This is a genomic window from Winogradskyella pacifica, assembly GCF_013403915.1.
In the GTDB taxonomy this organism is placed as follows: domain Bacteria; phylum Bacteroidota; class Bacteroidia; order Flavobacteriales; family Flavobacteriaceae; genus Winogradskyella; species Winogradskyella pacifica.
In genome coordinates this window covers 288,357-383,015 of sequence record NZ_JABFDI010000002.1, presented here as the reverse complement: position 1 = coordinate 383,015, position 94,659 = coordinate 288,357, and the positions used below count along the sequence as shown (strand labels likewise).

Annotated in this window: 91 protein-coding genes; 42 read left to right on the top strand and 49 right to left on the bottom strand. The window is 33.1% G+C overall.

Going from position 1 to position 94,659, the window contains the following annotated elements; genetic code table 11:
• Nucleotides 1–406: 406 nt before the first annotated feature.
• The 10 genes from HM984_RS03380 to HM984_RS03335 all read left to right on the top strand — a co-directional run bounded on the left by HM984_RS03380 (nt 407) and on the right by HM984_RS03335 (nt 7,926).
• Nucleotides 407–841 carry a RidA family protein gene (locus HM984_RS03380; RefSeq protein ID WP_179348121.1) on the top strand — a complete coding sequence of 145 codons (435 nt, stop codon included), beginning with the start codon at nt 407–409 and terminating at the stop codon, nt 839–841.
• A 1-nt stretch (nt 842) separates the two neighbouring features.
• On the top strand, nt 843–1,466 hold the full coding sequence (locus HM984_RS03375; RefSeq protein WP_179348120.1) for a hypothetical protein: 624 nt from the start codon (nt 843–845) through the stop codon (nt 1,464–1,466).
• Nucleotides 1,467–2,906: an aldehyde dehydrogenase gene (locus HM984_RS03370; RefSeq protein ID WP_179348119.1), complete on the top strand. Its 1,440-nt coding sequence runs from the start codon at nt 1,467–1,469 to the stop codon at nt 2,904–2,906.
• Nucleotides 2,907–3,068: 162 nt separating this feature from the next.
• The gene (locus HM984_RS03365) at nt 3,069–3,851 is read left to right on the top strand and encodes an SDR family oxidoreductase (protein WP_179348118.1); all 783 of its coding nucleotides are present in this window, start codon (nt 3,069–3,071) and stop codon (nt 3,849–3,851) included.
• Nucleotides 3,852–4,047: 196 nt separating this feature from the next.
• Nucleotides 4,048–4,584 carry a 3-hydroxyanthranilate 3,4-dioxygenase gene (locus HM984_RS03360; RefSeq protein WP_179348117.1) on the top strand — a complete coding sequence of 179 codons (537 nt, stop codon included), beginning with the start codon at nt 4,048–4,050 and terminating at the stop codon, nt 4,582–4,584.
• Between the two features lie 157 nt (nt 4,585–4,741).
• Nucleotides 4,742–5,827 (top strand): amidohydrolase family protein, encoded by a 1,086-nt coding sequence (locus HM984_RS03355; RefSeq protein ID WP_115807726.1) that lies wholly within the window; start codon nt 4,742–4,744, stop codon nt 5,825–5,827.
• 37 nt (nt 5,828–5,864) lie between these two features.
• Entirely contained in the window at nt 5,865–6,062 is a 198-nt protein-coding gene (locus HM984_RS03350) for a hypothetical protein (RefSeq protein WP_115807727.1), read from the top strand.
• Between the two features lie 50 nt (nt 6,063–6,112).
• The gene (locus HM984_RS03345; protein WP_115807728.1) at nt 6,113–6,772 is read left to right on the top strand and encodes an O-methyltransferase; all 660 of its coding nucleotides are present in this window, start codon (nt 6,113–6,115) and stop codon (nt 6,770–6,772) included.
• Complete coding sequence (locus HM984_RS03340; RefSeq protein WP_179348116.1) at nt 6,765–7,544, top strand: HipA family kinase; 780 nt, start codon at nt 6,765–6,767, stop codon at nt 7,542–7,544. The genes HM984_RS03345 and HM984_RS03340 overlap by 8 nt, the downstream gene beginning before the upstream one ends.
• On the top strand, nt 7,534–7,926 hold the full coding sequence (locus tag HM984_RS03335) for a DUF3037 domain-containing protein (protein ID WP_179348115.1): 393 nt from the start codon (nt 7,534–7,536) through the stop codon (nt 7,924–7,926). Before HM984_RS03340 ends, HM984_RS03335 begins: the two co-directional genes overlap by 11 nt.
• Before the next feature lie 69 nt (nt 7,927–7,995).
• On the opposite strand, the gene HM984_RS03330 is transcribed toward HM984_RS03335, so the two are convergent.
• The 6 genes from HM984_RS03330 to HM984_RS03305 form a co-directional block, all read right to left on the bottom strand.
• Nucleotides 7,996–9,498 carry a S8 family peptidase gene (locus tag HM984_RS03330; RefSeq protein WP_179348114.1) on the bottom strand — a complete coding sequence of 501 codons (1,503 nt, stop codon included), beginning with the start codon at nt 9,496–9,498 and terminating at the stop codon, nt 7,996–7,998.
• Between the two features lie 115 nt (nt 9,499–9,613).
• The gene (locus tag HM984_RS03325; RefSeq protein WP_115807732.1) at nt 9,614–9,904 is read right to left on the bottom strand and encodes a Sec-independent protein translocase subunit TatA/TatB; all 291 of its coding nucleotides are present in this window, start codon (nt 9,902–9,904) and stop codon (nt 9,614–9,616) included.
• Nucleotides 9,905–10,007: 103 nt separating this feature from the next.
• The gene (locus HM984_RS03320; RefSeq protein WP_179348113.1) at nt 10,008–12,305 is read right to left on the bottom strand and encodes a M1 family metallopeptidase; all 2,298 of its coding nucleotides are present in this window, start codon (nt 12,303–12,305) and stop codon (nt 10,008–10,010) included.
• Nucleotides 12,306–12,367: 62 nt separating this feature from the next.
• On the bottom strand, nt 12,368–12,874 hold the full coding sequence (locus tag HM984_RS03315; protein WP_179348112.1) for a DUF6702 family protein: 507 nt from the start codon (nt 12,872–12,874) through the stop codon (nt 12,368–12,370).
• 47 nt (nt 12,875–12,921) lie between these two features.
• Nucleotides 12,922–13,734: a peptidase associated/transthyretin-like domain-containing protein gene (locus HM984_RS03310; protein WP_179348111.1), complete on the bottom strand. Its 813-nt coding sequence runs from the start codon at nt 13,732–13,734 to the stop codon at nt 12,922–12,924.
• A complete protein-coding gene (locus tag HM984_RS03305; protein ID WP_179348110.1) occupies nt 13,721–14,539 on the bottom strand; it encodes a carboxypeptidase-like regulatory domain-containing protein in 819 nt (272 codons plus the stop codon). Before HM984_RS03305 ends, HM984_RS03310 begins: the two co-directional genes overlap by 14 nt.
• A 233-nt stretch (nt 14,540–14,772) precedes the next feature.
• Here HM984_RS03305 and pepE point away from each other — a divergent pair, with 233 nt between their 5' ends.
• A complete protein-coding gene (gene pepE / locus HM984_RS03300; RefSeq protein ID WP_115807737.1) occupies nt 14,773–15,480 on the top strand; it encodes a dipeptidase PepE in 708 nt (235 codons plus the stop codon).
• Between the two features lie 73 nt (nt 15,481–15,553).
• Here the strand turns inward: pepE and HM984_RS03295 are convergent, their stop codons facing one another.
• Nucleotides 15,554–15,949: an ankyrin repeat domain-containing protein gene (locus HM984_RS03295; RefSeq protein ID WP_115807738.1), complete on the bottom strand. Its 396-nt coding sequence runs from the start codon at nt 15,947–15,949 to the stop codon at nt 15,554–15,556.
• A gap of 262 nt (nt 15,950–16,211) precedes the next feature.
• Between HM984_RS03295 and gpmI the strand changes: the two genes are divergently transcribed.
• Together gpmI and HM984_RS03285 are read left to right on the top strand one after the other, a co-directional pair.
• Entirely contained in the window at nt 16,212–17,729 is a 1,518-nt protein-coding gene (gpmI, locus tag HM984_RS03290; protein WP_179348109.1) for a 2,3-bisphosphoglycerate-independent phosphoglycerate mutase, read from the top strand.
• A gap of 43 nt (nt 17,730–17,772) precedes the next feature.
• On the top strand, nt 17,773–18,171 hold the full coding sequence (locus tag HM984_RS03285; RefSeq protein WP_179348108.1) for a BT0820 family HAD-type phosphatase: 399 nt from the start codon (nt 17,773–17,775) through the stop codon (nt 18,169–18,171).
• Between the two features lie 8 nt (nt 18,172–18,179).
• Here the strand turns inward: HM984_RS03285 and HM984_RS03280 are convergent, their stop codons facing one another.
• Nucleotides 18,180–19,448 carry an acetyl-CoA hydrolase/transferase family protein gene (locus HM984_RS03280; protein ID WP_179348107.1) on the bottom strand — a complete coding sequence of 423 codons (1,269 nt, stop codon included), beginning with the start codon at nt 19,446–19,448 and terminating at the stop codon, nt 18,180–18,182.
• A 125-nt stretch (nt 19,449–19,573) separates the two neighbouring features.
• Here HM984_RS03280 and map point away from each other — a divergent pair, with 125 nt between their 5' ends.
• From map to HM984_RS03255, 5 genes are all read left to right on the top strand, one after another.
• Nucleotides 19,574–20,392 carry a type I methionyl aminopeptidase gene (map, locus tag HM984_RS03275; protein ID WP_179348106.1) on the top strand — a complete coding sequence of 273 codons (819 nt, stop codon included), beginning with the start codon at nt 19,574–19,576 and terminating at the stop codon, nt 20,390–20,392.
• Nucleotides 20,393–20,401: 9 nt separating this feature from the next.
• Nucleotides 20,402–21,175, top strand: a complete 774-nt coding sequence (locus HM984_RS03270) for a DUF3050 domain-containing protein (RefSeq protein ID WP_179348105.1) — start codon at nt 20,402–20,404, stop codon at nt 21,173–21,175.
• 126 nt (nt 21,176–21,301) lie between these two features.
• Nucleotides 21,302–21,682, top strand: coding sequence for a GxxExxY protein (locus tag HM984_RS03265; RefSeq protein WP_179348104.1), 381 nt, complete (start codon nt 21,302–21,304; stop codon nt 21,680–21,682).
• Between the two features lie 47 nt (nt 21,683–21,729).
• Nucleotides 21,730–22,494: a class I SAM-dependent methyltransferase gene (locus HM984_RS03260; RefSeq protein ID WP_179348103.1), complete on the top strand. Its 765-nt coding sequence runs from the start codon at nt 21,730–21,732 to the stop codon at nt 22,492–22,494.
• A gap of 14 nt (nt 22,495–22,508) precedes the next feature.
• Nucleotides 22,509–22,877, top strand: coding sequence for a DUF423 domain-containing protein (locus HM984_RS03255; protein ID WP_179348102.1), 369 nt, complete (start codon nt 22,509–22,511; stop codon nt 22,875–22,877).
• A gap of 138 nt (nt 22,878–23,015) precedes the next feature.
• Here the strand turns inward: HM984_RS03255 and HM984_RS03250 are convergent, their stop codons facing one another.
• From HM984_RS03250 to HM984_RS03240, 3 genes are read right to left on the bottom strand one after another with little or no spacing between them, the layout of a single operon-like run.
• Nucleotides 23,016–23,993, bottom strand: a complete 978-nt coding sequence (locus HM984_RS03250) for an FAD:protein FMN transferase (RefSeq protein WP_179348101.1) — start codon at nt 23,991–23,993, stop codon at nt 23,016–23,018.
• A gap of 52 nt (nt 23,994–24,045) precedes the next feature.
• Entirely contained in the window at nt 24,046–24,423 is a 378-nt protein-coding gene (locus tag HM984_RS03245) for a DUF8840 domain-containing protein (protein WP_179348100.1), read from the bottom strand.
• 20 nt (nt 24,424–24,443) lie between these two features.
• Complete coding sequence (locus tag HM984_RS03240) at nt 24,444–25,310, bottom strand: DUF4846 domain-containing protein (protein WP_115807748.1); 867 nt, start codon at nt 25,308–25,310, stop codon at nt 24,444–24,446.
• Nucleotides 25,311–25,436: 126 nt separating this feature from the next.
• Here HM984_RS03240 and HM984_RS03235 point away from each other — a divergent pair, with 126 nt between their 5' ends.
• The 4 genes from HM984_RS03235 (at nt 25,437) to HM984_RS03220 (ending at nt 28,338) form a co-directional block, all read left to right on the top strand.
• A complete protein-coding gene (locus HM984_RS03235; protein WP_179348099.1) occupies nt 25,437–25,715 on the top strand; it encodes a hypothetical protein in 279 nt (92 codons plus the stop codon).
• A gap of 248 nt (nt 25,716–25,963) precedes the next feature.
• Nucleotides 25,964–26,341 carry a cupin domain-containing protein gene (locus tag HM984_RS03230; protein ID WP_179348098.1) on the top strand — a complete coding sequence of 126 codons (378 nt, stop codon included), beginning with the start codon at nt 25,964–25,966 and terminating at the stop codon, nt 26,339–26,341.
• A gap of 115 nt (nt 26,342–26,456) precedes the next feature.
• Nucleotides 26,457–27,944 carry a sensor histidine kinase gene (locus HM984_RS03225; RefSeq protein WP_179348097.1) on the top strand — a complete coding sequence of 496 codons (1,488 nt, stop codon included), beginning with the start codon at nt 26,457–26,459 and terminating at the stop codon, nt 27,942–27,944.
• A complete protein-coding gene (locus HM984_RS03220; protein ID WP_179348096.1) occupies nt 27,937–28,338 on the top strand; it encodes a response regulator in 402 nt (133 codons plus the stop codon). Before HM984_RS03225 ends, HM984_RS03220 begins: the two co-directional genes overlap by 8 nt.
• A gap of 159 nt (nt 28,339–28,497) precedes the next feature.
• Here HM984_RS03220 and nqrF read toward each other — a convergent pair whose 3' ends face one another.
• The 6 genes from nqrF to HM984_RS03190 form a co-directional block, all read right to left on the bottom strand.
• Nucleotides 28,498–29,811: an NADH:ubiquinone reductase (Na(+)-transporting) subunit F gene (nqrF, locus tag HM984_RS03215; RefSeq protein WP_115807751.1), complete on the bottom strand. Its 1,314-nt coding sequence runs from the start codon at nt 29,809–29,811 to the stop codon at nt 28,498–28,500.
• 8 nt (nt 29,812–29,819) lie between these two features.
• The gene (nqrE, locus tag HM984_RS03210; RefSeq protein WP_179348095.1) at nt 29,820–30,563 is read right to left on the bottom strand and encodes an NADH:ubiquinone reductase (Na(+)-transporting) subunit E; all 744 of its coding nucleotides are present in this window, start codon (nt 30,561–30,563) and stop codon (nt 29,820–29,822) included.
• 75 nt (nt 30,564–30,638) lie between these two features.
• The gene (locus HM984_RS03205; RefSeq protein WP_115807753.1) at nt 30,639–31,283 is read right to left on the bottom strand and encodes an NADH:ubiquinone reductase (Na(+)-transporting) subunit D; all 645 of its coding nucleotides are present in this window, start codon (nt 31,281–31,283) and stop codon (nt 30,639–30,641) included.
• Between the two features lie 6 nt (nt 31,284–31,289).
• Nucleotides 31,290–32,039, bottom strand: coding sequence for a Na(+)-translocating NADH-quinone reductase subunit C (locus HM984_RS03200; protein ID WP_115807754.1), 750 nt, complete (start codon nt 32,037–32,039; stop codon nt 31,290–31,292).
• 3 nt (nt 32,040–32,042) lie between these two features.
• Nucleotides 32,043–33,269 carry an NADH:ubiquinone reductase (Na(+)-transporting) subunit B gene (locus HM984_RS03195; RefSeq protein ID WP_115807755.1) on the bottom strand — a complete coding sequence of 409 codons (1,227 nt, stop codon included), beginning with the start codon at nt 33,267–33,269 and terminating at the stop codon, nt 32,043–32,045.
• 10 nt (nt 33,270–33,279) lie between these two features.
• Nucleotides 33,280–34,629, bottom strand: coding sequence for a Na(+)-translocating NADH-quinone reductase subunit A (locus HM984_RS03190; protein ID WP_179348094.1), 1,350 nt, complete (start codon nt 34,627–34,629; stop codon nt 33,280–33,282).
• 163 nt (nt 34,630–34,792) lie between these two features.
• Here HM984_RS03190 and HM984_RS03185 point away from each other — a divergent pair, with 163 nt between their 5' ends.
• The 4 genes from HM984_RS03185 to HM984_RS03170 all read left to right on the top strand — a co-directional run bounded on the left by HM984_RS03185 (nt 34,793) and on the right by HM984_RS03170 (nt 40,391).
• Entirely contained in the window at nt 34,793–36,046 is a 1,254-nt protein-coding gene (locus HM984_RS03185; protein ID WP_115807757.1) for a type IX secretion system plug protein, read from the top strand.
• A 171-nt stretch (nt 36,047–36,217) separates the two neighbouring features.
• The gene (gene apaG, locus HM984_RS03180; RefSeq protein WP_115807758.1) at nt 36,218–36,604 is read left to right on the top strand and encodes a Co2+/Mg2+ efflux facilitator ApaG/CorD; all 387 of its coding nucleotides are present in this window, start codon (nt 36,218–36,220) and stop codon (nt 36,602–36,604) included.
• A gap of 326 nt (nt 36,605–36,930) precedes the next feature.
• A complete protein-coding gene (gene pruA / locus HM984_RS03175; RefSeq protein ID WP_179348093.1) occupies nt 36,931–38,556 on the top strand; it encodes an L-glutamate gamma-semialdehyde dehydrogenase in 1,626 nt (541 codons plus the stop codon).
• A gap of 146 nt (nt 38,557–38,702) precedes the next feature.
• The gene (locus tag HM984_RS03170) at nt 38,703–40,391 is read left to right on the top strand and encodes a T9SS type A sorting domain-containing protein (RefSeq protein WP_179348092.1); all 1,689 of its coding nucleotides are present in this window, start codon (nt 38,703–38,705) and stop codon (nt 40,389–40,391) included.
• A gap of 71 nt (nt 40,392–40,462) precedes the next feature.
• On the opposite strand, the gene HM984_RS03165 is transcribed toward HM984_RS03170, so the two are convergent.
• Nucleotides 40,463–43,030 (bottom strand): toxin-antitoxin system YwqK family antitoxin, encoded by a 2,568-nt coding sequence (locus HM984_RS03165; RefSeq protein ID WP_179348091.1) that lies wholly within the window; start codon nt 43,028–43,030, stop codon nt 40,463–40,465.
• Between the two features lie 167 nt (nt 43,031–43,197).
• Nucleotides 43,198–43,827 (bottom strand): 16S rRNA (guanine(527)-N(7))-methyltransferase RsmG, encoded by a 630-nt coding sequence (gene rsmG / locus HM984_RS03160; protein WP_179348090.1) that lies wholly within the window; start codon nt 43,825–43,827, stop codon nt 43,198–43,200.
• A gap of 144 nt (nt 43,828–43,971) precedes the next feature.
• Between rsmG and HM984_RS03155 the strand changes: the two genes are divergently transcribed.
• Complete coding sequence (locus HM984_RS03155) at nt 43,972–45,069, top strand: fatty acid desaturase family protein (protein WP_179348089.1); 1,098 nt, start codon at nt 43,972–43,974, stop codon at nt 45,067–45,069.
• A gap of 32 nt (nt 45,070–45,101) precedes the next feature.
• On the top strand, nt 45,102–46,286 hold the full coding sequence (locus HM984_RS03150) for a pyridoxal phosphate-dependent aminotransferase (RefSeq protein ID WP_179348088.1): 1,185 nt from the start codon (nt 45,102–45,104) through the stop codon (nt 46,284–46,286).
• Nucleotides 46,287–46,392: 106 nt separating this feature from the next.
• Here HM984_RS03150 and HM984_RS03145 read toward each other — a convergent pair whose 3' ends face one another.
• From HM984_RS03145 to trkA, 5 genes are all read right to left on the bottom strand, one after another.
• Entirely contained in the window at nt 46,393–46,647 is a 255-nt protein-coding gene (locus HM984_RS03145; protein ID WP_115807765.1) for a hypothetical protein, read from the bottom strand.
• Nucleotides 46,648–46,832: 185 nt separating this feature from the next.
• Complete coding sequence (locus tag HM984_RS03140; protein ID WP_179348087.1) at nt 46,833–47,111, bottom strand: hypothetical protein; 279 nt, start codon at nt 47,109–47,111, stop codon at nt 46,833–46,835.
• Nucleotides 47,112–47,233: 122 nt separating this feature from the next.
• Nucleotides 47,234–47,482, bottom strand: coding sequence for a hypothetical protein (locus HM984_RS03135; RefSeq protein WP_179348086.1), 249 nt, complete (start codon nt 47,480–47,482; stop codon nt 47,234–47,236).
• Nucleotides 47,483–47,646: 164 nt separating this feature from the next.
• Nucleotides 47,647–49,149, bottom strand: coding sequence for a TrkH family potassium uptake protein (locus HM984_RS03130; protein WP_179348085.1), 1,503 nt, complete (start codon nt 49,147–49,149; stop codon nt 47,647–47,649).
• A gap of 7 nt (nt 49,150–49,156) precedes the next feature.
• Entirely contained in the window at nt 49,157–50,506 is a 1,350-nt protein-coding gene (gene trkA / locus HM984_RS03125; protein WP_179348084.1) for a Trk system potassium transporter TrkA, read from the bottom strand.
• A 135-nt stretch (nt 50,507–50,641) separates the two neighbouring features.
• Here trkA and ubiE point away from each other — a divergent pair, with 135 nt between their 5' ends.
• Complete coding sequence (gene ubiE, locus HM984_RS03120; protein ID WP_179348083.1) at nt 50,642–51,373, top strand: bifunctional demethylmenaquinone methyltransferase/2-methoxy-6-polyprenyl-1,4-benzoquinol methylase UbiE; 732 nt, start codon at nt 50,642–50,644, stop codon at nt 51,371–51,373.
• 2 nt (nt 51,374–51,375) lie between these two features.
• The gene (gene porT / locus HM984_RS03115) at nt 51,376–52,092 is read left to right on the top strand and encodes a type IX secretion/gliding motility protein PorT/SprT (RefSeq protein ID WP_115807771.1); all 717 of its coding nucleotides are present in this window, start codon (nt 51,376–51,378) and stop codon (nt 52,090–52,092) included.
• On the opposite strand, the gene HM984_RS03110 is transcribed toward porT, so the two are convergent.
• Nucleotides 52,079–52,813 (bottom strand): TrmH family RNA methyltransferase, encoded by a 735-nt coding sequence (locus HM984_RS03110; protein ID WP_179348082.1) that lies wholly within the window; start codon nt 52,811–52,813, stop codon nt 52,079–52,081. The genes porT and HM984_RS03110 overlap by 14 nt on opposite strands.
• A gap of 218 nt (nt 52,814–53,031) precedes the next feature.
• Between HM984_RS03110 and tamL the strand changes: the two genes are divergently transcribed.
• From tamL to accD, 3 genes are all read left to right on the top strand, one after another.
• The gene (gene tamL, locus HM984_RS03105; protein WP_179348081.1) at nt 53,032–55,563 is read left to right on the top strand and encodes a translocation and assembly module lipoprotein TamL; all 2,532 of its coding nucleotides are present in this window, start codon (nt 53,032–53,034) and stop codon (nt 55,561–55,563) included.
• 160 nt (nt 55,564–55,723) lie between these two features.
• A complete protein-coding gene (gene fbaA / locus HM984_RS03100) occupies nt 55,724–56,791 on the top strand; it encodes a class II fructose-bisphosphate aldolase (protein WP_115807774.1) in 1,068 nt (355 codons plus the stop codon).
• Between the two features lie 298 nt (nt 56,792–57,089).
• Complete coding sequence (accD, locus tag HM984_RS03095; protein ID WP_115807775.1) at nt 57,090–57,947, top strand: acetyl-CoA carboxylase, carboxyltransferase subunit beta; 858 nt, start codon at nt 57,090–57,092, stop codon at nt 57,945–57,947.
• A 69-nt stretch (nt 57,948–58,016) separates the two neighbouring features.
• Here the strand turns inward: accD and HM984_RS03090 are convergent, their stop codons facing one another.
• Nucleotides 58,017–59,129 (bottom strand): sensor histidine kinase, encoded by a 1,113-nt coding sequence (locus HM984_RS03090; protein WP_179348080.1) that lies wholly within the window; start codon nt 59,127–59,129, stop codon nt 58,017–58,019.
• A gap of 133 nt (nt 59,130–59,262) precedes the next feature.
• On the bottom strand, nt 59,263–60,369 hold the full coding sequence (locus tag HM984_RS03085) for a sensor histidine kinase (protein ID WP_179348079.1): 1,107 nt from the start codon (nt 60,367–60,369) through the stop codon (nt 59,263–59,265).
• 191 nt (nt 60,370–60,560) lie between these two features.
• On the opposite strand from HM984_RS03085, the gene rpsO reads away from it, so the two are divergent.
• The 9 genes from rpsO (at nt 60,561) to rpe (ending at nt 70,532) form a co-directional block, all read left to right on the top strand.
• A complete protein-coding gene (gene rpsO / locus HM984_RS03080; protein WP_020895709.1) occupies nt 60,561–60,830 on the top strand; it encodes a 30S ribosomal protein S15 in 270 nt (89 codons plus the stop codon).
• Between the two features lie 192 nt (nt 60,831–61,022).
• A complete protein-coding gene (locus tag HM984_RS03075) occupies nt 61,023–63,278 on the top strand; it encodes a polyribonucleotide nucleotidyltransferase (protein ID WP_179348078.1) in 2,256 nt (751 codons plus the stop codon).
• Between the two features lie 241 nt (nt 63,279–63,519).
• Complete coding sequence (locus tag HM984_RS03070; RefSeq protein ID WP_179348077.1) at nt 63,520–64,956, top strand: glycosyltransferase family 2 protein; 1,437 nt, start codon at nt 63,520–63,522, stop codon at nt 64,954–64,956.
• Nucleotides 64,957–65,253: 297 nt separating this feature from the next.
• On the top strand, nt 65,254–66,060 hold the full coding sequence (proC, locus tag HM984_RS03065) for a pyrroline-5-carboxylate reductase (RefSeq protein WP_179348076.1): 807 nt from the start codon (nt 65,254–65,256) through the stop codon (nt 66,058–66,060).
• Between the two features lie 7 nt (nt 66,061–66,067).
• Nucleotides 66,068–66,847 carry a glutamate 5-kinase gene (gene proB / locus HM984_RS03060; protein ID WP_115807781.1) on the top strand — a complete coding sequence of 260 codons (780 nt, stop codon included), beginning with the start codon at nt 66,068–66,070 and terminating at the stop codon, nt 66,845–66,847.
• A 103-nt stretch (nt 66,848–66,950) separates the two neighbouring features.
• Nucleotides 66,951–68,150 carry a glutamate-5-semialdehyde dehydrogenase gene (locus tag HM984_RS03055; protein ID WP_179348075.1) on the top strand — a complete coding sequence of 400 codons (1,200 nt, stop codon included), beginning with the start codon at nt 66,951–66,953 and terminating at the stop codon, nt 68,148–68,150.
• A gap of 88 nt (nt 68,151–68,238) precedes the next feature.
• Nucleotides 68,239–68,613: a hypothetical protein gene (locus tag HM984_RS03050; RefSeq protein WP_115807783.1), complete on the top strand. Its 375-nt coding sequence runs from the start codon at nt 68,239–68,241 to the stop codon at nt 68,611–68,613.
• Between the two features lie 95 nt (nt 68,614–68,708).
• Nucleotides 68,709–69,572, top strand: a complete 864-nt coding sequence (locus HM984_RS03045; protein WP_020895716.1) for a sigma-70 family RNA polymerase sigma factor — start codon at nt 68,709–68,711, stop codon at nt 69,570–69,572.
• A 297-nt stretch (nt 69,573–69,869) separates the two neighbouring features.
• Nucleotides 69,870–70,532 (top strand): ribulose-phosphate 3-epimerase, encoded by a 663-nt coding sequence (gene rpe / locus HM984_RS03040; protein ID WP_115807784.1) that lies wholly within the window; start codon nt 69,870–69,872, stop codon nt 70,530–70,532.
• Nucleotides 70,533–70,966: 434 nt separating this feature from the next.
• Here rpe and HM984_RS03035 read toward each other — a convergent pair whose 3' ends face one another.
• The 22 genes from HM984_RS03035 to gmd form a co-directional block, all read right to left on the bottom strand.
• On the bottom strand, nt 70,967–71,386 hold the full coding sequence (locus HM984_RS03035; RefSeq protein WP_179348074.1) for a CBS domain-containing protein: 420 nt from the start codon (nt 71,384–71,386) through the stop codon (nt 70,967–70,969).
• Nucleotides 71,387–71,484: 98 nt separating this feature from the next.
• A complete protein-coding gene (locus tag HM984_RS03030; RefSeq protein WP_179348073.1) occupies nt 71,485–73,821 on the bottom strand; it encodes a GumC family protein in 2,337 nt (778 codons plus the stop codon).
• 1 nt (nt 73,822) lies between these two features.
• Entirely contained in the window at nt 73,823–74,581 is a 759-nt protein-coding gene (locus tag HM984_RS03025) for a polysaccharide biosynthesis/export family protein (protein ID WP_179348072.1), read from the bottom strand.
• A 73-nt stretch (nt 74,582–74,654) separates the two neighbouring features.
• Entirely contained in the window at nt 74,655–75,776 is a 1,122-nt protein-coding gene (locus tag HM984_RS03020) for a glycosyltransferase family 4 protein (protein ID WP_179348071.1), read from the bottom strand.
• An 89-nt stretch (nt 75,777–75,865) separates the two neighbouring features.
• On the bottom strand, nt 75,866–76,615 hold the full coding sequence (locus HM984_RS03015; RefSeq protein ID WP_179348070.1) for a glycosyltransferase family 2 protein: 750 nt from the start codon (nt 76,613–76,615) through the stop codon (nt 75,866–75,868).
• Nucleotides 76,616–77,167: a WcaF family extracellular polysaccharide biosynthesis acetyltransferase gene (locus HM984_RS03010; protein ID WP_179348069.1), complete on the bottom strand. Its 552-nt coding sequence runs from the start codon at nt 77,165–77,167 to the stop codon at nt 76,616–76,618.
• Nucleotides 77,168–77,181: 14 nt separating this feature from the next.
• Nucleotides 77,182–78,132 (bottom strand): UDP-glucuronic acid decarboxylase family protein, encoded by a 951-nt coding sequence (locus HM984_RS03005; protein WP_179348068.1) that lies wholly within the window; start codon nt 78,130–78,132, stop codon nt 77,182–77,184.
• A gap of 4 nt (nt 78,133–78,136) precedes the next feature.
• Entirely contained in the window at nt 78,137–79,300 is a 1,164-nt protein-coding gene (locus HM984_RS03000; RefSeq protein ID WP_179348067.1) for a glycosyltransferase, read from the bottom strand.
• Between the two features lie 37 nt (nt 79,301–79,337).
• Nucleotides 79,338–80,351 carry a glycosyltransferase family 4 protein gene (locus HM984_RS02995; protein WP_179348066.1) on the bottom strand — a complete coding sequence of 338 codons (1,014 nt, stop codon included), beginning with the start codon at nt 80,349–80,351 and terminating at the stop codon, nt 79,338–79,340.
• Nucleotide 80,352: 1 nt separating this feature from the next.
• Nucleotides 80,353–81,357: an acyltransferase family protein gene (locus HM984_RS02990; RefSeq protein ID WP_179348065.1), complete on the bottom strand. Its 1,005-nt coding sequence runs from the start codon at nt 81,355–81,357 to the stop codon at nt 80,353–80,355.
• 2 nt (nt 81,358–81,359) lie between these two features.
• The gene (gene wzy / locus HM984_RS02985) at nt 81,360–82,745 is read right to left on the bottom strand and encodes an O-antigen polysaccharide polymerase Wzy (protein WP_179348064.1); all 1,386 of its coding nucleotides are present in this window, start codon (nt 82,743–82,745) and stop codon (nt 81,360–81,362) included.
• A gap of 5 nt (nt 82,746–82,750) precedes the next feature.
• A complete protein-coding gene (locus tag HM984_RS02980) occupies nt 82,751–83,755 on the bottom strand; it encodes an acyltransferase (protein WP_179348063.1) in 1,005 nt (334 codons plus the stop codon).
• A 48-nt stretch (nt 83,756–83,803) separates the two neighbouring features.
• Nucleotides 83,804–84,817, bottom strand: coding sequence for a glycosyltransferase family protein (locus HM984_RS02975; RefSeq protein ID WP_179348062.1), 1,014 nt, complete (start codon nt 84,815–84,817; stop codon nt 83,804–83,806).
• Nucleotides 84,818–85,921: a glycosyltransferase family 4 protein gene (locus HM984_RS02970; RefSeq protein WP_179348061.1), complete on the bottom strand. Its 1,104-nt coding sequence runs from the start codon at nt 85,919–85,921 to the stop codon at nt 84,818–84,820.
• A 1-nt stretch (nt 85,922) separates the two neighbouring features.
• Nucleotides 85,923–86,990 carry a glycosyltransferase family protein gene (locus tag HM984_RS02965; protein WP_179348060.1) on the bottom strand — a complete coding sequence of 356 codons (1,068 nt, stop codon included), beginning with the start codon at nt 86,988–86,990 and terminating at the stop codon, nt 85,923–85,925.
• Between the two features lie 161 nt (nt 86,991–87,151).
• A complete protein-coding gene (locus tag HM984_RS02960; RefSeq protein WP_179348059.1) occupies nt 87,152–88,108 on the bottom strand; it encodes a glycosyltransferase family 2 protein in 957 nt (318 codons plus the stop codon).
• Complete coding sequence (locus HM984_RS02955) at nt 88,098–88,835, bottom strand: acyltransferase (RefSeq protein WP_179348058.1); 738 nt, start codon at nt 88,833–88,835, stop codon at nt 88,098–88,100. The genes HM984_RS02960 and HM984_RS02955 overlap by 11 nt, the downstream gene beginning before the upstream one ends.
• Nucleotides 88,836–88,885: 50 nt before the next feature.
• A complete protein-coding gene (locus HM984_RS02950) occupies nt 88,886–90,325 on the bottom strand; it encodes a lipopolysaccharide biosynthesis protein (RefSeq protein WP_179348057.1) in 1,440 nt (479 codons plus the stop codon).
• Between the two features lie 66 nt (nt 90,326–90,391).
• Entirely contained in the window at nt 90,392–91,222 is an 831-nt protein-coding gene (locus HM984_RS02945) for a sulfotransferase domain-containing protein (RefSeq protein ID WP_179348056.1), read from the bottom strand.
• A gap of 518 nt (nt 91,223–91,740) precedes the next feature.
• Complete coding sequence (locus tag HM984_RS02940) at nt 91,741–92,727, bottom strand: GDP-L-fucose synthase family protein (RefSeq protein ID WP_179348055.1); 987 nt, start codon at nt 92,725–92,727, stop codon at nt 91,741–91,743.
• Nucleotides 92,728–92,919: 192 nt separating this feature from the next.
• Nucleotides 92,920–93,270 (bottom strand): four helix bundle protein, encoded by a 351-nt coding sequence (locus HM984_RS02935; protein ID WP_115807808.1) that lies wholly within the window; start codon nt 93,268–93,270, stop codon nt 92,920–92,922.
• A gap of 256 nt (nt 93,271–93,526) precedes the next feature.
• Nucleotides 93,527–94,642, bottom strand: a complete 1,116-nt coding sequence (gmd, locus tag HM984_RS02930; protein ID WP_179348054.1) for a GDP-mannose 4,6-dehydratase — start codon at nt 94,640–94,642, stop codon at nt 93,527–93,529.
• Nucleotides 94,643–94,659 lie beyond the last annotated feature (17 nt).

The window sequence follows — 94,659 nt, the reverse complement described above, 5'->3', positions numbered from 1 at the left end:
GTTAGCTGTTAGCTGTTAGCTGTTAGCTGTTAGCTGTTAGCTGTTAGCTGTTAGCTGTTAGCTGTTAGCTGTTAGCTGTTAGCAAAAAATTAAAAAAACTTGGGATTGAAAACAATAATTAGTAAATAAGAATGTCCCAAATCAATTCAAAGAATTGAACATCAATCTGCAGAAATAATGAGCATTACAGAGAGTAAAATATATTTTAATCGAAGGTAGAAACGAAGTTTAATGTAGATGCGAAGCGAAGCTTCAAGCACGGAATTCTGAAAGCGAATGTTCCGAAGGAATTTCCTCAGATTGATCGTGATTTTTTGGTTCGTTTATTCGCAGATGCTTATTTTATGGAGCTCATGATGTGCTTCGCAGTTGTATCAAGACAAAATGAACAAGTAAAAAAGAAAACATGAGTAAAACAAATGATAAGAGTCCTGCTTCTGCAGGGACAGGAGTAACACCAAGAGGAGCCTATCCACACGTAAAACAAGTTGGCGATTTTATTTTCGTTTCAGGCACAAGTTCTCGTCGACCAGACAACAGCATCGCAGGCGTAGATATCATTGACGAGATGGGAACAAAACGCTTAAATGCCTACACACAAACCCAAGAAGTCTTAAAAAACATCGATAAAAACCTTCAAAAAGTTGGAGCTAGTTTAAAAGATGTGGTTGATGTCACCTCGTTTTTAGTCAACATGAATGACTTTGCCGATTATAACAAAGCTTACGCAGAGTTCTTCGAAAAAGAAACAGGACCAACGAGAACAACGGTTGCTGTGCATCAATTACCACATCCAGATTTGGTGGTTGAGATAAAGGTTATGGCTTATAAGAAATCTTAAAATGAAGAAAATAGTTTTAATCTTATTTCTATTTATCAGCTGCTATTCATTTGCAGATGCAGGCTATGCCTATCGTTTTCATTTAAATCTTGTATCTGAAAAAGGTGATACACTAAACGGATACTATTATCTATACACTGAAAATGAATTTAGAAGAAATAACGATTTTAAAGATTTTTTAGGTAAAGATATTATTACTTTATATTCTTCAATTTCAACTATATCCATAGGAAACCTAGCTTTAGATTTTACAAAAACTGATTTCAAAAAAACAATAAATCTTTCCGACTATTGGAAAGTAAGTATAAACGATTATTTAGATTTTGGAGTGACAGACAGAATCTTTGAATTAACTGATGCGGAATATGATTTAATCAAAATCAATCAACCTAATTCCGTAGGAATCTACAACGAAAATTATGCTGAAAATTGTAGTACAATACTAATGACCTGGAATAATGATACTGAATTATTAAACCATAGAAATGACATTTTAGAAAAAATAAAGTCATTTGAAGACGATTTCACCAAACATGATGATGAACTCAGTAATTATTTTAAAGAAAAAAAAGAATCTCTACTATATAAAGGCATATTATTAATATTTCATTGTGATGCACTATAAATGAAAATTCAAAACTACATAAACGGCAATTTCCAAAATCCAATTCAAGATAACTGGATCGACAATTATAATCCATCTAATGGAGAGGTTTACGGGCAAATACCAAACTCGTCAGAAGAAGATGTTGAAAAAGCATACAAAGCAGCAAAATCTGCATTTCCAAGTTGGTCGCAAACTACACTAGAAGAACGTAGCAGAATCTTAATTAAAATTTCAGAATTACTAGAAGCCAACTTACAGCGTTTTGCAGAAGCAGAAAGTAAAGACAACGGAAAACCAATAAGTTTAGCTAAAGCAGTTGATATCCCAAGAGCAGCAAGTAACTTTAGATTCTTTGGAAATGCGATTACACAATTTGCTAGTGAAAGTCATGAATCCATAGGACAACAAGCCATAAATTACACCTTACGTCAACCCATTGGTGTTGTGGGCTGTATTTCACCTTGGAACCTTCCACTCTACTTGTTTACTTGGAAAATCGCACCAGCGCTTGCAGCCGGAAACTGCGTCGTTGCCAAACCAAGTGAAGTCACACCAATGACCGCTTATTTGTTAGGCGAAATTTGTAATGAAGCAGGTTTGCCAAAAGGCGTGTTAAATATTGTTCACGGACTAGGAACCTCAACAGGACAAGCCATAATTGAACATCAAGATATTAAAGCCATTAGTTTTACAGGAGGTACAGCAACAGGAGCACATATTGCGAGAGTTGCCGCACCACTATTTAAAAAATTATCCTTAGAATTAGGCGGGAAAAATCCAAATATCATTTTCGCAGATTGTGATTATGAAGACATGCTGAATACAACGGTTCGCTCATCATTTGCTAATCAAGGGCAAATTTGTTTATGTGGCAGTCGAATTTTTGTAGAAGCCTCTATTTATGAAAAATTTAAAACTGATTTTGTCGCTAAAGTAAAAGCATTAAAAGTTGGACATCCTTCGAATGAAGACACCAATATTGGAGCATTAGTATCTAAACCTCATTTAGAGAAAGTAAAGGAATATATTGAAATCGCTAAAGAAGAAAACGGAACTGTGTTATGTGGTGGTAATGAAGTTACTGTTAAAGGTTATGAAAACGGTTATTATTTAGAACCAACAGTTATTGAAGTTCCTAATGACAACTGCAGAGTTAACCAAGAAGAAATTTTTGGACCTGTCGTCACTATTATGCCATTCAATACTGAAGACGACGTATTAGAAATGGCAAACAAAGTTAAATACGGACTTTCAGCGACACTATGGACCAATGATTTAAAACGCACCATGAAATTAAGTCACCAACTGCAAGCAGGAATTGTTTGGGTAAATACTTGGATGATGCGCGATTTAAGAACACCCTTTGGGGGCGTAAAAGCTTCTGGCGTTGGACGTGAAGGTGGCTTTGAAGCTTTGCGTTTTTTTACGGAAGCTAAAAATGTTTGTATAAAGTATTAACAAAAGAACCAAGAGCATAGATAAAAGAAAATAGACAGACTCGAATGCTCTCTTTTCTTTTCTCTTTTATCTCATAAATTGAAACGAAATTATTAATTATAGATAGTACTGATCATATTTCAGTATTACATTAAAAAGATTCCTGGACTTGCAGGAAATATTATGGATTTACAATTAAACAACAAATACGCATTAGTTTGCGGAAGCACAGCAGGAATAGGAAAAGCAACCGCACTAGCTTTAGCGGCAGAAGGTGTACAAGTAACCCTAATTGCTAGAAATGAAGATAAATTAAAAGCTACACTAGCCGAGTTACCTCAACAAAGACAACACGATTATATTGTCGCTGATTTTTCGAATCCTACGGAATTGAAAGCCAAAGTATCAGACTATGTTTCTAAACATCATGGGTTCCATGTTTTAGTTAATAATACAGGGGGTCCAAAAGGAGGTCCTGTATTCTCTGCCGATGTTGACGAATTTGAATCTGCTTTTACTCAGCATTTAAAATGTAATCATGTCTTAGTTCAAACGGTTGTTCCGTTTATGAAAAGTGAAGGTTATGGTCGTGTCATCAATGTGATTTCAACCTCTGTAAAACAACCTTTAGATGGTTTAGGAGTGAGTAATACGATTCGTGGTGCAGTGGCTAATTGGAGTAAAACGTTAGCTAATGAACTCGGTCAATTTGGGATTACTGTAAATAACGTTTTACCAGGAGCTACAGGAACAGAACGTTTAGCAGAAATCATTAAAAACAAATCTACAAAAACAGGGAACACTGAAGAAGAAGCTGCTAATGCTATGAAAAGTGCCGTACCAGCAAAACGTTTCGCAAAACCAGAAGAATTAGCTGATGCTATTACTTTTTTAGCAAGTGAACGCGCTGCTTATATTAACGGAATTAATCTTCCTGTTGATGGTGGGCGAACAAAGTCCTTATAATCCCAAGACCTGTCAGCTTTTAAAAACCTGATAGGTCTATTTTAGTAGAATTTCAATTTTTTATTAGTAATTTTAATGCATTGATTAATCTGCGTTAAGGGTTGCAACAACATCCTTTTTTTGCTGCCATATATGGCAAAAAAAGATATAGTGAAAAACCTGACCCTTTTTAGGGTAACGCCCTAATAATAACCTCATGAGCAAAATATATCCTCCAATAAACTTTAAAGCATGGATTGATGAAAACCGGCATTTATTAAAACCTCCTGTTGGTAACAAAGTGGTTTGGAAAGATGGTGATTTTATTGTGATGGTCGTTGGTGGACCTAATAGTAGAAAAGATTACCACTATAATGAAACACCAGAATTTTTCCATCAAATTGAAGGAGATATGGTTTTAAAAATCATTGAAGATGGTGAACCTAAAGACATTCACATTAGAGAAGGTGAGATTTTTCTTTTACCACCAAAAGTTCCACATTCACCACAACGTGAAGCCAATACCGTTGGTTTAGTTATAGAATACCCAAGAGATAAAGGTGTTCAAGATGCTTTACTTTGGTTCTGTGAAAACTGTACGACCAAATTGTACGAAGAAGATTTCACTGTTGAAAATATTGAAACCGATATGCCTATAATTTTCGACAAATATTATGGAGACAAGGATAAACGTAAATGTCCGAATTGTGGTGAGGTAATGGAACCACCAGAAAAGGTGAAGATCGATAATTAAAGGTCGGTTGATTTTCCGAAAAGGAAAAACTCTAAATTCATAAAACAGAACTAACTAAAGGGTTCAATAATAAGTTGAATTCCAATTAATAAGATTCCTGCTTTCGCAGGAATGACAAAACGAGATGCTTTGACTGCGCTCAGCATGACAACTACATATGACTAAACGAAAACTTAGAATAAACGGCCACTCACATTTACTTCCATATCCAGAGGAAATCCCTCAATTTATGCAAGATAAAGGGATTTTTTGGGTGGATAAAGACCGAAAATTTATGCTTCAAAAAGATTGGAATCGTCCGATTACAGATTCTAGTTTTTTCTTAAATGAAAAGTTAGCATGGATGGAACGTTTTAATATTGACCATGCTGTTGTTTTAAACTTATCTCAACTTTACGGAAACGGATTGCGTGTTGAGGAGATGAAACAAGCCTTACGTTTTCAGAATGATTTTAATGCCAAGATTCAACATAATCATCCAAGTAAATTTACCTGTGGATTTGTTGTTCATCCTGGGTTTGTTAGAGGAGCATGTTGGGAAATTGAACGTTGTGTTGAAGTTTTAGGCCTTCAGCTTCTATGTTTACCAACCCATTATATGGACACGATCGGAACTTGGCGTTGTATTTTTGATGAGGAAAACGAGCCTATTTTTGAGTTAGCGAATAAATACAATCTTGCTGTAGAAATTCATCCTTACGATGGTGAAAAATTTATAAAACTAGAAAATACGTCTTGGAGATTTCACTTAATATGGATGTTGGCACAATGTGCTGATGCGTATCATTTTTTAACTTTAAATGGGTACCAAGACAAATATCCTAATATGCGAACTTGCTTTGCACATGGAGGACAATTGGCACAAATCAACTTAGGGAGACGTATTCAAGGCTTTGATGGTCGTCCAGATTTATTTGAAGGCAAAAGCCATCCTAGGAAAGCCGTTGGTCATAAAAACATATTCTTTGATACACTTGTACACGACACAGGTGGCCTAGAACTATTAATTAGAAATCAAGGCTCTAAACAAGTCTTAATGGGATTAGATGATCCTTATCCACTTGGTGAAATGGAAAGCGAAAAGCAATCTTCTTACCCTGGAAAAATCATAGATTTAGCTATAGAGCGCGAGATAATTACAGAGACCGAAGGTGATGCTATTTGGGAAGACAACGTTATTCAGTGGTTATGTGGAGATGATGAAGCCGCGAAACAGAAATTAGTTTCACGTATCCTATCTTAAACCGTTTATATTAAAAAATTCTTCAACCAAAATAATTATGAAAAGAATTGGAGCTTACATTGCTTTGGCAGGCGTACTACTTATTGTACTACCATACTTTAATCTTTCAATCATGTTTTTAAGTCAGATTGATGAATTGGGCGAAGCCACAGCTTTAGCGATTAAGATAGGTCTTATACTAATAGGTTTAATTCTATTTTTTATGGACAAATTGACAACCAAGAAACCACAGTAATCACAAAAGCGTAAATTGATTCATTCAATACGTTTACAATAGCACTATTTATGTATTTCTTACCTGAGGATTTAGATAATTACATCGTTGCCCATTCTGAGCAAGAGCCAGAATTATTACAGCAACTCACCAGAGAAACGTATCAAAAAATATTACAGCCCATTATGCTTAGTGGCCCTTATCAAGGTCGTGTATTGAGTATGATATCCAAGTTAATTAGACCGCAATCTATTTTAGAATTAGGGACTTTTACGGGCTATGCGACGCTATGTTTAGCTGAAGGACTTCAAAAAAATGGCAACCTTCATACTATTGACATTAATGAAGAATTGGTTGATTTTCAACGGAAATATTTTGACAAGTCTGAGTATGGACAACAAATTATTCAACACACAGGCAGTGCTTTAGATATCATTCCAGAATTAAATCAAACCTTTGATTTGATTTTTATCGATGCAGACAAACCCAACTACAGCAATTATTTCCATTTAATCATTGATAAGTTAAATCCCGGAGGCATTATACTTTCAGATAATGTATTATGGCATGGAAAAGTGGTTGAACCTGTTGGAGAAAAAGATATTTCAACAAAATCTATCTTAGATTACAACCAACTTTTAAAATCAGACAAAAGAATAGAAACCGTTGTATTACCGATTAGAGACGGCTTAACCATTAGTAGAAAATTAGAATCTACCAAGCATGAGTGAAATTGATATAAGAACTGTAGATGTCGTTAAGTACATCACTCCGTTAAGAGAAGGTGGCTCGCTCCCTGCTATTGTCGAAGCTAGCGATGGTTTTCTTTATGTTCTAAAATTTAGAGGAGCCGGACAAGGTACAAAAGCGTTAATCTCTGAATTTATTGGAGGAGAGTTAGCACGAGCCATTGGTTTAAAAGTGCCAGAATTAGTCTTTATGAACTTAGATGATTCCTTTAGTAAAACGGAACCTGATGAAGAAATACAAGATTTACTTAAATTTAGTGTTGGCTTAAATCTAGGGTTACATTACTTAAGTAGTTCTATAACTTTTGATCCTTTAGTTTCTGTTGCAGACGCGCTAACCTCTTCTAAAATAGTACTACTCGATAGTATTATTAGCAATATAGACAGAACGGTAAAAAACACGAATCTACTAAATTGGAATAAGGAATTATGGGTTATAGACAATGGAGCCAGTTTCTATTTTCATCATAATTGGGACACTTGGAAAAACCATCTTACCAGAACGTTTCCGCTTATTAAGGATCATGTGCTTTTAGAACGCGCATCACTTCTAAGCGAAGCCTCTAAAACCATTGTTGACACGCTTGATGAAAGTACCATCGAAGATATCATATACAAGATACCCGAAGATTGGCTCACAAATGAATCCGATACTCTGACACCAGAAGAAATGCAAAAAGCCTATATTGAATACTTAAATTCAAGACTTTTAAAAATTGACACCTTAGTAAAAGAAGCTGAAGATGCAAGATAAAGTTACTTTTGAATATGCCATAATTAGACTTGTCCCAAGAGTTGAGCGCGAAGAGTTTTTCAATATTGGAGTGATTTTATTCTCTAAACGAAAGAAATTTCTAGGAGTTAAATTTAAGGTCGACGTCAATAAGTTGAATGCCTTTTCATGCGAATTAGATTTAGATGCCATAAATAGTTATTTAAAATCTTGGGAATTAATTTCGAAAGGAGACGCCTCTGGCGGAGCGATTGCGCAGTTTGAATTATCAGATAGATTTAGATGGTTAGCAGCATCACGAAGTACTATTATACAAAGTTCTAAGACGCATTCTGGCTTAACGGAAAACCCAGAACTTGAATTACAATCTATTTTTGAAAAACATGTTTTAGACGCTGATTAAAATCTCGTTTTATATAAAGAAAGCCTCATTATCACTAATGAGGCTTTTCCTATAATTAAATATTTCAGATTACTGCACTGCCTGTAAAGCATCAATATTACCATAACCAAAACTGCTGTTTTTATTTGGATAAAATTCTGCTGATTGTTTTAACCTATTAAGAACTTGTGTCCGACTCCAACTTGGATATCTCGACCAAATTAAAGCCGCTATACCAGCCGTAGTTGCTGTTGCTACAGAAGAACCACCTGTGTAACGTCGCTGACCATCATAAAATCCTAATACAGGAGGTGCTTTACTTGTATTATTATCTCCTTCCATAATAATTGTAAAATCGATTTTACTACCGCTATGACAAGTATCACAACGCTCATAATTACTGCCATCATTAACACCGGTAACGGCAACCGTTTCGCTCATGGTTGCAGGAAATATAACACCAAATCCATTGGTAAAACTCGTAGACGTTCCGCCTGCTGCAAAAATCAATTTATTTTTACTGTAAGCATATTTTACTGCATCTTTAATATTACCAATAGACCATACGTAACCAATGGACATAGAAATAATTTTAACATCACTTCTATTTCCTAAATCTACTAAAGCTTGAGACACCCCTTTACGTTCATGATAATCATTTAATAACACATCTTCTGTCGCTCTATAAGCAACCAAATTGGCGTTATAAGCCACACCAACTGGCATGCCATTATCGTTTCTCGGAGACGCCATAGTAGAGCCCATTGCTGTTCCGTGTCCGCACTTATCATGTGGACCATCATAATTGCTAGACCACCACCAATTGGAATCAATAAACGTCCCATATTTCTGAACAAAACGCCCTGAAGAATAGCCATCATTAATTCCTACTGAATTTAAAAGTGATTGTGTTTTTGAAACTCCTGTATCAATTAAACCAATAGTAACTCCAGAGCCTGTAGAAAAATTCCAAGCATTTGGTATATTGTGTTCATTGAAATGCCAAGACACTTGGGCATTATTAGGCGCAATAGTTGAATAATGAGATGAACTAATAGAATCTCCACTTGTATCACATCCTGAGCTCGATTTTTCTTGAACCTCACCAGTATAATGATTATAACCATTTGGCTCTAAATACCTAACGTTAGCGCTTTCTCTTAAAGCAATAATGGTTTCAAGTTTAGTTACTTCTGCATCAAAGACAGTTAGGATATCATCTTCCTTAAGTTTGAAATCGCTTTTAACGACGTCCTCTTTATTAAGAATCGTAGCAATTAAGTTATTTTTTTTGTTTTGAAGATCAGTATCTCCAGCTTCGCCAAAACTCTGACCTTCATTACCGTAACCAACAGTCAGTACATTTTGCCCATGCATTAACGCGCTCCATAAGAAATGTGCGTCTTCCGTATTCCAATCAAAATCTCCTGTAGTTCTAATGCTCTCACTAATGCGTTGATTAATTTGTTCAATAGTTAGAGGATTTTCAGAAAACTCAACAGCTTCTGCTTCAGTTTCAATAACAGTATCTTTAGAACAAGATACTATGGTAATCGCTATGAGAAGCACTACCAAAGTGTACATTTTTTTCATATAATAAAATTTAGACGATTATTAATTCTCTAAATATATTAAATAAAACGCACTAATTACTTCTAGTATTTACGGTTGTTTTAAAAAATGAAGTGTATTTTTAAGAAATACGCAATTACTTATTGCGTTTTAAGGATCCTGTAAAGTCTTCAAGATCATCTTTTACTTTGTTTAATTCGTCAGTCACACTTTTAGTTACGTCTGTATCTATAATGTTACTTTCTTTAGCACTTTTAGTCACTTCGTGTTTTATATCGTTGGTTGCATCTTTTAATTGACGCATACCTTTACCCAAACCACGCGCAATTTCAGGTAATTTATCTGCACCAAATACTAATACCACTATGAGTAGTATTACCATTATCTCGGCAGCTCCTATAAACAAGATTGTAAGTTGATGTATCACGATGCAAATATAAAGTGAGTTTGTGGATTATACCACTTCAAATTAAAAATAAAAAAAAGCCGACTTTAAATAAAGTCGGCTAAACTACATAATATGCTAATTACTAATCTCTTACCTTGCTCTTAAATTTATCGAAGTCACTATCTTTAACTTCTTTAGGCCAAGCATTATTAGTGGTATCAACATCAGCTGTTTCTAAATCTGGATCTAAAGCTATAGAAATGATTTCCTTATCGCTTGCAATGGCTTTACTAACCTGTTTATCATTTAGTCTCCATATTTGAACAGGATACGTTTCTCTCTTCTTAGTACCATCTGCATAAGTAAATTCTACAATAATTGGCATTACTAATCCACCTGGCTTTTCAAAGGTTACCTCGTAAAAATACTGTGGTGCCGTCTTAAATTCTTTTTGTTCCTTTGGTGAAAAGTTATCCATAATGTATTCTTTCACTGTAGGCAAATTATCTATAGTTCCAGCACTTTTTATCGCATCGTCATAACCTTCGGCTCCTTCTTCAATAAAATAAACTAAGCTACTTGGATCTCTATTATATTGCTCAGCTAGGCGCTTTCCATTATCATTTGGTGTTCCTGTAACTGCAAATCTCTTAACTTCTTTTATACCAATATCAGTATAATCTGTGGTATAAAACCAACCTCTCCAAAACCAATCTAAATCTACTGCTGATGCATCTTCCATGGTACGGAAAAAATCTTCAGGAGTCGGGTGCTTAAATTTCCAACGGTTGGCATATTCTTTAAAAGAGTAGTCAAACAAATCATGCCCCATTATAGTTTCTCTCAAAATATTTAATGCGGTTGCAGGTTTACCGTAAGCATTGTTTCCAAATTGGTACGTATTTAAACCTTTCGTCATAATTGGCGCAATGAAATCTTGATTGCCTCCCATATATCTCACTATGTTTTTAGCCGGTCCTCGTCTAGACGGATACGCTTTATCGCTTGGCGACAACGCTGCTGGATACCATTCTGCAAAATCTTGTTCTGCGATGTATTGACTAAAGGTATTTAAACCTTCGTCCATCCATGTCCATTGACGCTCATCGCTATTTACAATCATAGGAAACCAGTTGTGACCAACCTCGTGAATAATAACACTTATCATTCCGTATTTTGTTCTATCAGAATAATTACCATCTTTATCAGGACGACCAAAATTGTAACAAATCATTGGATATTCCATTCCCATTGGTGCATGTACAGAGATGGCCTTATGATACGGATAATCAAATGTCATTCTAGAGTACGTTCTTAATGTACTCGCTACAGATTTTGTTGACCATTGCTCCCAAAGTGGATTTCCTTCTTTAGAATATAAAGACACCGCCATCACATCTTTTTCGCCTAATTTAACAGCCATCATATCCCATAAAAATTTTCGAGAGGTTGCAAAACCAAAATCACGAACCATCTGTGCAGACAGTTTCCATGTTTTCTTCTTCTTACTTTTAGATTTCTCGGTAATTTCAGCTTCAGCTTGTGTTACAATCATTACAGGTTCATCGTAAGATTTTTTCGCCTTGTTAAAACGCTTCATCATATCTTTAGTAAATACGTCTTCACGATTTACTAAATAGCCTGTACCATCTAAAATATGATCTGCAGGTACTGTTATGTTCACATCAAAATTACCAAATGGTAAGGCAAACTCATCACGTCCCCAAAATTGAGAATTCTGCCAACCTTCTACATCATTATAAACAGCCATACGTGGATAGAACTGCGCCATCACATAAATACGGTTATCGTTTTCTTCAAAATACTCATATCCTGAACGTCCACCATCCTTTACGTGGTCATTAATATTGTACCACCATTTTATTTGGAACGAAAATTTCTCACCAGATTTTAAAACCTTTGGCAATTCTACGCGCATCATTGTACGGTTTATAGTATGAGGCAAATCTTTACCACTAACATCCTTAACATGCTCTATATTAAAACCTCCATCAAAAGATTCTTTTAAATACGATTTTACAGCTCTAGAAGATACTGTAGCTGGCGAAATACCAGAACTACTAATCAGTGGGGTTTTAGAATCTCTCGCACGCATATTCTGATCTAATTGTACCCAGAGGTAATTTAAATCATCTGGCGAATTATTAGTATATGTAATCGTTTCATCACCATGCAATTTTGCATTGTCATCATCGATTTCAATATCCATTTTGTAATCTGCCTGCTGCTGATAATATCCTGGACCTGGTGCTCCTGAACCCGTTCTAAAAACGTTGGGTGTAGAAAACTCTTCGTACAACTGCTTGAATTTGTTTTCATTAGTATGACCCTGTTGGCGTTCTGCCTTTTCGTCATCTTGAGCGTATGTGCTAAAAGAGGTTAAAAGTAGAGCACATAAGAAAAATTTAAAGATTTTCATAAAAGATTTTTGTTGTTAAAGTGGTGACTAAAATATGAATTTATAATGGCTTTGATATTGTATTACTTAAAATTTAACACGCTAGTATCATTCTCTGGCACCAACAAAAAACTCTTATTTTTACCTAAAAGTTTTAACCGAACAATATTTTGTTGGTCTGAAAATACATCGAATAAAACCTGATTGGTAACCGCGATAGATTTGATATTTGAAACATTTTCTATTTCTAAATAGCAGTAGGTAATGTCGTCTTTGTATTCCTTACCGATAAACTTAAAATTTACATTAGTATCATTAACTTTAACCTTTAATTTATCAGTTAAATACCGACTCATATAAGTTTCTACTTTTTCTGATTCATCTTTACCAGCGAGTATTATACTTTCATCATAACGCTTTCTGAGTAAAGTTTCAAAATCATCAATAAAAATCTGACTTATAATCTGAAGGGATTGTTCCTCTTTGGCGTATTCAATTTCTGTGACACTAACGTAATATTCGTGTGAATCAGAATTGGAAATTAAAAATGGAAGAGTAAAAAGGAGGCTTACAAAATATCGTAGTTTCATGTTGTGTATTTGGATTGTAATATACGTTTACAAAACGCCGTCCAAAGTTAGTCTTTAGTTGTCAATTTTCTATTTTCTTGATATACTTTTAGCTTAGCTTGTAAAAACTCGAGCATAGCAATATCATCATTCTTCTTACACAATGTTAAGAAGTCATCATCTTCTTGACAGAATAGAAAGTACTCAACACGTAGATTTTCAGCTAAGGAATCGTATTCAAAAATATAATTTTCGTAGTTATCTTTCATGTGTGTTATACATGCATTACGATCGTCTAATTCTACAATAGCTTTTAGTTTTTTTGTTCTTCCGCTAATGGTGTTTAATAATTTATTGAGGTTAATACTTGGACCTCCGCCATAAATCCCACCCACCAATCCAACCATAGCTCCTGCATCTGCATCGTACAATTTTCGTTCATTTTGGGTAAGTTGTTTTCCTTTGTAACCTGGTATTCCGAGATCGTAGAAATTAATTTCGGGTTCAACTTCAAGATTTTGAAGATCGGATTCTAAGCTTCCTGTTAAGATTTTACCGACAACAACTTCATTTAACTCGTTTACACTTTCAATCATCTGAACGTATAACTCACCTGAATCCATTACGATTTCAGAAACAATAACCTCTTGGGTTTGGTATTTTACTCCTGAAATTACTAAAGTATCTAGAGCTTTGGCGGGAATTACAAAACTTCCGTCTTCAAATGAAATGGTATATTTTGCTGCTGTTTTGTTTTGTATGTGAAGGCCTTCGACCTCATCGTTTGCAATTAGCTTACCATTTAAATCGCTTCGCTGCGCGCTAACAAATAACACATTTATTAAGGCAACAACGAGATAAAGAATTTTACTCTTTTCCACCAGTATCTTTTAAAAACGCTTTACTTAAATGAGAAATACGTTCTAAAAGTTGCATTTCCTTATTTTCTTCAAATAAGCTATCCTCTATGCCTTCTTTATCAGCATAGTCAATAAATGACTCCACCTGGTCTAAAGGTATATCAAAATTGTTGTGAATATAATTGATACTATAGGTATCTAAAGCTTTCTTGAAAGGTGTTTTCTCTAACATAACATCTTTTTTGCTTTTAAATTTAATTTTACTAAAATCAACCACATTTTTAATCAGAAATCCAGCGACATTAACCAAGTCTACCATATCTCCCATATGTGGATTGTATTCATTAAAAGCCAAATTATCTGCTTTGGTCTTATAATCTGCAGAGAACTCAAAATCCTCAATATTATCTAAACCAAAATAAACAGCATCTAGGCTTACGTTGTAAGTTCTGACGCTTTCTAAATCCGCTCCTAAATTACCCGTTAGGTCAAATGGTAGTAGAACAACTTCATCTAATTTATTGACTTCCTCAACAAGAATAACCGTTAAACGTTTAGAGAATATAACCTTGTCTGTGATTATAACATTAAAATCTTTAAATTGAAGTGCCCCAAATTCCACAACATCATTAAGTGCTACTTTTATTTCAAAATTCCCATCTTCATCAGTATAGGTTCCTTGATTGGAAGAAGAATTAAAAACTGCAACGCCTTCTTTATCTTCAGATGACACGACGATTCTACCATTTACGGTAATCCGTTCAATATCCTGACTAAAAGCGGTTAATGTAGCAATTCCGAATATTAAGAGTAGTATTTTTTTCATATGTTTGACTGGTTTTTTTTATTATTATCACATGTAGTTTGCGATTAATCATCTCCTTAATTGGAAACAATTTTAACATGCTCGTTTTCTAATTTTATTTCTTGTACTAAATTTCGGGTATATTCTTCAATTCTCATAGGAATTGACTAGTAAATGTTTGTTAAATTAGAAAATAGAACAATTCATAAAGATTAGCGTTCTTTGTAAAACTGTATAATTTAAATATTACTATTTTGAAATCAATTATTATTGCAAGTACTTCCACAATCCATGGCAGTGGTTATTTAGACTATTTATTAGAAGAACTTCAGGATCATTATAAATCTGTAAATGAAATTCTATTTATTCCTTATGCTAGACCAGGCGGTATTTCGCACGATGATTATACAAGTACAGTTTCTAAAGCTTTTAATAAGATAGGAAAAACAGTAAAAGGCATTCATGAATTTGAAAATGCAGCAGAAGCCGTTAAAAACGCACAAGGTATTTTTGTTGGAGGGGGCAATACTTTTGTACTGGTTTCACAGCTTTATAGAAATAAAGTATTACTACCTATAAAAGAAGCCGTTAAAAATGGCACACCTTATTTAGGCACCAGTGCAGGCAGTAATATTTGTGGTTTAACGATGAATACTACTAATGATATGCCAATTGTATATCCACCAAGTTTTAAAACTTTAGGATTTGTACCTTTTAATATTAATCCGCATTACTTAGATCCCATTGAAGGGAGTACACATATGGGGGAAACGAGAGCAACTCGCATTAAAGAATTTCACGCGTATAACAACCAACCTGTAATTGGCTTACGAGAAGGCAGTTGGATTGCAGTTGAAGGCGATAAACTTACGTTAAAAGGCACTTTAGAAGCCCGTATTTTCGAATATAACAAGGAGCCTTATGAAATAGCAACTCATTCGGATCTAGCTTTTTTAAAATAAGTCTGGTATAGAAACAAAAAAGCGCCTTTAGGGGCGCTTTTTTCAACTAACTAACTCAAATAATTGTCTACTCCTAGACATTTTTCTTTTTAAAACGCTTAAGAAACATTTCAGCTTCTTTTGCGTTAGATTTCTGTGCGTGTCTTACTGGTGTATATCCTTTATCACATGGTTTGTGAATTTCAGAACCTGCAGTAATTAATGCTTTGATAATTTCTACACGATTATATTTTGCGGCATAATGAATTGGCATCATACCATTAGATTTTGCATTAACATCTGCACCAGCTTTTATAAGCCTATTTACTTCTTCTAAGTTACCGGTTGCAACAGCCCTAGTTAAAGGACTTACCTCAACGGTGTTTACAATAACTTCATTTAAACCTGAAGTTTTAAGATCATTGGATGCATTTACGTTTGAAACTGAGAAGCCTAATGCTAAGGCTAATACGATTACTGATTTTTTCATGATGAAAGATTTTAAATTTAATTGATTGTTTTTTGATTATACTAAATAGACGACATATTGCTTGAAGTGTTACACTAAAAAATATTTTATAACATTTCTTTAACGCTTTGAAAATAAATATGTTAATATCATCACAAAACATAAACAGATCTTTACGAACTAATTAGAAAGACTTAAAATAGAGTTAACATGCCAAATTTTTTTAACATACAGATTTGTTGTAGCGTTGTATGTATTATCTTTGATACTCAAAATATTTCACATGAATAAAAAGGTTATTTTAATGATTTTAGATGGTTGGGGAAAATCACCCGATCCTAAAGTTTCCGCTATAGACAATGCAAACACTCCATTTATAGATTCTCTTTACACTACATACCCAAGTGCCAGTTTAAGAACAGACGGTTTACATGTTGGTTTACCAGAAGGACAAATGGGAAATAGTGAAGTTGGACACATGAACTTGGGTGCTGGACGAATTGTATATCAAGATTTAGTAAAAATTAACCTTGCTGTAGAGAATAATACCCTTCGTGAAGAGCCTGTTTTAAAAACCGCTTTCGAGTATGCTAAAGTCAATAATAAAAACGTACACCTTTTAGGCTTAGTTAGTGATGGTGGCGTGCATTCTCATATTAATCATCTTTTCGGACTCTTAAATGCCACACATGATTATGGACTAGAAAACGTCTTTGTACATGCATTTACCGATGGTAGAGATGTAGATCCAAAATCTGGATTTAGTTTTATTTCGAAATTAGAAGATCACTTAGAAAAAACCTCAGGGAAATTAGCATCCGTAACTGGACGCTATTATGCCATGGATAGAGATAAGCGTTGGGAACGTGTAAAGATTGTTTATGATGCATTAGTAAATGGAGAAGGAGACAAAACTAAAGATGTATTACAATCGATTCAAGATAATTACGAAAACGACATTACAGACGAATTTATAAAACCTTTAATTGTAACAGGTAATGATAACCAACCTGTGGCAACTATTAAGGAGGATGATGTTGTGATCTTTTTCAACTTTAGAACCGATCGCGGAAGACAACTAACAGAAGCATTGACACAAAAAGATTTTCATGAGTACAACATGCACAAAATGAATCTTCATTATGTGACCATTACAAATTACGATAGTACTTTTGAAGGCATTAATGTTGTTTTCAATAAAGATAACCTTACAGAAACCTTGGGTGAAGTTTTAGAAAAACATCATAAAAAGCAAATTCGTATTGCTGAAACAGAAAAGTATCCTCATGTTACGTTTTTCTTTTCAGGTGGCCAAGAAAAACCATTTGAAGGAGAAACTCGGATTTTAAGAAACTCACCAAAAGTAGCGACCTACGATTTAAAACCAGAAATGAGTGTTTATGAATTAACAGAGGCGCTAGTTCCTGAATTTAAAAAAGGAGACGTTGATTTTGTTTGTTTAAATTTCGCCAATGGTGATATGGTTGGTCATACAGGAGTTATGCAAGCAGCAATTGAAGCTTGCGAACATGTAGACAAATGCGTCAAAGAGGTTGTGACGACAGCCTTAGAAAATAATTATACCACTATTTTAATTGCTGACCATGGTAACTGCGAAACGATGATAAATCCTGATGGCAGTCCAAACACGGCTCATACAACTAACCCTGTTCCAATTATATTAATAGACAAAGATTTAAAAAACATTAAAGACGGTGTTTTAGGCGATATAGCTCCAACGATTTTAAAGTTAATTGGTGTGCCTCAGCCTAAAGCAATGACTAGAGAAAGTCTTGTATAAATTTCTTAATAGTGTAACTTTGCCCTAGATTATAATAAATAGCATGAATTTTCAAAATAGATTAATAGTAGCCGTAGATTTCGATGGCACCATTGTAGAAGATGCTTATCCTAAAATTGGAAAAACGCGCATCTTTGCTTTTGAAACCTTAAAAAAGCTTCAAGAAGATGGTCATCGATTAATTCTTTGGACGTATAGAAATGGTGCAAAACTGCAAGAAGCTGTTGATTTCTGTAAAGATAACGGCATTGAATTCTATGCCGTAAATGCTAGTTTTCCTGAAGAAAAATACGATTACAGTAGAAGTCGTAAAATTCATGCTGATCTATTTATAGACGATAGAAATATCGGAGGTATTCTCGGTTGGGGCGAAGTTTATCAAATTATCACCAATGAAGAACCTAAAATTCCTACTGCTAAAAAAAGGTGGTGGCAATTTTAGTGGGTCTTCTAGTTTATTAAATCAAAATAAGATTTCTCAATATCCTCTCTGTGATCTGGGTGTGCTATATTGACTAAAGCTTTTACTCTGTTTTTAATTGTTTTACCATATAGATTCGCAATCCCGTACTCCGTAACGACATAATGTACATGTGCTCTTGTTGTTACAACACCTGCTCCTGGTTTTAAAACAGGAACAATTCTACTGATGCCATTTTTAGTTACCGATGGTAAGGCAATAATAGCTTTACCTCCATCACTTAATGATGCTCCTCTAATAAAATCCATTTGTCCACCGACACCAGAATACATATCAGAACCAATAGAATCCGCACATACTTGACCTGTTACATCAACCTCAATTGCAGAATTGATGGCAACCATCTTAGGATTCTGTTTAATATATGCTGCATTATTGGTATAATTTGAAGCGCGCATTTCTACAAACGGATTATCATCTACATAATCATACAAGCGTTTGGATCCCATTAAAAATGTTGAAAGCGCTCGTCCACGATTAATCTTTTTATAGTTGCCGTTTATAACATTATTAAGAATTAAATCTATAACTCCATCTGAAAACATCTCTGTATGTAAACCTAAATCTTTGTGATTCGTTAACTGTGTTAAAACGGCATTAGGAATAGAGCCAATTCCCATTTGAAGTGTACTTCTATCCTCGATTAAACTAGCTACATACTCTCCTATTTTAAGTTCTATAGCATTAGGTTCAGCCATGAGATGTACAGGCAATTCTTCATTCGCTTCTACAAAATAATCGATTTCTGAAATGTGAATAATTCCTGCGCCATGTGTTCTTGGCATCTGCGGATTTACTTGAGCAATCACAGTCTTAGCATTATCTATAGCAGCCAAAATAGCCTCAACAGAAACACCTAAAGAACAATACCCATGACGATCTGGAACAGAAACATGAATCAAAACCACATCGAGTTCTAAAATGCGTTGCTGAAAAAGACGTGGCAATTCACTTAAAAAAACAGGAGTATAAGATCCATTACCAGCTTTTATGGTATGTCTTACATTTTTTCCGAGAAAAAAAGAATTAACATGGAAGCTGTCTTTCAATTCCGGATTAGCATAAGGAGCAACTCCTTCGGTATGCAACTGACAAACCTCAACATTACGAAGCTCTTCATGTCTTGCCGACAATGCTTTAACAAGTACCTGAGGTGCTGCAGCTGCTGCTTGAATATAGACACGATCATTTGACTTTACCACTTTTAAAGCCTCTTCTGCGGAAACAATTCTATACATAGTTATACCATTTAATTCTGCAAACATATAATAGAAAACTTATTTTTAAACTGTTATATATCATGTTTTAGAAATACTTAAGAATTGTTATAATTCCCTATCTTTGCCGCTCAATATTTTGAATCATGATTATAGTAAAAACAGCAGAAGAGATTGAATTAATGCGTCAAAGTGCGCTCATCGTATCTAAAACCTTAGGTATGTTGGCTAAAGAAACAAAAGAAGGTGTAACCACGAATCATTTAGATGCTATCGCTGAAGAATTTATTAGGGATCATGGTGCTTTACCTGGCTTTAAAGGCCTTTACGATTGTCCTTCAACGTTGCTTTGTAGTGTTAATGAAGCTGTAGTTCATGGTTTACCAACAGACATTCCATTAAAAGATGGTGATATTGTTTCTATAGATTGTGGGTCATTTATGAATGGCTTTTATGGTGATCACGCTTATACTTTTGAAATTGGAAATGTTGCAGAAGAGACGAAGAAACTCATTCAGATTACTAAAGAATCACTTTATAAAGGTATTGAGCAATTAAAAATTGGCAATCGCGTTGGTGATGTTGGTTTTGCAATTCAACAATTTACCGAAGCTGAAGGCTATGGTGTGGTTAGAGAGTTAGTTGGTCATGGTTTAGGCAGAAAAATGCACGAAGATCCTGAAATGCCTAATTATGGAAAACGTGGTCGTGGTAAGAAGTTTATTGAAGGTATGGTCGTTGCCATTGAGCCAATGATCAATTTAGGAACGCATAAAGTAAAACAATTGAGTGATGGTTGGACGATTGTAACACAAGACGGAAAACCAAGTGTACATTTTGAACACGATGTTGCTATTGTTGACGGTAAGCCAGAAATACTTTCTACGTTTGCCTATGTACATGAAGCTTTAGGCATTACTTCAAATGAAGAAGATGCTTTTAGACAAAAAGCACTCGTTATTTAATAGACTCTCATGACAATTAAGTATTTAGAAAACGAATTAACAGACTTAAGGTCTGAACTTAACAACCATAAATTATATAGTGCTTTATCATCTATTGAAGATGTAAAAACTTTTATGGAGCAACATGTGTTTGCCGTTTGGGATTTTATGTCTTTATTAAAAGCGCTTCAAAATCAATTAACGAACACTAGAGTGCCTTGGACTCCTGTTAAAAATCCATCGACGGCGCGCTTTATTAACGAGATTGTTCTTGGTGAAGAAAGTGATATTAATGAATTAGGAGAGCCTAAAAGTCATTATGAAATGTACTTAGATGCGATGCACCAAATTGGAGCAAGTACTTCGCAAATTGAAAGTTTTGTTAATCATATTCAAAATAATGATTCTGTATCTCATGCAGCAGAAAAAGTAACGTTGAATGCTGAAACCTTAAAATTTGTAGATTTTACATTTAAGGTTATTGCAACAAATGAATCGCACAAAATTGCCTCGGCATTTACCTTTGGTCGTGAAGATGTGATACCTGATATGTTTTTTCAAATTATTAATCAGTCTAAAACCAGCGACAACACCTATAGTAAATTAACCTATTATTTAAAGCGTCACATTGAATTAGATGGTGATGAACACGGCCCACTTTCATTAAAAATGATAGAGGAATTATGTGGTAATGATGAGCAAAAATGGAATGAGGCTTTAGACGTTGCCAAAGCCGCTTTACAACATAGAATTGCACTTTGGGATGGTATATATAATTTAATTTCTAGTCAGGTAGAAGCGTAAATATTATTTTTATTTTCTGAATTAAGTAACGGTATTGTTTCTTGCTATCACTAAATAGTTATTTCTCAGAGATACTTAGAGTTTTCACGGAGATTCACGGAGCGTTTTGAGTATAATTTTGATATTATGGTTTACGATAAAATTACGGAAAATATTATAGGAGCAGCTATAGAAGTGCATAAAGAACTTGGCCCAGGCCTTTTAGAATCCGCTTATCAGGACTGTTTGTTTTATGAATTAAAAGCATTAGGCTATTCAGTTCAAAAAAAAGTTTCAAGACCTATTATTTATAAAGATATCACTTTAGATCACGGTTACAGAATTGATATATTAGTAGAAATCAAAATAGTTATTGAATTAAAAACTGTTGAGAAATTCACAGATGTTCATACTGCTCAAATATTGACTTACATGAAATTAGGGGATTACCCAACAGGACTATTACTCAACTTTAATACTAAGCTTCTAAAAAACGGAATAAAAAGATTCATAAACACAATCGAGTAAGCACTCCGCGAAACTCCGTGTGTCTTTGTGTATCTCTGAGTAACACTATGAAAAAACTCTTCAAACTTATATTAAACACCATACCAAGACCTTTACTCATAAGATTAAGCTACGTGGCACGCCCAATTTTAGCATTCTTCTTAAAAGGAAATATATTCACGGATCCCATTGATAACAAAAGCTTTAAAACATTTTTACCTTATGGTTACGGTAACCAAAGAAATAATGTTTTATCACCCTCTACACTATCATTAGAACGTCATCGCTTATTGTGGTTATATCTCAACCATAAAACGGATTTTTTTAATGCTAAAAAAAGTGTCCTACATTTTGCCCCAGAACAGTGCTTTTTAAAACGTTTTAGAAGTCTTAAAAACTTAAAATATACGACTACCGATTTACTATCACCTATTGCAGATGTCAAAGCCGATATTTGCGACCTTCCTTTTGAAGATAATAGTTATGATGTAATTCTTTGTAATCATGTTTTAGAACATATTCCAGATGATACTAAAGCCATGCAAGAATTATACAGAGTAATGAAACCTGGTGGGTATGGTATCTTTCAGATTCCACAAGAATTAGATAGAGCTGTAACTTTTGAAGATGATTCTATTACAGACAGAGATGAGCGTGCTAAAATTTTTGGACAATACGATCATGTTCGTGTTTATGGTCGTGATTATTTTGATAAGCTTCGTTCCATAGGTTTTAAAGTTGAAGAAGTGGATTATACGGCTACCCTTTCTAACGAAGACATTGAAAAATACTGCCTAGCGAAAGGTGAAATTATTCCTGTAGTTTATAAATAAAACAACATACTAAAATGACGCAACACATTATAATTGCAACTGGAGCTTTATTCGGTATGCTCGCCGTAATCTTTGGTGCTTTTGGCGCCCATGCATTAAAGAAAATCTTATCTACAGATCAATTGCATAGTTTTGAAGTTGGTGTAAAGTATCAAATGTATCATGCCATTGTTTTGCTAGCTTTAGGTCTTAGCAATACCGATGTTACCTCGGCAACGTATTGGTGTTTCACAATCGGTATTATATTATTCTCGTTTAGTATTTACGGCTTGATTTTATCTGATGCTAAAGGCAAAAAACTTCGCTTTTTAGGCCCTGTGACTCCGATTGGTGCCTTACTCTTAGTAGTGGGTTGGTTGTTGGTATTGATTAATGCTTTTTAATAATAGAATATAATTGCTGTATTTATTTATCTGAACAAAAAAAAAGCTGTTCCCCCCTTAACCTGGAACAACTTTTTTATAATGATTAATAGCATTTATAAGACACCTTATTTTTTGCTTCGTCACCTAAAAAATCACTTATTCCGGAAAGTTATTTAATGAAAGTGTTTCAAATTCTTTTGCTTCATTCTCAAAAATAATAAACACTTTTAATTCGGCATGTCGCTCTGCAAATGCCTTTACTTTATCTATTCCCATAGCCTGAAACGCCGTGGCATAAGCATCAGCCGTCATACAATCTTCAGCTAAAACAGAAACACTTAAAATATTAGTTTTAGATGGATACCCTGTTTTTGTATCAATAATATGTGCATAGCGATTGCCGTTGTCATCAATTTTAAATTTACGATATGTGCCAGAAGTTGCCATGGCTTCCTCTTGTAAAGGGATGATTTTTGAATACGACTGCTCTCCTTCAAAATTTGGATCGTCGATACCCACTTTCCAAGATGATTTTTTATCAAGATTAATACCTCTTACCCGTATTTCTCCTCCGATTTCAACTAAATAGTCGGTAACATTCTTGCTTTCTAAAAACTCACCAATAACATCCACACCATAACCTTTTGCAATGGCATTAAAATCTAAAAACGATTTAGAACTTTTAACAATTTTATTATCTCTCAATCCCATGCGGTTATACCCCACAGACTTCATTAAACTATCAATAGTCGTGCTATCTATATTGGTAATTTTTCCTTCTGGTCCAAAATCCCATGCATTCACTACCGCTCCGATGGTAGGATCAAAAGCTCCTTCAGTTGCTCTGTAAATTTCTTTGGCTTTATTAAAAACACGCGTAAAATGTGCGTCTAATTCAATGTTTTCACCTTTATTAATTCGAGATATTTTTGAATCTGGAATATAGGTAGACATCGATTCATTTACCACAGCAAAAAGACTATCAAACTGTGTTTTATAATTTGAATCATCCGTTGTGTAATATTGAATATTATAGACTGTACCAAATACAGGGCCACTAATTTTAGTGTTTTCAGGTTCTTGATTACAAGAAAAAACAATGCTAATTAGAAATAGGTAAACTATTTTTTTCATAAATATGTAGATTGATTTAGACTGTGATTAGTCTAATAAAGCGGATGTTATATTAATTCAAATTCATTTCAATGACCTGAATCCCATTATACTCAATAAGATATTCTTCATCTAAATAAATAGGTAAATCTTCCCCATCAGGATTCCCCAAACCAACTCCTGCATACAAGACTTTAGCGTCTTTTTCGTAAGCATGTTTTTTGAAGGTTTCCATCCAAACCACATCATAATTATTAGGATTTTCAGGTAAAATAACAGCGCGTACTACCACAAAATAATACTGACTATTTTTATCGATACAGACAAATTGCGGATGGCGTTTTAACTTAGAATTGATTGCTACAAACTCGAAACCACGAGCTTCTAGGTCTTTACCAACATGGTTCATGGCAAGATTGTGTACTTCTTGAGGTGTAAGTGGTTTACTCATTATGCAAAGATACAAACTTGCTATTTAAAACGCACAAATTTAGAGCTTCCAAACGTATAATTTGAAACTGAAATCACAGCATCATCTTCTAAATGATACCATGGAGAAATCGTTGAATCTACAAGATTTTTAACCAGATGTACACTTTGCGCTGGAGTATTGCCTTGAGACAATAAAAATAACTTTTCCCCTTTAGTATTAATAATCTCATCTGTAATCATAACAATATGTCCGGGAGAACCTCCTTTAATAAGCATATCACCGATTTTTAAATCTTTAGCGGCAACGGATTCTAACTCGTTGTAAAGTGATAAAGTCCCAGAATACATGTAAATTAAATTCAAATATTTATAGAAGTTTTCTTTTGAAGTATTGGCACTTGCCGTTTTATGAAACCTTACTTTATTACCGTTAATTTTAGGCCTATACCCTTCTGCATATTTAGTCCAAGAACAATAATGCCCTGAGGTAAATTTGAAACCAATTTCATCCTTTCTGTTATTGTCCCAAAGGTATTCGCTTCTAATTCTAATTAATGCATCTGCACATTGTTGTAATCCGTTTTTAGGCACAGGAACTTCTAAAATTCCGATATGACCTCCTTGCCAAAAATAATTGGTATCATCGTAATTGATAATTTTACTTCCGAAGGGTTTTAGTTTGTAGTTTCTGAGATAATCTTGAAAACTTCCTTTTTTATAAGTTACACGTTTATAGCTTTCGGGTAAATTCACTCGCGAAGCAATCGTTAAACTATCCTTATTAACAAGGCTAGGAGTTTCGATACTCGATGTAACTATAGTAACCGCTTTTTTTACAGGTTGAAACTGAAAGGCTAAAACAGCAAGCGATGCCAATATAAAAAGGATGAGTATAACTTTCTTCATACTTAAACTAACGCAAAAGTTATGATTTTTCGTATGTTGACCTTTGAATTACAACTCGTTATTGTACGACTTTTTGATTAATTCAGCTTTACTATTAATCGCTAAAGCCTTGTAGATGTTTTTAATATGTGTACGAACTTGTATCTATGGAAACAAACAAATCATTGGCAATCCTTTGACGACTTAAATACTGAGACATTCGACCTTACATGCAATTATAAAGAGTTACTGAATAATAAAAATTTCGAATTATTAAACCCAATTGGTGTTGCATTAATTGACTATTACAATCAAATCTCTTTATTTGAAAGAGACTTAAAATTGTATTATTTTTATTTGTCTTGGACGCAAAAATCGACTAAAAACCTGATTGCTGATTTAGAAAAAGAATACGGAATCTTTTAGTACGAAATTAGACTTTACACCAGATGTCATTGATTTTAGAAAAATCATAGAAATGAAGCCATAAATAGAACTCATTGAGACCTAATAAAAATAGACCAACATATAAAAATAAAATATCAGAATTATGAAAACATAATTACTGGTATTTACCGTATTCGGATCAAGAACCGCAAATTAGACTTCTCTAAATCACAAACTAGTAATGGATAACATTCCTGAAATGATTATCTTGCTTGCAAATGAATTGAATGAAACAGAAACTTGCTTTTAAACTCGTTTTCCTTATTGCAATAGGGTTTTCAAGTTGCAAAAATAAAAACGCATTACCAGATCCTTTAGAGGCAGGTTGGAAAGGTAATGCTGTATGCGAAGTTTTAGAAGATAATAAAGAACTTAGAGTTCTTAAATGCACTTTTGAGCCAGGTGTAGGCCATGAGAAACACTATCACAATCCACATGTTGGTTACACTTTAGTTGGAGGTGAATTTAGAATTACTGATCATACAGGGACGCGAGAAGTCAATGTACCAACAGGTTATACCTTTAGCAAAGACTCAATAACATCGCACGAAGTTTTAAATATTGGAGAAACCACGTCTGTTTATTTGATTATGGAATACAAATAATATAAGTTATTTCCTACAAAAAAATCACCTTTATCGTTTTATTTAGTCATTTAGTACTGGTTTATTCCGAATTAAAATTTATATTTGCCTTTTAACCCCCTATAACTCATCTATTTTGTCTATCCCTAATACACAAAACAAGAGTAGTATTGATTTGTTAGATTTTATCCAAGAACGTGCCACCATTGGTACTTGGGAATATAATCCTATATCTACTATTCTAAACTGGAGCATTCAAACAAAAAAAATACACGAAGTTCCTCTAGATTATATTCCTAACGTTGAAATTGGTCTCTCTTTTTATAAAGAAGGCTACAGTCGAGATACAATCACTAGATTATTTACCAATTGTATTGAAAACCACAAAGATTTTGATATTGAAGTTCAAATTATCACCCATACAGGAAAAGATAAATGGATAAGAGCAATAGGCATAGCTGTCGTTGAAAATGACAAATGCGTTTTAGTTCAAGGTTTATTTCAAGATATAGATAAAACAACAAAGGATTCAAAAAAACTAGCCTTTAAAGAACTTCAACTTAGAAGAACATTTGAAACTGCTTTAGTTGGAATGGCCATAGTGGATTTAGAAGGTAATTGGCTTGAAGTTAATAAAAGTCTATGTGAAACTTTTGGTTATAGTAAAGAAGAAATAGAAAAGTTAACCTTCATGGATATTACACACCCTGATGATTTACGAAAAGACTACAAGGCCATGATGAGTATGATTAGTGGTAAAATTGATCATTATGAAACTGAAAAACGTTATATAAGTAAACAGCAGGAAACGATTTGGGCGCAGTTATCTACATCAATTGTGAGGGATGACAAAGGACAACCACTACATTTCGTTGCTCAAATAAATGATGTTACTGAAATAAAAAAAACGAGCAAAAAGATTTCACAATTATTGACTACAACCGAAGATCAGAATAAACGTTTATTAAATTTTGCTCATATTGTATCGCATAATCTCAGATCACATTACGGTAATTTAGATATGTTATTAGATATTGTAAAAATGGACTTACCAGAAACTACAGATAATGAGATTTTCCCTTTAATAAGTATGGCTGTAAATCATCTCGGTGAAACTGTAGAAAATCTAAACGAGGTCGCTGCAATTAACATTCAAAAAGATTTAAAAACAGAACCATTAAACCTACTAGAGAATTTTAATAGAGCATATTCTAGTATCTCTGCGCTCATAATAGATTCTAAAACTACAATTTCTATAAATATTGATCCTAATATTGTAGTGAAAGCAGTACCCGCCTATTTAGATAGTATTCTATTAAATTTTTTAACCAATGCCATTAAATATAAAAAGCCTACTGAGCCCGCAAAAATCGAAATAAACACAAGAATTAAAGATCGTTTTATCGTATTAGAAATTAGGGATTATGGTCAAGGTATTGATTTAATCAAATATGGAGAAAAACTATTTGGCATGTATAAAACATTCCATAAGCACGATGACTCTCGTGGTTTAGGTTTATTTATAACTAAAAATCAAGTGGAAGCCATTGGTGGAAAAATTGAAGTAGAAAGTGAAGTTAATGAAGGAACAACCTTTTATATATATTTAAAAACACATGAATAAAATTGACGTAGCATGTATCATCGACGATGACCCAATATTTGTTTTCGGCGCAAAAAGAATGATGGAATTATCAGATTTTTGTGACTCATTTATGGTATTCAAAAATGGACAAGAGGCCCTAAATAGTTTAAAACCAATAATGATTGCTGGTGAAAATGTTCCAGATATTATACTACTAGATATTAACATGCCTATAATGGATGGTTGGCAGTTCTTAGATGAGTTTGTTAAGATTGAATCTCATAAATTGCTTACTATATACATTGTAAGTTCTTCCATTGACCCAGTAGACATAAATCGCGCAAAACGCTATAAAACGATATCTAATTACATTATAAAGCCCATTTCTACAGATACGTTAAAAGAAATATTACAAATAGAGTTGGCCAAATAAAAATAACTACCATCTTTATATTAAAATCGAAGCTTGAAATTAGATATTAAATCCTTAGAAATTTAAGCAAAAAAAAACCAACTCTTCTGAGTTGGTTTTTTTTTATAAAGATTCTACTTTTAAAAGTAGAACGACAATTTTAAACATAGTGTCTTAAGACTAGCCTCCAAAGTCATCAAATCTAATGTGCTCATCCGGAATTCCGAAATCTTCACCCATTTTTTGAACGGCTTGGTTCATTAATGGTGGTCCACAGAAATATAGTTCTATATCTTCAGGTGCTTCATGATGACTTAAGTAATTATCTATTACACAATTGTGAATAAAGCCTACGAAACCATCACCTTCCTCATCATTAATATCTGTTTTAACTTTCCAGTTATCACTTTCCATTGGCTCTGATAATGCCAAATAGAATTTAAAGTTTGGAAAATCTTTTTCTAAAGCTCTAAAGTAATGGATGTAAAACAATTCCGCTTTAGAACGTCCACCATACCAATATGTTACTTTACGACCTGTTTTTATAGTTCTAAATAATTCATATAAATGCGAACGCATTGGAGCCATACCTGCACCACCACCAACATACAACATTTCTGATTCAGAATCATTGATAAAGAACTCACCGTAAGGTCCTGAAATTGTTACTTTATCTCCTACTTTTTGGTTAAAAATATAAGATGAAGCAATTCCTGGATTTACATCCATCCAGCCACCTTTGGCGCGATCAAAAGGAGGAGTAGCTACACGTACATTTAGCATAATTCGTCTTCCTTCTGCAGGATAAGAAGCCATAGAGTAAGCACGTTCCACAAGCTCTTCGTTTTTCATAACTAAAGGCCATAACCCAAACTTTTCCCAATCTGACTTAAACTTATCTGGTTCACCTGGATGATCTTCCGGATGCGCAGTAACGTCCATGTCAGCATATTTAACTTCTATTTCTGGAATTTCAATTTGAATATAACCTCCCGCTTTGTAACCCATATCTTCAGGAATTTCAACTACAAATTCCTTAATAAACGTTGCTACGTTATAGTTAGAAACAACCGTTGCTTCCCATTTTTTAATACCGAATACTTCTTCAGGAATCGTAATCTCCATATCCTGCTTTACCTTAACTTGGCAAGATAAACGCGCACCTTCTGCTAATTCCTTTCTAGAAAAGTGAGGTGTTTCTGTTGGAAGTGCTTCACCTCCACCATTTAAAACATGACATTCACACTGAATACATGTTCCACCACCACCACAAGCAGATGGTAAGAATATTTTTTGAGCTCCTAAAGTACTTAATAAGGTACTTCCTGAAGCTACTTCTATCTCTCTTTCACCATTGATAGTAATTTTTACTGGTCCCGAAGGAGACAGTTTTTGTTTCACTACAAGTAAAAGCGATACCAATAATAAAGTAACTACTAAAAACGCGACAACTGTAGCGATGACCGTTCCTATTGTGCTTGCTGCTAATACCATATTCTAAATTAGTTTTTATCTGAATCTTTTATTGTTTCAATCGCAAGACTAGACGCCTCGTCGTTTTTCTCATCAGCAATAGCTGTAACCATGCCTACCGTATTTTCTACAGTTTCTTCTGTTGCTTCTTCTTCACCTCCTGTAAGCATACCACCGAAGCTCATAAAACCAATTGCCATAAGTCCTGTAATAATGAATGTAATCCCTAAACCTCTTAAAGCAGGTGGTACATTACTATATCTAATTTTTTCTCTAATTGCAGCAATGGCTACAATCGCTAAAAACCATCCAATTCCAGATCCAATACCATAATTAAGTGCTAAACCTAAAGTTTCAATTTCACGAGATTGCATAAATAAAGACCCACCTAATATGGCACAGTTTACTGCAATTAATGGTAAGAATATACCTAGTGAATTATACAATGATGGAGAAAATTTCTCTACAATGATTTCAACTAATTGCACCATCGTTGCGATAGTTGCAATAAACATAATGAATGATAAGAACCCTAAATCGTAATCTGCATACTCTGGTCCTAACCATATTAAGGCACCTTCTTGTAATAGATACTGATCTAATAACCAGTTTAAAGGCACTGTAATTGCTAATACAAAAATTACGGCAGCTCCTAATCCTACTGCTGTAGATACTTTTTTAGACACTGCTAAGTAAGAACACATACCTAAGAAGTATGCAAAAACCATGTTGTCTACAAATATCGATTTAAAAAATAACTCTAAATGTTCCATATATTTTGTTTTTAGTTGTTAGTCTTTAGTTGTTGGATACTGCTATCAACAAACAACTAGTAACTATAAACTAATTTAGTCTTCTATTAATTCTTTATTTCTACTACGTTGTACCCAAATGATCAAACCAACTACAATTAAAGCCATTGGAGGCAAAACCATAAATCCGTTATTCTCATAGCCAATAGCGTATAATCCTGTTTTTTCCACAGAATCTCCAAGTACTTTAAATCCGAATAAAGTTCCCGAACCTAAAAGCTCTCTAAAGAAACCAACGATTATAAGGATTAGACCATACCCCGCTGCATTACCAATACCATCTAAAAATGATTGCCATGGTTTATTTGCTAGTGCAAAAGCTTCAAAACGTCCCATTATAATACAGTTGGTAATAATTAAACCAATAAATACTGAAAGCTCTTTACTTAAACTATAAGCAAACGCTTTTAATACTTGATCTACAATAATAACCAAAGTTGCAACAACTATTAATTGTACAATAATTCTAATTTTAGAAGGAATGATATTTCGCATTAAAGAGATAACTACGTTACCTACACTAAGTACGAAGACCACAGAAATTGCCATTACAATAGATGGTTTTAACTGTGCTGTAATCGCTAAAGCAGAACAGATACCTAAAACCTGAATGGTAATTGGGTTGTTATCCGCTAAAGGATCTAATATTAGTTTACTATCTTTTTTTGATAAAAGTCCCATACTTTTTTAGTTTAATGTCTTGAAATAAGGCACGTACATTTTTAAATCTTTCATAATCATTGCGGTTACACCATCACCTGTAATTGTTGCTCCTGCAATGGCATCTACTGCATTGTCGCTTTTCCTTTCATTCTTAGGATCTGCATTTCCTTTAGCTACATTTATTCCTTTAAAGACACCTGCATCATTCAATAAATGTTCTCCTGCAAAATCATCCATAAAGTAACGTTGTTTAATCTCTGCACCTAAACCTGGTGTTTCACCTGCATGGTCAAAAAACACACCTTGTATTGTCATTGATTTATCAACGGCTACAAACCCCCAAATAGCATCCCATAATCCTTTACCTCTAATAGGAATTACATAGATTGGGTTACCATCTTTTACTCCTTCAAACAAAGGTAATTTCCTTGTATAATTAGGATCTTTTGCCTTTGTTTCTTCTTTCTTAATATCTATTAAATATGCTTCAGAATTTTCAGTAGCCTTAGTACCTTCAATTACATATTGCTTAGTAATAGTGTTCGTAAATTCTTCTTCTACTTTATCTGTAGAAATGAATGCAACATCACTTGTACCTTCATTGGCATTAATGCCCATGGCATACAATATATTCTGTTGTTTTTCAAAACGTTTATTAGCATCCACTAAAGGTTTTAAGCCTGAAGCAAGTCCTGCAAGTATAGAACCCACTACCAACACCATAACAATGGCAAAAATAATGGTATAACTATTTTTTTCTGTATCGATTGCCATAATTTAAGCTGTTTTTAATTTTGCTCTTTTTAATCTTCTTTTCACATTGCCTTGCACTACATAATGATCTATGGTTGGTGCAAATACATTCATTAACAATATTGCTAACATCACTCCTTCTGGATACGCTGGGTTAAATACACGAATCATAATAGATATAAAACCTATTAGGAAACCGTATATCCATTTTCCTTTATTAGTTTGAGATGCGGTAACAGGATCTGTTGCCATATACACAATACCAAATGCCATACCACCAATTAATAAATGATGCCAGAACTCAGTACTCATTAAGCCGTAAAATTTACTTGTATCTGTGATCCATCCTGCTGCTACGACTAGGTTAAAGATATAACCCATTACTAAAGCACCAATAACAGAACTTAGCATTATTCTCCAGCTTCCAATTTTTGTAAAAATCAGAAATAAACCACCTAACAAGATTAACAATGTAGATGTTTCACCTATTGAGCCAGGAATAAAACCGAAAAACATATCCATTACGGAATAGTCAACTCCATGCGATTGGGCTAAACTACCTAAAATAGTTTCTCCTGAGATCGCATCGGCCGTTGAGCCATTTGCTATTTCTCTAGTTCTTTCTACAGCTCCTTCTACCCAAACTTTATCACCACTCATCCAAGTAGGATAAGCGAAGAACAAGAATGCTCTAATGGTTAATGCAGGATTTAAAATATTCATTCCTGTACCTCCAAATACTTCTTTACCAATAACAACACCGAAAACAACTGCAACAACTAACATCCATAATGGAATATCGATTGGTACAATTAATGGCACTAACATCCCTGTTACTAAGTATCCTTCTTCAACTTCGTGCCCTTTAATAACGGCGAAAAGAAATTCAACACCTAAACCAACACCATAAGAAACAAGTAGTATCGGTAATATTTTCCAGAAACCTAGAGAAAAATTCTGTAATGTCCAGAATTCACTGCTAAAGAAACCACTTGTTACCGCTTCTATTTCTCCTGCTGCTACATAATGCTGATAACCTGCATTGAACATACCAAAGATTAAGCACGGAATTAAAGCCATAATTACCGTGTTCATAGTACGTTTTAAATCGTCTGCCGCCTTGATATGTGTACCACCATGGGCAGTATCATTAGGCGTATAAAGAAATGTATGTAAGGCATTGAAAGCCGGAGCCATCTTAGTTCCTTTATATTTTTCTCTTAAACTATGTAAGTTTTGTTTTAAACCCATTATCTATTTTTTAACCGATTTCTTCTAACATTAAATCCAAGCCTGCTCTAATAATTTGCTGATGTGGCTGCTTAGACACACACACAAATTCTGTTAAAGCAAAATCTTCTGGTGCAACTTCGTACATACCTAAAGCTTCCATTTCATCTAAATCTTTATACAAGCATGCTTTTAAGATTTGCATTGGATATATATCTAATGGAAAAACTTGTTCGTAATTACCTGTAAGAACAAAATTTCTATGTTCACCATTCATATTGGTATTTAGATCGTATTTTTTATTTGGTGTTAACCAAGAAAAAGTTAAAGCTCTAGTATTAGATACTTTATCAAAAACGGGTTTATTCCATCCAAATAATTCGTAGTCATTACCTTCAGGGATTACAGAAATTATATTGCTATAATAATCTAAATAACCATCTGGCTGAACACGTTTTCCAGACAATACATTTCCTGAAATAAAACGATCATTACCATCTCTTTCAACTCCGTTATCATAAATCATTGTTGAGATTTCCGAACCTAATTTTGTTCTAAAATAACGTGGTTTTTTAACTGAAGATCCAGCTAAAGCAATAATACGTTCAGCGTTAAACTTACCTGTCAATAACAATTCACCAATAATTACTAAATCTTGTGCATTAACGGTCCAAACTGTTTCCCCTTTATTAACAGGACTAACCTTATTAATTAAAGTACCGACATTACCTGATGGATGTGGGCCAGAAACGTTATGCGTTATTGCATTTTGCAAATTAGCTAAAGGTGACTTAGAACTGCCTATTGAAATATGAACTCCGCCTTCTGTTAATTTAGACAACGCAGTAACTGCCGCTTGCAATTCAGCTTCTTTACCAGCTAAGGTAAAGTCTAAATTAGCTGCTAGAGGCGCACTTGCGTAACCCGAAATAAAGATAGCTTTTGGCGTACTGTCTGCTTTTGCTACAACATCGTAAGGACGTTGCTTAATAAAAGCCCAACAACCTGAAGCTAACAAATGAGCTTTAGTTTTTTCTGCATCTGAAGCCAAATCAAACTTACCATGATCTACATAAGTTTGTTCTTTATCTGCTGTTATTTTAATAGCGTCTATACGACGTCTTGGTCCACGTTGCACTTCCGTTATTTCACCAGAAACTGGAGAAACAAATTTCATTGTTTCGTTATCCTTGTTATAAAATAAAGTCTCACCTGCTTTTACACGTGCCCCCTCTTTTGCTACAAGTTTTGGAATAATACTGTGGAAATCTTCGGGTTTTATAGAGTAGAAATTGCTAATAATAGCATTCTCTGTCGTTTGCTCGGCTTCGCCGACCAACCTTATATCTAAACCCTTTTTAATTTTGATGTCTTTTGACATATACTTAAAGATTAGTTACCTAAAAATCGGTGCAAATTTACGAATTAATGCTTAAAAAAGACCCAAAATAAAGCTTCTTTTTTATTTGTAATGATTATAAATAAGAGATTTGTGTTAAGGCACAGATTTTGATTATATTTATACGCTTAGATTTCAAAATAAAATGAAAAAAAACCTTTTTAGCCTTTCAGTACTATTACTATTTCCTATAATTCTGCTCTCTCAAGTTGTTGAAGAACTTAATCCGCCAGATTTTATAAAAACAGTAACCTTTAAGAGTAACACCACACAAGGACAACTCCCTATTTTAAAGCTTGGTGAATCTCTTATGTTAGAGTTTGATGCCTTAACAGGTGATGAAGAAGACTTTTATTACGTTATTGAACATTTTAATTTTGACTGGACTCCATCTAATCTCGTGAAGTCAGAATATCTGAGTGGACTAGACAATCAACGTATTTTAGATTACGAGAATTCTTTTAATACGTACCAAATTTATTCGCACTACAATTTAGTCATTCCAAATACGCAGACACGAGGATTATTGAAAAGCGGAAACTATATGATTTCTATTTACGATGATTATGATGAACTGATGTTTAGTAGAAAATTTATGGTTTACGAAAGTCTAGCTAGTGTTGGTGTCAATGTAAAGCGCTCTAGGGACGTCAAAGTTATTGCAGAAAAACAATCTGTAGATCTTGTCATCACTACTAATGGCATGAACCTGAATAACCCATTAGAAACCATTAAAACACTTATTATTCAAAACAACAATCTCAATACGGCAATTTCAGATCTAAAACCACAATACACACTGGGCAACGAACTTATTTATCGTTACGATACTGAATCTGCATTTTGGGGTGGAAATGAATATTTATTTTTTGAAAACAAAGATGTTAGAGCTGCGAACGTTGGTGTTCAATTTATTGAATTAAGAGATCTTTATCACAACTATCTATACACTAATATTAATCGTAAAAACAGACCCTACACTTATAACCCAGATATTAACGGAAACTTTTTAGTCACTATTATAGATAGAGATAACCCTGATATTGAGGCCGATTATGTGATGGTTCACTTTTCATTACTACAAGAAGAATTGAAGTCTAAAGACATTTATGTTTATGGTAACTTTAACTATTACATGCTTGAACCCTTAACTCAAATGTTTTTTAATCCTGAAAGCAAGCGTTATGAAACCACACTTTTATTAAAACAAGGCTTTTACAATTACAAATATGTGACCGTAGACAAAAAAACAGGAGTGTTAGACGAGGGAGCTATCAGTGGTAATTTTTGGGAAACCGAAAACAATTATAAAGTTTTGGTGTATTACAAAGATCTTGGTTCGCGTTACGATAGACTAATTGGTTTTGGGGAAGCGACTTCTGTAAACATTTCTAATTAAAACTTTTATAAGCTATCCATTATTAAAATAAAAATAACAGCAAGAACTATTAACATATTCACATCACCTACCACATTTATAACCAATTTGTTAAAAATGGCATCCTCTCAACCGATTTATAACGCTTCATTAAAAAATTATGCTATTTTAGCATAGAACAACATCCCAATCATGGTACAACAAGTAACTAGCGGCATAAAAATCACTGTAGAAACCAATTTTGAAGGTACATTTTATAAAAACTATAAAGTACACTTCGCCTTTGGCTATAAAGTTACTATTGAAAACCAAAGTAAGGATTCTGTTCAGTTAAATTCTAGACACTGGAAAATACTCGATGCCTTAAATAATGAAGAAATTATTGAAGGTGAAGGTGTTATCGGCAAAAAACCTGTATTAAAACCAGGGGAATCACACACTTACAATTCAGGCTGTTTATTAACCTCTCCTTTTGGCGCTATGAGCGGTCATTACAATATGATCAACTTATCGAAAACCAACAATTTTAAAGTCTATATTCCTTCTTTCAAATTAAGCGCTCCTTTTGCACTTAATTAATTCTTAGAATCTCACTTTTTTAATAGACAATATCTCCTTTTAAAAATCAATAGTCATAATATTGAGTTTATCTTGTGAACCTACAGGATTGCTGCTGCAATAACCACAATCCTAACAAATTACCCTCATAAGTTATTTCGAATACCAACGTCAACAGGTAACACATTAGCTTGAAGATTCGATAGAAATAATCTCCACATTTCTGACCCTAGATTACAACGACTAAATTTCCAATCTTCACACAACTATAACGTTTGAAAGAAATAATATCTTATAAAAATCGTACATTTGCACTTTCAAAATTCAAACTAAAAAACAAATATATTATGGGAAAAGGATTCTTTAATGTACCAGTAGCAGTTAACGAACCTGTTATGTCTTACGCACCTGGTTCTGCAGAACGTAAAGCAGTCTTAGAGACTTATAAATCAATGTTTAATTCTAAAGTTGAAGTTCCTTTATACATAAACGGAAAAGACGTAAAAACTGGAAATACCAGAACTATGTCTCCTCCACACGATCACCAACACGTTGTAGGTGAATACCATTTAGCAGAAAAAACACATATTGAAGACGCTATTTCTACAGCACTAGAAGCACGTAAATCTTGGTCACAAATGCCATGGGAACAACGCGCAGGTATTTTCTTAAAAGCTGCAGAATTAATCGCTGGTCCATATAGAGCTAAGATTAATGCTGCAACAATGATTGCACAATCTAAAAACATTTATCAAGCTGAAATTGATGCCGCTTGTGAACTTATAGATTTCTTACGCTTTAATGTTCAGTTTATGTCAGACATATACATGGAGCAACCAGAAAGCACAAGTGCAGCATGGAACAGAGTAGAATACAGACCTCTTGAAGGTTTTACGTACGCTGTAACTCCTTTTAACTTTACAGCAATTGCAGGTAATTTACCAGCATGTATGGCTTTAATGGGTAATGTGGTTGTTTGGAAACCAAGTGATAGCCAAGTCTATTCTGCAAAAGTAATTATGGATATTTTTAAAGAAGCTGGTGTACCAGATGGTGTTATCAATGTTGTCTTTGGAGATCCTGTAATGATTACAAATACAGTATTAGCAAGTCCTGATTTTTCTGGTTTACACTTCACAGGTTCTACACATGTGTTTAAAGAATTATGGAAGCAAATTGGAAACAATATCCATAACTACAAAACATACCCAAGAATAGTTGGAGAAACAGGTGGAAAAGATTTTATAGTAGCACACAAAACAGCAGATGCTAAACAAGTAGCAACCGCTATTGCACGTGGTGCTTTTGAATTTCAAGGTCAAAAATGTAGTGCAGCCTCTAGAGCTTATGTGCCTAAAGGAATTTGGGCAGATGTAAAGAAGTATTTAATTGAAGACTTAGAATCTTTCAAAATGGGCTCTCCAGAAGACATGAGTAACTTTATTACGGCAGTCATCCATGAAGGTTCTTTTGATAAATTAGCTAAATATATTGATGCAGCTAAAGCAGATAGCGATGCAGAAATCATTGCTGGTGGTAACTACGATAAATCTAAAGGTTACTTTATTGAGCCTACAGTCATTGTAACTACAGACCCAAAATACACTACAATGTCTACAGAATTATTTGGCCCTGTAATTACAATATATGTGTATGAAGATGAAGCTTACTCTGAGACTTTAAAATTAGTTGATGAAACAAGTGAATACGCATTAACTGGTGCTATTATTTCTAGAGACAGATATGCCGTTGAAGAAGCTACAAAAGCGCTTCAGAATGCCGCAGGAAACTTCTATATAAACGACAAACCAACTGGTGCTGTTGTTGGTCAACAACCATTTGGTGGAGCTAGAGCTTCAGGAACAAATGACAAGGCCGGAAGTCCTCAAAATTTATTACGTTGGGTATCTCCAAGATTAATTAAGGAAACATTTGTAACTCCGACAGATTATAGATATCCTTTTTTAGGATAATACCAACACTATATTAAAATTTAAATCCTTAGAAGTTATATACTTTTAAGGATTTTTTTTGCTTTTAATAGAAATCACATTTATAATCAGCAATTTACAAATCAAAGTTTGTATCTTTTCGAGATAACAATTCAAATTCTGTACTTATGAAAAAACATTACTTTATTCTTTTATTATTGTTACCTTTTCTAAGTGTTGCTCAAATTTCGATAACTTCTGGAATTACTCCTGATTTATCTGCTTATGGAGAAGCCACAAACTATCCTGGTGAAGGTGAATATCAAATATTTCTAAGTCCAGATAACATTTTAGACCAACCTATTTTTGTTGTTGATGGTTTTGATCCCGGAGATGCAAGAGATATCACAGGCCTATATAACTCATTAGACTTTGTAGGAACAGCCGGAAATCAAAATTTAGCAGACTTGGTACGTGATGAAGGGTTTGACGTTATCATCTTAAACTTTCCTACATATACAAGAACAGCTGATGGTGCAACTATAGATGGAGGGGCTGATTTTATGGAACGAAATGCCATGATATTAGTAGAGCTTCTCGAAACTATAAATGCAGATAAAGCTGGAAACAGCCCAGAACAAAATGTAATTATTGGCCCAAGCATGGGTGGAGTAATTGCGCGTTATGCTTTAAATTACATGGAAGCAAATTCAATAGATGCAGATACCAGACTTTACATCTCTTTTGATTCTCCTCATCATGGAGCAAATGTCCCAATTGGCCTACAACATCAATTAAACTTTTTAGCCAATAATAACACCAATGGGGTTGCAGAAGTACAACCTTTAATAAATGGACTATTAAAATCCGCAGCAGCAAGACAATTATTAACCGATCATTTAGAAGCTCATTTATCTGGAGCAGATTTAGTATCGTTTGATCCAGCACTTAAATTACCCGTAGCACATCCTTTCAGAGGTATATTTGATACTAATATTAATGCATTAACACCATCAGGATTTCCAGAGATGACAAGAAACGTCTCAATAATTAACGGAAGTGGCATTAACAATCCGTACTTCGCTATAGGGAATTCTGGACCAACGGTTACCAATAACTATCCCGTAATAAGCACCACACTAGATGTTCCTTTTTCTATTTTTACAGCTAACATTATAATTGATGTGAATTTTACTCCAGAGGCAGGAGAAACAAATACCGTTAGTAGTATTTCAATAGAATTATTTGGATCTGAAATTGAAGGTTCTGAAGCAGAAAGTGAATCTTTTAGTTATTCTGATGGTGTAGATGCTGCGCCAGGAGGTTTATTTGATTTATCCGGATTTACTGGTGAGTTAGGAGCCGACGGAGGAGTTGCAGGCGATTTTGTAAATGCCCTCGCTATCGATAAATTTAATTTTATCCCTTCAGTTAGTGCTTTAGCAGTAGCGTTTGCAAATGACGAAATAAATTGGAACCATACCATAGATTTAGAGGGTTCTAACCCAACAACGGACACGCCTTTCGCCAATACATTTACCCCAAACGATAATGAACCACATGTTCAACTTACCGAAGCCAATGTCGCTTTTGCTTTAGACGAAATATTAAATATACCATTACGCGTTTCTGATTCAGAATTATATTCCGTAAAACTAGAGAAAAATCCTATTAAAAATGAATTAGTACTTCTTTCTAATCTAAATAGTAAAGCCTCTATTTTAATCAGTGACTTAACAGGGAAAATTGTTTACAGTTCCTCTAAAGAATTAACAGGCAGAGATGTTATAACTATTAATTTAAACTCAGGTTTTTACATTTTAAATATCACTAGTGAAGTTAGTACGTTTACAACCCGATTTATAGTCAGCAAATAAGTTCATATTTCCACTAAAAAAAGACCGTTTAAATAAGTTTAAACGGTCTTTTTTTTGCTCTACAAACTATATTAGTATAATGATTCTGGGTGCAGGTAATCGATGTAGACATTTAATTTATCAATGTATTTCGTGCCGTAACCTTCTTCCACTTTTTCTTCAGCGTAAAAGAGCGTTTCTTCTTTTTCGCCTACTAAAGTTAATTGTACGATATCCTCTTTTCGTTTTAAGATAATATAGGCCACCCTATTATCATATAAACTATGAGCTGATAAATAAATGACACCCGATTCTAATTTATAGTTTTTTACTACACCGCGATGTTGTTCTTTACCGTTTTTATCATAACGAATGACTTCACCATCAATATAATTTTCATTTAAAGAATATTGCAATCGCTTATGATTAGAATCTATATGATATGCTATAGTTTCAGCAACCTCACCATTCTTATAGATTGACACATTTTTACCATGAAGATCATGAGAAATACGTTTCGTGATGAGACCATTTTTATAAATTTCTTGCGTAGACTTACTATTATAACCTACAGATAGCACCTTAGTGCCTTCAAAAGGCTTTCCGTCTTTATATATGATGCTAGAGACCTCTTTTCCGTCTTCGTTATAATTGATAGATTTCCCCTCTAAAATATCATTCTTATACGTGCTTGTAAATTGTAATAGACCAGACTGATTGTAAAAATTAAAAGAGCCTTCTTTTTTATCATTCACATAATGCCCCTCTTCTAGAACAATTTCGTGATTATAATTAAACTTCTTATAAGTTCCATTACGTTTTCCTTCTTTTACAGTGTACATAACTCTTGAGGCCATATCGTACATTTCACCATCCCAAGGTAATTCGTTTTTAAAATTAACTGTAGCTAAGACCTCTCCATACTTATCAAAGAACGTAGCACAACAGTTAACATCAACGTCTTCGATTAATACAGGATCAATAACGCCGTAAGCTCTTCCCACACCATAATCAAACCGTTTTGATGCCACTAAATCACCATTTTTTTCCTCTTTAATAAACCTTATTTCATCTGAGAGATTGAAAAATTCATATAATTTACCATGCTTTTTATCATAATCGTAAGTACCTATTAATTCGTTTTGGTCATTGTAAAACTCCCCTAGTGTTTTATCATAATCCGTGTATGTGATATCGCTTTGTTTAGCCCCATTACTGTAATAGTTTACCTCTCTCGTTTTACTATATTGATCAGCATTATAGTATTCGGTGACCTTAAAATCGACCAAATTATCTTTACCCACTTGTTTCGTTATAAATTTAGTCCGCTCAATAACGTTACCATCTTTGTAGGTTTCAATATTTGAAATTTTAGAATCGTAACCAATTTCGTAACGTGTACCATTTAAAGGTTGCGCATATCTATTTTTGTACTCCACTTTTAAGATTCCCATTACAACACCTTCTTTATTATAATAGACCTCTTCTTCCTTATTCTTTTTACTAAAGAGAATATTAGTTTCCGTATAATATTTTAGTTCCTCTACAAGCTCTCCTTCATTGTAAGTCGATTTTTTGTTTCCACTAATTTCTACACCCGTATATGGGTAATAGTTTTTATAAACCATCCGAGACAATTCATTGCCTGTGTCATCATAACTAACTTGAAGCTCTTTAATGTTATTAGTATATGTTGTTAGAGATTTTATCTTACCGCCATCATAGTATAGTTCTTCTTTTTCAAGTAGACCATTATTGTAGGTTCTAGAAGACAAAATTTGCCCCATGGCCTCTTCCTTATAACTGTACGAAAACACAATTTCGGTGCCTTCCATAGGTTTTAGATAGTCATTATAAAGATTGTAAGTAACACTCCCTATTTCGGTTCCATCCTCAGTAAAATAAGTCTTTTTATATTCTGGTTCAGTTTGAAATTTTGTCCGAATCTGACCATTAGGATAATAATCCTCGTGACCTAACAACCTCTCAAACGGATAATAGTTAATTTGCTTCACTCGCATAGGGTCAAAATAATAAAACACTTCAACCCCTTTTCGAAATCCATTTTTTAGGGTATTAATTTCACCAATGGCATCCCCTTTTTTATCGTAGTATTTCGTTCTAAAATGACCTTTTTTAAGCGTTCTGAAACTTTCGTAACGAATTCCGTTTATATCATCGTCATACACAACCTCTTTTACGGTATCGTTTTTAACTTCAGTATAAATGCGATTAGTCAATTGAGTATGATTCTGAGCACCAGATTTGATCAGGCCATTTTTATAAATAGCCTTTAATTTTTTGTCATTTAAAAAGGTGATAAACTCTCCATCTAATCTGTTTTTGGTGTAATTACCTTGTTGGTATAATTTGCCGTCTTCCGTAAACCAGCTCACTTTTTCTACCCAAAAATCCTTATCTTCATACTTAGACAATCCGCTCATTTGTTTTTGGCCCGAAATGTAATAATCTTCAATTCTATAAAAATCACCCTCTTTTTTAACTGGTGGCCTAAAAAAAGCAGCACTATCTTTTGCAGTGTGTTTCCAAGACCTGTTGTAATAAATGGTGTCTTGCTGGGCGTCCAAATTTAAGGGCATAAAGAAAACACTGACCATAAATAGAAGTGCAGCAGTTTTAATAGAATTTGATAAAATCATTGTTGAATAAATTTTAAAATGAGATAGATATAATTTAAAAAACACATCTATTTGATTAACGCATTTCAGCATCATAAATTTTTAGCTCGTGAATTTCTCAATACTAAACATAGGTCAACAGCCTATTTCTAAAAGTAGTATTTAGACAACCCCAAAACTACTACTTATTAAGCTTTGAATTTTAATGGTAAATGAATTACCTTTTTAGTTTCAAAAAACGCTTCATCAAAATAATCAGAAAGCAAGAATGCTTTAACCGTTTTATACTGCTTCAATTCCTCAGTTAAATCACCTCCTTTTAAATAAAGGATACCATTTTTCAACTCATTTTTCTGAGTACGGGCAACTTTTCCTTTTACCCAAGTCGTAAATTCTGGCATCGTCGTTACAGCTCTACTTACAATAAAATCGTAAGTTTCATCAATAGCTTCTACTCTACTATGCGTTGTTTTTATATTAGTAAGTTCTAATGCTTCAGCGACTGCATTAATAACTTTTAGCTTTTTATTGATACTATCTACCAAATGAAATTGACATTCTGGAAACAAAATCGCCAAAGGCACTCCCGGAAATCCTCCTCCTGTACCAACATCTAAGATCGAAGTACCTGGTGCAAAATTAATCACTTTTGCAATACCTAAAGAATGTAAAACATGTCTTAAATATAACTCATCAATATCTTTACGAGAAATCACGTTGATTTTACTATTCCAATCTTTATATAATCCTTCTAAAGCTTCAAATTGTTGAATTTGAGTTTCTGTTAAATCAGGAAAGTATTTTAGGATGAGTTTCATTTTTTTATTTTTTACAAAAATACTTATTTTTAATCTTCATAATTTAACGTTAATCGATAAAGCTTGCTTTTTATTTATTAACTATCTTTGCATTGTTATAATGATTTCTAATCCCTAACGTTATAATATAAAAAAACTGATTAAATGGCACAACAAACCGTAAAATTCTCTCGAACGGATTCTGCAAAGTTCTTCAGAACACTTAACAAACGCGTTAATAGTTACTTCAAAGACAACAATATAAAAAAGACAGGAAACTGGAAACTATACACAAAGGCTATAATAATGTTTACATTATTACTTGGACCATTAGTGGTATTGCTAACGGTTGACAACATACCAGTATGGCTTCAAGTTATATCGATGATGATTATTGGTGTTGGAATGGCAGGAGTGGGCATGAATGTTATGCACGATGCTAACCATGGTTCCTTTTCTAGTAAAGAATGGGTAAACAAATTGATGGGAAGCAGCATTCATATATTAGCTGGTAACGATTACAATTGGAAAGTACAACACAATGTACTACACCATACCTATACCAATATTCAGGGTCATGATGAAGACATTGATGCCGGACGAATAATTCGTTTTTCTAAACATGCTAAATGGTTAAAGATTCATAAATATCAAAAGTATTATGCCTTCTTATTATATGGCTTATTAACTGTAAATTGGGCGATTACAACCGATTTTAAACAAACGTACCAATACCTTAAAAGAAAATTATCTTATGGTGAATTTCCAAATCCTGCGACACAATGGACGAAGTTAATTATTGGTAAGATATTATACTATACTATTTGGGTTGTGTTACCATTGGTTTTAGGTTATGCTTGGTGGCAAGTTTTAATTGGATTTTTAATCATGCATTATACAGCTGGTATGATTCTAAGTGTTGTTTTTCAATTAGCACACGTTATGCCAAATACCGAAATGCCTATACCAGACGAAAATGGAAACATGAAAAATACTTGGGCAATTCACCAATTATTTACAACGTCTAATTTTTCACCTAAAAGTTGGATTGTTGAGTTTTATACTGGAGGTTTAAATAGACAAGTTGAACATCATTTGTTTTCAAATATTAGTCATGTTCACTATAAAAACATAGCAGATATCGTAAGAGAAACAGCACATGAATTTAGTTTACCTTATAACGAATATAATTCTATTTGGACTGCTATTTCAGAGCATTATCAACAACTAAAAGAATTAGGTAGAAAGCCAAGTATGGCATAATATAAGTTCCAGTTTTAAAACAACCAACCACAATGAATCAACTATCGGATAGAATTAATAATCTAGCCACCTCAGCTACGCTTGCTATGGCAGCAAAAGCTAGAGAACTTAGAGCAGAAGGAAAAGACATTATTGGATTAAGTTTGGGAGAACCAGATTTTAATACACCTGATTTTATTAAAGATGCTGCGATTGAAGCCATCAACCAAAACTACAATAGCTATACTCCTGTAGATGGTTATGTAGAATTGAAAGAGGCGATTATCACAAAATTTAAACGGGACAATAACCTTAACTATACCTTACCACAAGTTGTCGTTTCTACAGGTGCAAAACAATCATTAGCTAATATAGCTGCTGTAATGCTTAACCCTGGAGACGAAGTTATTTTACCTTGTCCGTATTGGGTGAGTTATAGTGATATTGTAAAATTAAGCGATGGAGTTCCTGTGGAAGTTCAAACCTCTATAGATACCGATTTTAAAATGACAGCAGAACAATTAGAAGCTGCCATTACACCAAAAACTAAAATGATTTGGTACAGTTCTCCTTGTAACCCAAGTGGTTCTGTTTATAGCAAAGCTGAATTAAGAGCTTTAGCTGATGTGTTGAAAAAGCACCCAAATATTTATATCGTTTCAGACGAAATATATGAACATATTAATTTTAAAGGAGGTCATTTTAGTATGGCTGAATTTGAAGACATGTTTGATAGAACTATAACCGTAAATGGAGTGTCTAAGGCATTTGCCATGACAGGTTGGAGAATTGGTTACATCGGAGCACCAGATTGGATCGCTAGAGCATGTAACAAAATGCAAGGTCAAATTACGAGTGGTGCCAATTGTATTGCGCAACGTGCCGTAATTACCGCTTTAGAAGCAGATCCATCAAGCATTAAGTATATGGTTGATGAGTTTAAAGAAAGACGTTCTCTTATATTAAATTTATTGAGCGAAATCGACGGTTTTAAAACCAATGAGCCAGAAGGAGCATTTTATGTGTTCCCTAATATCTCTTCATACTTTGGAAAGACTATAAAGGGAAAAACAATAAATAACGCCTCTGATTTTTCTCTATTTTTACTTGAGGAAGCTTTAGTTGCCACTGTTACAGGTGAAGCTTTTGGAAATAAGGATTGTATCCGAATTTCTTATGCAGCATCACAGAAAGAGATTATTGAAGCTATTAAACGTATTAAGACAGCATTGAGCTAAATATATAATAAGCTATTTTAAGACAAAAGTTGTAACATTATATGTTGCAACTTTTTTTATGCCTTATTTTAACTAAATTGTTTTATAAAAAAACACCAAACAATATTTAAACACAAGCCACAAGTGCAACGCTTGCAAATACAGAGACTTTCAATACCATAGAAGTTGCATGGCTAGTTTTACACATTCTAGGTGATTTAACTCTTTGCTTAATACCAAATAGGGATTTTTTACTTGCTCTTTTGAAATTAGATTTTACAGTGCGCTTATAATCGGAGTTCAATAAACCTTTAGTTGTAAAATGTGAACGCTTCGCGCGTACTGTTTTATCTTCCATATCATTTGTCATTCTAGCTTTCATATATAAAACTGTTTAAGTAATGAAACTATTGTTAATGTTGAAAATACGAAATAATTTACGAAATAATCAAAATAAATGAATAAAAATAGGATTTTCAGCGTAAAGCTCGTAAAATATTACGAATATTCACTACCTCATACAATCCCTTAAAATTAAGAGATGGGCTTTTGATTATTAGTTAAAACCTAGCCTAATAATTCTATCATACCATCCATAGAATATACTAAGACGCAGTAAAAAACAAGTAATAAAACAAAAGTAAGTACGATTACTTTTAGCATCCTCACTTTTCGTTCTTCTCGTAATCGTTTCCCTATTTCCTTAAGCTGCTTCGTCGTCGCTTTAGGCAAATTATATTCCGTTTTACGATTTGATTTATAACCACCAAGCACATTCTTAAACCTATCGCGCTGTGGAAGTTGACTACGATTATAGTTAATGACATTCATTGAGTTAGAAGGCATAATTCTTTAGTTTTTAAATTTAAAACTGAGATATAAGGATTCACATCAATACATAATGTAACATGTGCTATAGGTTATAAAAGACACGAAACTGTGTCAGTTAAAAGGATCGGTGTATACGCTTAAAATAGAGCGATGAGAAAGATGGCAAATACAGCTAATTTTAAGAGAACAGCTGTATGATTTACCGTATTGAATTGAATAGATTTTGAGCGTTGTCTAATTCCAAATACAGATTTTGAAGCTAACGTTCTAAAGTTTTGTCTCACTATGGATTTGTAATTTGAATTTAATAATCCTTGTGTTGTAAAATGAGATACCGCAATGGGTTCTGGTACAAATTCTAATGTGGTGTTTAATGCTAATTCCATGATTGATGATTTTAATTGATTATACAAATAAGACGTACAATCCATATAAATGTTACAGCTGGTGTTTCAAGTATATCGGGAATTCGAGTATTAAAAACTCACAAAGTATTAGTAAAAATATAGGCTAGCTATGTTTTAAAAAAATCTTAAAAAAAGTTGAAAATTTATCTATTCCTCCAAAAGAAAGGAGTCAATAATATTAGAACGGTAAACAATTCCAATCGACCAATAAGCATTAAAAAAGACGCCCACCATTTTCCTAAAGGTGGTAATGCAGCATAATTATTTACAGGTCCAAAATCACCCAAAGCAGGCCCGACGTTTCCTAAACTAGATGCTGACAATCCGATCGCAGATGTAAAATCCATATCAAACATAGAAAACACTAAGGCTCCAACAATAAAGGACAACATATAAAGAATAAAAAATCCAAGTACGTTAAATACAATATCTTTAGATACCGATTTACCATTATAGCGCACAGGTATAATAGCATTAGGATGTAAAGCACGCTTAAATTCTAAAAAACTGTTTTTAATTAAAATCAATTGACGCATTACTTTTACACCACCAGAGGTACTTCCGGCAGAACCACCTAAAAACATCATTCCAAAAAAGAAAACGGTTAAAAAGGGTGTCCACATGGTATAATCCGCACTTATAAAACCTGTTGTTGTAATTACAGATAACACCTGAAACAACGCGTGTCTTAACGCACTTTCCGCTTCACCTAAAACCATTGGATGAATTATAGTGGACTGAGACACATCGGCTTTAAAATAGATTAAAACGGCCGCGATAAGCGTGAAAATGACAATAAATTTAAAGTAGAGTTTAAACTCTTCATCTTTTAAAATTTTAGACACTTTTCCTTTAAATAGATAATAACTCAGCACAAAATTAGTACCAGCTAAAAACATAAAGAATATAATAATGTATTGTATCAAAGGATTATCATTCCAATAGGCAACACTCGCATTTTTAGTAGAAAAACCTCCCGTAGATAATGTACTCAACGCATGGTTTATGGCATCGAAGAAGGACATACCAGCAAGTTGTAACAATACAGTTTCAGCAACTGTATATCCCACATAAATAAGCCATAATCGTTTTGCTGTATCTGTAATTCTTGGATGTAATTTATCTGCACTCGGCCCTGGAGCTTCTGCAGTAAACAATTGCATACCACCTACTCCTAATAATGGTAATATTGCAATCGCCAAAACGATAATACCCATACCACCAATCCAATGCGTCATACTTCTCCAAAACAAAACGCCTTCAGGAATGATTTCAATATCATTTAAAATACTAGCACCAGTCGTCGTATAACCAGACATGGTTTCAAAAAAAGCATCGGTAAAAGAAGGAATAGCTCCAGTGGCTATATACGGCAGTGTCCCTGTAAGTGACATTACAATCCAACCAAAAGCAACAATAATATAGCCTTCGCGTTTATTCATCTCCTTGCGATGGCCCTTTGTTCTATACATTGCCAAACCTCCTATTAAAAGGGTTACGAGACCTGCTAAAAATAATTCTAAAGTGACACCGTCTTTGTAGATAAGACTTATTAATGTTGCAGTAAGCATAAAGCCACCATTAAACATTAATAGCAATCCAAAGAAGTGAAAAATGATTTTATAATTAAGTTTTATTCTAGACATATCGCTATTACGAGAAAAAACGTTCTACTTCAGAAATAGACCGTGGTAAACAACAAACCACAACCCGATCTCCAGGTTGAATTTTGAAACTCCCTAATGGTATTGATCCTTTTCCATCTCTAATCACTCCGCCAATAATAGCAGATTTCGGAAATTTCACGTCTTTAATAACCTTATTCGTGATTTTAGATTTTGGTTTCACAACAAACTCTAAAAGTTCAGCATTCATGTTGGTTAACTTGGTCATAGCAACCACCTCGCCTTTTCTTATATACCTAAAGATATTGTTTGCTGCTAATAATTTTTTATTGATTAAGGTATCAATTCCAATAGATTGTGATAATTGATAATAATCCATATTTTCAACCAAAGCAATGGTTTTCTTTACGCCTTTAGATTTCGCTAACAGACAAGACATAATATTGGTTTCTGAATTACCTGTTACAGCAATAAAGGCATCCATATCCGAGATATTTTCTTCATCTAAAATATCTACATTTCTACCATCACCACAAATAACTAAAGCATTTGGAACGTCTTCAGCCAATTCCTCAGCTTTACCTCTCCTACTTTCAACTAACTTAACATTAAACTTGCTTGAACACAAATCCTTAGCTGTTTGAAAACCAATTTGGCTTCCACCAAGAATCATAACATTCTTAATCGCAACTTTAACCTTTCCTGATAATTTAAATAACTCATCATCACCTCCTTTAGACGTCACAAAAACAACTTTATCTCCTTCTTTAAAAATGGTATCACCACGTGGAATGATAGTGTATTGTGTCCCTAAACGCTGAATTGCAATAGGAATAAAATTTAATTCCGGATAAATTTCCGCCGCTTCTTTCACCGTTTTATCCACGAAAGTTGCTGTTCTAGACAAACGCAAACCTAGCATAGTTAATGCTCCGTCTTCAAACTCATAAGTATCATTAAAACCGTACTGATTTAGAAGTAATCCTATTTCAGAAGCCGCTAAAGATTCTGGTGAAATCAATTCATCAATTCCAAATTTCGAAAACCCAACAGTTTCTTTATTATCAATAAATTCAGTATTTGAAATACGTGCAATCGTTCGTTTTGCACCTAACTGTTTCGCTAAAACACAAGCCGTAATATTTGTAGTTTCTGAAGATGTTACAGCAATAAATAAAGCTGCTGTATCTATACGCGCATCTCTTAAAATTGAAATAGAGGTAGCATCTCCCTTAATAGTTCTAATATCCAAGTGCTCAGCAGCATATCCTAAACTATCTTTCTTTGTATCAATTAAAGTGATTTCTTGTGATTCGTAGGATAAAAGTTTCGCCAAATGAAATCCTACTTCACCTGCACCTGCGATTATTATTTTCATTATATTTCTTTGAAATAAGAGTACAAATATACTAAGAACTTCTAACTAGGTACAACTTTAAACACTTTAGGTACTGATAAACTTATAAGTTTTAGCTCCCCTTATAACTTCTTAGTATATTTGCCAAAAATTTTTATGGCTGAAAAAGTAAACCCATATAAGGACAGCGACCAATCTAAAAAAGATCAGGTCACTAAAATGTTCGATACCATTTCTAACGAATATGATGGTTTAAACCGTGTGATTTCTTTTGGAATAGATGTAAAATGGAGAAATAAGGTTGTAGAAATGGTTGCCAAAACCAAACCAGGAAATATTTTAGACATCGCAACAGGAACTGGAGATTTAGCCATTAGTTTAACCTCTACAAACGCTAAAGAAATTATTGGTTTAGATATTAGCGATGGCATGCTAGAAGTTGGTCGTAAAAAAATTAGCTCTAAAAATTTAGACGGTATTATTTCTATGATTATTGGTGACTCTGAAGATTTACCTTTTGAAGACAATACCTTTGATGCCATAACCGTAGCTTTTGGTGTTCGTAATTTTGAACACTTAGAAAAAGGACTTGCAGAAATTTTAAGAGTGCTAAAACCAAATGGTATCTTTGTTATTCTCGAAACTTCTGTACCTACAAATCCTTTTTATAAAGCGGGTTACAACGTACATTGCAAACTAATTATGCCAACCATAGGAAAACTCTTTTCAAAAGATAAAGTAGCTTATAGTTATCTAAGCGAATCAGCATCTCTTTTTCCATACGGAGAGGCCTTAAACAATATTTTAAGAAAAATTGGGTTTATTAATGTGGAACACAAACCACAAACGATGGGAGTGGCAACTATTTATTCAGCATCTAAAGTATAGTAATGAAGCGTTTCTTTTTTCTTTTAGTATTTATACTCGCATTTCAAAGCATGTCTGCTCAACTTTTTACAAAAGAAAAAGTAGCAAATGCTGTAGATAATATTGATCAAAAGTTTTTGACTTGGGGTTATTTTTTAGGTTTTAACCAATACGACTTTAATTTCGACTATTATGAAAATTTAGAAGATGTCTTAGTGGATAAAACTTTTGGGTTTCACCTAGGACTTATTGGTGACATGCGTATTAATGAATACATGAATTTAAGACTTGAACCAGGAGTATTTTTCACGACAAGAAACTTAAATTACGATGAAAGCTATTTTCAGGGTACAACATTTAATGACTCGGATTTATTGCGAGAAGTAAAATCCACATACGTGCATATTCCTTTGTTATTAAAAATATCGACAAAACGTATTAATAATTTTAAACCTTTTATTGTTGGTGGATTTTCTACGGCTTTAAACTTATCTAGTAATGAAGACAACCCTAATGATAATAGTTCTGGAGAGTTTAGAATGACTAAGAACACCTATTTCTACGAACTGGGTTTTGGTATTGATTTCTATCTACCTTATTTTAAATTTACACCATCTATCCGTGGTATATTTTCTTTAAATGACGAAATCATTCAAGATGTTGATCCTGATAGTCCGTGGACAAGCAACATCTCACAAATGCAAACTAGAGGTGTTTTTATCAATTTTACTTTTCAATAGTCCGGCGTCTAAACTCACTTAACAATATTGCTGTTGCATTGGCAACATTTAAACTTTCCGTTTCCTTAACTGTACCAAATTGAGGAATAGTTATTTTTCTATTCACTTTTTCTTTAATGGCTTCTGAAATCCCATTCGCTTCATTTCCGAGAATTATAACACCTTCATTTGGCAATGTTGTGGTATAAATGTTTTCACCAGCTAAAAGCGTACCAAACACTTCTGTTTTACGAGATTCTAAATAGTCCTCTAAATCTACATATTGCACATTTACACGCGTTAAAGACCCCATCGTTGCTTGTACTACTTTAGAATTATAACAATCTACAGTATTTAAACTACACACTAAATCTTTAATACCGTACCAATCGCAAAGTCTAATTATAGTCCCTAAATTACCAGGATCTCTGACGTCATCTAAAGCAACAATTAAACCATTGTCTTGAGATGGTATTTCTATTGGAATTTCAAAAATAGCTAAAGCTGTATTTGGGTTTTTAAGTGCTGATATTTTTTTTAATTCAACTTCTGAGATTTCCGAAATCAAATCAATTGAGGCCTCAAAAATAGATTCAGTAGTATAGAGATGTTTCAAGTTATAGTCGGACTTTAGAAATTCTGAAATTCCCTTTATGCCTTCAACAATAAACAGACCGTTTTGTTGTCTGCCTTTTTTTTGACTTAAACTCTTAATTAACTTTATTTGATTCTTTGATAACATTAAAATGTCTTTACATTTGTTAGACGAAACACTTAAAAAGACAAAGTAAACCTTTTTTGATTTAAAATCGTTTCGAAATTAAGTTGACTATGCTATTTCTAAAGGAGAAATGGTATTATTTTTGTTTCACTAACAATCAATTAAATAAGATACCTCTTTTAAGTTTGCAAAAATTCAATTTAATATCAATTACAATCTCAAAGTCATTGTATCGCTATATGCTACTGTTGCTATGCGTACTAATGGTAAGTTCTTGTAATATTGCAAAACGAGTTAAGGCCGGAAATCATCTTATTACTAATAATACAATTCTAGAAGATAGTGTTCATGTCTCTGACGAACGTATTAACAATATAATTTCGCAAAAGGTAAACTCTGGTATGCGAAAGTTTTTAGGCTTTCCTTTAAAACTTCATGTGTATAATTTGGCTAGACCAAACATCGATTCTATTATAAATGCTAACGTTTTAAGTGATTCTACTAAAGTAAAACGAAGAATAGCTTTACTTTCTAAAAAGCAATTTGATAAACAAATAGAATCACGACGCGATTTTAATGCTTGGTTAAAGCGAACAGGTGAAGCTCCTGTTATTTACAATGAAGACCAAACCATAAAAACGTCTAAAAACTTAAGAAAATATTATTATAGCAAGGGTTGGTTTAATAACGAGGTGACTTACAATGTAGAAAAAGACAGTACTAAGTTGGCCCAAGTAACTTATAATGTTACAAAAAAGAAACCTTATATTTTAGACTCTTTAAAACCTTCAATAAGCAGTCCGGCAATAGATTCTATTTATAAAAAACTCATTAAAGCGACCTTACTAAAAAAAGGAGAGCAATATGATGAACAGAATTACGAAAACGAGCGAGAACGCATCAACACATACTTAAGAAATACTGGTTTTTATTATTTTGGGCAAGATTATGTCCGTTTTGAAATGGATACTATAAACACCAATCATAAAATAAATACCGATTTAATTATAGCTAACCGAACTATTAGAGGTGACGATTCTACAACAACGACACCGTTTAAAATTTATAAAATTAAAGAAGTCAACATTTTTACCGATGACAATTTTGAAAATCGATTTAGAGCGATTTCAGATACTACAGTTCACAAAGGCTTTACCCTTTACAGTAAAGACAAATTAAAATTTAGACCTAAGGCATTAACCGATGCTGTTTTCATTAATGCAGGCGACAATTATAGCGATTTAGCAAGAAGTAGAACATCGCGCTATCTCAACGATTTGCAAATGTTTAGATATCCGAATATTGATTTTATTGAAAACGAAAATGACACAACCCTTACGGCTAATATATTTTTAGAACCAAAAAAGAAATATGCTTTAAGTTTTGATCCTGAAATTAACACTAGTAATATCCAAACCATAGGATTCTCATTTGGTACAGGTTTAAAAATAAGGAATGTTTTTAGAGGCGCAGAGTCCTTAGAAATATCAGGTATCGCAGCCATCGGCGCGTCTAAAACTCGAAATGTTCTAGAGGATTCTTTCTTTGATATTAATGAATTTGGAGGAAATATTCGTTTAACGATCCCGAGATTATTCAGCCCATTTAATACAGATAAGATTATACCTAAATACATGTCGCCTAATACCATCATTAACTTATCTGCAACAAGCCAACAAAATATTGGATTAGATAAACAAGCCCTTTCTGGTATATTTAGTTATAATTGGTTTCCATCAACTACGGTGACTAATTCTGTAGACTTATTTAATATTAATTATGTCAAAAATTTAAACACTAGTAATTACTTTGGGGTTTACACCAATTCTTTTTCAAGTCTAAATAGCATTGCCCGAGACATTGGTTATATTGATAGCGACGCTAGCCTTTATGATGAAAGTTTAACAAATCAATATTCGCCTGCTAATATATTTATTAATGATGTTTTAAGTGGTAACACAAGTTTAACATCGAGTGATGATGATTATCTATCTGTAAATAATATTGAAGAACGAAAAGAACGACTTACGGAAAACAACCTTATATTTTCAACAAGTTTCGATTACAAAAAAGATAAAAGAAAAAACATTTTTGACAACGACTTCTCCGTTATTAAGTGGAGAATTGAATTAGCTGGAAATCTACTGTCTAGTATTTCGAGCATGACAGGAAACACTAAAAACGACGCTGGTAATTACGAAGTATTTGGCGTCGCATTCTCGCAATACATTAAGTCAGAAATAGATTATGTTAAGTATGTCGATTTGGGTAATAAAAACGTTTTAGCGTTTCGTAGCTATGCTGGTATTGCTATTCCATATGGCAACTCTAACAGTATTCCTTTTGCTGAGAGTTTTTTCGCTGGTGGCCCAAATGACAACAGAGCTTGGACGGCTTATAACTTAGGACCAGGAAGCTCCCAAACCACTAATGAATTCAATGAAGCCAACTTTAAAATTCACTTAAGTGCCGAACAACGATTTAGTTTACTTGGGTCGTTTCAAGGAGCTATTTTTATAGATGCTGGTAATATTTGGAATGTTTTAGATAACGTTACAGAAGATGCAGCCACATTTACTAATTTTAATTCTTTAAAAGATATTGCAATAGGTTCTGGTTTTGGAATCCGTTATGATTTCGATTTTTTTGTACTACGTTTTGATACTGGTTTTAAAACTTACGACCCTTCACTAGATGAGAATAAACGATGGTTTAGAGATTATAATTTCAGAAACGCCGTATATAATATCGGTATCAATTATCCTTTTTAGGAATTCATTTTTTGATTGTTAGGCATTAAAACTGAAAAAATCCTCGAGTATATTATTCCCTTCACACTACAACGTTTTCGACATTTTATAACTGTTTAGACATCATAAATACTGAAATTTTACGTATTTTTGATAACATAAAATTTCAATTCAAAAAATTATGAGTCATAATATTAAACCTGGAGTTGCCACAGGAAAAGAAGTTCAGAATATTTTTAACCATGCTAAAGAAAAAGGCTATGCTTTACCAGCTGTAAATGTCATTGGCTCTAACACTATAAATGCTGTTTTAGAAACTGCAAAAGCATTAAATGCACCAGTTATTATTCAATTTTCTAATGGTGGAGCACAATTTAACGCAGGTAAAAGCTTAAGTAATGAAGATCAAAAATCAGCTATAGCAGGCTCTATTGCTGGCGCAAAACATGTTCACCTTATGGCAGAAGCTTACGGTGTTCCAGTGATTTTACATACAGACCATTGTGCAAAGAAATTATTACCTTGGATTGATGGTTTATTAGATGCCAGTGAACAACATTACAAGGAAACAGGAAAATCATTATATAGTTCTCATATGATTGATTTATCTGAAGAACCTTTAGAAGAAAATATAGCAATTTGTAAAACATACCTTGAGCGCATGAGCAAAATTGGTATGACTTTAGAAATTGAATTAGGTATTACAGGTGGAGAAGAAGATGGTGTTGATAACACTGATGTAGATGATTCTAAGTTATACACACAACCAGAAGAAGTAGCTTATGCTTACGAAGAATTAAGCAAAGTAAGTGATCAATTTTCTATTGCAGCTGCTTTTGGTAATGTTCATGGTGTTTATAAGCCAGGAAATGTAAAATTAACACCAAAAATATTAAAGAACTCTCAAGAATTCTTATCTAAAAAACATAATTTACCTCACAATCATATTGATTTTGTATTCCATGGTGGATCTGGTTCTACAGTAGAAGAAATTAGAGAAGCAATTGGCTACGGAGTTATCAAAATGAATATCGATACCGATATGCAATATGCATTTTTAAGCGGTGTTAGAGATTATGTACAAGATAAAAAGGATTATCTACAAACTCAAATCGGAAACCCTGATGGAAGTGATGTACCTAACAAAAAGTACTACGATCCTCGTGTTTGGTTACGTAAAGGTGAAGATGCATTTGTAGAAAGACTTAAAAAAGCATTCGAAGATTTAAACAATGTAGACACATTATAAGTTTATTTTACTAAATATTTATCGACCCATTAGAACTCAAAATCAGAGTTTTAATGGGTTTTTATTGGTTAATAAAACTCGAATATTGAGATACTTTTCTCTATTTTTGAGTTATATTTAATAAAATAGTAAGTTTGTACGCTATTTAATAGCAACATAAAACGAACTAAAAATACCGATTAGAGATTAAAATCAATAATCGTAAACCTGTCCTGAGACTTTAACTAATTAAAGCTTTTGCTAATCATAGCCAAAGCGTCTAACTAGTAGTATCGAAGGATTAAAATCGTAACCTCATATGGCTTGGTTTAAAAGAAAAGATAAAGGTATTCATACCTCAACAGAAGAAAAAAAGGACACACCTAAAGGACTTTGGTATAAATCTCCAACAGGTAAAATAATAGACACAAAAGAACTTGAACAAAATTTCTATGTAAGTCCAGAAGATGGATATCACGTAAGGATTGGAAGTAATGAATATTTTCAAATTCTTTTTGATGACAATAAGTACACCGAATTAGATGCTAATTTAACATCTAAGGATCCACTTAAATTTGAAGACACTAAAAAATACCCAGACCGTTTAAAAGCTGCACAAGCAAAAACGAATCTTAAAGATGCGGTACGTACAGCTGTTGGTAAATCTAAAGGTGAAGATTTAGTTATTGCATGTATGGACTTTGCTTTTATTGGTGGTTCAATGGGAAGTGTTGTCGGTGAAAAGATTGCTAGAGCAGCAGACTATGCTATAAAGAAGAAGTTACCATTAATGATTATAAGTAAATCTGGTGGTGCACGTATGATGGAGGCCGCTTTGTCATTAATGCAATTAGCGAAGACTTCAGTTAAGCTTGCTCAGATGGCAGATGCTGGTATTCCTTATATCTCTTTATGTACAGATCCTACAACGGGTGGTACAACGGCTTCTTTTGCGATGCTAGGAGATATTAATATTGCAGAACCTGGAGCATTAATTGGTTTTGCTGGCCCTAGAATTGTAAGAGATACTACAGGAAAAGAATTGCCTGAAGGATTTCAAACTTCAGAATTTTTATTAGAACATGGATTCTTAGATTTTATTACACATCGTAAGGATCTTAAGAAACAAGTGAATCTTTATATTGATTTAATAAAAAATCAACCTGTAAGAGCTTAAATAAAAAACGAAGAAAGAGGTGTAAAAACACCTCTTTTTTTTTGCTTCAATTTTGATATATCATTAAAGCTACGCAGTATTTAAGCCACTTAAAAAGTAAACAGAAAAACAAGTACCTTCATTAACCGTACTTTCTACTTCTATTTTACCACCGATACTTTCAATATGATTTTTGGTAATATATAACCCGACGCCTCTCGAGTCTGGATGTTCATGAAAAGTGCCATTTAAAGTAAAAAGCTTATTGAAATTAGATTTTAAATCAATTCCTAAACCATTGTCTTTAATTTTAAGCACAACGAATTCATCTATTAAACTACTTGAAAGTTCAATGGTAGCCAATCTCTGATTCGATTTGTATTTAATTGAATTTGTAAGAAAATTGAGAATAATACTATCGATATAAGCTTCAATTCCCATAATAGAAAATCCGCGATCGACCTTATTTATAATTTTACACTTTTCCCTTTTCGCTATAGCACTAACGTTATAAATAGAATTTTCAATATACTTATGCAACGAGAGCTTGTTCAGAATATTAAATTTTTTAGGCTTGTCTAATCTCATTAAATTAAGATGATTTATAGTTTCATCGAGATTCGTTAAAGAGCCCTTTAACATTTTATAATTTTCACTAGATTTTAACCTGCCTTCAAATTCCTCTTCAAGAAATTCCGTAATTGAAAATAAATTACCGACATGTGTTCTTATATCGTGAGTAGCAATATGGGCGAAATCTTTTAATTTTTCGTTTTGACCTTTAATAACATTTATTAAAAACTCCAAATGCCATGTCGCTGATTTTTGAGTCGAAATATCTGTTATTTGAGCAATAAAATAAATAGGTTCATTAGCTTCATCTCTAACTAACGAAACGGATAATAGCGCCCAAACGACATAACCCTTTTTATGAAAGTATCTTTTCTCTATTTGATAGTCCTCAATCTCCCCATCAATTAGTTGCTTCATATGTGCTAAGTCCAATTCTAAGTCATCACGATGGGTAATATCTCTGAAGTTGAGCTGATATAGTTCCTCTTCCTCATATCCTAATAAATCGACAATACTTTGATTAACCTTAATCCATACCCCTTCAGGACTCACAATAGAAATCCCTCCATTTGCATTATCAAAAATATTTTGAAATACTTTGTCTTTTAATCTATCGAGATTTTTTGGCATGAAATAGCGTTGAATATTGAATACCAAAATTAGAATATACTATTAATTAGTTTTAACTCAATAGATTATTAAGTTATCATAAAAGCTAAAAATTTACGAAGTAACACCTTAAACTGCTTTAAATTAACTGAATCTAAGGTTTCTTAAAATAAATCGTAAATTCTGTTCCTACATCTACGTCACTCTTCACCTCTACTTTTCCACCCATAGATTCAATATGGTTTTTAGTAATAAAAAGTCCGATACCAATCGCATCGGCATTACAGTGAAAGGTATTATACATTTGAAAAAGTTTATCTCCAAATTTTTCTAAATCAATACCTAAACCATTATCCTTTATTTTAAGCACCACAAATTCATCTCTAAATTCAGAACTCAATTCTATAATAGGTTTTCTTTTTTCAGATCTATATTTAATGGCATTGGTTAGAAAGTTAAGAATTATACTATCTAAATAAGCTGGTATCCCTTTTATATAAACAGCATCATCTATATGATTATATATAATAGCTTCAGCGTTTTGGGCTAATGTTATAATATTGTAAGTGGCTTTTTCGGTATAATCATACAAATTAAGTGCTTCCATTTTAGACTCCTCAATTTCTCTAATTTTAGCCACCTGTGTTAAATGCGAAACGGTTTCTTGAAGATTATCAATTGCTTGTTTTAATAATTGAAAATTTTCATTTTCAATCAAATTAGCATAATCTTCCTCTAAAAACCCTGTTAAAGCTGATAGATTACCAGAGTGGGATCTCAAATTATGAGTCACGATATCAGCAAATGAGGTTAATCTTTCATTCTGTTCTTTGGCAACACTTAGCATGGTTTTTAATTTGTCCTCACTTTTCTTGCGGTTGGTAATATCTGTAAACTGCCATATCATGTGTGGTTTTCCTTCCTTAAAATAGACCAAAGACACCGAAATTAACATCCAAATAATAGAACCATCTTTATGAAAATAGCGCTGCTTTACACGGTATTTGTCAATTTTACCATTAATAAGGTTTTCAAATTTTTCTTCGTGAACACCAAGATCTTGAGCATAAACAATGTTATTAATGTCCATATTAAATAGTTCCCATCGCGTATATCCAAAAATATCGCAGACGCTTTCATTAACTTTTAACCAATTCCCATTTAAATTCACAATAGCAATACCGTTATAGGTATTGTTAAACGTGCGCTCTAATACGTCGTAAGCGTTAGAGAAATTCCTCAGATGATTTGAAACTTTCATACATATCGTTTAATAAGGATTAATCAATTGAAAGCTATTTTGCTATTAGGGAAATTTTAATTAGGACATAATTATACTCTTTAGGATATCAAAAAGTTACGAAAAAAATCCCAAATCACAAAAAAGTAGTATATTTGCCGCTCGAAAGAGAGGCTTTCGTGTACATAAAAATCATTTACAATAATATTAGCATGTATTTAGATCAAAAAGCAAAAGAAGAATTATTCACTAAACATGGTGGTAACGCAAAGAATACTGGTTCTGCAGAAGGACAGATTGCATTATTCACACATAGAATAGAACACTTAACACAACACTTAAAGAAAAACCGTAAAGATTACAATACGGAACGTTCTTTAGTAATGTTAGTAGGTAAGAGAAGAAGCTTATTAGATTACTTAACTAAGAAAGATGTCTTAAGATATCGTGCGATAGTTAAAGAATTAGGATTAAGAAAATAATCTCAATATAAAGGCCACGCATTTAGCGTGGCTTTTTGTTTTTATATAACTCAAACGTAAGAGTAAAACAATCGTAAAAAAAATAGCAGAAAAATCCTAAAATGATTTTAGGATTCGCGGTTTTTCATTGGTCATCAACAACAACTACACAACAACACAACGACCATTGTTTAATTTAGAATTAAAAAATTTATGATTCCAAAAGTTTTTAGAGAGGTCATAGACCTTGGTGACGGTAGAGAAATTTCTATCGAAACCGGAAAATTAGCAAAACAAGCGCATGGTAGCGTTGTTGTGCAATCAGGAAAATGTATGTTATTATGTACAGTTGTTTCCAATTACGAGCAAAAAGACCTTAATTTTTTACCATTAACGGTAGACTATAGAGAAAAATTTGCTGCTGCTGGTCGTTATCCAGGTGGTTTCTTCAAAAGAGAAGCAAGACCTAGTGATGGAGAAGTATTAACAATGCGTTTAGTGGACAGAGTTTTACGTCCTTTATTCCCAAAAGATTATCATTCTGAAACTCAGGTGATGATTCAGTTAATGTCTCACGATCCAGAAGTTATGCCAGATGCTATGGCAGGATTAGCGGCTTCTGCTGCAATCCAATTATCAGATTTCCCTTTTGAATGTGCTATCTCTGAAGCTAGAGTTGGTCGTGTAAACGGAGAATTTGTAATCAACCCAACACCAGCACAAATGGAAGAGTCTGACTTGGACATGATGATTGGTGCTTCTGCAGATTCAGTAATGATGGTAGAAGGTGAAATGGATGAGATTTCTGAAGAAGAAATGGCTGATGCTATTAAGTTTGCACACGAAGCGATTAAAGTACAATGTGCTGCTCAATTAAGATTAGCAGAAGCATTTGGAAAGAAAGACGTTCGTGAATATGAAGCTGAAAGAACAGATGAAGATTTAGAGAAGAAAGTGCACGACATGGCATACGATAAAGTATATGCTATTGCAAAAGCAGGATCTGCTAAGCATGAAAGAAGTGCTGCTTTTCAACAAATAAAAGAAGATATTAAAGCTACTTTTTCTGAAGAAGAATTAGCAGATTATGGTGGTTTAGTTTCTGATTATTATCGTAAAGCTGAAAAAGCTGCGATTAGAGATTTAACCTTAAATGAAGGGTTGCGTTTAGATGGTCGTAAGACTGACGAAATTAGACCAATCTGGTGTGAAGTAGATTACTTACCATCGACTCATGGTTCTGCAGTTTTTACACGTGGAGAAACTCAAGCGCTAGCAACAGTGACTTTAGGGACTTCTAGAGATGCAAACCAAATAGATATGCCATCTCAAGAAGGTGAAGAGCGTTTCTATTTGCATTATAACTTCCCTCCTTTTTGTACAGGAGAAGCTAGACCAATCCGTGGAACATCTCGTAGAGAAGTAGGACATGGTAATTTAGCACAACGTGCATTAAAAGGAATGATTCCTGCAGATTGTCCTTACACAGTACGTGTTGTTTCTGAAGTTTTAGAATCTAACGGTTCTTCTTCTATGGCAACAGTTTGTTCTGGTACAATGGCGTTAATGGATGCTGGGGTTCAAATGACAAAACCAGTTTCTGGTATTGCAATGGGATTAATTTCTGATGCAAACTCTGGAAAGTACGCTGTATTATCTGATATTTTAGGTGATGAAGATCACTTAGGAGATATGGATTTCAAAGTTACAGGTACTGCTGATGGTATCACAGCGTGTCAAATGGATATTAAAGTAAAAGGGTTGTCTTACGAGATTTTAGTAAATGCTTTACAACAAGCACGTGCTGGCCGTTTACATATCTTAGAGAAATTGACAGATACAATTGCTAAACCTAATGCTGACGTTAAAGAACATGCGCCTACAATGGTGACAAGACGTGTTCCTAACGAATTTATCGGAGCCTTAATTGGACCTGGTGGAAAAGTTATTCAGGAAATGCAAAAAGAAACTGAGACGACTATCGTTATAAACGAAGATCCAGTAACTGAAGAAGGTATTGTTGAAATCTTAGGTGTTGGTAAAAAAGGTATTGATGCTGTAATGGCAAAAATCGATGCTATTTTATTTAAGCCTGTAGTTGGTAGCGTATACGAAGTAAAAGTTATCAAAATGTTAGATTTTGGTGCTGTTGTTGAGTATTTAGATGCACCAGGAAACGAAGTATTATTACACGTATCTGAGTTAGCTTGGGAACGTACAGAAAATGTATCTGATGTTGTAAACATGGGAGACGTTTTTGATGTGAAGTATTTCGGACAAGATCCAAGAACACGTAAAGAGAAAGTATCTCGTAAAGCAATTTTGCCAAAACCAGAAGGTTATGTAGCAAGACCACCAAGAGATGATAAACGTCCTAGTGGACGTGATAATAATAGAGGAAGAGATAATCGTGGACGTGATAACAGACGTGATGATCGTAAGCCTAGAGAAGATAAGAGGGAGGATTAATTCTTAATTCTAAACTTTATAAAAACCCTAAATAGATTTTTCTATTTAGGGTTTCTTTTTGCGTTAAAATGAAATTCAAAAAAGTTAATAAGTCATCTGTTTTTTGTGTTTAAATATCCAGGAATCCCCTTCTAGGCTTCACTCTCGTTATGTTAAATAAAAATTAAAAAAAGTCTAAAGTCAATAAGTGAACGTACATCTGTTTTAGTTAATCAATCAAAAACCTAACACTTTATTATTTATGGCTTCAGAAAAACCAACTTCAAATATTATACTTTCAAACACGAAAAGCAGAACTAAAAAAATATCTAACGGTTTCAATTCTTTTCTTAACAGTAAATCAATAACAGAAAATCCTTACAACAAAATTGTACTCTTCAGTACATTTTTACTTATGCTTTTGGGTGTGTATTTCCTTTCTGTCTTTTATGGTGATTTTGAACAATTAAATCTAGACAAAATGAGTACCACAATAGGATATTCATTTATTGTTTTAGCAACGACACTTATGGCTTTTAAAGTCTCATTCTTTATTTACAAAGCCTACAATTATTTTAAATACAAGCCTATTGCATCCGTTTCAGATAAAGAATTACCAACTATTACAGTAATTGTTCCTGCTTATAATGAAGGTAAACAAGTTTGGGATACCTTAATGAGCTTAGACAATAGCAATTATCCAAAAGAGAAAATACAAATTATATCTATTGACGACGGCAGTAAAGACGATACATGGGATTGGATGCTCGATGCTAAAACAAAATTAGGAGACCGTTTAGAGATTTACCAACAACCTGAAAACCAAGGAAAACGTCATGCACTTTACCGTGGGTTTAATTTAGGTACAGGTGAGATTTACGTCACTGTAGATAGTGATTCAATCGTTACAGAAGATACACTTAGAAACTTAGTTAGTCCATTTGTTAAAGATGAAAATTGTGGTGCCGTAGCAGGAAACATTCGAGTTTTAAATAACAAAAAAGCAATGCTACCTAAAATGTTAGATGTAAGTTTTGTATTAAGTTTTGAATTTGTACGTTCTGCTGAAAGCAATTTGAATTCTGTTTTATGTACACCAGGAGCTTTGGCTGCCTATAAAAGTACAGCGGTTCATGAGTGTTTACCACAATGGATAAATCAAACTTTTATGGGGCAACCATCAGATATTGGTGAGGACAGAGCCATGACAAATATGATATTAAAACAAGGTAAGCACGTATTATTTCAAAAGAATGCTGTTGCTTTTACTAATGTCCCAGAGGAATATATGGGTTTATATAAAATGTTTATCCGTTGGGGACGAAGTAACGTGAGGGAAAATCTAGAAATGGCGAAATACGTTTTTACAAACTTTAGAGCAAAAGGTAAATCTGGAACTAGAATCTTATTTATCAGTCAATTCCTAAAAATACTAATGAGTTATCCATTATTAATTTCGATGTTATTCTTTGTAATAGTACATCCTTTACTTTTTATTGGTTCTACTCTAGTTACTATTTTAGTAATTTCAACATTTTCAGTATTGTTTTTTGCTAGCCAATATAAAACCACGGAAGGTTTTTGGGCGTATTCTTACAGCATACTATTTACATTTGGCTTATTCTGGATTACCCCATATGCTATTGCAACAGCCAACAGAAGAGGCTGGTTAACACGTGGATTAGAAGAAAAGAAGTAAATACCACATTTTCAAGTATACGAACTAGAAGCCTACAAAATTATATTTTTGTAGGCTTTTTCATTCTAAATTTCCATTTTGTCACCGACAACCTGTCATAAATATAAGTTGCCAAATTTTTAGCAAATTTCAATTTCGGAAACAATGGTCCTAAAAATTTTCAATACCATAACATATCACACAAAAACCTTAGGATATCAAAATTCTTTAAATCATAATTTCATTTTGGCACTGTCGCATAGTAATTGCGGCTATTAAAGCAACTGACAGTAAGGTTAGTTAAAATAAAAACAAATTATGAGAGTATTAGTAATTGGAGCGGGAAACATGGGTTTAACATATGCAGAAGGTATGGCAGAATCACCACTCCTTAGTAAGCACAACTTAAGAATTTATGATACTGATCCAAAAAAAATAGAAAGCCTCAGTAAAGATTTAAGGTTTAATGTTTTTGATAATTTAGAAGATTGCTTACCGAAAGCAGATATTGTATTTATAGCAGTTAAGCCTTACCATAGTGACGGTTTATTTGAAGAGATGAAATTAATGATTAACGACAGTCAAATTTTTGTATCTCTAATGGCAGGTGTTACTATAGATACTATTCAACAAAAATTGAATGCAAAAAAAGTAATTAGAACAATGCCTAATTTACCAGCACAAGTTGGTAAAGGCGTTACATCCTACACAGAGTCTAGCGACGTTTCTAAAGTAGAAATGTTAATGGTAAGAAATCTTTTAGATACCACAGGAACATCAATACATGTCAATACAGAAAAATTCATTGATGCTTCCACAGGGATTTCTGGAAGTGGACCTGCTTACGTATTTTATTTTATGCAATCTATGTTAGAAGCGGCACAGAAAATGGGCTTCTCAGATTATGATTCTAAAATTTTGGTAAGCAGCACATTTGAAGGAGCTATAGAACTCTTCAATCAAAATAGTATATCACCAAAATCTTGGATAGAAAAAGTGGCATCAAAAGGAGGCACAACCCAAGCTGCAATTGATTCTATGGATGATAACAATGTAAAACAACTCATTGAAGATGCTGCATATGCGGCTTTTGATCGTGCGGTTGAATTAGGTAAAGAGAAATAAAAAATTTATGGATAAAGAGATAAAACGTGTGGTCGTAAAAGTAGGTACCAACGTATTAACAAATAAAGATAATAGAATTTTAGGTCCAGTTCTTCGAGAATTGGTAAGACAAATTGCTGTCCTATATGAAGAAAACATTATGGTTATCTTGGTTTCATCGGGTTCTGCGATGGCAGGCATGGAAATTTTAGGTGAAACTAACATTAAAGACAAATCCATAAGACGACAAGTCTATTCTGCAGTAGGTCAGCCACGAATGATGAGACACTATTATAGTCTTTTTCACGACTATGGCATGCGATGTGCACAAGTATTAGCAACAAAACGCGATTTTGATATCGGTAAACACCGCGAAAACATGATTAATTGTTATGAAGGTTTACTAGCTGAAGGTGTCATTCCGATCGCTAATGAAGATGATGCTGTATCGCTTACGATGTCTATGTTTTCTGACAATGATGAGTTAGCAAGTTTGGTAGCAGAACTTATTGATGCTGATCGATTAATCATTCTATCGGATACAGACGGCCTTTATGATGGTAACCCGGACGATGATGATTCAAGGATTCTGAATACGGTAATCACCAATCAGAATGTTGAAAAATATGTTCAAGATTCAAATAAAAAAGAAGGAGAAGGTCGAGGTGGTATGGCTTCAAAACTAAAAATTGCGAAAGGCACAGCCAATAAAAATATTCCTACGTATATCGCTAATGGTAAGAAAGCAAATGTAATTGTGGATATCATTAATAATAAAGAAGTGGGGACTAAGTTTATTTGTGCCTAAATAAATTCAATAGTACTAACTAAAACAAGCATGCTAAACGCTTTATCATCTTTATAGTTGACTAATAGCTGATGGCATGCGATAGTTTATAAAATTAAAACACATGAAACTTTTAAATACAGACATAAAAAATAAAGTCTTAAAATCAATGCTTCAGATTTTAGAGCGTGAACGAACCTCTATTATCGAAGCGAATAAAAAAGATTTGAATGCTTTTGAAAAAGAAGACCAAGCGTTATACGATCGTTTAATTGTGAACAATAAAAAGGTAGATGAAATGATTGCTGCTGTAGAAGCTGTGATGCTTCAAGACGATCCTGTTGGAAAAGAAATAACGAACAGAACCTTAAAAAACAATTTAAACATTGTTAATACCACAGCACCTTTCGGTACTATTCTAATTATTTATGAATCACGACCAGATGTTACTATCGAGGCGGCTGTTTTAGCATTTAAAGCGAATAATAAAATATTACTTAAAGGAGGAAAAGAAGCCTTAAATAGTAACCTTATTTTAGAAAAGTGCTGGCATGAAGCCTTAGAAGAAAACGGATTATCTAAAGATTGGATTAAACTTTTACATTTAAAACGTGAGGAAACCCAAGCCTTTCTTAAGAACCCTACAGAACCATTAGATTTAATTGTACCTCGTGGTGGCGAACGTTTAATCAATTTTGTAAAAACAAATGCTACCTGTGCTGTCTTAATAAGCGGACGAGGTAATAACTTTTTATATGTCTCTGAACATGCTGATTGGAGTAAAGCGGTGAACGTTATCATCAATGCAAAAACAGATAAAATCTCTGGATGTAATGCTTTAGACAAAGTTCTAGTTAATAAGAACCTACCACAATATGAAATCAAACTAAAAATGCTTCAAGAAAAATTAGAACAGCATAAGGTTGAAATTATAGTGGATAAAAAAGTATCTCATATTTTATCTGAAAAAGAAACCGTTTCCAATCTAGATATATGGCATGAAGAGTTTTTAGCTTTAAAATTACTTATTGGAGAAGTAGACTCTTTAGATGACGCCATTGAAATGATTAACACGTATTCTGGGAAACACTCCGCCTCAATTATCACAGAAGACAAGACAGAAGCGATGACCTTTATGCACAATGTAGATAGTGCTGCGGTATATCATAATGCTTCAACACGATTTACCGATGGAGGCCAAATGGGAGTTGGTGCTGAATTAGCCATTAGTACAGATAAATTACACCACCGTGGCCCTTTAGGTTTAAACCAATTAGTAACAAATAAATATTATGTTTACGGAGATGGACAGGTTAGAATTTAGAAATTGAACATACCTAAAACAAGCGCTCATTCTAAGTTTTACGCCTAATAATTAGGATTTTACATAAAAAAACCTTATACTATTGGTTATGATTACACAAGACAAAATTAAATACGCGGAAGAATTAAGTACATCAATATCTTATCTTGAAAATTTAGGTTACTCTAATATCAAGGCCGATTTAGAAGGCTATGAAACGCCTAAATCTTATCACAAAAAAGGGAGTGATATCGATGTTACTCCAGACATTGTTGCAGAGAAAGAGGGACGTAAACATATTTTTGATCTCAGTTTAAAATCTGAAAAGCCCCGATTATTAAAATCAAAATGGTTATTTTTAAATACCTTAAGTAAAATTAAATCCTATCGATTTAGACTCATAACAATGAAAGGACATTATAAATTCACCAATGAAACTGTAGATGCGATTAATCTTGATACCGTAAAACTGGTAAAAATTTAAAAGTTTTTTTTATTATTGTGTAACATTTTATTGCTTTCTTACGTATAATAAAAGCAACACGTGTTGTGTTTAAATTACACAAATCTTAAAATTAAATGAGACAACTTAAAATTACCAAGCAGGTTACCAATAGGGAAACCGCATCATTAGATAAATATTTACAAGAAATTGGTAAAGTAGATCTTATTACAGCAGACGAAGAGGTAGAATTAGCTCAACGTATTAAAGCTGGAGATCAACTCGCTTTAGAAAAATTAACTAAAGCTAACTTACGTTTTGTGGTTTCTGTTGCAAAGCAATATCAAAATCAAGGATTAACATTACCAGATTTAATAAATGAAGGAAATTTGGGTTTAATAAAAGCAGCGCAACGTTTTGATGAAACACGTGGTTTTAAATTCATTTCTTATGCTGTTTGGTGGATTAGACAATCTATATTACAAGCATTAGCGGAACAGTCGCGTATTGTACGTTTACCGTTAAACAAGATTGGTTCTATTAATAAAATTAATAAGACTTTTGCCTTTTTAGAGCAAAGCCATGAGCGTCCACCTTCTGCGGAAGAAATCGCTAAAGAATTAGACATGACTATTAACGATGTTAAGGAGTCTATGAAAAATTCTGGTCGTCACGTCAGTATGGATGCTCCTTTAGTAGAAGGTGAGGATTCTAACTTATATGATGTATTACGAAGTGGAGAATCCCCAAATCCGGATAGAGATTTATTACATGAATCTTTACGAACTGAAATTGAACGTGCTTTAGAAACATTAACACCTCGTGAAGCTGATGTTGTACGTTTGTATTTTGGGTTGGGTAATCAGCACCCAATGACTTTAGAAGAGATTGGAGAAACTTTCGAATTAACTCGTGAGCGTGTAAGACAAATTAAAGAAAAAGCTATTAGACGTTTAAAGCACACATCTAGAAGTAAAATATTAAAAACATATTTAGGTTAATTCAGACTGCGCTCAATTACCAAACAACGAAGCATTTAAGCAAATTCTTTGGTCATAGCCTATACTGAAGTAACATATAAAGACACATTTAGGTTAGGATTTCGTATCTTTAACGACCAACCTAATAAAGGTAACAACAGTTACAAACATAACTGTTCGTTTTTTGATTGATGAAAGAACCCACGGCTGATTACCGTGGGTTCACTTTTTTAATATCTTTCGGTTTCTAATTAAAATTGACCAAATTAATCCTCACATTTTAATTACCTTTGCATAAACCTAATAGAACCTCATTTAATGACTTCAAAATTAATTGCCCCCTCAATGTTAGCAGCCGATTTTGGCAACTTGCAACGTGATACTGAAATGGTTAATAATAGTGATGCCGATTGGTTTCATATCGATGTAATGGATGGTCACTTTGTACCAAACATTTCTTATGGAATGCCAGTAATTGCTGCTATAAAAAAGCATGCAACTAAACCATTAGACGTTCACTTGATGATTGAAAAACCAGAACGTTATATTGAAGAATTCGCGAAAGTTGGAGCAGATATTATCACTGTACATTATGAATCTACCGTTCATTTGCATAGAACATTAAGGCAAATTAAAGATGCTGGTTGTAAAGCTGGAATTGTTCTTAATATAACCACACCTCTAACTGTTTTAGAAGACATTTTACCAGAATGTTTTATGGTTTTATTGATGTCTATAAACCCTGGGTTTGGTGGTCAAAAGTTTGAAGACATTACTTATAAGCGTGTTAAAAATCTTCGAAAAATGATAGATGACCAAGGTTTAGATACACGTATTGAAATCGATGGAGGTGTTACTGATAAAAATATCAAAAAGCTAGTGGAAGCTGGTGCTGATACTTTTGTTGCAGGCAGCCACGTTTTTAAAAGTGATAACCCTACAGCGACTATTAAAGCCTTAAAGGATTTAGCTAACTCTTAAGAGAGAAGTGATCCGAATAGCATAACTAAAATACCCAATTGAGCGCAATCACAATACATTCGACATCTATTTTTTAGATTGCGCTCAGATCGGCAACTTTAAATTTTGTAGTGCTCTTTTTTACAAATGTTTTAATACATAATTGATTACATCTGTTGATGTATATTATCCATACACTATCCATACACTATCTATGGAGTATCTACGGAGTATCTATGGAGTATCTATGGAGTATCTATGGAGTATCTATGGAGTATCTATGGATACACTATCATAAGGGTTTTGTAAAAAGGCTTCCTACAAAAAAACTTATACTCGTACTTTTAAACGTAGTTCTCAAACTTTGTTTTGTTGTATCCGTCTACACAAGTAACTTCTAGTATACACTTTTAGATACTCAATTCCCTTCAAGGAATGAACCGCAACTCATTAGTTTATAATTGCTTTAATAAATAATTGATTAAATCTGTAGTTGTTACAATTCCAACTAATCGGCCGTCATCCACTACAGGTAACGCATGAAATTCTTTTTGAGCTAAAATCAAGGCAACGTCTTTTATACTTGCATCTGAAGACACTGTAATCACATTTTTAGCCATTACCTGCTCGATTGTAAACATATTATAGACTAACGTTTCAATCTCCGTTTCGGTTTCATCTACGGCATCTGCAAAGCTAATCCGCAACAAATCTGTATAACTTAACATTCCTATAATAGCCTCATCCTTCACTACAGGAATATGCCGAATTTTATGTCTTTTAAATAAAAGTTCTGCCGTTTCAAGATCATCATCTTTTTTTAGCGTAATGATTTTGGTTGACATAATTGTAGAAACTGATTGGATATTTTTCATGACTTTGTTTTTATAATTCACTACTAAAAGTAAATTATAAAGCCTTGATAAAGTATGATAAATATCACGTCTGTGAAATAGACTAATGTATTTAGAAACTACTCCTTACTACCGTAACCGTAATTGTAACCATAATTGTAACCGTAGCCATAAGAATTCCCTAAACCTACACTATTAATAACATAAGCCATATTCTTTAACTTACCAGACTCCGAAAGATCTTTAGAAAATTTCAAAAGATTCTTCTCCGTATAATTAGCACGGGTTAAATAAATAGTTGCATCTGCTAATTGAGAGATTAACATGGTATCGGTCACCAAAATTGTTGGAGCTGTATCTACAATAATATAATCGTATTCTTCTTTTGCTTCTTCTATCAGTTTTGTAAAACGTCCATTTGTCAGTAGATGCGCTGGATTTGGAGGAATACTTCCCGAAAGGATTATATGGTGATTAGGATGTTTTTCAAAACCACGAATTAAGGCATCTTTCCAATTGTAGTTAATATCATGTAAATAATTGGATAAGCCTGGTTTGTGTTTATCCTGATCAATATGTGTATGAATTTGTGGGTTTCTTAAATCCGCACCTATCAATAATACCTTTTTATTAATACTAGACAACGCTAAAGACAAGTTTAAACTCACATAGGTCTTTCCTTCCCCTTTAATCGTGGATGTACAATAGATTACCTTACCCTTGTTATCGTTCTTTACTGGCAGAATATAGTTAACGTTAGAACTTAATATTCTAAATGCTTCAGATTGGGTAGAATTATCCTCGGGATTACTAAAAATAAGTTGTTCCGATTTCACTTTTGGTAACTCCCCAACAATTGGCACTTTAGAATTCAATTGTATAACATCTTCACGGCTTTTTATTTTAGTATCTAACAGTGCGGAAGCATAGATAACCCCAAATGGCACTATTAAGCCCAAAACGAACGCCATTAAATAGGTGCTTCTAGAGTTCGGTGATATTGGCCCACCACCAGATATGGCATATTCAACAACTTTAATTGAAGGTTCGGTAATTGCCAAGTTAATCGCGGCTTCCTCACGTTTTTGAAGCAAAAACAAATACAAGGTTTGTTTTATCTCACGTTGTCTCGTGATATCCGTTATTTTCTTTTCTTTTCCTGGTAAACTATAGACTTGTGATGCAAACTTCCTATTCTTACGCGTTAATTGTGCTTTAGAGGCTTCCAATTGTTTCCCGTAAGAATCTATAGATGAAAATATATTTGATTTTAAATCTTGTAGTCTATTGTTTAGGAGCACAACATTGGGGTTGTTTTCACCAGCACTGACAATTAAATTATCACGCTCTAAAACAAGGGTATTATAATTATTGACTAAGCCATTAATACTAGAGTTATTAACCCCGATATTAGCCGGAAGTAATTCTGAGTTAGGATTAGGCTTCTCTAATGTTTTCTTAAGTAGATCTGAAAGGATTAATTGATTTTCAGTTTCAAACAACTCCTCGTCAGACAGCGTACGTTGTGAAATTCCTAATTCTGCATCTGATTCTAAAGTAATTAAATTATTCTTTTCCTTATAATCCTTAATACCAAGTTCAATAGAATCTAATTCACGCTCTATCAGATTAAAGCGCTCATCTATAAAATCGATTGTCCTTCTTGAGATATCTTGACGGTCGTTAATACCATCCTCATTAAACACATCTATTAAGGTGTTTAAAATACGCTCGTTCTTAGCTTTACTCTGACTGGTATAACTCAACTGTAGTAAATCACTACCTTTACCTAGCATACTAATAGTAACACCTCCTTTTAAACCTCCAGTAACAGAAGCTATTGGTGCAAATTGAACAATATAGGTTTTTCCTATAAAAGACTTATTATCTGCTGAAGGAGTCCAACTTAATTCAAAGGGTAAATTATGCTTGGTTTTTGTGGTATCAAAATTTGGAAACACTATAGATTTCTCAGTACTCAAAGGAGTCACCTCAAATGCCTGAGGTTTCACCTCTATCCTATAAGATGACCAGCTATAAATACTATCGTTGCTTATTGTTTTAAGAATATTAAACGGCAAATGGTTTATTTCTGTAGTAAGCACATTTCCTTCATCAAAATAACGCATCGTTAAATCTAGGCGATCCACAACATTCTCAATAATGCGATAGGATTTTAGAATTTCTATCTCATTTTCTAAGTTAATGTTTGAACGGTTAAATATAAAGGCCGATGATGGTAATTCTAATCCTTTCGTCTTATTTAAAATCTTAATTTTTGCGCTTGCACTGTACACCTTTGGTGTATATCTCAAATATATAAAAGCCCCTATAAGTGCCACTACACTACCTAAAGCAAACCAATACCAATATCGTAAATATTTACGAATTTCCGTTTTTATAAATTCCCCTTGATCAGCACTTTTTTGGTAATTACTCTCTTCCATCTGACTCATCTTATTTCGTAATTAAGACCACTGAAGTTAATAAAATAGAAACTACAGACAATAATGTCCCTACATTCCCAATAAAACCAGCACTTTTAACTTCAGGGTTATTAGGATTAACAATGATCACATCGTTAGGTTTAATAAAATTATAAGGTCCCTCTAACCAATCCGCGGACGTCAAATCTATATGCGTAATCTGCCTCACCCCTTCTTCATCTCTCATAATCATTACATCCTCACGTTTACCATTAATGGTCAAATCACCAGCATACCCCAAAGCTTGTAATAAGGTTATATTCTGTTCTGTAAAATTAAAAGTACCAGGCTGATTCACTTGCCCTAACACAGTCACTTTAGCATTAATTAATCTAACATCTACTGTAGGATTTCTCAGATGCCCCTCATTCTCTAGTTTCTTTTTAAGGAACTCAGAAAAATTCTGAGTTGTCATATTAGCCACAGACAATATCCCTAAAACAGGAAAATTAATAGTTAAGTTTTCAGACACTAAATAGCCATCAAGCTGCAATAAATCAACACTGACACCACCAGCGCTAGCCGACACCTTATTATAAGGAATTACGGACGCAGGAACTAAGGCACTTACCGTAATACGCAACACATCATTAGGTAAGATTCTTGCATTAGCATAACTAATTTCCTTATTCGTATACTGTTCTGCATCTTGAAGATATAAAATTTCTTTCGGACTGACACAAGAAGAGATTAATATACAGCAGAATAAACTATAAAAGTATTTGGACATTTGTAAGTGTTTAATAAGGTGACAAATATAAGTGCAATAAAGCTATTCACAAAGTAATAACTTTACTACCTAACTAATTAGAAACTCCCATAGATTTATTTTCCTTTTCCCCTCTTATCCAATTAAACACAAAGTATAACGAATATAAAATCGTCCCACTCATAAGGAGTGTTGCTAATTGCCAGTTAATCTCCCAATTTCTGATCAAAAAGGTTATAACAATAAGAATACTATTAGTAATCACAATAATAGCTGTGGTTTGTCTATGAGAAAAACCCAAAATCAAGAAGCGGTGATGTAAATGATTTCTATCTGCTGCAAAGGGACTTTTTTTGTGAATCACTAAACGGATAAAGAAAATACGCAAGGTATCTAACAACGGAAAAAACAAAAAGGCTAGTACTAATATCGGTGACGAATTGTGATAAATCGCATCAGGAGACAATTCTGACCTATTAATAAACCGAACGGCAAATACTGCAATTATAAAGCCTAAGATCATGGAACCAGTGTCTCCCAAAAACATTTTGTTTCGCTTTGAAAAATTCAAATACAAAAAAGGAATTAGCGCGCCAATTACAGAGGCTGCTAAAACCACCATGCTAATATCTTTATAGTTATAAAATACATAAGAAAAAGACACAATAGCCATTAAAGCCAACGTCCCTGCAAGACCATCTATACCATCAATTAAATTAAAGGCATTTATAATTAGTATGTATACAAAGAGTGTAAACAGCACAGACACCCAATAAGGCATAATATTGATATCAAAAATACCTGATAAGCTCACAATACGCGTGTCTGTAAAAAGGATAAGCAATAATGCAGCTAATAATTGACCTGTAAATTTTTTGCGAGGAGACAAAATAAGGATATCATCTTTTAATCCTAAAAAAAACAGTAAGGTCAGCCCCCCCAGAATTAATAATAAGATTTTAGTATCCAATACGGCCCCAATTGTTGTGATTGTCACTGCAATACTGAGAAATATCCCAATACCACCAAGGTTTGGAACACTACCAGAGTGGCTGCTTCGTCCACCTGAAAAAGCCATTAAGTTTTTAGATTTTGCGACATTAATTATAGCAGGATAACTTGTACTAGATACAAAAAATGAAATAAAAATAGCTAGTAAAAAAAGCCAGCCTATGTGATCTTGTGGAATAAAATTCTCGAGTAATTCTTTTACCATTTCGTTTACTTCTACTTTTTTTTGGTAAATATCTGTTAAATATTTTTAACCGATGTAATTTAAGTGTTAGGATATGCAAACAAATCGATTTAAGCACCGAATTGCTTGATTTTACTTACATTTTTTAGTAGAATCGTCCACCAATTACCTGTTTGATTAGCCTTTATTGCTCGGTAATCTTCTTTCGATTTTTGAAAAATATTTTTCAAACTTCTATTACTCGCACCACCAACACGCATCTTAACAATGGTTTTTGATAAATAGAAAAAGTTTAAGTTGGTCTGCTTAAATATACGTAAAATAAAATCATAATCTGCTGCGATTTTAAAATTCACATCAAATATGCCATAGTTATCATACAAACTCTTTTTTAAATACAATGTAGGGTGCGCAGGCATCCACCCTTGTTTAAGCAACTTGGAACTAAATGGTTGACTGATCCAGTTTCTTATAATTTTATCTGTATTTTCTAAAGCTACATAATGTAAATCACCATAAACACCATCTACCCCCTTAGTTTCAAAGGCTTCAACAATTGAGGCTATAATAGTGGCATCTGCTAAAAAATCATCGGAATGTACAAAGCCAATAATCTCTCCTGTTGCTTTTGCTATTCCTTTATTTAAGGCATCATAAATGCCATTATCAGATTCAGAACTTAGTTTTATATGAGGGTGCTTTTCTGCAGCGGCATTCAGTTTACTTAATGTTTCTGCGTTGGAACCCCCATCCACAATGATGTATTCAATATTAGGGTAGGTTTGGTTCAATACAGAATCCATGCAGGTATCAATAGTCTTTTCACTGTTATATACTGCGGTGATTATAGAGACTTTCATTTAGGGCGTGTTAAATTGACGTGTTTTTACTTTTACAGCAGGATTTCCACTATAGATACTATAAGCTTCAAGCTTGGTGGTTGCAACAGAACCCATGCTTAATACGGCATGGCTTTCAAATATCACACCTGGTGCCACACTACATTTTGCTCCGACCCAACTGCCGTCTTTTAAATGAATTGGTGCGATCATTAAGTCGAAACTGGGGGTTTTATAATTATGATTTCCACAAAGTAATAAAGCACCTTGGGATACGCAAACATGGTCTTCTAAGGTTACTTGATCTAGATTATCTATCCAAACCCCTTCTCCTATCCAGCAATGATTTCCTATACCCAGTTTCCACGGGTATTTAATGGTGACTTTAGGTTTAATCACAACACCCTCTCCTATTGTAGCTCCAAACCGTTTCAACCAGAATATCTTTAATCCTGAAGACATATTCCAGCCTCCTTCAAAAAAAATCAAACTTGTCACATACCATAGCATGCGTTTTAATTTAGAGCCTGGCTGATACCAACTATTGTTATATGTCGAAAGATCCGTTTTCACTTATTAAGGACCAATTAAGCTTTATTAGCTTTAATAAGCTCATCAAAATAAGCAATTGTTTTTCCTAATCCTTCTTTAAGATGCACATTTGGTTCCCATCCATTTAACTCTTTTTTTGCCAAATCTATATTAGGCTGACGTTGCATAGGATCGTCTTGAGGTAACGGCAAGTGAATAATTTTAGATTTTGAGTTCGTTAATTCAATAACCTCTTGCGCTAACTCTAGCATCGTAAATTCTACTGGATTCCCAATATTTACAGGCCCTGCAAAACCATCTCTACTGTTCATCATGCGGATCATCCCTTCCACCAAATCATCAACAAATTGAAAGCTTCGTGTTTGTATTCCTTCACCAAAGATGGTGATATCATCGCCTTTTAGGGCTTGCATAATAAAGTTAGACACCACACGTCCATCTTGAGGGTGCATACGCGGTCCGTAGGTATTAAAAATACGTATTATCTTTACATCTACTTGGTTTTGATTGTGGTAATCCATAAACAACGTTTCTGCACAACGCTTTCCTTCATCATAGCAAGAACGCACCCCAATTGGATTCACATTTCCCCAGTAACTTTCTGGTTGTGGGTGAACACTAGGATCTCCATACACTTCGCTCGTTGAAGCTTGCAAAATTTTCGCTCCTACACGTTTTGCTAAACCTAACATATTAATCGCTCCCATAACCGATGTTTTTATCGTCTTTATAGGGTTGTATTGGTAATGTACAGGTGACGCAGGACAGGCTAAGTTATAGATTTCATCGACCTCAATCATATACGGATTAATAATATCATGACGTACCAGCTCAAAATAATGGTGGTCCATTAAATGTTCTATATTACGCTTGGATCCTGTAAAGTAGTTATCTAAACAGATCACTTCGTTACCTTCGTAAAGTAAGCGTTCACATAAATGTGAGCCTACAAAACCAGCTCCTCCAGTGACTAAAATCCTTTTCATGTATTTATTCTTTATTATTCGGGTTCAAAAATAAGGCTTTATTTTGTTCTATGAGCTCCGGGTTTTCAGTAAAATTCTTAGCAAATTTAATTGAAGACTCTGACCACGTATTAAATTCAATCTGATCCATCGCCGCAAATAGCTCAATAGCTTTAATAAATTTATGCTGATCCTCTAAAGGAATATCAAATCCTAAATTGTCTTTTAATAACGCTCTCCATGGTGTTTGATCGGATATAATTACAGGACATCCATTCTGCCAAGATTCCATTATAACATGTCCAAAATTCTCATGCTGCGTTGGTAACAATAAGACATGTTGTTGACTTAACTTCCCAGAAATCTCATGGTGAGGTATGGCCCCTAGATATTTAACCGATATATTTTGAGGGAGCTTATCTATTTTAGATCGGCAGTTCTCCCAATACGCTGCCTCGTCAATTGGACCTATAATACTAAAATTAACTTTGTAAGACGTATTTACATCTGCCAAATAATTTAGTGCATTCAACAAATTCTTTTTAACCGCTATACGCGATAAAAAGAATACATTAACCTCAGCAACTACTTTTAATTTATTAAATGATTTTAATTGTGTTTTTGCTGATAAATTTGGGGCTAATAACACGGTACAACGTTTACCAAAATGTTTTTCTACTTCAAGAGCTTCGCTGTCTGCTGTGACATGCCAAATTACTTTTTTATGAAATTTTAGCGCCTTAAACAGTTTTAAAAAGATTTTTTTCTTGATTGGTTTTATAGCTAAAGCTCCTTTACCAAGCATACCTCGTGGAGCTAAAACCTTTCGTATGGGATCGTTTTTAAAAACTAAAAGTGGTAATAATGTGAATTTTTGAGAGAACAATGAATTAAAATAAACCACGTCAAAGTTTTTATTTAAGAAGACGTCCTTATAATACTTAAACGTTTGATGCACTGGATCGAGGTAGATGATTTTATAATCCCCTTTATTAATCCATGTATTTAATGAGGTTACGGGTAAATCTAAAGGCTCACCCAAGTCCGAATTAGAAGTTGCTATATAATACTCAAAATCATCTTTAGTATGAATAACCAAATTAGCTATAGATTGTATAGGTCCCCCTGCTTTATAAGCTGGTAGAAACCAATCGATACAAATTAAAATTTTTCTTTTCTCTTCACTCATATTCTTACTACTCTTCAAAACTTATATACCAATACTATTAACCGAAATTCATCATATTTGATTTTCCACCTACTTCTTCATAAATATCCGTATAATGTTTAGCTATTGTTTCAACACTAAAACGCTCTACATTTTGCAAACCTCTCTGTACAAGTACGTCTCTTAATTTTTCATCTTCGATAATTTGAAGAATTCCAGCTCTAATAGCTTCTATATCCCAGGGATTAACCAAAAGTGCCGTATCTGCAGCTACTTCTTTCATGGCTCCCAAATTTGAAGTAATCACTGGCCTACCTACAGATTGTGCTTCAATAATTGGCATTCCAAAACCTTCATATGTAGACACAAAACACAATAAATCGCAAGCCTGGTACTCCGTTACAACTTTCTCAATATCTAAATTAAATTTATATGTAATATCAATCTCACACTTTGTTGCAAAATCTTCTTGTTCTTGAGTGGGTTGACCAATTAGAATTACTTCACAATGCACACCTTTTAAACTCTCTAAAACTCTATTTAAATTTTTGTTTGGTTTAGTGCCTAATAATAAAACCCTGGGTTTAATTTGATTAAAATGGTATGCACTAAATTCAAATATTGGATTTACAGGGTTGTGTACTACCTTAATCTTATCCTTAGCAAAAGGAATCATTTTTTCAAGTTCCTTTTTAGTAAATTCTGAAATTACTGTAATTCGATTCACAAATAAGGCTGGTAACCAAAACCAAAATAATTTCATATACATCCGTTTAATAAAAGAGCCTTTTACAATGGATTTTACATCATGAACTGTTAGCACCGATTTTCTTCCGGTCACAATACCCATATACTGAACATCTCCTGTAATATGGTAGATCTTATCATCTCCTTTTTTAAAAGATTTCAAATTTAACCAAAGTGCTTTAGGACTACCCCCTGAAAAATTAAGATTTATTTTTTTAGTTTTTATCCTTAAACCTACAATTTCCTCAAGATGATTAAACAGACCTTCAATACTTCTATATTTAGGATCTGGTTTTCTAAAAATATAACTTATTGTAAAATTCAAACTATTTATTTAATTTATAACTACGACCTAAAAACAAAAATGAGGCATGCTTATTTTTTTCTAATACTTTTGAAACAATTAATGGCAATATAATACTCGACACTAAATATAGGGTTAAGTCATAGCTGTTATATTCAATTAAAATATATTTTATTAAAAGATGTAGATACATTATCAATAAAGACTGTCTACCTATGAACGCTAAAGAACTATTAATAAAATTTATTGATGGAACTGCAATTATTAACACTAAAAGCGCCAAGGTGATACTAACTGGTATTAACAAACTATAAAACAAATTACCATAGCTCTGATACTTCATATCAAAATTGAAAGATTCAACTCCTAAAAAAATAAAAACCAACACTATCAAAGCGATTGAAATTGAAAAGTACCAAAATTGCTTAACCTTACTATTAAAAGCCTGATAATAAATTCTAAGAACAAAACCAATATAAAAATAAACAACCGCCATTAAAGACGTATCAATATTTAAGGGCATGTATATTTTATAATCTTTTACATTTATGAGAAAAGATTCTAAATGGGCCGTGAAAAAGCATATCAGAATACTTAAAAATAGAACTTTTTTGTTTTTTATTTTTAAATATAAAAAAGTAAACAAATAAATAGTAAAAAGTAGAGATGTAATAAACCAAAACACTCCATATTGGTTTATTAGCAATTTGCCTCCAAAAATTAGCTTAAAAAAATATTCGACATTTAATATAGAGTCATCAATAAATAGGAATGTTATGATCAAAAAACTAAATAAAAAAGCGATATAGGGCACCATTAATGCAATTGTCTTTTTTTTAAGAAAAACAAATACCCCTAATGATGCATTTTTAAGATTAAACAAAAACCCACTTATCAAAAAGAATGCTGGCATATGAAACCAATAAATTTGATGAGTATATTTAAAATTTGAATGTCCTAATATTACAAAGATTATAAGAATGCCTTTAAGAATATCAATATCTAAAAACCTATTAATTGATTTCATGTTTATTTCAAGATATTTAATTCCTTATTAGGCATTTCATAATAGTTGCTACGATAGTATCTAAATAGTAACCAAAACAAAAAGGTAACCTTTACTTGCCAATTAATTACTTGACTTAAATTAGAAATAGCTCTAATAATCATTTCGAAATAAACAGGAACAAAAAATAGCATAACAGGTAATAACATACTCTTCCTATTGTATACTTTAACTATCCATCCTATAATCATTCCATACACCATCATAAATAAAAATGCTCCAAATTTCCCGAAATTTGCATACCCTTCGCCTAAAATACCAAGTCCCATAGCTGTGTTATCTCCTAATTGTCTACCCGTATATTTTTCGAAAAGATCTTTACTAAAAGTTGGAGCCTTATTAGGGAATAAAAATCGTGGTAAAAAACTATCTGAAATCGCGGCTAAAATTGTACTACCACGAGCATATGGAACATTAGAAGGAACATGACTATAAACCATACTATATACCCAACCTTGATTGGCCCTTGAATTTAAGTTGTCATATAATTCAGACTCATCTAAGTTAGTTTCATCGAATTGCCCCGTCAGATTGTCAATAAATATCTCAAAAAACAGTGCTATTTTATTCCCTTGATAACCTTCCCATATAATTGATCGATAGTATGGCTTAACTGCTTGTAATACAGATATCAACATCACCGAAGCTAGTAAGAACATTATTATTTTAGCCTTCGAAGGTTTAAAAATATTTGCTAAAAACATAACAATAAAAAATCCCCAAGATAAAAATTCATTAAATACACCAATTATAATTACTCGTAGAAATAATGACCCAAATATTACAAAAAACACAAACCATTTGTACTTGAAATTAGAATACAAAATCATTAATCCACCTACATATAACATTGAAGCTAGTAAGTGATTTACAAACAGTAATGACATTGGAATAATCGGCTTCACTAAAATAGCAACAAAACCAACACTAATAATTATTAATATGAATTTTCTATTTTTACCTATGGACATATGCCTCTCAAGATTTTCCTTACTTATCTTAATAGATTTTGCCACTAACAAAACACCTATTAACAAACCAGCATATAAAAGCACTGTGATTGACATATATGTAGTTTCATCTACCTCCATAGGGTAGAATGTATCCCCATTTAAAAAAGAATAGTAACTAGCAACTATCCATTGATAACCACACAACAAAAGCATTAATTCTAAAATTGGAAGATTATCACCTAACTTACGGATATACAACAAAAAAGAAAACAACGTTAAAGCTAAACCTATAGCTGAAAAAAGATTTACATCATTTGAAACCAAAACTGCAAAAAGCACCATACTTATTACAATATTCCAAGTTTTACTCTTTATTAGATTATTTATTAGTTTCATATTGCCTATCCTATTAGATACTTTGAATAAGGTAATTTAGAAATACCTAAAATGATTAAATAAGTAATGAGTAAGGTTATAAATGTAATTACCGGTCTAGAAAAAACATTAAAAAATGGGTCAAGATTAAAAAACGGCATTACCAATCTTCTTAAAATTAATTCATGTCCCAAATAAATACCAAAACTCGTTTTTGACACACTTAAAACAATTGCATCTAATCTTTTAATTGAGAATGGTAGCCTTTTAAAAATCATAAATACACCAATCGAAAACAAAGCAATATTAATAGTCAAATACCTTGTAATTTCAATTGTCGCTTGCGTGTATTTAGTTAAGGTAAAAACAATAAAAAAACTGAATAAAATTATTGATAAGAAACTGATAAAATATTTAACCTGACTTGTTTCTATTATTATTTTTTTTAAATAGAATCCTAAAACAAAATAACCTAAATATCCAGAAAAATAATACAATGTATATATAGAGTTCCATTCATTCATTTCTATATCTAAATCAATTAATTGTAGATAAGGGAAAAATAAGGTAACCAACCAAATTGCTAAGAAAAACAAAAGCTGTTTATTGGACGCTATTTTTAACCATGGAGAAATAATAGGTGTGATTAAAGTCAATCCAATAATACTATACATGTACCATAGATGAGGTGCCGTTAACTTTAATGGGATATAGAAAACCTTTCTTACCATACCAATAACATCTATTTCGGAATAAAAATAAGGAATAATGGCATAAATTATTGACCAAAAAAGAAATGGAAAAAAAAGGCGTGTCAAACGTTTTTTAAATAGCTGCCTTAAATTACCATTATATGGCAACGTTAAAAATCCAGACATCATAAAAAATATAGGAACAGCAATTCGAGAAATATAGGTATACACTTTTTCATAAATTCCACTTCCTATTTCGGGTACATGAACCATTATAACAAAGAAACAGGCAATGAATCTTAAATAATCAATCCATAATAATCTATCAGATGTTTTCATAAAACTATTTATTCCTTGAAATTAATTCCTTTACAATTTGAAAAATTCTTACAGTGTTACTTTCTCTATTATCTTTTTTAAGATAGAATTATAATCATAACCACCCATTTTTACTCTTTCATACCCCTTAATTATTAACTCTTCTAGTTTTTCACTGTTCTTATTATAATAAACTATCTTTTTTACTAAATCAATATTATCATCATAAAAAATAACCTCATCATCAGAATATATTTTTTGAGTTTCTATATTCTTCTCTGTTAATAATGCTGTTCCGCAAGCAGGTATCTCAAATGTTCTTGTTGTATGGTATTCATTAAATCTTTTTGAAAGTAACCCTAAACTAAATCTAGATGACGAAATTAGTTCACTATAAGCCTTATCATAAACTGCTTCACCTAAATATTTAAGGTTTTTACTTTTACTGTTCTTAGCTAAAAACCCTTCCCAATTTTTACCTACCAATTTTAAATTGATTCCGTTTTTTAATAGTAACTCTGCAATCTCTAACCTATGCGGCTCTGCTAAACCAATAAATACCACTGAATCATCTTTTTGATTAAACGCATGAGTTGGTTTATGAATATTTTTAGAATAACCTTGAGTTGTAACCAACAGTTTTTCTTTTGAAACATGTCTCAAGTAAGTATCTATTTCAGCCAACTTAGTCGTTACCAAATAATCATACAAGTTCATTGAACTATTAAAATATGCTGATTTATTCTCATAAAAAGCCATATCTGGTGTATAATGCACCAATTTATCAGTTTGCTTCCTTAGAATTTCTATCGTAGATTTTGTAATAAAAACACCTTTATCAACCCAGATTAAATCATAACTATTCGATTTTAAATTCTTTAAAATATAATTATTTATTTTATAAATAAGAGGTCCAAATTTATACCTAAAACCAATAGTTCTAAAGAGTCTATTCGTTTTAAAAAAAGGAACATGTGTATCAATTATATCAAATTGCGCAGGATTGATGATTTTTGAAATCTCATCAGCTCGCATTTTGCTTGTTGTTCCTTTAGAATACTGACCTATATATAATATTTTCATTTACACCTCCATTTGCTGAACAATTCTCGACCCTACAATATCCCAAGTGTTGTTATCAATAGCATTTTGCCTAGTCTTTTTTCTCATTGCTAAATACATATCAGGATCATTAACCATATTAGCCATAAGTATTTTAAATTCTTTAAAATCTCTAGGGTTATTAATTAAAAAACCTGTTTTATTATTTAGTAAATATTCAGGGATTGCAAATTTATTTGAAGCAATGGCAGGACAACCAAAATAAGCTAATTCGTTGACAACCAACGGATTAACATCTTTCAATGTAGGATGAACTAATGCAAATGCTTGTTCAAAAATTTTTATTAATGCTAAACGCTCTTCTTTTATATTTTTATTAAAAAACCCAAGATATTCTACCCCTTCAGTAGATAGTATGTCGTCATTTGGCTTTTCTCCAACAATCCATAACGTTACATCATATTTTTCTTGTCTTAATGCTTTGATGGCCGATACAACAGTTTCTCCGCCTTTTGGTATAAATTCTCTCGAAATAAACAGAAAATTAAATCCCTCTTCATAATTATCTTTTTTTGGTATATCAATAAACCCTCCTACACCCACATTAATAAAATTTTCACCTAAAAGATTATATTTTTCCTTTGCTTCATTCAGAGCCCATTCAGATCTAAAAAATACTTTAGCTGCATTATTTAACCAATTTGCTTCTTTTTTATAAATTCTATTTAAATCCTTCTTACAAAACTCATTTTTATTATTATAAATCTCAACATACGTTGCAAAACAAGCATCATTAAAACAGAAATAAGGTTTATTTGGGATTATGTCTATCCATTGAGTGAATCCATGAAAAAAGTAAAAATCAACATTATTCTGCTCTCCATTGAATAAGTTACTAATCATTCTTAGTCTCTGATTAGAAAAAAAATGATAATTTCTCTTTAAATTAAGTTTTTTAAGAAAACCTGATTTAATTTTACTTAAAAAATCTGAATTCGCATTTATTTTAATATATTTAATTGTAAAGTTGTTTTTTAAATTATTATAGGTTGCGAAGTTAACGCCCGATCCACCGCCACTTGATTCATCTAAACCAGTATTCGTTATATATCCTAATTTCTTCATTTTACGATGCTTTTAATTTTTGAATAAAACGACAGTACTCTTTTTCATAAAAATAGGGTGACTTTTTATATTTCAATTGCTTTCTATCTCGAAATTCCTTATAATTTAGCTTTTCAAAATCCTCAAAATCAACCATTAGTAGTTTAGGGTAAGTATTTCTTATCTCATAATTTTTAGCGGTTAGTAACTTATTAGAGCACCAAACATCCAAATCTAACGCTAGGTATTCAAAAATTTTATTAGGTGCGTTATAAGTAAAATTTAAAGAGTTCCCTTTATACAATACTAATCCTACATCATATTTCCCATATACTTCTTTAGGTATGTTTTTATAAGCTATACTTCCGTGATAAAATACATTATCAAAACTTTTTAACCAATTTATAAGCTCAGCATCACTAGAATGGGAATAAAAATGTAATTCAAACTTCTCATCATTTCCATAGCTCGTTAACAATTCTTTTAGATATAAGCTATGTAAAGAGATAGATCCTATATGTACAAATCTCGTTTTTTTACTTTGTTCCCTATTTACTTTATTGATCTTAAGGGTATTCCAGTTTTTCGATGGATAATTAGGCAACTCGTGTAAAACAGACTTATCTAAATTAGCACTAACATCATTTACAAACATTTTAAGACGATCCTTATTTGTATGGGAAATCCATTTTGCTTTAGCAAACAACGATTCTTCATACTTTCTCCCCATCCTAGATAAATAGGATTGTCTTTTGTATTCTTCAGTCGAAAAATATTCATGAAAATGAATGAAAATTCTAAGTTTACTTTTAGGAAATAGCTTTTTATAAACAACTACCGGCAATGAGCTTATGGATTCATAATACAACACATTGTCTTTTGTGCGGCATAAGGCTAATAAACTTACAATAAAGTATCTAAAATAATTAATAAAAATTAAACCTTTATTTACATATTTATTAGTTGAAGAATATATGTATTTCCCTGTTATAAGTTGGTAGTCTATATTTTTATTATCTAATAATGATAACATATTTATTAAAGGTGGATACTGCTCTTTTCTTCGATAATGTAATATTAGTAATTTCAATTCTTTGTGTTTAATGCATTATACAATTTGCGAAATAAATCACCTCAAAACAATGACTTAAACTTATGATCACATTTAATATGATTTGTTATTCTTTTTTTTTAATTGATCTCTTTATAATATTTTTATATTTAATGTAATCAAAATATTAAATACACGATTCATAAGTTACCCCTCAACAATAAACCCTTAATTTTTAGCGCATTATTAAACCCTACTAACCTCGCAAATCTTTTAAAATTCTTACCACCAACGGGCCACATATTACCAACATTTAAATCATAAAAATCTTTTTCCGCCTGCGATACCAAATCAGGATAAACGTTATGGTATTGGTAAATAAAATTCAGAAAATTATTCCCCAAAGCCTGTTTTACCTTAGGCATCTCTATATAGCCAGACAAGTTTTGTTTATACAACTGATAAGAGAGAAGCAAAGACGCAGCCTTCGCCTGAGTTTTTTTACTCTGACTTATACTACCAGGCAAGCCTGAACGGTAATACATTTTTGCTGCTTTACAAAACTTAATAGCCTTTGCTTGCATTAAAACCCGACTAAAAAATTCACCATCTTGATTAATTGTTAATCGCTCATCCCATGGTCCTGCATTCTCAATAAGATTACGATGTGTAAGCCATGCACTATTTGTGGTCATCCCTTTACCCATCCAACTTGCTACTAACCAATCTAAAGCTTTTTCAAAATCTTTACTTAGATGTTGAGTCGCCCATTGCACATCATTGGGATTATCATAAAACCGACCCCAAGCCCCATTAACTATAATATCATCACCATAAGTTTTAAATATTTCTAATTGAGCTTCTATTTTATTTGGGCTTAATAAGTCATCTGCATCCAAATATTGTATATAATCACCACTGGCTAATTCTAAACCATAATTGCGTGCAGAACACGCCCCTTTCCCCTTATTCTTAATTAAGGTTAGTTTAGGATGTTGTAAACTTTGTAGGTACTCATATGAACCATCGGCAGAACCATCGTCTATTGCAATAACTTCTATATTTTGATGAGTTTGGTTAAAAGCGCTTTCTAAAGTCTCTTCCAGAAACGGAATAGCATTATAAAATGGAATGATGATTGATACTTTAGTCATCATAATTAATCTTTTTTATTAATTTAGCGGGAACACCAGCATAGATAGAATGAGCCTCAACGTCTTTATTCACCACTGAACCAGCCGCAACGACTGCCTTGCTAGCAATAACCACACCTGGAAGTATAGTGACATTAGAACCAATCCAAGCACCATCTTCAATAACAATTGGTGCTTTAGTTAGGCCACCTTTCCATGCTGGCTTATTAAAATCTGTGTATAAGTGATCATGTGTATAAAGCGTGCAATTAGGTCCAATAGCCACTTCATTTCCGATTGACACGTTATCAACCACATCAATGATGGTGTGATCACCAATACGTGATCCATTGCCAATACTTAATATACCAAACTGTTCTGGTTCACGTGCAAAAATTGAACAATGTGTTTCTATTTTAACATTATTACCAATTAACCAATTATTATGAACATAGAGTCTAGCATTTTCTCCCAATTTAAATCCATTACCAATTGTTAATTTTGCTTGCCTAGTTATTAAAACTGAACATTGAGTTTCGAATAAGCTATTATCGCCAACTTTTAGAAATGAAAATTTAGATATGCCTATATTTACCATTTTATTTAGGTGACCATTTTTACCAAACTCAACCCCACCTTTACCTTCTATTCTCACAGGAAATTGCACTTGCAACCCCTTTCCAAATTTCCCTCTGGATAAACTATAAAGCCAATAAACTTTTCTAACAGACCTGTTTACTAGGTATTTCAAGTAATGTAAAGTTATATAATTCAATTTGTCTAAAAATTAAGTATTAGATATTATTTCCTAAGTATTATGGTTTTTAACTCTTCTACTGACTTTATTCTAAATAAAAACGCCCCTAAAATAAATATTAAAACTCCAATTACACCACCTACTACAATGCGCATTAAATCATGATAGTTTTGTTTGCCAAAAATAGTATCAGTAAAGTACATTATAAATCCAGCAAACAAAGCTAACAGAATTGTTGGTAATACGTCCTTAATTTGCTCTAATAAAGAATAGTTTATTAATTTATTTGTGTAATGCGTATTAACAAATACTGCAATAAAAGCAGACACAACACTTGCATAGACTAACCCATAAATACCATATTGAAAAGCTATAACAATAACTATTGTTGTCATAATTTTCTTTATAACTTCTGCCTTAAGTAATAAATCTGTTCTACCTTTTACTTTTAAAATTTGTAAATTATAGGACTGAATAGGGTGTAATACCCCTGCAATACATAAAATTTGAAAGTAAGGTACGGCTGGCAACCATTTATCTGTGTATAAAAAACGAAAAATAGGTTCGCCTAAAACTGCAACAAAAATTAAAGTTGGTGCGACTATAAATATAACCATTTGCATTACGCGACTATATACATTTTTTAATCGTGATTCATCATTTTGTATTTCTGACAATAACGGAAATGTGATTTTGTTAAATATACCGCCAATGAGGTGCACAGGTAGAATTCTCAAGCCATTAGCTTTACTAAAAAACCCTACTTGAGCAGGTGAGAAAAATTTACCTATTATTAAAACATATGCATTGTCAAATAAAGTATTTAAAATCCCTGAAAGCATAAATTTATACCCAAAATTAAAGTGAACTTTGAACTTTTCTTTACTAAATAACCATAACGGTCGCCATTTTGACTTAAACCACAACTGTAATGTAAAAGCTGTCGATTGCGCCAATTTACTCCAAACTAAACTCCAAACACCAAAACCGTATAAGGCCATAAGGACACCAACAGTACCGCTAATAATTAAAGATGGAGTAGATATTAGCATTAGCGCCTTAAAATCCATTTTTTTTGTTAGTCTAGCCGATTGTATTGCCGCAAAAGCATTAATCACAAAATCCAAGGCGTATACACGTATGATTAATGTTAATTTATCTTGCTGATAAAAATCCGAAATATAAGGTGCAGCTAGTACTATAATAATATAAACAATTAGACTAACAATAAGATTAAAGTAAAACACCGTAGAAAAATCACGATCGTCCGGATTCTCAGTTCTAATAATCGATTCACTTAATCCACTATTAATAAAAGTACTCCCTAGAGCTATAAAAACAGTAAGCATTGCTATAAGTCCAAATTCTTCTGGCAATAATAGACGCGCCAAAATGATTGAAATGATAAAACCAATTATTTGATTGGCAAATTTCTGTAAAGCAGTCCAAACCACTCCTGATAGCGCTCTTTTTTTTAAAGACATAAACTTCTAATAGCTATTTTTTTTAAAACTTCTATTTGAAACACTTCAAACGTATAATATTTTAATTTATAAGTTCCAATGATCAAAAGAATTACCTGTGAGTTCTTTTAATTTTACTACATCTTGACGAAACACAGTTTTTAATCTATTAGTTTCTTGTTCCGAGGGTAAAATGCGATTAACGTTTTTCTTAAATCTATTTTGAAAATAACTACTTCTTATAATTTTTTGATAAAAAATTGGACTTAATTTATTTAGAATTCTCAATGGCAATTTACGAGCGATTGAAATTGGCAAAGTTTTATCATCTTTACTATTACTAATAAAATCAAAAATGGTATCATCCTCCAAATGTCTTACATTAAGAAAATCAAATACACTGTTTAATGTTTCTAATCTTTTAGATTTCAAATCCTCTAAAGTCAAAATATGAATTTGACTTAAATCAAAATATTTTAAATATTCATTTAATTGATAATGATAACAACTTGTATATTCAGGATTTCTCATATCGTTACTAAAGTCAATTTGCTTTTTCAATAAACCATAATAATTCTCTAACAAATGTGATTTGTAGCGATCTAACGGATCTCTAAGAATATAGATTAATTTAATATTGGGCAAAGTTTTATGTAAGCGCTCTGGTATATTCTTGTAAAGTTCATTATGTCGTTTTGTATAACTTTGGGGAGAAGTACCTACTAATTTTTTTTCTGAAACAAAATGATTCTTATACCATTCTAAATTATATTTTTTATAATTAGAATCTGCAAAATAATGTATTTCTTTAACCTCTGTAGTAAAAATATCTGGATGTTTGCCAAGATAATCGTGTAGGCTTGTTGTTCCGCTTTTCATAGCGCCAATAATCATAAAATCAGGTAATCTGCCTTCCATATTTAGTTGTAAATAAATGAAAATTCATTAAAAAAATCGATGTTTCACATAACTTTCTTCAACTCTCATTGTTGTATTAATTAATATTTTTTTCAAAAGTTATTATAAAAAAATTGGCTATCTTATTTCATCATAGATATTACGAAGATTTTTCATCTTTTAGCTTTGACGGAGAGAAAAACTTTATAATATTAGTATAGTCCGAAGTTTAAGATTGATTAACAATAATAATTAACGTTTTCGATGTGCAAAAGTACGATTTAAATCACTTATTGTTAAAATAAATTGGAAACATATTCTATTATTTTCAGCTCTATTTCGATATCATTCATCTAAAAATCAAGGACATGAACCAGACTGAGTAAAAATACTCGAATAGGTAAAATGACTATTCAATATACTGATATCATCATAAAGATTTTAGGTTGCAATTAGTAATTACTTTTATTCTCTGCAATTCTAACACACATCCAAGAAATACACCCCGAAACTACAATTAGTTCAAAAATCCTTCTTTATTAAAGTTTAATTTTCAATTTGGTTTGAGTAAGATACCAATTATATGTTAGTCTTATACCTTCTTCTAAAGTTATACTATGCGTCCAGCCAACTGATTCCAACTTAGAACTATCCATCAATTTACGAGGTGTACCATCGGGCTTAGAACTATCCCAAACAAGCTCGCCATTATGACCAACAATAGTTTGAATCGTTTCTGCTAATTCTTTTATCGTCACATCAGTACCAGTACCCACATTATATAAATGTTCTGGCAATATGTTTTCTACAGCAAAAACTACAGCTTGTGCCATATCATCAACATGCAAAAACTCGCGCATTGGCGTACCGCTTCCCCATAGTGTTACTGGAGCATTGGTTGCTTTAGCTTCATGAAACTTTCGTAACATGGCCGGTAACACGTGAGAGCTTTTTAAATCAAAATTATCGAAAGGACCATAAAGATTTGTCGGCATTAAGCTTACAAAATCTTTACCGTATTGTTTTCTAATCGCTTCACAGGCTTTTACTCCTGCTATTTTTGCGATAGCATACCATTCATTAGTAGGTTCTAAACTATCCGTTAATAAATACTCCTCTTTTAACGGTTGTGGAGCAAACTTTGGATAGATACAAGAACTTCCTAAGAACACAAATTTTGAAACAGCCGTCTTATGAGCTGTATCAATAAGGTTATTCTGTATCTGTAAGTTTTCCATTAAAAATGGATAAGGATTCTCATTATTAGCGAGTATCCCACCTACTTTTGCTGCCGCATTTATGACAACATCTGGTTGTTCTTTATTGAAAAAATCAATTACTGCTTGTTGATTTCTTAAATCGAGTTCGGCACTTGTTTTACCTATAAGGTTTGTATAGCCTTTTGTTTCCAATGCTCTCCAAACGGCAGAGCCTACCATACCACGATGACCTGCAATGTAGATGCGTGATTCGTGATTCGTGATTCGTTGTTCGTTACTTGTGACTTGGGGGTTTTGATTTGTCATGCGTTATTCGTTACTCGTGATGCGTTATTTGTGATTGGTGATGCGTTACTTGTGATGCGTTACTTGTGATTCGTGATGCGTGATTCGTGATGCGTGATTCGTTACTCGTGATTCGTTGTTTGTGATTCGTGATTCGTTGTTCGTGATTCGTTACTTGTGATTCGTTGTTGGTGATTCTTTGTTGTTTTGGGCTTATTTTGTTTTTATGTAGCGGATGAGTCCATAAATTAACTTTGTTAATCGTTCTATATCGTCTGTCATCTTTTGGGTGTCATCAATATAATTTAACCGTCTTGCGATAAGCACTTGTGTTTCTACCTCAGCTAACGACCCCAAAGCTATATATAAAAACTGAATAAATTCTTTATCACCTTTTCTCCCCGCACCTTCTGCTATATTACTCGGAATGGAAACCGCTGCTCTTCTAACTTGAGACGTCAAACCATAAACTTCATTAGATGGAAACGATTGAGAACATTTGTAAATGTCTTCTACCAAATCCATTGCTTTTTTCCAAGCGTCTAAATCTTTATGGGTTTTCATAGTTTTTGGTTCGTGGTTCGTTATTCGTGATGCGTTTCTCGTGATTTGTTGTTCGTGATTCGTTGTTCGTGATGCGTGATTCGTTGTTTGTTGTTTGTGATTCGTGATGCGTTACTCGTGATTCGTTGTTCGTGATTCGTGATTCGTTATTTGTTATTTGTGATGCGTTACTCGTTGTTCGTTGTTTAAGATTTCACATTTTTCACTGTACTAATCACCAATCACCAATCACCCATCACGATTCATCCATCACCATTTACTCAAAATAATTCAACGTTTTATAGCCACCTTCTTCGAGGTACTGCTGTTCTCTCATGAGTTTAATGTCACTTTGCATCATGTCCTTAACCAAATCGTTAAGATCATACTTACATTCCCATCCTAATTTATTTTTGGCTTTTGAAGCATCTCCTATCAATAACTCCACTTCAGTTGGTCTAAAGTAGCGTGCATCTACCGCTAAAACTTCTTTACCGATTTCGATTTGATATTTTGGATTGTTACATTTTACGACATAAGCTTTCTCTGCTTCGCCTTCTCCTTTAAATTCTAATTCAATACCGACCTCAGCAAAACTCATGTGTACAAAATCACGGATACGTGTGGTTTTTCCCGTTGCAATGACCCAGTCTTCTGCTTCATCCGCTTGAAGAATCATCCACATCATACGAACGTAATCTTTAGCATGTCCCCAATCCCTTTGAGCATCAAGGTTTCCTAAGTAAAATTTATCTTGTAAACCTAAAGCTATTCGCGATACTGCTCTTGTGATTTTTCGTGTTACAAACGTTTCCCCTCTTATTGGTGATTCGTGATTAAACAAAATACCATTACACGCATACATATTGTAAGCTTCACGATAGTTTACCGTTATCCAATAGGCATACATTTTTGCTACAGCATAAGGTGAACGTGGGTAAAATGGTGTTGTTTCCGATTGTGGAACTTCTTGTACTTTTCCGTATAACTCAGATGTTGACGCTTGGTATATTCTCGTTTTATTTTCTAGACCTAATAAACGTACAGCATCTAAGATTCGTAACGTTCCTAAACCATCTGCGTTACCTGTATATTCTGGAATTTCGAACGACACAGCCACATGACTCATTGCCGCTAGATTATAAATTTCATCGGGTTGAATCTCTTTAATCAATCGAATAAGATTCGTACTATCCGTCATATCACCATAATGCAGATAAAAATTTCGATGATCTACATGCGGATCTTGATACAAATGATCAATTCTATCGGTGTTAAATAATGACGAGCGACGTTTTAGGCCATGAACTTCATACCCTTTCTTTAGCAAAAACTCACTAAGATAGGCTCCGTCTTGTCCTGTAACTCCTGTAATAAAGGCAACTTTACTCATATTGTACTATAAAAAAA

Bases quoted from the DNA above. Each gene is read 5' to 3' on its own strand.
- HM984_RS03235 (WP_179348099.1), top strand. From the start codon at position 25,437: ATGTGTACGAACTTGTATCTATGGAAACAAACAAATCATTGGCAATCC.
- HM984_RS02980 (WP_179348063.1), bottom strand. From the start codon at position 83,755: ATGAAAACATCTGATAGATTATTATGGATTGATTATTTAAGATTCATT.
- HM984_RS02975 (WP_179348062.1), bottom strand. From the start codon at position 84,817: ATGAAAATATTATATATAGGTCAGTATTCTAAAGGAACAACAAGCAAA.
- HM984_RS02960 (WP_179348059.1), bottom strand. From the start codon at position 88,108: ATGATGACTAAAGTATCAATCATCATTCCATTTTATAATGCTATTCCG.
- HM984_RS03380 (WP_179348121.1), top strand. From the start codon at position 407: ATGAGTAAAACAAATGATAAGAGTCCTGCTTCTGCAGGGACAGGAGTA.
- HM984_RS03260 (WP_179348103.1), top strand. From the start codon at position 21,730: ATGAAAAAACTCTTCAAACTTATATTAAACACCATACCAAGACCTTTA.
- HM984_RS03155 (WP_179348089.1), top strand. From the start codon at position 43,972: ATGGCACAACAAACCGTAAAATTCTCTCGAACGGATTCTGCAAAGTTC.
- nqrF (WP_115807751.1), bottom strand. From the start codon at position 29,811: ATGGTATTAGCAGCAAGCACAATAGGAACGGTCATCGCTACAGTTGTC.
- HM984_RS03090 (WP_179348080.1), bottom strand. From the start codon at position 59,129: ATGCCAAAAAATCTCGATAGATTAAAAGACAAAGTATTTCAAAATATT.
- HM984_RS03335 (WP_179348115.1), top strand. From the start codon at position 7,534: ATGCAAGATAAAGTTACTTTTGAATATGCCATAATTAGACTTGTCCCA.
- map (WP_179348106.1), top strand. From the start codon at position 19,574: ATGATTATAGTAAAAACAGCAGAAGAGATTGAATTAATGCGTCAAAGT.
- HM984_RS03305 (WP_179348110.1), bottom strand. From the start codon at position 14,539: ATGAAAAAAATACTACTCTTAATATTCGGAATTGCTACATTAACCGCT.
- gmd (WP_179348054.1), bottom strand. From the start codon at position 94,642: ATGAGTAAAGTTGCCTTTATTACAGGAGTTACAGGACAAGACGGAGCC.
- HM984_RS03340 (WP_179348116.1), top strand. From the start codon at position 6,765: ATGAGTGAAATTGATATAAGAACTGTAGATGTCGTTAAGTACATCACT.
- HM984_RS03200 (WP_115807754.1), bottom strand. From the start codon at position 32,039: ATGGCAATCGATACAGAAAAAAATAGTTATACCATTATTTTTGCCATT.
- HM984_RS03185 (WP_115807757.1), top strand. From the start codon at position 34,793: ATGAAAAAAAACCTTTTTAGCCTTTCAGTACTATTACTATTTCCTATA.
- porT (WP_115807771.1), top strand. From the start codon at position 51,376: ATGAAGCGTTTCTTTTTTCTTTTAGTATTTATACTCGCATTTCAAAGC.
- HM984_RS03345 (WP_115807728.1), top strand. From the start codon at position 6,113: ATGTATTTCTTACCTGAGGATTTAGATAATTACATCGTTGCCCATTCT.
- HM984_RS03220 (WP_179348096.1), top strand. From the start codon at position 27,937: ATGAATAAAATTGACGTAGCATGTATCATCGACGATGACCCAATATTT.
- HM984_RS03000 (WP_179348067.1), bottom strand. From the start codon at position 79,300: ATGAGTGAAGAGAAAAGAAAAATTTTAATTTGTATCGATTGGTTTCTA.
- trkA (WP_179348084.1), bottom strand. From the start codon at position 50,506: ATGAAAATAATAATCGCAGGTGCAGGTGAAGTAGGATTTCATTTGGCG.
- HM984_RS03075 (WP_179348078.1), top strand. From the start codon at position 61,023: ATGATTCCAAAAGTTTTTAGAGAGGTCATAGACCTTGGTGACGGTAGA.
- HM984_RS03330 (WP_179348114.1), bottom strand. From the start codon at position 9,498: ATGAAAAAAATGTACACTTTGGTAGTGCTTCTCATAGCGATTACCATA.
- HM984_RS03255 (WP_179348102.1), top strand. From the start codon at position 22,509: ATGACGCAACACATTATAATTGCAACTGGAGCTTTATTCGGTATGCTC.
- HM984_RS03315 (WP_179348112.1), bottom strand. From the start codon at position 12,874: ATGAAACTACGATATTTTGTAAGCCTCCTTTTTACTCTTCCATTTTTA.
- wzy (WP_179348064.1), bottom strand. From the start codon at position 82,745: ATGAAACTAATAAATAATCTAATAAAGAGTAAAACTTGGAATATTGTA.
- HM984_RS02970 (WP_179348061.1), bottom strand. From the start codon at position 85,921: ATGAAGAAATTAGGATATATAACGAATACTGGTTTAGATGAATCAAGT.
- HM984_RS03140 (WP_179348087.1), bottom strand. From the start codon at position 47,111: ATGCCTTCTAACTCAATGAATGTCATTAACTATAATCGTAGTCAACTT.
- HM984_RS02935 (WP_115807808.1), bottom strand. From the start codon at position 93,270: ATGAAAACCCATAAAGATTTAGACGCTTGGAAAAAAGCAATGGATTTG.
- tamL (WP_179348081.1), top strand. From the start codon at position 53,032: ATGCTACTGTTGCTATGCGTACTAATGGTAAGTTCTTGTAATATTGCA.
- HM984_RS02940 (WP_179348055.1), bottom strand. From the start codon at position 92,727: ATGACAAATCAAAACCCCCAAGTCACAAGTAACGAACAACGAATCACG.
- HM984_RS03020 (WP_179348071.1), bottom strand. From the start codon at position 75,776: ATGGTAAAAGAATTACTCGAGAATTTTATTCCACAAGATCACATAGGC.
- HM984_RS03240 (WP_115807748.1), bottom strand. From the start codon at position 25,310: ATGAAGAAAGTTATACTCATCCTTTTTATATTGGCATCGCTTGCTGTT.
- rsmG (WP_179348090.1), bottom strand. From the start codon at position 43,827: ATGAAACTCATCCTAAAATACTTTCCTGATTTAACAGAAACTCAAATT.
- HM984_RS03085 (WP_179348079.1), bottom strand. From the start codon at position 60,369: ATGAAAGTTTCAAATCATCTGAGGAATTTCTCTAACGCTTACGACGTA.
- HM984_RS03070 (WP_179348077.1), top strand. From the start codon at position 63,520: ATGGCTTCAGAAAAACCAACTTCAAATATTATACTTTCAAACACGAAA.
- HM984_RS03280 (WP_179348107.1), bottom strand. From the start codon at position 19,448: ATGTATAGAATTGTTTCCGCAGAAGAGGCTTTAAAAGTGGTAAAGTCA.
- HM984_RS03320 (WP_179348113.1), bottom strand. From the start codon at position 12,305: ATGAAAATCTTTAAATTTTTCTTATGTGCTCTACTTTTAACCTCTTTT.
- HM984_RS03245 (WP_179348100.1), bottom strand. From the start codon at position 24,423: ATGAGTAAACCACTTACACCTCAAGAAGTACACAATCTTGCCATGAAC.
- proB (WP_115807781.1), top strand. From the start codon at position 66,068: ATGGATAAAGAGATAAAACGTGTGGTCGTAAAAGTAGGTACCAACGTA.
- HM984_RS03375 (WP_179348120.1), top strand. From the start codon at position 843: ATGAAGAAAATAGTTTTAATCTTATTTCTATTTATCAGCTGCTATTCA.
- nqrE (WP_179348095.1), bottom strand. From the start codon at position 30,563: ATGGAACATTTAGAGTTATTTTTTAAATCGATATTTGTAGACAACATG.
- HM984_RS03045 (WP_020895716.1), top strand. From the start codon at position 68,709: ATGAGACAACTTAAAATTACCAAGCAGGTTACCAATAGGGAAACCGCA.
- proC (WP_179348076.1), top strand. From the start codon at position 65,254: ATGAGAGTATTAGTAATTGGAGCGGGAAACATGGGTTTAACATATGCA.
- rpe (WP_115807784.1), top strand. From the start codon at position 69,870: ATGACTTCAAAATTAATTGCCCCCTCAATGTTAGCAGCCGATTTTGGC.
- HM984_RS03190 (WP_179348094.1), bottom strand. From the start codon at position 34,629: ATGTCAAAAGACATCAAAATTAAAAAGGGTTTAGATATAAGGTTGGTC.
- HM984_RS02945 (WP_179348056.1), bottom strand. From the start codon at position 91,222: ATGGAAGGCAGATTACCTGATTTTATGATTATTGGCGCTATGAAAAGC.
- HM984_RS02950 (WP_179348057.1), bottom strand. From the start codon at position 90,325: ATGTCTTTAAAAAAAAGAGCGCTATCAGGAGTGGTTTGGACTGCTTTA.
- gpmI (WP_179348109.1), top strand. From the start codon at position 16,212: ATGAATAAAAAGGTTATTTTAATGATTTTAGATGGTTGGGGAAAATCA.
- HM984_RS03150 (WP_179348088.1), top strand. From the start codon at position 45,102: ATGAATCAACTATCGGATAGAATTAATAATCTAGCCACCTCAGCTACG.
- HM984_RS03130 (WP_179348085.1), bottom strand. From the start codon at position 49,149: ATGTCTAGAATAAAACTTAATTATAAAATCATTTTTCACTTCTTTGGA.
- HM984_RS03230 (WP_179348098.1), top strand. From the start codon at position 25,964: ATGAAACAGAAACTTGCTTTTAAACTCGTTTTCCTTATTGCAATAGGG.
- fbaA (WP_115807774.1), top strand. From the start codon at position 55,724: ATGAGTCATAATATTAAACCTGGAGTTGCCACAGGAAAAGAAGTTCAG.
- HM984_RS02990 (WP_179348065.1), bottom strand. From the start codon at position 81,357: ATGAAATCAATTAATAGGTTTTTAGATATTGATATTCTTAAAGGCATT.
- HM984_RS03165 (WP_179348091.1), bottom strand. From the start codon at position 43,030: ATGATTTTATCAAATTCTATTAAAACTGCTGCACTTCTATTTATGGTC.
- HM984_RS03025 (WP_179348072.1), bottom strand. From the start codon at position 74,581: ATGTCCAAATACTTTTATAGTTTATTCTGCTGTATATTAATCTCTTCT.
- HM984_RS03350 (WP_115807727.1), top strand. From the start codon at position 5,865: ATGAAAAGAATTGGAGCTTACATTGCTTTGGCAGGCGTACTACTTATT.
- rpsO (WP_020895709.1), top strand. From the start codon at position 60,561: ATGTATTTAGATCAAAAAGCAAAAGAAGAATTATTCACTAAACATGGT.
- HM984_RS03005 (WP_179348068.1), bottom strand. From the start codon at position 78,132: ATGAAAAGGATTTTAGTCACTGGAGGAGCTGGTTTTGTAGGCTCACAT.
- HM984_RS03015 (WP_179348070.1), bottom strand. From the start codon at position 76,615: ATGAAAGTCTCTATAATCACCGCAGTATATAACAGTGAAAAGACTATT.
- HM984_RS03050 (WP_115807783.1), top strand. From the start codon at position 68,239: ATGATTACACAAGACAAAATTAAATACGCGGAAGAATTAAGTACATCA.
- HM984_RS03250 (WP_179348101.1), bottom strand. From the start codon at position 23,993: ATGAAAAAAATAGTTTACCTATTTCTAATTAGCATTGTTTTTTCTTGT.
- HM984_RS03170 (WP_179348092.1), top strand. From the start codon at position 38,703: ATGAAAAAACATTACTTTATTCTTTTATTATTGTTACCTTTTCTAAGT.
- HM984_RS03270 (WP_179348105.1), top strand. From the start codon at position 20,402: ATGACAATTAAGTATTTAGAAAACGAATTAACAGACTTAAGGTCTGAA.
- HM984_RS03295 (WP_115807738.1), bottom strand. From the start codon at position 15,949: ATGAAAAAATCAGTAATCGTATTAGCCTTAGCATTAGGCTTCTCAGTT.
- HM984_RS03355 (WP_115807726.1), top strand. From the start codon at position 4,742: ATGACTAAACGAAAACTTAGAATAAACGGCCACTCACATTTACTTCCA.
- HM984_RS03035 (WP_179348074.1), bottom strand. From the start codon at position 71,386: ATGAAAAATATCCAATCAGTTTCTACAATTATGTCAACCAAAATCATT.
- HM984_RS03055 (WP_179348075.1), top strand. From the start codon at position 66,951: ATGAAACTTTTAAATACAGACATAAAAAATAAAGTCTTAAAATCAATG.
- HM984_RS03205 (WP_115807753.1), bottom strand. From the start codon at position 31,283: ATGGGACTTTTATCAAAAAAAGATAGTAAACTAATATTAGATCCTTTA.
- ubiE (WP_179348083.1), top strand. From the start codon at position 50,642: ATGGCTGAAAAAGTAAACCCATATAAGGACAGCGACCAATCTAAAAAA.
- accD (WP_115807775.1), top strand. From the start codon at position 57,090: ATGGCTTGGTTTAAAAGAAAAGATAAAGGTATTCATACCTCAACAGAA.
- HM984_RS03285 (WP_179348108.1), top strand. From the start codon at position 17,773: ATGAATTTTCAAAATAGATTAATAGTAGCCGTAGATTTCGATGGCACC.
- HM984_RS03195 (WP_115807755.1), bottom strand. From the start codon at position 33,269: ATGGGTTTAAAACAAAACTTACATAGTTTAAGAGAAAAATATAAAGGA.
- HM984_RS03360 (WP_179348117.1), top strand. From the start codon at position 4,048: ATGAGCAAAATATATCCTCCAATAAACTTTAAAGCATGGATTGATGAA.
- HM984_RS03030 (WP_179348073.1), bottom strand. From the start codon at position 73,821: ATGAGTCAGATGGAAGAGAGTAATTACCAAAAAAGTGCTGATCAAGGG.
- HM984_RS03265 (WP_179348104.1), top strand. From the start codon at position 21,302: ATGGTTTACGATAAAATTACGGAAAATATTATAGGAGCAGCTATAGAA.
- HM984_RS03365 (WP_179348118.1), top strand. From the start codon at position 3,069: ATGGATTTACAATTAAACAACAAATACGCATTAGTTTGCGGAAGCACA.
- pruA (WP_179348093.1), top strand. From the start codon at position 36,931: ATGGGAAAAGGATTCTTTAATGTACCAGTAGCAGTTAACGAACCTGTT.
- HM984_RS03145 (WP_115807765.1), bottom strand. From the start codon at position 46,647: ATGAAAGCTAGAATGACAAATGATATGGAAGATAAAACAGTACGCGCG.
- HM984_RS03135 (WP_179348086.1), bottom strand. From the start codon at position 47,482: ATGGAATTAGCATTAAACACCACATTAGAATTTGTACCAGAACCCATT.
- HM984_RS03110 (WP_179348082.1), bottom strand. From the start codon at position 52,813: ATGTTATCAAAGAATCAAATAAAGTTAATTAAGAGTTTAAGTCAAAAA.
- apaG (WP_115807758.1), top strand. From the start codon at position 36,218: ATGGTACAACAAGTAACTAGCGGCATAAAAATCACTGTAGAAACCAAT.
- HM984_RS03370 (WP_179348119.1), top strand. From the start codon at position 1,467: ATGAAAATTCAAAACTACATAAACGGCAATTTCCAAAATCCAATTCAA.